The following is a 102567-nucleotide window of genomic DNA, read 5'->3' as shown; positions in this document are numbered from 1 at the left end:
ATCGGTGACTGGGTCACCGACAACTGGGATGCCATCGTCGCCGTCTGCAAGGTCGTCGTCGCCGTCGTCGGGGTCATCGCGATGATCGTCGGCGGACCGATCCTGGCCGCCATCGTCATCATCGCCGGCGCCATCGTCCTGGCCGACACCCTGAGCAAATACGCAAAAGGCCAAGCCACCCTCATGGACGTGGCCTTCGCCGCCATGGACTGCATCCCCGGCGGCAAAGGCCTCACGACGGCCGGCAGGCTGGCCAAAGGCATGAAGGGCCTGGGCAGGACGGGGCTGCGCGGAATGGCTCGCTCGGTCCGCCGGGGTTCCGATGACGTACTCCGACGGGCAAGACGCCGCCCCCGCAACGGCCCGCCCATGCCGATGCACATGGACAGCGTGCGGGACGTGTCCAGGCGCTACGAGGTGGACCTCGCCGGCATCCGCGTCAACATCAACCGCAGCGTCTCCGGTCTGCAGGGCTCGACACCCTCCGCCTCGGAGATCCGCCTGTACCGGGACGCGTTCTACGACGAGGAGACACTGGCGCGGACCCTCGCGCACGAACGGTTCCACGTCGATCAGATCCGGCGGGGCGGCAGGGTTCCCACCAACGAGGCGGAACTGCGCCGCTGGGAAGACGAGGCCTACGCTCACGAGGATCAGTGGTGGAACAACCACCCCCTGAACAACCCGAGGGAAGAGGGCGGGACCGATGGCTAACGTCTGGGGCGACTGGCTCGACGCGTACGAGGAGATCTACGGGGGCCGGTCCCGCGTCGCCACCTCGAGCTGCCCCAACTGCGGGAACAAGACCCTGTCCCTGGTCTTCACGGAGAAGACCCGTGACGGCATCGGCTACGCGTCCTTCTGGTGCGACACCTGCCTCTTCGGCATCCACCTGTCCCGCACGGACATCCCCGAGGACGCGGAGACAGTCATCCCCTACGCCACACAGGACACCGCCTCCGCCGACGCGATCATCAAGGACTACACCGCCGTCTGGCCCGACAGTGCAGACGCCGGAGAGGATGACTCGGAGTCCGAGCTCTTCTGACCGGGCGCGGGCGAGAAGTGTCGCCGAGAACGGTACTGAGTCGGCACATTAAGGAATACCCGTCATGCGCGAGAACAACGGCACCCCCAACATGGACCTTCAAGAGATCATGGAGATGTGCGCGGCGGCCACACCCGGGCCCTGGTACGTCAGGAACCTGGACGACGACCATGCCATGAACCTCGTCGCCGTCAGTACGGTGGAGGACACCGGCCGCGGAGAGCGGTGGCCCGCCTTCGACGGGGGCGAGATGATCGCGGCGACGCTCGTACAGAGCCCACGCTACGTGGACTGCGCGGACAGCCGGTGGGACGAGAACGCGGCGTTCATCGCCATGGCCCGTGAAGCGGTGCCCCGGCTCGTGGAAGAGGTCAAGCGCCTCCGCCAAGAGCTCGCCGCCGCGCAGCGATAGGCCCATCGGGACCCGGGGAGCAGACGGGACCCCTTGAGGGGCCGAGGAGCCGAGGATCCTGGCCCCAAAGACCCGGTGATCACCCCGTACCTTCGCACCATTCCGCAACCTCGTAGGAACACACCGTAGTCACCGCCTCCGGGGCCACCTACGGTGTGCCCGTGCAATCGAGCCAACCATCGCACCAGCCCACGCCCCCCTTCAACTTCCCCGCCGCACGGCGTCTGCGGGAGGCCCTGGGGATGGCGCACGGGCACGTCGCGTACGGAATGCGGGCCAGTTACGGGCTCACCTATGTCACCGCGGACACCGTCGCCGCCTGGGAGCGCGGGCTCGCCTCGCCGACCTCCGCCGAGCTCACCGCGCTGGCGGCGACCCTGTGGTGCTCCCCGGGGGAGCTCATGGGGGCCGCGCGGACCCTGCGCGAGCACCGGCTCGCGCGCGGGCTCGCGCCGGAGGACGTGGCGCGGGAGTCCGGCGTGGAGATCCAGGCGTATCTGCGCATGGAGGAGACCAGCACCTGGCGCGGCAATGAGCGGCAGTCCGCCGCCCTGGCCCGCGTCCTCGCACTGGCCCCGGCCGACTTCGTCACCGTGACCGGGCGGTCGGAGCAGCTCGCCGAGCTGCTGCGCAGCGCCGTCACCACGCGGTGGCAGGGGTATGTGCGGCCCGTCACCAAGCTGCTCCCGGTGGAGAAGCGGCACGTCGAGGACGTGCTGCGGCAGATGCACGAGGACTACCAGTCACGGATGACGCGCACCCTGAGCTGGGGCGGCGGCGCCGGTTCGGACGCGTCCGGGGAGGCCGGGCGGGACTTCCTGGAGCGGATCCTCGAACACTTCTGGGCGCTGGTTCGGGGCGGCGGCGGCAGCAGCGGCCGGGGCTGACGTGCCGGATTGCCGTATGCCGGGCCGGGTGGGAGGCCCCCCTAGAAGACCGACTCCGCCTCGTCCATCCGGTCCTTGGGGACCGTCTTCAGCTCCGTGACCGCCTCGGCCAGCGGCACCATCGTGATGTCGGTGCCGCGCAGCGCCGTCATCCTGCCGTACTCGCCCCGGTGCACCGCCTCGACCGCGTGCCAGCCGAAGCGGGTCGCGAGGACGCGGTCGTACGCGGTGGGGGTGCCGCCGCGCTGGACGTGGCCGAGGATGACCGGCTTGGCCTCCTTGCCGAGGCGGGTCTCCAGCTCGTACGCGAGGGCCGTGCCGATGCCCTGGAACCGCTCGTGGCCGAACTGGTCGATCGCGCCCACGCCGTAGTTCATGGTGCCCTCCTGGGGGTGGGCACCCTCGGCGACGCAGATCACCGCGAACTTCTTGCCGCGCGCGAAGCGCTCCTCGACGAGCGCGACCAGGTCGGCGGGGTCGAAGGGGCGTTCCGGCAGGCAGATGCCGTGGGCGCCGCCGGCCATGCCGGACTCCAGGGCGATCCAGCCCGCGTGGCGGCCCATGACCTCGACCACCATGACGCGCTGGTGCGACTCGGCGGTGGTCTTCAGGCGGTCCATGGCCTCCGTCGCCACGCCGACCGCCGTGTCGAAGCCGAAGGTGCGGTCCGTGCCGGAGATGTCGTTGTCGATGGTCTTGGGGACGCCGACCACCGGGACGCCCGCGTCGGACAGCATGCGCGCGGCCGTCAGCGTGCCCTCGCCGCCGATCGGGATGAGCGCGTCGAAGCCGCTCTTCTCGATGAGTTCCTTGGCGTTGTCGCAGGCCGCGCGGAAGCGGGCGCGCTCGAGGCGGGAGGAGCCGAGGATGGTGCCGCCACGGGCCAGGATGCCGCTGACGGCGTTCAGGTCGAGGGCGCGGTAGCGACCGTCGAGCAGGCCCGCGTAACCGTCCTCGAAGCCGATGACCTCGTCGCCGTAGTTGGTCACGGCGCGGTGCACGACCGACCGGATCACTGCGTTGAGGCCGGGGCAGTCGCCGCCCGCGGTGAGAATTCCGATACGCATCGCGCTGTGTCTCCTGCTCGCTGCTGGTACTTGTGAGCCGATCCGATTGTTCCATGGCCGCACAGGGGTCGCCGCTCACGGATGTCCGACGGATGTCCGTGCGAAGGGCGGGAAGGGACCTTGGTACCGGCCTCGCGGGGCCTTTCGTCCGGCGGGCGACCTAGCCAGCCGCAGAGGTATTGTCAAGAGGGCACAGCCACGATATCGGGTCATTTGTCCAGCTCGGCCGGTGCCTCGCGCCGGGCCGGCGGACAGCGGAGAGAGCGAAGAAGGGGAGAGCACGCGTGACGCGCAGCGTGTACGTGACCGGGATCGACCGGGGCGACGGACGCCAGGTCGTCGAGCTGGGAGTCATGGAGCTCCTCACCCGCCGGGTCGACCGGGTCGGTGTCTTCCGGCCGCTCGTCCATGACGGCCCCGACCGCCTCTTCGACCTGCTGAGGGCCCGCTACCGCCTCTCGCAGGACGCGTCGACGGTATACGGCATGGACTACCACGAGGCGTCGGCGCTCCAGGCGGAGCAGGGCACCGACGAGCTGGTGTCCCGGCTCGTCGACCGGTTCCACCGGGTCGCGAGGGATTATGAAGTGGTTCTCGTGCTCGGCACGGATTTCGCCGCCACCCAGCTCCCCGACGAGCTCGCGCTCAACGCCCGGCTCGCCAACGAGTTCGGCGCCTCGGTCCTGCCGGTGGTCGGCGGCAAGAACCAGACCGCCGAGTCGGTGCGCGCCGAGACCCGCAACGCCTACCGCGCGTACGAGGCGCTGGGCTGCGACGTCCTCGCCATGATCACCAACCGGGTGGCCCCGGCCGACCGCGCCGAGATCCACGAGCGGCTCGAGGCGCGGCTGCCCGTGCCCTGCTACGTGCTGCCCGACGAGGCCGCGCTCTCCGCGCCGACGGTCGCCCAGATCACCCATGCCCTCGGCGGCCGCGTGCTGCTCGGCGACGACTCGGGGCTCGCGCGCGACGCCCTGGACTTCGTCTTCGGCGGCGCCATGCTGCCGAACTTCCTGAACGCCCTGACCCCTGGCTGCCTGGTGGTCACCCCCGGCGACCGCGCCGACCTGGTCGTGGGCTCGCTCGCCGCGCACAGCGCCGGCACGCCGCCCATCGCCGGCGTCCTGCTGACCCTGAACGAGCAGCCGGGCCAGGAGATCCTCACCCTCGCCGACCGGCTCGCCCCCGGCACGCCGGTGGTCGCGGTCTCCGGCGGGTCGTTCCCGACGGCGGCCGAGCTCTTCGCGCTGGAGGGGAAGCTGAACGCGGCGACGCCCCGCAAGGCGGAGACCGCCCTCGGCCTCTTCGAGCGGTACGTCGACACCGCCGACCTGCTCGGGCGCGTCTCGGCGCCGAGCAGCGACCGCCTCACGCCGATGATGTTCGAGCACAAGCTCCTGGAGCAGGCCCGTTCCGACCGGCGTCGCGTCGTGCTGCCCGAGGGCACCGAGGAGCGGGTGCTGCGCGCCGCCGACGTGCTGCTGCGCCGCGGCGTCTGCGACCTGACGCTGCTCGGCCCGGTCGAGCAGATCCGCAAGAAGGCCGCGGACCTCGGCGTGGACCTCGTCGACTCCGAGCTCATCGACCCGCAGACCTCCGAGCTGCGGGACCGTTTCGCCGCCAAGTACGCCGAGCTGCGCGCCCACAAGGGCGTCACCGTCGAGCTCGCCCACGACGTGGTGGCCGACGTGAACTACTTCGGCACGCTGATGGTCCAGGAGGGCCTCGCCGACGGCATGGTCTCGGGCTCCGTGCACTCCACGGCCGCGACCATCCGGCCCGCCTTCGAGATCATCAAGACCAAGCCGGACGCCTCGATCGTCAGCTCCGTCTTCTTCATGTGCCTCGCCGACAAGGTCCTCGTGTACGGGGACTGCGCGGTCAACCCGGACCCGAACGCCGAGCAGCTCGCGGACATCGCCGTCCAGGCGGCCGCCACCGCGCAGCAGTTCGGGGTGGAGCCGCGGATCGCGATGCTGTCGTACTCGACGGGCACCTCCGGCTCGGGCGCCGACGTCGACAAGGTCCGCGAGGCCACCGAGCTGGTGCGCGCGAACCGCAGTGACCTGAAGATCGAGGGGCCGATCCAGTACGACGCCGCCGTGGAGCCCTCCGTCGCGGCCACCAAGCTGCCCGGCTCGGACGTCGCGGGCCAGGCCAGCGTGCTGATCTTCCCGGACCTGAACACCGGCAACAACACCTACAAGGCCGTGCAGCGCTCGGCCGGCGCGATCGCCGTCGGCCCGGTCCTGCAGGGTCTGCGCAAGCCGGTCAACGACCTGTCCCGCGGCGCGCTCGTCCAGGACATCGTCAACACCGTCGCCATCACGGCCATCCAGGCCCAGACGCCCGCCCCGTAACCCCCACAGAAAGCGCCCCGAATCCGTGACCGCTACGCGCGTACTCGTCCTCAACTCCGGCTCCTCGTCGGTGAAGTACCAGCTGCTCGACATGCGCGACAGCTCGCGTCTCGCCGTCGGTCTGGTCGAGCGGATCGGTGAGGAGACCTCGCGGCTCAAGCACACCCCGCTGGCCCTCGGCGGAGCGTCCCGCGAGCGCGAGGAGCCGATCGCCGACCACGAGGCGGCGCTGAAGGCCGTCGCCCAGGAGCTGTCCGCCGACGGACTCGGCCTCGACTCCCCCGAGCTGGCCGCGATCGGCCACCGGGTGGTGCACGGCGGCCTGAAGTTCACCGCGCCGACCGTCATCACCGACGAGGTGCTCGCGGAGATCGAGCGCCTGGTGCCGGTGGCGCCGCTGCACAACCCGGCCAACATCACCGGCATCCGCACCGCCCAGGCGCTCCGCCCCGACCTGCCGCAGGTCGCCGTCTTCGACACCGCGTTCCACACGACGATGCCGGAGTCCGCCGCCCGCTACGCGATCGACGTACGGACCGCCGACGAGCACCGCGTGCGGCGCTACGGCTTCCACGGCACGTCCCACGCTTACGTCTCGCGGCGCACCGCGCAGCTGCTCGGCAAGGCGCCCGAGGACGTCAACGTGATCGTGCTGCACCTGGGCAACGGCGCCTCGGCGAGCGCGGTGCGCGGCGGGAAGTGCGTGGACACCTCGATGGGGCTCACGCCGTTGGAGGGGCTCGTGATGGGTACCCGTTCCGGTGACCTGGATCCGGCGGTGATCTTCCATCTGGCCCGGGTCGGCAAAATGTCCGTCGACGAGATCGACGTGCTGCTCAACAAGAAGAGCGGTCTGATCGGTCTCTGCGGCGACAACGACATGCGGGAGATCCGCCGCCGGGTCGAGGCGGGCGATGAAGAGGCGGCACTCGCGTTCGACATTTACATCCACCGTCTGAAGAAGTACATCGGCGCCTATTACGCGGTGCTCGGCAGGGTCGACGCCATCGCATTCACGGCGGGCGTCGGCGAGAACGCCGCCCCGGTGCGGGAGGCGGCCGTGGCGGGCCTGGAGGAGCTGGGGCTCGCGGTCGACGGCGCGCTCAATTCCGTACGTTCCGACGAACCGCGGCTCATTTCGCCGGAGTACGCGCGCGTTGCCGTCGCCGTGGTGCCCACGGACGAAGAATTGGAGATCGCCACTCAGACGTACGCATTGGTCGACGACCGCAACGCCTGAGCGGACTTCCGCCCATTTGTAGATTCCACCAGACGGAATATTCCGTAGCGAAACAAACCGATAGGATCGCCCCATGCGCCGTTCCAAAATCGTCTGCACGCTGGGCCCCGCCGTCGACTCCGAAGAGCAGCTCGTCTCGCTGATCGAGGCCGGCATGAACGTGGCCCGATTCAACTTCAGCCACGGCACGCACGCCGAGCACCAGGGGCGGTACGACCGCGTCCGTGCGGCTGCCGCGAAGACCGGCCGTGCCATCGGCGTCCTCGCCGACCTGCAGGGTCCGAAGATCCGTCTGGAGACCTTCGCCGAGGGCCCCGTCGAGCTGGTGCGCGGTGACGAGTTCACCATCACCACCGAGGACGTCCCGGGCGACAAGTCGATCTGCGGCACGACCTACAAGGGTCTGCCGGGCGACGTCTCCAAGGGCGACCAGGTCCTGATCAACGACGGCAACGTCGAGCTGCGTGTCGTCGAGGTCGACGGGCCGCGCGTCAAGACGATCGTCGTCGAGGGCGGTGTCATCTCCGACCACAAGGGCATCAACCTGCCCGGCGCGGCCGTGAACGTGCCCGCGCTCTCCGAGAAGGACGTCGACGACCTGCGCTTCGCCCTGAGGATGGGCTGCGACATGGTCGCCCTCTCCTTCGTGCGCGACGCGAGCGACGTCAAGGACGTCCACAAGGTGATGGACGAGGAGGGCCGCCGGGTCCCCGTCATCGCCAAGGTGGAGAAGCCGCAGGCCGTAGCCAACATGGAGGGCGTCGTCGCGGCGTTCGACGCCGTGATGGTGGCCCGCGGCGACCTGGCCGTCGAGTACCCGCTCGAGAAGGTCCCGATGGTGCAGAAGCGCCTCGTGGAGATGTGCCGCCGCAACGCCAAGCCGGTGATCGTCGCGACCCAGATGATGGAGTCGATGATCACCAACTCGCGCCCCACGCGCGCCGAGGCGTCCGACGTCGCCAACGCGATCCTGGACGGCGCGGACGCGGTCATGCTGTCGGCCGAGTCCAGCGTCGGCGCGTACCCGATCGAGACCGTCAAGACGATGTCGAAGATCGTCGCCGCGGCCGAGGAAGAGCTGCTCTCCAAGGGGCTGCAGCCGCTCGTGCCCGGCAAGAAGCCGCGTACGCAGGGTGGTTCGGTCGCCCGTGCCGCGTGCGAGATCGCGGACTTCCTCGGCGGCGAGGCGCTGGTCGCCTTCACCAAGTCCGGTGACACGGCCCGCCGGCTCTCGCGCTACCGCGCGGCCCAGCCGATCCTCGCCTTCACCACCGACGAGTCGACCCGCAACCAGCTCACCCTGAGCTGGGGCGTGGACACCTACGTCGTGCCGCACGTCGACAACACCGACGCCATGGTCGAGCTGGTCGACGCCGAGCTGATCAAGCTCAACCGCTTCAACGACGGCGACACGGTCGTCATCACGGCGGGCTCGCCCCCCGGCGTCCCCGGCACCACCAACATGGTCCGGGTCCACCACCTGGGCAACGGCGGCCGCGACTGACGGTCGCCCCGCGTACGCACCGAGGGCGCCCCCTGCGATCAGGGGGCGCCCTCGGCGTCTGTCGTACGGGATGTCTTCGTACGGGACCTCAGTCGGTGATCGACTGGTGCAGTCCGGGAATCGTGAGTTTCCCGCCGAACTGGCCCGCCTGCTGCACCTTCACGTCGGTGAAGTAGATCAGGGGGATGTTCAGCGGCGGCGGGTGCTCGGGGTCGAAGGTGATCGGGATCAGTCCGAACAGCTTGCCCGAGATCCGCTCGGTGTACATCGTGGTCTCCCCGCCCCGGATGGTGGACGTGGAGCCCTTGGCGGCCTCGACGTGGTACTTCTTGCCGCCCGGACCCTCGACGATCTGGTGCAGGTCGCCGATGTCGGTGTTCTGGACGACGTACTTCAGGGCCTGCTTGCTCTGACCGTTCGGCATCGTCAGGTTGACGACGCCCTGGTAGTCGGCGCCCTTGAGCGTGAGCGAGCTGGCTTCCAGGTGCCACGGCTGGTTCGGGATCGGCGCGGGCGTCTGCTCGGCCTTTCCGTCGACCTTCTTCTCGACGACGCACGGGAACGGCTTCTTGCCGTTCTCGTCCGGCGCCATAGGGTCCTCGGCCTTGTTCTCGGCCTTGTCCTTCGCCGCGTCCTCGGCCGCCTTCTCGGCGTCCTTCTCGACCTTGTCCGCCGCGTCGCCCGCCTTGCCGGCGGTGTCGTCGACCGACTTGGTGACCTTGTCGGTGGTGTCCTTGACCACGTCCCCGGGGGACTTGGGGGACTCGGTGGACTTGGGCGCCTCGGTGGACTTGGCGCCGCCGGAGCCGGAGTCCGCGTCGGACGGGGCCGGCGCCGGGGTCTCGGACGGCTTCGCGTCCTCGTCCTTGTCGGGCGTGAAGACATCCTTGAGGGCGTCGCCGACACCCAGCGGGTCCCAGGGGTTTTTGGTCTCGGTCGGCTCGGGGGTCTTGCCGGACTCCTCGGCGCCGTCCCGCTCCCCCGTCGACGGGGTGGTCGGTGCCTTGCCGTCCGGGTCCGCCTCGTCGCCCGTACCGGGCGAGGTCGACGGGGCCGGCTCGTCGGTGCCGCCCTTGCCCGCGTCGTCCTTGCCGGACGGCTTCCGGGCGTCGTCGGTGTCCTTGGAGTCCTGCGCGTCCTTGGCGTCCTGCGCGTCCTTGGCGTCCTTCTCGGCCGCCTCGTCCTTCGCCTTGTCCGCGGCGTCCTTCTCCGCGTCCTTGTCCGGCGCCGTGACACACGGGCCGTCCTGGAAGGGGTTGTCCGGCACGCCCGGCTTCGCCTGCGCGAGCGTCGGGGTCAGTCCCATGCCCATGAGCACGGCGGTGGGCATGGCGGCGATGGCTATCGCCTTGCCCGCGGGAACCTGCAGCCGGGTCAGCAGCGGCTTCCTGGGTGCCGCGTGGCGCGGCCCGGTTCTCGCACGGGGCTCCCCCCAGGGGCCCTCGTGGTGCACCTCGTCAGCCGGCACGGTGCCTCCCGTTCGTCCCGTTCGTCGGGCTCGTTCCTGACAGATCGTCCTGTTCGCCGCTCACCCCACCCGCGCCGGCCGCGGCGGTGGCCCCGGGGACCTCGTCGGGGCCGCCCGGCTCGTTGGCCGTACGTCCCCTGGCAGGCTCACCGGCGGGCTTCGCGTGCGCCCAGGAGACGCCGAGGGCGCCGCCGATCAGGGCGAGCAGGAAGCCGATGACGAAACCGCCGAAGTTGGAGACCACCAGGGAGACCAGGGCGAGCAGGATCGCCGCGACACCCGCGAAGACCCGGGAGTGCGGCTGGAACCACATGGTCAGGCCGAGCACGACCAACAGCACGCCGATGATCAGCGATCCGGCGCCGGCGGTGGTCGCCATCCGGATCGTCATCGTGCCGAGCGTGAGGTTCGCGTACGGGAAATACATGATCGGGATGCCGCCGAGAAGTGTCAGCAGACCACCCCAGAACGGGCGCTGACCGCGCCACCCTCGGAACGATCGGCGCATCCGGCCGAGCTTGTCGCCCAGTCCCACTTGCGCTTCGGCGCTCATGTCGTACTCCTCGGGAATGGCGTTGGTTCTGTGTGTCGTGCGGTTTCGGGCACGGGGACGGCTCCGTCGAGTGCCGTCGCGCCCCCGCGCCCGGCCGTTCTCATCGCACCGAATGCGTACCGGACCGCCTCATGCGGCCCGCAAGGGCATCAACTGCCCTAGTAGCACTCGTGCTTGCCCTTCTTGACCGACATGCCGAGGCCAGAGAGCTTGAAGGTGCCGGCGGTGGTCGCCCACGCACGCTGCTTGACGTCGGTGAACTGCACCGACTCGGCCTGCTGCGCGAACGAGTCCGGGGCGTACTTGTCGCCCTTCGCCGGACCGGGGCCCTTGGTGGTCTGGTCGACCGAAACGCCGATGTCGACCTTGTTGAAGGTCGCGTTCGCCTTCAGGTCGTCGGCGTCGATGTAGAGCTTCTTGGCCTCTACCTTCGGACCGCCCTTGCCACCGGCCTTGAGGGTCATCGACACATCGCCGAAGACCGGGACCGGCACGACCACCGACTGGCAGAGATTGGTGATCTCGGCCGATTCGAGGCCGACGACGGCGACCGGGTGGTGACCCGACTTACCGCTGTCGAGCGCCCCGTACTGGACGAATCCCTCGCCGTCGAGCCGGTCGGCCGTCACCTTGAACTGCTGACCGGACACACTGAACGATGCCGCGAGCGCACCCTGGGACAGGGCGACGCCTATCGCGGCAGTCGCCGCGACGCTCGGCACCATGACCACGGCGAACCGCTTCCATCTGGTTCCGCCACGAGCCACGGACTCCATGACTTTCCTCCTTCTCGGACGTACATCTCCGGCCCTGACTGCTCCCGTTCGGGCGGCTCAGCCGGGCAGGGATGGGAGAAGTGCTACGTCCTCGGGAAGGAGAGCGCCCGCATCGGAGGCGCGCAACCGCACCACTCAGCACCGGCGATCACCCCCGAGCGACAACCACTGGTCGCGCCTGACGCATCACGCACAACCTCGCGGACAGGCCCTGCCGGGACCGGCAGAGACCCCCCTGTCCAAGACCGGCGACGGCGTCACCGGCCTGCTCGGTGGGGACCCAGAAGGCCCGCTCCCGATTGGCTTCCGGGCTGCGGGTCATCGGACCGAGCGTCGCCGATCGTGGTGCATTCTCGGCCCCCGCACAAGGGGGTTCGTTACTCGCTAGTAACGGCCGGATAACCGAAGCGCGACCGCGCGGTATCGGTCGGGTACGCACGGTGGCTCAATGGGCCGGAGCAGAACGGGACATGAGGGGGCGAAAGCGCTCAGAAGCGAGCCGTTCTCTTACTCCAAGTAACAGCGGCCGCGTTTACCAAGTTTTGGTAAAACGCGGCCGCTGTTGCGTCCTGGGGACAGACTTTTCACTCCGGCATCACAGGCCCCGGTGTTTAGGGACTGGTCAGCCGGAGGGTCCGTGGACGGAACCGGGCGGACGCCCGGCGCGCGGTCAGAAGAGCACGCGGGCGAGCGCCGTGCGCGCCGCCGTCACGCGCGGGTCGTCCGCGCCCACCACCTCGAAGAGTTCGAGCAGTCGCACCCGCGCGGCGTCCCGGTCGTCGCCGGCGGAGCGCTGCACGGTGTCGATGAGCCGCCCGAAGGCGTCCTCGACGTGACCGCCCACCAGATCGAGGTCGGCCGCGGCGATCTGGGCCTGCACGTCGGCCGGCCGGTCCGCGGCGTCCTTGCGGACCGCCTGCGCGTCCAGACCCTGCACGCGCCGCAGCAGTTCGGCCTGGGCGAGGCCCAGCTTGGCCTCGGTGTTGGCCGGGTCGTCGCTCAGCACGTTCTTGTACGCCTGCACGGCGCCGGCCAGGTCGCCCGCGTCGAGCGCCTGCACGGCCGCCTCGAGCAGGGCGTCGTGCGGGCCGGCGGGCACCTCGGCGGCGCCCGGCGCCTCCTGGCCATCGGCGCCGGCGTCGACCACCAGACCGGTCAGGCCGAAACGCTCCTCGCCGACCTGGATGAGCTGGTCCAGGGTCTGGCGGATCTGCGCCTCGGGCGCGGCACCCTGGAAGAGCGGCAGGGCCTGTCCGGCCACCACCGCGAAGACGGCCGGGATCCCCTGGACCCCGAACTGCTGCATCAGCATCTGGTTGGCGTCGACGTCGATCTTGGCAAGGAGGAAGCGGCCGTTGTATTCGCGCGTGATCCGCTCGAGGAGAGGGCTCAGCTGCTTGCACGGCTCGCACCACTCGGCCCAGAAATCGATGACGACCGGGACCTCGGTGGAGCGCTGGAGGACCTCGCGCTCGAAACCGGCTTCGTCGACATCGATGACGAGGGAGGCCGGGGAGACGGCGCCGGCCGCTCCCCCGCCCTGCCGGGCCGCTTCGGCGCGCGCCTGCTCCGCCTTCGCCTTGGCCTCCTGGGCCGCCTTCACCGCGGCGAGGTCTACGACACCGCTCATGGACATGTTCCGTGGCTGCATGAGTACATCCTCCCCCAAGCCGTGCGGGAACCGCGCCCGTCCGGGAACCCCCGCCGGATCGCGGGGCCACCGAGGGCACGGTCCAAGGTCCCGAGGAGGACCGTCGGTTGGCGCGGGGTCCCCACCCCGGGCCGCTGGTCGTGCTGCGTGGTTGTCTCTCGTGGCGCTCGCTCATGGGGATACGGGGGGTGTACGGGTACGCCGTCCGCCGCGCTTCCACAAACTTTCGCTACGGGTCGTAGCGTAACTGTCCCGGCCGGAACGCGGAACGGTGCCTTCGGTGATCTCGCTCACGCACCGCCCCGGACCGCTCCGTACTGGCCGGTATGGTCGCGGCATGCAGAGCCGCACCACGCCTCACGCCCGCACCGGCGGCCGCCCGCGCAGCGCCACCGCCGACGCCGCGATCCTGGAGGCGACCCGGCAGGGCCTCGTCGAACTCGGCTGGTCCAAGCTGACGCTCGGCGCGGTCGCCACGCGCGCGGGCGTCGCCAAGACGACGCTGTACCGGCGCTGGGCGGGCAAGAGCGAGCTGGTCGTGGACGCGGTGGCGGAGCTCTTCGACGAACTGGAACTGCCCGACCGGGGCAGCCTCGCCGCCGACATCGAGGGCGTCGTCCTGCAGTTCGCGGCGCTGCTCGGGCGGCCCGAGACGAAGACGGCGCTGATGGCGGTGGTGGCGGAGTCCACCACGGACGAGCCGCTGCGGGACCGCATCCGGGCGTCCATCGTCGACCGCCAGAAACGGCTGGTCCTCGCGGGGCGGAAGCGGGCGCAGGAGCGGGGGGAGCTGCCCGCCGAGCCCGACCCGGTGTCCGCAGGCCGGACGGCCGACCTCATCTTCGACGTCATCGCCGGAGCGGTGGTGCACCGCGCCCTGGTCAGCGCGGAACCGGTCGACGAGGAGTGGGCGTCCCGCTTCACACGTCTGCTCCTGGGGGGCCTCTCCACGGTGGCCGGCCCCTAGGCCTTGGGGCGGGGTGTTCCTACGGGCGGTGTGCGGTGCGGGGTGAACGGGTGGGTGGGAGGCTTCCGCCGCGCAGCGGCGGGCTCGGAAAGCCCACCACTGCCCGCACAAGCCCACCGAGCCAGCCCCTCCCCCACCCACGGTGCCGCCAAAGCACCCCCTCAGACCGCGTACCGCCCCGGTGCGAAGAGGCTCAGGTTCGCCTCGACCCAGGCGGAGGTCAGTTTGAGGCCCTCCGTGAGGGAGACCTCCGGCTCCCAGCCGGACCACTCCCGCGCCCGCGAGTTGTCCGAGAGCAGCCGCTCGACCTCACTGCCCGAGGGCCGCAGTCGCGCCGGATCGACGACCACCTCCGCCTCCCGCCCGGACGCCGCGATCAGCGCCCGCGCGAGGTCGCCGATGGAGATCTCCCGGCCCACGCCGAGGTTGACCGCGTGGCCGAGCGCCCGGTCGCAGGCCGCCATCGCCATGAAGCCGCGCGCGGTGTCCGTGACGTAGGTGAAGTCCCGCGTGGGCGTGAGCGAACCCAGCTTGATCTCCCGTGCGCCCGCGTGCAGTTGGGCGAGGATCGTGGGGATGACGGCACGGGCGGACTGCCGGGGACCGTACGTGTTGAAGGGGCGTACCACCGTCACCGGCAGTTCGAAGGCGTGCCAGTGCGACAGCGCCATCATGTCGGCGCCGATCTTCGACGCGGAGTACGGGGACTGCGGCTGCAGAGGGTGGCTCTCCGCGATCGGTGCCGTCAGCGCCGTTCCGTACACCTCGCTCGTGGAGGTGTGGACGAGCCGCCGCACGGAGTGCCGCCGGCACGCCTCGGCGACGTTCTCGGTGCCGACGACGTTGGTCTGCACGTACGCGCCGGGAGAGTCGTACGAGTACGGGATGCCGATGAGCGCCGCGAGGTGGAAGACCGTGTCGCAGCCGTCGACCGCGTCCATCACCCGCCCGGCGTCCCGCACGTCCCCCGCGATCATCTCGACCCGCGGGTCGCCGAGGAGGTGTGCGAGGTGCCCCTTCTCCGCGTACGGCTTGTAGTGCACGAAGGCGCGGACCTTCGCGCCCGCCGCGAGCAGCAGGTCGACGAGGGTCGAGCCGATGAACCCCTCGGCGCCGGTGACGAGAACGGTCCGGTCCTGCCAGCTGAAGGTCGTGGTGGTGTTCATGCGTACTCCAGGTGAGGTGTTGCGTGGGCGAGTCGAAGGACCTGTTCGGCGAGCAGGTCGGCGGCGCGGGCGTGCGGCCCGGGGTCCGCGGCGCCGCTCATCGCGGCGAGCCGCGCCGGGTCGGCGAGCAGCGGGCCGAGCAGGCCGGCGAGGCGGTCGGCGGTGGTCTCGGCGTCGGGCAGCAGGAGGCCCGCGCCGGCGTCGGAGAGGACCCGGGCGTTGTGGGTCTGGTGGTCGCCGGGGGCATGCGGGTAGGGCACGAGGACAGCGGGGACGCCGGTGGCGGCCAGTTCGGCGACGGTCGCCGAGCCGGCGCGGCAGACGACGAGGTCGGCGGCGGCGTAGGAGAGGTCCATGCGGTCGAGGTAGGGGACGGCGCGGGCGACGGCGTCCCCGCCGTCGGCGGCGAGCCGGGCGCGGGTCTCCGCCAGCGCGGCGGGACCGGTCTTGATCAGCAGGTGGACGTCGCCGCGCCCCCGCCAGCGCGCCGCGAGGCCGGTCGCCGCCTCCGTGAGCCGGGCCGCGCCCAGGCTGCCGCCGTTGAAGAGGACCAGGCGGGCCCCGGCCGGTACGCCGAGCGCCCGCCGCGCCTCGTCGCGCAGCGCGGCCCGGTCGAGCGCGGCGAGCGGCGCGGAGATCGGCATCCCGGTCGTGTGCGCGCGCTCGCCGCCCGGCAGGTGGGCGCGGCTGCGGTCGAAGGCGACGGCGATGTGCGGGGTGAGCCGGGCCGCGAACCGGTTGGCGCGGCCGGGTACCGCGTTGGACTCGTGGATGAGGCTGGGCAGCCCCGCCATGCGGGCGCCGACGATGACGGGGGCGCTGGGGTAGCCGCCCATGCCGACGGCGACCTGTGCGCCCTGCTCGCGCAGGATGGCCCGGCACTGGGCGCCGGACTTCAGCAGCGCGGCGGGCAGCATGAAGCGGCGGGCGCCGAGCGACGGGTCGAAGGGGATCATGTCGACGGTGTGCAGGCGGTACCCGGCGTCCGGTATGAGCCGGGTCTCCAGGCCGCGTTCGGTGCCGACGAAGGAGATCACGGCGCCCGGCACGGCCCGGCGCAGCGCGTCGGCGAGGGCGAGCCCGGGATAGATGTGTCCACCGGTGCCGCCCGCGCCGATCACGACGGAGAGACCGGCGCGGCCCGGGGCGGCGGCGCGGTCGGAGTGAGTGGTTCGCATGGCAATGGAGCTTCACTCGGGGGTCTAAGAGTGTTTTAAGAGCCGTGTTTGGCACCTTTGGTCCATGAGCTTCACGAGCGTGACCAGCAAAGGGGGCCCGCCGGGCGCGGGCGACGCGCCGCGGCACCGGATCCTCGTCGTCGACGACGACCCGGAGGTGCGCGCCGCCGTCGAGGACGCCCTGACGGTGGAGGGCCACCACGTGCGGGGCGCGGCCGACGGCCACCGGGCGCTGACGGCCATCGCCCGCTGGCAGCCGGATCTGGTCGTCCTCGACGTGCTGATGCCGGTCATGGACGGCCTGGCGGTCTGCCGCAGGCTGCGCGCGGTGGGCGACCGCACGCCGGTGCTCGTGCTGACCGCCCTGGACTCGGTGAGCGAGCGCGTCGACGGTCTGGACGCGGGCGCCGACGACTACCTGGTCAAGCCCTTCGCTCTGGACGAGCTGGTGGCCCGGGTGCGGGCCCTGCTGCGGCGGGCGACTCCGGAGCAGGCCGCGGACGACGGCGACGAGCTGGCGTACGGCGATCTCGTCCTGGATCCGGCGACGCGCACCGGCCGTCGCGGCGGGCGCCGGGTCGAGTTCAGCCGCACGGAGGCGGCCCTGCTCGAACTGCTGCTGCGTAACGCGGGCCAGGTCCTGCCGCGTGAGCTGATCCAGCAGGCGGTGTGGGGCCGGGACTTCGGCCCTGACTCCAACTCCCTGGCCGTGTACGTGGGTTATCTGCGCCGGAAGCTGGAGTCGGGCGGCGAATCGCGCCTGGTCCACACGGTGCACGGCGTGGGCTACCGGCTGGGCTCCCCGTGAGCGCGCGGCGCAGGCTCGGCGCGCGCTGGCGGCGCCGCAGGCCGCTGCGGACCCGGCTCGCGGTGATGGCGGCGGCGGCCGTGGCGGTGGTGGCGATCGGCGTGTGCGCGGCCGCCTTCGTCGTGATCCGCTTCAAGCTGTACCAGCAGCTCGACCAGAACCTGGCCCAGTCGGCGACGCTCATCGCCCAGCAGCACCGCGGCGAGGGCCCGGGGGTGTACACGGGCGAGTGCCGCTTCCTGGGCGCGCCGGCCTGCTCCCAGGTGGTCCCCGCCGACGCGGCGGACGACCCGTCGAAGCCTTATCTGCTGCCGGTTTCGGGGCCGACGCGGGCGGTCGCGGACGGGAGGCGGGCGCCGTACTACTCGAACTTCACGCTGCCGGGCGGCAGGCCCGGCCGGATGTACACGACCACCTTCGGCAAGGGCGAGGCCGTGCAGGTCGCGCTGCGCGCGGACATCGCGGAGCGGGGCGTGCGGCAGGCGGCGGGGCTGCTCGCGGCGGTGGGCGGCGCGGGCGTACTGCTCTCCGCGCTGGGCGGCTACTGGGTCTCGCGGACCGGTCTGGCGCCGATCACGCGCCTCACCGCCACGGCCGAGCGCATCGCGGCCACGCGCGACGCCCGGCACCGCATCGAGCTGCCGCCGGGGCCGCCGGGCCGCGAGGGCCACGAGGACGAGGTCACCCGGCTCGCCGCCACCTTCAACACGATGCTCGCGGAGCTGGAGGAGTCCGTCGCGGCCCGCCGCAGGCTGGTCGCCGACGCCTCCCACGAACTGCGCACCCCGCTCACCGCGCTGCGCACCAACGCCGAACTCCTCGCCAAAGCCGATCTGTTGACGGACGCCCAGCGCGAGAGGGCGTCCGGCGCGCTCGGCCGGCAGCTGCGCGAAGTCACCGGTCTGGTCAACGACTTGATCGAGCTGGCCAGGGACGCGGAGCCGCGGCCGCTGCTGGAAGAGGTGCGGCTGGCGGCGCTGGCCGCCCACGCGGTGGACGCGGCGCGCGGCCACTGGCCCGCCGTCCCCTTCACGCTGCGGGTGGCGCCGGACGCGGTGGATCTGAGCCTGCCCGGGGTGGCGGCGCGGCTCTCCCGGCTGCTCACCAATCTGCTGGACAACGCGGCGAAGTTCAGCCCGCCGGGCGCCCCGGTCGAGGTGTCGCTGACCGCCACGGAGCTGACCGTGCGCGACCACGGTCCCGGTATCGCGGAGGAGGACCTGCCGTACGTCTTCGACCGCTTCTACCGCGCCGAGAAGGCCCGCGCGCTGCCGGGGTCGGGGCTCGGTCTCGCGATGGCCCGCCAGATCGCGCACGCGCACGGGGCGGAGCTGACGGCGGAACGGGCGCCCGGCGGGGGCGCGCAGTTCCGCCTCACGCTGCCCGCGGGGTAGGGCGGGGCAGGCCGGGCGGCCCGGCTACTTCTTCGCCCAGGCGCAGCTGCCCAGCCCGGCCTTGCCCTTGGCGACGAGGCGGTCGGCCTCGCGGGCGACGAGGACGCGGGTCTTGTCGCCCTTGCAGACGACGGTGCGGTCCCCGTGCCCGGCCAGGTCGACGAGGATCTGGTCCCAGTGCCGGTACTGCACGTCGTGCCCGGAGTCCGCGTACGTGCGCACCCGCTCCTCGCCCGGCAGGGCGTCCTGCCACGTCTTGAGCGTGGCGGGCGGCACGGTGGTGTCCTTCTTGCCGCCGTAGAGGTAGACGGGGGCGTCCAGGCGGGAGAGGTCGGGGCCGGGGCGGCCGCAGTACAGCTTCTGCTCGTGGACCTGGGGTGCCGGGTCGGCCTGCTGTCCGCGCTGGTTGTAGGTGCGCGCGCCCTCTTCGTACGCGGTGTCGGCGAAGCCCGGGATCGACTTGACGGGACTGTCGTCGGGGAAGGCCCACCACTTGCGCGGGTCCTTGATCTGGTCCTTGACCGCGTCGGTGAGCGCGTCGTCGCCGAGGCCGCAGTAGGCGGGCTTCGTGCCGTACGGGGGCAGGGCGGCGGCGAGGTGGAGCTGCGAGATCCGCTCGGGGGCCCGGGCGGCGAGCTCGGCCGCGTACGGGCCGCCGCCGGATATCGCGATCACGGACACGTCGTCGACGCCGAGCTCGTCGAGGACGTGGAGGGCGTCCTCGGCGAAGTCGGCCTTGCCCAGCTTCTCGTCGAACGCGGTGTCGCCGAAGCCGTTGCGTTCCACGGAGATGAGGCGCAGGCCGAGGTCCTCGCGGGTGGTGCGGAAGAAGTCCGTCATGTGCGAGGCGCGGGCGCTGGTGCCGGTGCCGCCGATGAACAGGACGGGCTTGCCGTCCTTGTTGCCGGTGTCCGAGTAGTGCGCGGTCCGCCCGTCGGGGAGCTTCGCCGCGTGCACCTCGGGGCCGAGCGAGTCGAAGGCGTCCTGCACCTTCGGCTCGGGCGGCGGGCTCGCGCTCACCTCGCCGGAACCGCCCACGAGCAGCGCGCCGAGAACGGTGACGGTGGCTGCGCCGATGGCGATGGCGGCGGTACGGGCGTGGCCGGTCGAGGTCACGGGGGCTCCTGGGGCGGGGGGGGTGGCTGACCGGGCTGGCGCCTGCCCTGGCCCCTGGGCCTTAAACCTGTGAATTCTCGCCCTGCGCCGGGGCGGGGTTCGGGTCCGCAGGTTCCGCCTTCGCCTGCGGGTGGGTGGGGGTTGCTCGCGCAGTTCCCCGCGCCCCTGGAACGCCCCTCCGGGGCGTATCGCGCGGCCCCCGAGTCTTGGGCGCCGGGCACGCGGGGTTTGGGGGCGCGGGGAACTGCGCGACCAGCCCCCACGCACCCGCAGACAGAACACGATCCCCTCACGGGACGCGGGGTACTGCCGACGGTCAGAAGCCCGGCGGCTCCACGTAGACGCCCCACTCCTCGCGGAGCACCCCGCAGATCTCGCCGAGGGTCGCCTCGGCCCGTACCGCCTCCAGCATGGGGGCGATCATGTTGGACCCGTCCCGCGCGGCGGCCAGCATCGCGTCGAGGCAGCTCCGTACCCGCGCGTCGTCACGCCGCCCCTTGCGCCCCGCGAGGTCCCGCACCTGCTCGCGTTCGACCTCGTGGCTGACCCGCAGGATCTCCAGGTCACCGGTGACGGAACCCTCGTGGCAGTTGACGCCGACGACGCGCTTGTCGCCCTTCTCCAGGGACTGCTGGTACTGGAAGGCGGACTCGGCGATCTCGCCGGTGAACCAGCCGTCCTCGATGCCCCGCAGGATGCCCGAGGTGATCGGCCCGATGGGGTGCTGCCCGTCCGGGTGCGCCCGGCGGCCCCGCTCCTTGATCTGCTCGAAGATCTTCTCGGCGTCGGCCTCGATGCGGTCGGTGAGCTGCTCGATGTACCAGGAGCCGCCGAGCGGGTCGGCGACGTTGGCGACCCCCGTCTCCTCCATCAGGACCTGCTGCGTACGGAGCGCGATCTCCGCGGCCTGCTCGCTCGGCAGCGCGAGGGTCTCGTCGAGAGCGTTGGTGTGGAGGGAGTTCGTGCCGCCGAGCACGGCCGCGAGCGCCTCGACCGCCGTACGGACGACGTTGTTGTACGGCTGCTGAGCCGTCAGCGAGACACCCGCCGTCTGCGTGTGGAAGCGGAGCCACTGCGCCTTGTCGGTCCGCGCGCCGTACTCGTCGCGCAGCCAGCGGGCCCAGATGCGGCGGGCGGCGCGGAACTTGGCGATCTCCTCGAAGAAGTCGACGTGCGCGTCGAAGAAGAAGGAGAGGCCGGGCGCGAAGACGTCGACGTCGAGGCCGCGCGAGAGGCCGAGCTCCACGTAGCCGAAGCCGTCCGCGAGGGTGTACGCGAGCTCCTGCGCGGCCGTCGCCCCGGCCTCGCGGATGTGGTAGCCGGAGACGGAGAGCGGCTTGTACGCGGGGATGTCGCGGGCGCAGTGCTCCATCAGGTCGCCGATGAGGCGCAGGTGCGGCTCGGGCTGGAAGAGCCACTCCTTCTGCGCGATGTACTCCTTGAAGATGTCGGTCTGCAGCGTGCCGTTGAGGACGCCCGGGTCGACGCCCTGGCGTTCGGCGGCGACGAGGTACATGCAGAAGACGGGCACGGCGGGCCCGCTGATCGTCATGGAGGTCGTCACGTCGCCGAGGGGGATGTCCTTGAAGAGGACCTCCATGTCGGCGGCGGAGTCGATGGCGACACCGCAGTGGCCGACCTCGCCGAGGGAGCGCGGGTCGTCGGAGTCGCGGCCCATGAGGGTCGGCATGTCGAAGGCTACGGAGAGGCCGCCGCCGCCGTTGGCCAGGATCATCTTGTAGCGCTCGTTCGTCTGCTCGGCGTTGCCGAAGCCCGCGAACTGGCGGATGGTCCAGGTCCGGCCGCGGTAGCCGGTCGGGTAGAGCCCGCGCGTGAAGGGGTACTCCCCGGGCCAGCCGATCCGCTCGAACCCCTCGTAGGTGTCGCCGGGCCGGGGCCCGTAGACGGGGTCGACCTGATCTCCGGAGAGCGTGGTGAAGTCCGCGTCGCGCTTGCGGGCCTTGTCGTAACGGGCCTGCCAGCGTCGGCGGCCTTCCTCGATCGCGTCAGCGTCCATACCCATGAATTTACTAGGACGTCCTAGTAAAAGTCGATGGCCGACCGCCACGGGCTTGCCCGTGGCGGTAGGGGTTACGCCTTCGCGGTGACCGGGGAGCCGCTCTGGATCATCGGCTCGACCTCGCGGACGACCTTGCGCTCGACGAAGAACGCGGCGGTCGGGATGGTGCCGGAGACGAGCACCCACAGGAGCTTGCCGAACGGCCACTTCGCCTTGGAGCCCAGGTCGAAGGCGAAGATCAGGTAGATGATGTAGAGCACGCCGTGGATCTGGGAGACGACGAGCGTCAGGTCCTCGCCCTTGTCGAAGCCGTACTTGAACACCATGCAGGTGCACAGGACGAGCAACATGACGGCGGTGACGTAGGCCATCACCCGGTAGCGGGTCAGCACGCTCTTTTTCATGCAATCGAGAGTAACGGCCCTTTTGGCGCGATCTTCGGCGCCCCCGGCCTACTTCTCCTCGAAGTCCCGCGCCGCCACCCGCAGGGGGCGCAGCATCGCGAAGATCTCCCCGCACTCCTCCGCGTCGTAGACCCCGAGCCCGAAGTCCATCGCCATCAGCTCACGGGTGGCCGCCTCGACGACCTCGCGGCCCTTCTCCGTGATGGAGGCGAGGGTGCCGCGGCCGTCGTTGGGGTTCGGGCGCTTGTCGACGAGGCCGGACTTGACGAGCCGGTCCACCGTGTTGGTGACCGAGGTCGGGTGCACCATCAGCCGCTCGCCGATCTTCGACATCGGCAACTCGCCGGCCTGCGAGAACGTGAGCAGGACGAGCGCCTCGTACCGCGCGAAGGTCAGTCCGTACGGCTTGACGACCGCGTCGACCTCGGCGAGCAGGATCTGGTGCGCGCGCATGATCGAGGTGATCGCGCCCATGGCCGGGACCGAACCCCAGCGCTGCTTCCAGAGCTCGTCGGCGCGGGCGATGGGATCGAAGGGGAGGCTGAGCGGCTTCGGCACGGCATCGACCTTACCGGTCGGTCACATGCTGGTCAGCCCCGTCTCGCAATTCGGGCGTATGTTCCCAGGGCCGCCGCGCACGGACCCTCACCGACTCGGCGGCGGGGGCGGTGTGGCACAAAGGCCCGATTCATCCTTCATGTAACGATTGCGGAGCCGACTGTCCGTCACTGTCACCATCGCCCAAGGGGGCTGGATGCACCGGCTGCTCCGCACGTTCACGACTCTCGCGGCCCTCGCCGCTCTCGGACTCTCTGCGGGCTGCTCCTCCGACTCCGGATCCGGCGCGAAGGAGACGGCCACCGTGCGCGGCGCCGAGTCCGGCCGGCCGTCCGCGGGCACCTTCTGGGTCGACCCCGACAGCGCCGCCGCACGCCAGGTCGAGCAGTGGGAGCAGCAGGGCCGCACCCGGGACGCGGCGGTGCTCCGGCGCATCTCCGAGCAGCCCGTGGCCGTGTGGCCGGCCGGGGACGACCCGGCGCCGGACATCGAGGAGGCGACGAAGGGCGCGGAGCGGGAGGGGCGCACCGCCGTACTCGTCGCGTACAACATCCCGCACCGCGACTGCGGCCAGCACTCCGCGGGCGGCGCGGGCAGCACCGACCAGTACCGGAGCTGGGTGGACACGTTCGCCGGCGCGATCGGCCGGGCGCCCGCGCTGGTGATCCTGGAGCCCGACGCGATCCCGCACATCGTCGACGGCTGCACCCCGGCCGAGTACCACGCGGACCGCTACCAGCTGCTCTCCGAGGCGATCCAGCGGCTGAAGCGGCAGCCGAAGGTGAAGGTCTACCTGGACGCGGGCAACCCCGGCTGGATCAACGACGCCCACAAGCTCGCCGAGCCGCTGCAGAAGGCGGGCATCGCGCAGGCCGACGGCTTCTCGCTGAACGTCTCCAACTTCCAGAGCGACGGGCCGACCAAGGCGTACGGCCGTACGCTCTCGGCCGGCGTCGGCGGCAAGCACTTCGTGATGGACACCAGCCGCAACGGCCGGGGCCCGCTGGCGGGCGACCGCCAGGACGCGTGGTGCAACCCGCCGGGCCGCGGCCTCGGCACCCCGCCGACCGACCGCACGGGCGATCCGCTGCTCGACGCCGTCCTGTGGATCAAGCGGCCCGGGGACTCCGACGGCCCGTGCCGGGGCGGCCCGGCGGCCGGGCAGTGGTGGCCGGACTACGCACTCGGCCTGGCCCGCAACGCCAAGCGGGCCTGAGACCGGAGCGGACCGCCCGGCGGCCGGGCGGCCCGATCCGTCAGTCGGCGGCGCCGACGTGGATCCACTTCGCCTCGGACGAGGTGCCCTCCTGGTCCGTCACGAACAGCATGTACCAGCCGGGCGGCACCAGCGCCGTGTCGGCCTGCGGCACGTCCACGGTCACCGTGCCCTTGCCCTTGGTGAGACCCAGCGCGATCGAGCGCTGCTCGACGTCGGTGGTGTGGGTCACCGCGCTCGGGCGCATCAGGCGGGCCGAGGCGATGGTCTCGGGGTGGTCGGTCCTGAACGTCGCGCGGCCGTCCGCCGCCAGCTGCTCCGGGCCCTCGCCGAGCACCGGGCGGGTCGCGCCCGCCTTGTGCAGCGCGGGCGGCGTGAAGATCTCCATGCGCTGCTCGAAGTGGCCGAGCTTGGTGTTCTGCTCGTTGTCGTAGAGCGGGTCGGAGCCGAACGTGGCGACCCGGCCGTCGGGCAGCAGCAGCGCCTCGGAGTGGTAGTTGCGGCCCACCTTGGGTGATGCGGCGTCTCGGAAGGAGTTGGTCTTCGGGTCGTAGAACTGCGCCTTGAGGATGTTGCTCGCGCTGCGGCCCCGGTAGTCCTTCGATCCGTTGGACGTGAAGACCGAGTCGTCCGGCATCAGCACGCTGTTCAGGTACCGCGTGCCCTGCGGGAGGTCGGGCCCGGTCTTGAAGGACGGGTTCTCCTCCTTGAGGTCGATCACAGCTGTGCGGCGCGTGGACTTCTCCGACTCGCCCACTCCCCCGCCGCCCATGACCATCACCTTCTGGTCCTGGGCGGGCGGCAGCAGCACCGACGCCGACGTCTCGGTCTGGTCGAGGTCCTCCAGGCCGGGGACCTTCTGGAAGGTGTTGGTCGCCAGGTCCCACAGGCCCGGCTCGCGGCCCTTCTCGGCCGGGCCGTACCCCGCGTTCGACGCCGGGTAGAAGAGCTTGCCGCCCTTGGTGAGGAAGAGCGCCGGGTAGGTGGGGAAGTACCGCTTGGGCCCGTCCGACCACTTCTTCGTCTTCGGGTCGTAGATCTCGTTGTCGCCCGGATCGATGACGCCCACGTCGTCGAGGCCGGAGACCGCGAGGACCTTGCCGTCCTTCAGGCCGACCAGGGTGGGGTACCAGCGGGCCTTCTTCATCGGCTCGACGGGGAGGTACTTCTCGGCCTTCGGGTCGAACTCGTACGCCGCCTTGATCCCCTGGAAGTCCTGCTTCTCCATGTCGATCTTCTCGGCGATGCCGTAGGTGTTGTCGGCCTCCTCCCCGGTCAGCCCCTCGATCTCGTACTGCGCCGATTTCTCGGTGACCGACTGCTCGCCCTCGTCGACCGCCTCCACGAAGACGCGCGCCTCGCTCGCCTTGACCTTGGTCTTCCAGGGCTGCATCACCCCGGACTTGGAGTACGTGATCTCGAAGTCCCGTTTGGCCTTGGGCACTTTGACGTCGAACTTGCTGACGTACTCGATCCCGGAGGGCGAGCGGAACTTGGTGCCCTTCTTCAGGACGACGGCCTTGTCCGGGTTCTCGTTCTTCACCCGCATCCCGCCGCCCGCCCGCTCCACCTCACCGTCGAGCAGCTCGTAGCGCGCGGTGCCGCCCGCCACCAGCAGGCGCCCGTCGGGGAGTTGGGCGTGGCCGGAGCAGAAGAAGTCCTCCGGGGTGGCGATCTTCTTGAAGGTGTCGCTCTTCGGGTCCCAGAGGATGGTGTCGAACGATCCCGCGTCGAATTTCTTCTGCTCGTTCCCGGAGCCGGCGACGATCAGGACCTTGCCGGTGTGCAGCAGCGCCGCGTGGATGGCGTTGGTCCGGAACTCCTCGGGGATGTTCACCTGCTTCCACGAGCCGTATTTCGCCTTGTAGCCGGGCCGGGAGATCTTGTACTCGTAGTACTGCTCCTCGGCGAAGGAGAGCGCCGCGGGCGCGTTGAGTCCCACGAGGAGCGCGCCCGCGCCGACTCCGAGGAACGTCTTCTTGGTGCGCTTCGAGGGGCGGTAGGCCATGGGTCAGTTCCCTCCAGTCGTCGTGCCGGTGGCGAACGCCGGCTCCGGCTCGCCCTCCGCTTCCTCGCCGAGCAGGGGCGCGGGCCGCCGCTGCCGGGCCTCCCTGCGCTCCTTGGCGAGGGAGAACGCCCAGATCGAGACCGGCGCCAGCGAGATGGCCATCGCGAGGACCGCCCAGGTGCGCATCGCCACGTGCGTGTGGCCGAGCACGAAGGAGGCGACCAGCGAACTGGTGAGCACCGCCGCCCAGAAGAGGTGGATGCGGAAGGTGAGCAGCCGGTCGGGGCTCGCGTCGCCGCCCTTGGGGGTGACCACGAAGCGGCTGGGGCGGCGCAGCAGGGCCGCGCCGAGCGACTTGGCGTAGATGGGTGCGGAGAGCGCCGACATCGCCATGCCGGCGAGGCCGCCGGATCCCTCCGGCTCGTGGGGGGACACATTGTGCCGGCGGTTCCAGAGGTAGAGCCCGATCTGCAGGGCGGCCGCGTCGCTGTAGAGCATCAGCCAGACGGAGGCCGCGACCTGGGTGCCGCTGGCCCCGAACCACAGGAACAGCACGCAACTGAGGATGCCGAGCAGCCAGTTGACGGCCGTCATGGGGTAGTACACGAGCATCAGCGAGTACGAGAAGAGGCGGCCGGGCGGCATCGTGAACGGCGCCTTCCAGTACTGCTTGAACAGCGTCTCGTAGGTGCCGCGCGACCAGCGCATCTGCTGGGTGAAGAAGTCCGTCCAGGAGGCCGGGCCCTCGCCGACGGCCAGCACGTCCGGGGTGTAGACGGAGCGCCAGTGCCGCTTGGTGGCGGGGTTGCGGTGGCGGTGCAGCTCGAACCCGGTCGCCATGTCCTCGGTGATCGAGTCGTGCAGACCGCCGATCTGGGTGAGCGCGCTGATGCGCACGACGTTGTTCGTGCCCACGAACATGGGGGCGCGGTAGCGGTTGCCGGCGCGCTGGATCAGCGCGTGGAAGAGGAACTGCTGGGACTCGGCCGCCTTGGTGACGGGCGTGGTGTAGTTCCCGTAGACCTGCGGCCCGACGACGAACGCGACGTCCGGGTCACGGAAGTATCCCATCATCCGCTCCAGGAAGTTGGGGAGCGGGACGTGGTCCGTGTCGACGGAGGCGAAGAAGTCGTACTGCGTGTGGTACATCGCCAGCCAGGCGTTGTAATTGCCGTGCTTGGTGCGGGTCTTGTGGGGGCCCTTCTCGCGGTTCCACTCCGCGATGCCGAAGCGCGTGAAGTGGTGCACGCCCAGCTCCTCGCAGAGGGCCTTGGCCTCGGGGGTGTTGCCCTCGTCCAGGAGCCATACGTCGAGGGGGCCGGTGTGGTGGATCCGGACGGCGCCCTCCAGGGTGGCCCGCACCATCGACAGGGGCTCCTTGCCGGGCACGTACGTGGTGAGGAAGGCGACGCGGGTGCCGGGCTCGGGGACGACGGGTATCGGGTCCCTCGCCACCATGGTGGCGTGGGCGATGGAGACGACGTTGACGAGCATGAAGAGCTCGATCAGGCCGATCGCCACGAGCATCGTGATGTCGAGGCCGATCAGCCAGCGGTCGCCGCCCTCCCGTTCGGTCCAGTGGGTGGGCCAGACGAGGTAGACCAGCAGGATGCCGGTGAGGACCGGCGCGAGGGACATCAGGAGGACGGCGCGTATTCGGTGGGGTTCGCCGGAGAGCAGTGAGCGGTACTGGACCCGGTATCCGCCGGGTCCGCCGTCCGTGGCGCCGCTCTTCCGTCTCCTGCCGTCCCTCCCGCCTGTCGCGTCGTCGTCGCCGTCCGGCTCCGTGAGCGGTCCGGCGAGCGTGCTGTGGGTCTCGTAGTCGTAGCCCTCCGGCTGCCGCACAGCGCCCTCCAGGTTCTGGGTGATCCGGTATCGAACAAGCGATATGCCGATACCCACACAAAAGTGGAGTTTCCCCGGCGTGTCGAACGGGGTTCCCCCGTGCGAGGGGTTTTAGGTTGGGGGGTTTTGGCGGGGTTGCGGAGGGGGGTGGTCTGTGAGGTGCTCCCGCTCCGGCCCCGCGGCGCGGGGCGCACGGGCCGCCTCCGTCAGCCCCGCGCCTTCCGCAGCCGGTGCCGTACCGCCCGCTGCGCCAGCGGACCGAGCTCCTCCACCGCCGTCACCAGGACGGACAGCTCCTCCAGGGAGTTCAGGGCGCGCTCCGTGCCCTCGGGGTCGACCCCCTCGTACAGCTCCATGCCCACGAACGACGCCCCGACCGCGCGGGCGAGCCCGACCGGGTCGACGAACTCGCCCAGCGGTGACGCGGACAGGACGCGGGTCAGGACCTTCTCGATCTCCTCGATCCACAGGGCGAGTCCCGCCGCCGTCGCCGCCGCGAGCCGCGGCTGCGTCTGGGCGCCGGCGAGGAGCTGGCCGAGGACCGCCACGTGGCCCGCCGCGCGCTCCTCCTCGTGCATCTCGCGGCCGAAGGCGAGCAGCCCGGCGAGGGAGTCGATCGTGGCGAGGCGCTCCCGGTAGAGGGCGACCCGCTGCTCCGTGCCGTGCCGGCACGCCGCCGCGAGGAGCTCGTCGACGGATCCGAAGTGGTAGAAGACCAGCGCCTGGTTGACCCCGGCCGCCGCCGCGATGCTCCGCGCCGACGTCTTGGCGATGCCCTGCTCGGTGAGCGTGCGCAGCGCGCCGTCGAGGAGCTTGGCGCGCGTCTCCCGGCTCTTGTCCGGGTCCTTGCCCTTGGCCTGCTCCTTGGCGGCGCTCATGCGCGGGCCTCCTCGCGGACGGGGCGCAGCCCGGGGCGGACCCCGCAGGTGCGGACGTCGGTGTACGTCGCCGTGAAGGAGCCCTCGTACCCGAAGAGCGGGCCGAAGCGGCGGTTGGTGACCCGCACCCGGATGCGGAAGCGGCCCGCCGCGTCGTCGTAGGACTCCCGCACCTCGGCGTCGCCCCCGATCAGGCCGGGGACGCGGCAGTCCACCGGGCCCTCCCGGAAGCGGTGCTCCCCGGAGCGGATCAGGAGGGAGCCGTCCGGCCCGGCACGGAAGTGGAGGTCGCTGGCGAGGTGCTGGTGGGTGCCGAGGTAGTCGAGCACGCGGTCGCCCTTGGGGCCGAGGACCATCTGGGCGTCGAAGCGGCGGGGGCCGCCGGGCAGGTCGAAGGTGCGCACGAAGGTCACCGTCTCACGGCCGTAGGTGTCGGTGTACGGCACGTTCTCGATGACGAAGGGGACGTTCCTGCCCTCGCGCGGGACGAGGATGTTGCGGGTGCCGCCGAGCGCGAGGAAGGGCTTCACTAAGCCCCGGCCGTGCCAGATGCGGTCCATCACGCCCCGGCCCGTGCAGGCCTCGCCGCTCGCGAGGCCTACGGAGAAGCGGCGCTGGAGCTGCGGGTGCAGCCGGTCGAAGTCGGCGCCCATCACGGTGCGGAAGATCGATGCGGGCTGGTTCACGGGCGCTGCTCCTTGGCCGTTGCGAGGGTGGTGAGGAGGTGCGGGGCGCGGACGCTCTTCGGCGGGGTGCGCAGGCAGCGGCGGGCCGCGGGGGTGGTGGGCAGCGGCGGCAGAACCAGCATCAGGGCCGCCGTGGCCAGGGCCGTCATCGGGACGAGGAGGACTGCGGCCACCACGCACAGGACGCGGGCGGCGGTCTCCGCGACCGCGTTCCACAGGGCGCGCTCGGGGGTGATGCCGCGCTCCAGCCAGAGCCGCAGGCGGTCGAAGGACCAGGCGGTCGCCCAGCCCATCAGGGGGCGGAAGAGGACGCGGTCGGCGATCTTCCCGAAGCGGCTCCACCGCGGCCGGTAGTCGTATCCCGTGAGGAAGCGGACGCCGTCGCCGTCCGGTTCCGGTACGTAACGCCAGTAGCCGCTGCCCTCTTCGAGCAGGGAGAGCGGGTGCGGCGAGGAGAAGCGCAGGGCGGAGGTCCTGGTGCCGTCGGGGCGCTGCTTCTCGCCGGCGGAGACGCCCGTGCCGGCGACGGTCAGGAAGGGCAGCAGCCGCGTCGCGTACCGGAAGCGCTGCGGTTCCCCGTCCCGGCGCGGCAGGTAGTCGATCTCGGTGAAGCGCAGGTCCCAGCGCTGGTGCCGGCCGGGCTCCTGGGTGTGCGCCCAGAGGTCGTCGAGATCGGCGCGTATCCGCGTCTCGATGTACAGGCCCATTGGTAAACCCCCACTTCAGAGCCTTTTGAGCGACTGCTCAATCAGGAAGGTACAGCTTTTTGAGCGACTGCTCAAGTGGGGTTTGAGCGACTGCTCAATCTGGTGCGCTCTGTCCGGGGGACACAGAAAAGCCCCTGCCCGGTGGTCCGGAGGGCAGGGGCTTTCGGGTGCGGGGGCTAGGCCGAGAGGTGGCGCTCCACGGTGTCGACCTTGGAGGTGAGGCCGTCCGTCACGCCGGGGCGGATGTCCGCCTTCATGACGACGGAGACGCGCGGGGCCCGCGCCTCGACCGCGGCGACGGCGCGCTTGACGACGTCCATCACCTCGTCCCACTCCCCCTCGACGGAGGTGAACATGGCGTCGGTCCGGTTGGGCAGCCCGGACTCGCGGACGACGCGGACCGCGTCGGCGACGTACTCGCCGACGTCCTCGCCGACCCCGAGCGGGGTCACGGAGAAGGCGACGATCATGCGTTCACCACCCCCTCCTTGCGGGCGCGCGACGCGATGACCGCGGCCTCGGCCGCACGCTTCAGCCTGCGCTCGGCCATGAACCCGCCGCCGGGGATGATCGAGAAGGCGAAGTACAGGGCGCCCGTCTTCGCGTCCCACTTCGTGCGGTTCCAGGCGTCGAGCCAGAAGAGCACGTACAGGATGAAGAGCACGCCGTGGATCGGACCGAGCACCGGGGCGACGTTGAAGCCCGAGGCCACCGTGTACTTGATGATCGTGCAGACCAGCAGCACGATCCAGGAAATGCCCTCGGGCACGGAGACCAGGCGCAGGCGGCGGAGGGCGGAGGCGGTCTTGATGTCCACGGATCACCTTCGGTGGGAGGGGCGGCGGCAGGGGCGGGCTCGGCGGCGCCGATCTTGTGAACGGACGCACAAGCGACCCCATTGTGACATCGGGGTCTTCTCGGGGTTCGCTCAGGGCCCTTCACCCTGTTCTGGGTGGGTACGCGGCGGCTACCGTCGATTCGTGGCTACCTTCCGGCTCCAGGGGAGCAGAGTGCTCGCCGTCGACATGACGGGCGACGCCGTAAAGGCGAAGAACGGCTCGATGATCGCCTATGACGGCCAGATGGCCTTCAAGAAGATGACCGGCGGCGGCGAAGGCATCAGGGGCATGGTGACCCGCCGCGTCACCGGCGAGCAGATGACGGTGATGGAGGTGAAGGGGCACGGCACCTGCTGGTTCGCCGACCGCGCCGCCGAGATCAACCTCGTGCGGCTGCAGGGCGACAAGCTGCACGTCGAGGCGGGCAATCTGCTGTGCACCGAGACCGGACTGCGGACGGGCACCACCTTCACCGGCCTGCGCGGCGCCACCCAGGGGAACGGCCTGTTCACCACCACCGTCGAGGGCACCGGCCAGGCGGCCATCGTCTCCGACGGTCCTGCGGTGGTGCTGCGCGTCTCCCGGGAGTATCCGCTGACGGTGGACCCGGGGGCGTACATCGCGCACCAGGGCGACGTCCGCCAGAGCTTCCAGTCCGGTGTCACCTTCCGGACCTTCATGGGCGAGGGCGGCGGCGAGGCCTTCCAGATCCGCTTCGAGGGCGACGGCCTGGTCTACGTCCAGCCCAGCGAGCGCCTCACGATCGCGGGGGACGTCTGAGATGCCCTTCCGCGAGATCAACTCGAAGATGATCGAAGCCTCCGTCGAGCCGGGCACCAAGATCTTCAGCCAGCGCGGCGCCATGCTCGCCTATAAGGGAGACGTCTCCTTCACCCCCAACCTCCAGGGCGGCCAGGGCGGACTCGCCTCCATGATCGGCCGCCGCGTCGCGGGCGAGGCCACTCCCCTGATGACCGTGGAGGGCAGCGGGACGGTCCTCTTCGGGCACGGCGGCCACCACATCCAGGTGATCGGCCTCTCCGGAGACACCCTCTATGTGGAGGCGGACCGCCTGCTCGCCTTCGACGGCACGCTCCAGCAGGGCACGATGTTCATGGGCTCCCAGGGCGGCGTCATGGGCATGGTGCGCGGGCAGATCAGCGGCCAGGGCCTGTTCACCACGACCCTGAAGGGCCACGGCGCGGTCGCCGTCATGGCGCACGGCGGCGTCATCGAGGTACCGATCACCCCGCAGCGCCCCGTCCACGTCGACCCCCAGGCGTACGTGGCGCACCACGGCGACGTGCGCAACAAGCTGTCGACGGCGCTCGGCTGGCGCGACATGGTGGGCCGCGGTTCCGGGGAGGCCTTCCAGCTGGAGCTGTCGGGCAGCGGCGCGGTGTACGTCCAGGCCTCGGAGGAGAAGCTGTGAACCCGACCGTCTCGACCCCCGCGGGCGCGCCCGCCGTCTTCGACCCCCACACGCTGCCGGGCGACGACAACGTCAATCCGTACACCTTCTGCGTCGAACTCAAGGGAAGCCAGTGGTTCCTGCAGAAGGGAAAGATGATCGCCTACTACGGGCGGATCGACTTCAACGGCATCGGGCACGGCCGCCTGGACCGGTTGGTCCGGACCAGTTTCCATTCGCCGCTGCACGCCGGCGAGTGGGTCGTGGCGGACGGCCAGGGCAAGATGCTCCTCGCCGACCGGGCCTTCGACGTGAATTCGTATGACTTGGACGAGGGCAACCTGACCATTCGCTCCGGCAACCTCCTCGCTTTTCAGCCAACTCTCGCGTTGAAGCAATCGATCGTTCCGGGCTTCCTGACGCTCATCGGCACGGGCAAGTTCGTCGCCGCGTCGAACGGCCCGGTGGTCTTCATGGAGCCCCCCGTCCGCGTCGATCCACAGGCGCTCGTGGGCTGGGCCGACTGCCCTTCACCGTGCCATCACTACGACCACGGTTACCTCACCGGCGTCATCGGCGGCGTGCGCGCGCTGACCGGCATCGGCGGCACCTCGGGCGAGGAGCACCAATTCGAGTTCGTGGGCGCGGGCACGGTGCTGCTCCAGTCCACCGAGGTCCTCATGGCCGAGCAGGCCGCGGGCGAGGTTCCGAACCAGGCGGGCGTACCCGGCGGACGGGGCGCGGCGGGACAACCGGGCCAGCAGCCCGGGGTACCGCGCCTTCCCGGACAACTGGGGGACCTCCAGCGTCGCTTCGGGCTGTGAGCGGTAGTCTGCGGAGTGTGACGGCGAACGCCTGTGCCCCTCGGGGGAGCAGTGGGTGCGAGGCGCGTCACATCCCACCATTCGTTCACCTTTCAACTTCTTAGGTAGAATCGATTTCATGGAGACCGAGACGGCCCCGCAGTGGCTGACCGACGAGGAACAGTGCGCCTGGCGCACCCACGTGGAGGTCAACAGGATGCTGACATATCAGCTCGAAAAGGACCTTCAGCCGTTCAACCTGACCATGAACGACTACGACATTCTCGTATATCTCTCCGAATCGGACGAGCTGCGGATGCGCATGAGCGATCTCGCGGCCGCCACCCTCCAGTCCAAGAGCCGCCTCTCCCACCAGATCACCCGTATGGAGAACGCGGGCCTGGTGCGCCGGGAGAACTGCGAGTCCGACCGGCGGGGCCTCTACACCGTCCTCACCGACGAGGGCATGGAGACCATGCGGAAGGTGGCCCCGCACCATGTCGCCTCCGTGCGGCGGCACTTCGTCGACCTGATCTCCGGCGAGGCCCTCAACGACCTGCGCAAGGCCCTGGCTCCGATCGCGGAACACCTGCGCTCCCAGCGCGGCAAGCCCTGACCCGCTCCACCGCGGCCGGCCGCGGCGCCCCTCAATCCGCCGACGACTGAGGGACGGGCAGCCGGAGCTCGAAGACCGCACCACCGGACGGCGCCTCGCGCACCACGAGCGTGCCGCCGTGCCGCACCGCCACGTCCCGCGCGATGGCGAGGCCCAGACCGGCCCCGCCCTCGTCGCGGGTGCGCGCGTCGTCGAGCCGTACGAACCGCTCGAAGATCCGCTCCCGTTCGTCCGCCGGGACACCGGCGCCGTCATCGGCCACCTCCAGGACCGCCCAGGCACCGTCGTCCCGGGTGGTGACCGTGACGCGGGAGCGCGCGTGCCGCTGGGCGTTGTTCAGGAGGTTGCCGAGCACCCGCGCCAACTGGCCCCGGGAGCCCGTGACTTCGACGCCCTTCAGCTCCGCGTGCACGTCGACGTGGTCCCGGGTGCGCTGCGACAGCTCCTCGCGGACGAGGGCGGCCAGGTCGACCGGGGCGCCGCCCGGCTTCTCCCCGGCGTCGAGCCGGGCCAGCAGGAGTAGGTCCGCGGCGAGCTCCTGGAGCCGCACGGTGTCCTCCACGGCGCCGTCGACGTCGAGCAACTCCGGGTGCGCCGCGCCCACTTCGAGCTGGGTGCGCAGCGACGCGATGGGGCTGCGCAGTTCGTGCGAGGCGTCCGCCACGAAGCGCCGCTGCCGTTCCACCGAGGTCTGCAGCGCGGCGAGCGTCTCGTTCGTGGTGCGGGCGAGACCGGCGATCTCGTCGTGTGTGTCCGGCTCGGGCACCCGGCGCGCCAGGTCCTCCGAGGCGGTGATCGCGGACATCTCCTCGGTGATCGCGGCCACCGGGCGCAGCGCGCGCCGCGTCACCAGCCAGGTGACGCCCGCGACGACCGCGAGGAGGAGCGGGAAGCCGATCAGCATGGCCGTCAACGCCGTGGAGACCGCGCTCTGTTCGCTGGAGAGCGAGCCGCCCGCGTAGACCGTGAGGTCGCCCCGGTTCTCCGTGCTCACCTCGACCGCGGCGAAGCGGAAGTCGCCGCTCTCGCCGTCGACGGTGGCGGTGCCTTCGGTGTACGTGGTCTCGTCGTCGACCTCGCCGACCTCGTCGGTCTCGTCGGCCTCGCCGGTCTCCTTCCCCTCCGAGGAGGGAGCGGGCGCGGGGTCGACCGCGCCGACGCCGGTCCCGTCGATCTTCTGGAGGTCGTCGCTGGCCGCGACCAACCTGCCCTTGTCGTCGACGACTTGGACGGGCTGATCCTCGTCGTCCGGCAGGTCGAGATCGTCGTACGGCCGGCCCGCGACGAGCTGGGCGGCGACCTTGCGCGCGGCGGAGTCGGCGCGGGAGTCGGCCTGGTCGGTGAGGTTGGCCCGCAGCGAGAGCAGGACGGCGGCGCCCGCGGCGACCAGGGCGAGGGCGACGACCAGGCTCGCGCCGAGCGTGGCCCTGGCCCGCACGGACCCGAAGAGCCTCCCGGGTTTCCCCGTCATCCTCATCCTCATCGCGGGTCCTCCAGGCGGTAACCGGCGCCGCGCACGGTCGTGATGAGGGCCGCACCGAGCTTGCGCCGCAGCGTGCTCACGTACACCTCGACGATGTTGGGGTCGCCCTCGTACGCGAAGTCCCAGACGTGGTCCAGGATGTCGCCCTTGGAGACGACCTCGCCGGAGCGCAGCACCAGCTGCTCGAGGACCGCGAACTCCTTGGCGGTGAGGGTGACTTCATCCTCGCCGCGGAAGACGCGGCGCGCGGCCGTGTCGACCTTGAGGTCGCCGAGGGTGTGGACCGGGGAGGGCCCGGCGGAGCCGCGGCGGCGCAGCAGCGCCTTCACACGGGCGACGAGCACGACGTACGAGAACGGCTTGGTGAGGTAGTCGTCGGCGCCCGTGTCGAGCCCCTCCGCCTCGTCGTACTCGCCGTCCTTCGCGGTGAGCATCAGGATCGGCACGTCGTGGCCGGCGGCGCGCAGCGCGGAGCAGACGCGGTAGCCGTTCATGCCGGGCAGCATGATGTCGAGGATGACGAGGTCGTACGTGTCCTCGCTCGCCCGGTGCAGTCCTTCGACTCCGTCGTGGACGACGTCGACGGCGTAGCCCTCGGCGGTCAGGCCCTTGGCCAGGGACAGCGCGAGGCGCTTTTCGTCTTCCACGATCAGGAGTCGATGGGTGTGGCGCGTGGCGCCTCCGGTGGGGCGGTGGTGGGAGACGGGTGGGCGCATGCGTTCAGGGTGGCAGAGCGAAGCTGAAGAGTTCTTCAGGCGGCTTCAGCGTGCGTTCAGGGTCGCTCGGCCAGATTGGTCCACGTCGAAAGCGAACGGCGGTCCCCGGGCCGCCGGCGCACCGCACACCTCTCGGGAGGAACCCTCATGAAGCGCAACATCGTGATCGCCACCGTCGCCGCCGCGACCCTGATCGGAGGCGGCACCGCGACCGCCTTCGCGGTCGGCGGTGACGACGACGGCGCCGCCAGGAATTCCAGCGTCCAGCTGAAGGACCACGACCGTCACGACGACGGCAAGGACGACGCCCGGGACGACCGCGACGACGCCGCGGAGAACTCCGCCGAGGCGAAGGCCGCGAAGGTGACCGCCCCGGACGCCATCAAGGCCGCGCTCGCCCACACCAAGGGCACGGCCGTCTCCGCCGAGCTCGACGACGAGGACGGCGGCCTCGTCTGGGACGTCGACGTCCTGGACGGCAAGACGTGGCACAGCGTCGAGGTCGACCCCGGCACCGGCAAGGTGCTCGGCTCCTGGGTCGACAAGGACGACGACGGTGACGACGCCGCCGACGCCGCCCGCGTGAACTCCGCCCTCAAGGGCGCCTCCACCAGCGCGGCGGACGCCGCCCGCGCCGCCGCGGCCAAGGGCACCGTGACCTCCGTGGAGCTGGACGACGACGCCAAGGCAGGCGCCTGGGACGTCGAGACGACCGGACCCAAGGGTGCCGAGGCCGACTGGCACGTCGGCCTGAACGACGGCAAGGTCACCGCCGACCACTCGGACGCCCGGGACGACGACCACGGCGACGACTCGGACGACTGAACGCCTCAGCCGCCCCCGCCGGGCAAGTACGACGGCTCGCGGGCCCGGACTTCGGTCCGGGCCTCAGCCGTGTCCCGGACGACGGCCCCTAGCCCTCCGTGAGCCCCTCGACCAGTTCGTCTGCCGCCGTGTACGGATCGAGCTCGCCCGCGACGATCCGCTCCGCGAGCGCGGAGAGGCGGCGGTCGCCGTGCAGGGAGCCGATGCGCTCCCGCAGCGCGGTGACCGCGATGGTCTCCACCTCGTGCGCGGCGCGGGCGGCCCGCCGCTCCGCGAGGACCCCCCGTTCCTCCATCCACGCCCGGTGTTTCTCCAGCGCCTCGACGACCTCGTCGACGCCCTCGCCGCGCGCGGCGACCGTCTTGACGATGGGCGGCCGCCAGTCGCCGGCCCCCCGGGACTCGCCGAGGCCCAGCATGTGGTTGAGCTCGCGGGCGGTCGCGTCGGCGCCGTCGCGGTCCGCCTTGTTGACGACGTACACGTCGCCGATCTCCAGGATTCCGGCCTTCGCCGCCTGGATCCCGTCGCCCATGCCCGGCGCGAGGAGCACGACCGAGGTGTCCGCCTGCGAGGCGATCTCCACCTCGGACTGTCCGACGCCGACGGTCTCGACGAGGATCACGTCGCACCCCGCCGCGTCCAGGACCCTGATGGCCTGCGGCGCGGCCCAGGCGAGCCCGCCGAGGTGGCCGCGGGTGGCCATGGAGCGGATGTAGACGCCGGGGTCGGACGCGTGGTCCGACATCCGCACCCGGTCGCCGAGGAGCGCGCCGCCGGAGAACGGCGACGACGGGTCGACGGCGAGGACGCCGACCCGCTTGCCGGCCCTGCGGTAGGCGCTCACGAGAGCGGACGTGGAGGTCGACTTGCCGACACCGGGCGATCCGGTGAGGCCGACGACGTACGCGTGTCCGGCGAGCGGCGCCAGCGCCGCCATCACTTCGCGCAGCTGCGGTGACGCCCCCTCGACCAGTGAGATCAGCCGGGCCACGGCCCGCGGCCTGCCCTCGCGGGCCTGCGCCACCAGGGAGGGGACGTCCTGCATCACAGCTCCGTTCACTACGTACGGGACACGTACGGGACGTGCCCCGGGGACAGCGGGACCGCGGGAGGCCTACGGACAGGCCCTAGGCCTTGGCCACCTTCACGATCAGGGCGTCGCCCTGGCCACCGCCACCGCACAGCGCGGCCGCGCCCACGCCGCCGCCCCGCCGCTTCAGCTCCAGCGCGAGGTGCAGCACCAGGCGCGCGCCGGACATCCCGATCGGGTGACCCAGGGCAATGGCGCCGCCGTTGACGTTCACCCTTTCCGAGGACACCCCGAGGTCCTTCATTGACTGCACCGCGACGGCCGCGAAGGCTTCGTTGATCTCGATCAGATCGAGGTCGGAAACCGCCAGGCCCTCCTTCTTCAGGGCGTGCTGGATCGCGTTCGAGGGCTGCGACTGGAGCGAGCTGTCGGGCCCGGCGACGTTGCCGTGCGCCCCGATCTCCGCGATCCAGGCCAGGCCGAGCTGCTCGGCCTTGACCTTGGACATGACGACGACCGCGGCGGCGCCGTCGGAGATCTGCGAGGAGGTGCCCGCCGTGATCGTGCCGTCCTTGGCGAAGGCGGGGCGCAGCTTGCCGAGGGACTCGGTGGTGGTCTCCGGGCGGATGCCCTCGTCCTGGGCGAAGAGGACCGGGTCGCCCTTGCGCTGCGGGATCTCGACCGGGGTGATCTCGGCCTCGAACAGGCCGCTCTTCTGGGCGGCCGCGGCGCGCTGGTGGGAGAGTGCGGCGATCTCGTCCTGCTCCGCGCGGCCGATGCCAAGGCGGGTGTTGTGCTTCTCCGTGGACTCGCCCATCGCGACGCCGTCGAAGGAGTCGGTCAGGCCGTCGTGCGCCATCGAGTCGATCATCTCGATCGCGCCGTACTTGTGGCCCTCGCGGGACTTGGGGAGCAGGTGCGGGGCGTTGGTCATCGACTCCTGACCGCCGGCGACCACGATGTCGAACTCGCCGGCGCGGATCAGCTGGTCGGCGAGTGCGATGGCGTCGAGGCCCGACAGACACACCTTGTTGATGGTGAGTGCGGGGACGTTCATGGGGATGCCCGCCTTGACGGCGGCCTGGCGCGCCGGGATCTGCCCTGTCCCGGCCTGGAGCACCTGGCCCATGATCACGTACTGGACCTGGTCGCCTCCGATGCCCGCGCGGTCCAGCGCGGCCTTGATCGCGAAGCCCCCCAGGTCCGCACCCGAGAAGGACTTCAGCGAGCCGAGGAGGCGGCCCATGGGCGTTCGCGCGCCCGAGACGATCACTGAGGTGGTGCCGGTCGTTCCTGCCATGTGCGACGACCCCTTGGGAGGAGAGGAGTTAACGAGGGTTTATCTGAATGTACTGAGCAGTACCCCCGCCGTCATCGGGCGGCAGGTGTGATCGCGCGCACGTTGCGTAATCACCGCATGAAGCGCTGCACTTGAACCATGCTGACGCGAATCGATCACATCGGGATCGCCTGTTTCGACCTCGACAGGACCGTCGAGTTCTACCGCGCGACGTACGGATTCGAGGTGTTCCACACCGAGGTCAACGAAGAGCAGGGCGTGCGCGAGGCCATGCTCAAGATCAACGAGACCGGGGACGGCGGCGCCTCCTACCTCCAGCTGCTCGAACCGACCCGCGACGACTCCGCGGTCGGCAAGTGGCTGGCCAAGAACGGCGAGGGCGTCCACCACATCGCCTTCGGCACCGCCGACGTGGACGGGGACGCCGCGGCCATCAAGGACAAGGGCGTGCGCGTGCTCTACGAAGAGCCCCGGATCGGCTCCATGGGGTCGCGCATCACCTTCCTGCACCCCAAGGACTGCCACGGAGTCCTCACGGAACTCGTCACTTCGGCACCCTCCGAGTCCCTGGAGCACTGACCTCCCTATATCCGGGCCGGTAGGGTGAGGGGCGGCCGTCCGAAGGAGTGGGCGGCCACATGCCGGGGTCCGGGTTTCGGGGGACGAGCGTCGGGGCAGCAGCCCATGCTCCGCTGTTGATCTGACACCATTCCCCCGGGGGCCCCGTTCGGCGGATGGGCGGGGCTCGTTGGAGAGAGTTGCGACCAGGGTTGGGGTATCCCCTGCTCGTAGAGCTTGGGGAAGGATGGGACCGCGCAGTGCGGGGCTACGAACGCCAAGAGAACTCGCGGGCTGAGACAGACAGTCTGTCGCGGTTCGAGGCCGAGATGGACCGGCTGAAGACCGAGCGGGAGAAGGCCGTCCAGCACGCCGAGGACCTCGGCTACCAGGTCGAGGTGTTGCGCGCCAAGCTGCACGAGGCGCGCCGCAACCTCGCGTCCCGGCCTGCCTACGACAGCGCGGACATCGGGTATCAGGCCGAGCAGATGCTCCGCAATGCCCAGATCCAGGCGGACCAGCTGCGCGCCGACGCCGAGCGCGAGCTGCGCGACGCCCGCGCCCAGACCCAGCGCATCCTCCAGGAACACGCCGAACAGCAGGCGCGGCTCCAGTCCGAGCTGCACGCCGAGGCCGTCTCCCGCCGCCAGCAGCTCGACCAGGAGCTGGCCGAGCGCCGCCAGACCGTCGAGTCCCACGTCAACGAGAACGTGGCCTGGGCCGAGCAGCTGCGGGCCCGCACCGAGCAGCAGGCCCGCCGGCTCCTCGACGAGTCCCGCGCCGAGGCGGACCAGGCCCTGGCCGCCGCCCGCGCCGAGGCCGCCCGCGTCACGGAGGAGGCCCGCCAGCGCCTGGCCGGCGACGCCGAGACCGCCCGCGCCGAGGCCGAGGCGATCCTGCGCCGCGCCCGCACCGACGCCGAGCGCCTCCTGAACGCCGCGTCCACGCAGGCGCAGGAGGCCACCGACCACGCCGAGCAGCTGCGCTCCACCACGGCGACCGAGTCCGAGCAGGCGCGCCGGCAGGCCGCCGAGGCGAGCCGGGCCGCCGAGCAGCGCATGGCCGAGGCCGAGGCGGCGCTGCGCGAGGCACGCAACGAGGCCGAGAAGGTCCTGGCCGAGGCCAAGGAGGCCGCGGCCAAGCAGCTCTCGACGGCCGAGGCGGCGAACGAACAGCGCACGCGCACCGCCAAGGAGCAGGTCGCCCGGCTGGTGAGCGAGGCCACCAAGGAGGCCGAGTCCACCAGGTCCGAGGCCGAGCAGCTGGTCGCCGACGCCCGCGCGCAGGCCGAGAAGCTGATCGCGGAGGCCGCCGAGAAGGCCCGCACGATCACCGCCGAGGAGACCGCGGGCCAGCTCGCGAAGGCCGCGCGGACCGCCGAGGAGGTGCTCGACAAGGCCTCCAAGGACGCCAAGGAGACCACGAAGGCCGCCACCGAGGAGGCCGAGCGGATCCGCACGGAGGCGGAGACCGAGGCGGACCGGCTGCGCGCCGAGGCGCACGACATCGCCGAGGAGCTCAAGGGCGCGGCGAAAGACGACACCAAGGAGTACCGCGCCAAGACCGTCGAGCTGCAGGAGGAAGCGCGCAGGCTGCGCGGCGAGGCCGAGCAGCTGCGGGCCGACGCGGTCGCCGAGGGCGAGCGCATCCGGGGCGAGGCGCGGCGCGAGGCGGTCCAGCAGATCGAGGAGGCGGCCAAGTCCGCCGAGGAGCTGCTGACCAAGGCGAAGGCCGACGCCGACGAGCTGCGTACGGCCGCGACCGCCGAGAGCGAGCGGGTCCGCACCGAGGCCGTCGAGCGGGCCACGGCCCTGCGCACGCAGGCCGAGGAGACCCTGGAGCGCACCCGCGCCGAGGCCGAGCGGCACCGCGAGGAGGCCGCCGAGCAGGCCGAGGCCACCAGGTCCGAGGCCGAGGAGGCCGCGCGGACGCTGCGCGAGGAGACCGAGCGGGCCATAGCGGCACGCCAGGCGGAGGCCGCCGAGGAGCTCGCCCGGCTGCACACGGAGGCCGAGGAACGCCTCGCCACCGCCGAGCAGGCGCTGAGCGACGCGCGCGCGGAGGCCGAGCGCATCCGCAAGGAGGCCGCGGACGAGACGGACCGGCTGCGCACCGAGTCCGCCGAGCGGATCCGCACGCTGCAGGCGCAGGCCGAGACCGAGGCACAGCGGCTGCGCGACGAGGCCGCGGCGGACGCCTCGCAGGCCCGCGCGGAGGGCGAGAACATCGCCGTACGCCTGCGGTCGGAGGCCGCCGCGGAGGCGGAGCGGCTCAAGACGGAGGCACAGGAGTCCGCCGACCGGGTCCGCGCGGAGGCCGCGGCCGCCGCCGAGCGGGTCGGCGCGGAGGCCGCCGAGGAGCTGGCCGCCGCCCAGGAGGAGGCGGCCCGCCGCCGGCGCGAGGCCGAGGAGACGCTGGGTTCGGCGCGTGCGGAGGCCGACCAGGAGCGCGAGCGCGCCCGGGAGCAGAGCGAGGAGCTCCTCGCCTCCGCCCGCAAGCGGGTCGAGGAGGCGCAGGCCGAGGCGATCCGTCTCGTCGAGGAGGCCGACCGCCGCGCGACCGAGATGGTCTCGGCGGCCGAGCAGACCGCCCAGTCCGTGCGCGACTCCGTGGCCGGCCTGCACGAGGCGGCGCAGGAAGAGGTCGCGGGCCTGCGGTCGGCGGCCGAGCACGCCGCCGAGCGGACCAGGACGGAGGCGCAGGAGGAGGCCGACCGCGTCCGCGCCGACGCCTACGCCGAGCGGGAGCGCGCCACCGAGGACGCCAACCGCACCCGGCGCGAGGCGTCGGAGGCCTCGGAGGCCGCGAAGGAGCTCGCGGAGCGGACGGTCGCGGAGGCCATCGCGGAGGCCGAGCGGATGCGTTCGGACGCCTCGGACCACGCCCAGCGGGTGCGTACGGAGGCGTCGGACACGATCGCGCAGGCCGAGCAGGACGCGTCCCGTACGCGGGCCGACGCCCGGGAGGACGCCAACCGCATCCGCGGCGACGCCGCGAACCAGGCCGACCAGCTGATCGGCGAGGCCCGCAGCGAGGCCGAGAAGCTGCAGAACGACACGGTCGCGGAGGCCGAGCGGGTCCGCACCGAGGCCGCCGAGCAGGCCGAGCGGCTGCGCGCCGAGTCGACCGCGGAGGCCGAGCGGCTCAAGGCGGAGACCACCGCGGAGGCCGAGCGGGTGCGCGCGGAGTCCGTGGCGAAGGCCGAGAAGCTCATCTCGGACGCCTCCGGCGACGCGGAGCGGCTGCGCGCCGAGGCCGCCGAGACGGTCAACTCCGCGCAGCAGCACGCCGAGCGGATCCGCAACGAGTCCGAGCGGGTCAAGGCGGAGGCGGCCCGGGAGGCCGAACGGCTCACGTCCGAGGCGCGCGCGGAGGCCGAGCGGACCCTCGACGAGGCAAGGCAGGCGGCGAACAAACGCCGTCAGGAGGCCGCCGAGCAGGTCGACAAGCTCATCACCCAGGCCGCGGCCGAGGCGGAGAAGCTGACCGCCGACGCCCAGGAGAAGGCGCTCAAGGCGACCACGGACGCCGAGGCGCAGGCCGACACGATGGTCGGCGCGGCCCGCAAGGAGGCCGAGCGGCTGGTCGCCGAGGCGACCATCGAGGGCAACTCCCTGGTGGAGAAGTCCCGTACGGACGCGGACGAGCTGCTGGTCGGCGCCCGCCGCGACGCGACCGCCATAAGGGAGCGCTCGGAGGAGCAGCGGGACCGTCTCACCGCCGAGATCGAGGAGATGCACGAGCGTGCCCGCCGCGAGTCGGCGGAGGCGATGAAGTCGGCCGGCGAGCGCTGCGACGCGCTGGTCAAGGCGGCCGAGGAGCAGCTCGCCGAGGCCCAGGCGAAGGCCAAGAAGCTGGTCTCGGACGCCGACTCCGAGGCGGGCAAGGTGCGGATCGCGGCGGTGAAGAAGGCCGAGGCGCTGCTGAAGGAGACGGAGACGAAGACGGCCGCGCTGACGCGCGAGGCCGAGCGGATCAAGGCGGAGGCCGAGGCGGAGGCGGAGCGCACGGTCGAGGAGGGCAAGCGGGAGCTGGAGGTCCTGGTGCGCCGGCGCGCGGACATCAATGCGGAGATCTCCCGTGTCCAGGACGTGTTGGAGGCGTTGGAGTCTTTCGAGGCCCCGTCGAGCGGCGCGAAGACCGGGACCGGCGGCGGCTCGTCCGCGGGTGGCGTCAAGGCCGGGGCCGCGGCAGGGTCGACACGATCGGGTGGCAAGCAGTCGGAGGGCTAGCCAAGGAGCATCTACCGTGCTCTGTAAGGACCTTTGGCCCTGTCGCTGGCAAGCCCTCCGGCGGTTAGCCACTCAAAAGGGGTGTCATTCTCCAGATCAAACGGGCATCTGCTCGATGACACGCCGCCTTGACCCCTAGGATTCCCTCTATCACCTCACCGGTCTCATTCGACAGGAACCCCATGAGCGACACTTCCCCCTACGGCTTCGAGCTTGTGCGGCGTGGGTACGACCGCGCTCAGGTGGACGAACGTATCTCCAAGCTCGTCTCCGACCGTGACAGCGCTCTTGCCCGCATCACTGCTCTGGAAAAGCGCATCGAGGAACTGCATCTCGAGACGCAGAACGCCCAGGCCCAGGTCGCCGACGCCGAGCCGTCGTACGCCGGTCTCGGTGCCCGCGTCGAGAAGATCCTCCGCCTCGCCGAGGAGGAGGCCAAGGACCTGCGCGAGGAGGCCCGTCGCGCGGCCGAGCAGCACCGTGAGCTCGCCGAATCCGCCGCCCAGCAGGTGCGCAACGACGCCGAGTCGTTCGCCACCGAGCGCAAGGCCAAGGCCGAGGACGAGGGCGTCCGGATCGTCGAGAAGGCCAAGGGCGAGGCCAACGCCCTGCGTGCCGAGGCCCAGAAGGACGCCCAGTCCAAGCGTGAGGAGGCGGACGCCCTCTTCGAGGAGACCCGCGCGAAGGCCGCCCAGGCCGCCGCCGACTTCGAGACGAACCTCGCCAAGCGCCGCGAGCAGTCCGAGCGTGACCTGGCATCGCGTCAGGCCAAGGCGGAGAAGCGCCTCGCGGAGATCGAGCACCGTGCGGAGCAGCTGCGCCTCGAGGCGGAGAAGCTGCGGACCGACGCGGAGCGCCGTGCCCGGCAGACCGTCGAGACCGCTCAGCGCCAGGCCGAGGACATCGTCGCGGACGCGAACGCCAAGGCGGACCGCATCCGCAGCGAGTCGGAGCGCGAGCTCGCCGCTCTGACGAACCGGCGCGACTCGATCAACGCCCAGCTCACGAACGTGCGCGAGATGCTGGCGACGCTCACCGGCGCGGCCGTCGCCGCGGCGGGTACGCCCGCCGACGACGAGCCGGTCTCGCGCGGGGTGCCCGCGCAGCAGACCCGCTGAAGCGCTCCGTCCGGGCAGCGAGGCCCCCGCCACCGAGTGGCAGGGGGCTTCGTCCCGTTCTAGCGTGGCCGCATGATCGAGCTCGAGGGGCTGACCAAGCGGTACGGCGAGAAGGTCGCCGTCAACAACCTCACCTTCACCGTGCGCCCCGGCATGGTCACCGGCTTCCTCGGCCCGAACGGCGCGGGCAAGTCCACCACCATGCGCATGCTGCTCGGGCTCGACAACCCGACGGCCGGAGACGTCCGCATCGACGGCAAGCACTACTCCGAGCTGACGGACCCCCTCAAGTACATCGGCGCCCTGCTCGACGCCAAGGCGATGCACGGCGGCCGCAGCGCCTTCAACCACCTGCTGTGCCTGGCGCAGAGCAACGGCATCCCGCGCGGGCGCGTCACCGAAGTGCTCGACACCGTCGGGCTGACCGCCGTCGCCAGAAAGAAGGCCAAGGGCTTCTCGCTCGGCATGGGCCAGCGCCTGGGCATCGCGGGCGCCCTGCTCGGCGACCCCGAGATCCTGATGTTCGACGAGCCGGTCAACGGACTCGACCCCGAGGGCATCCACTGGATCCGGAACCTCATGAAGTCCCTTGCCGCACAAGGCCGTACGGTCTTCGTCTCCTCCCACCTGATGAGCGAGATGGCGCTCACCGCCGACCACCTCGTCGTCATCGGCCAGGGCCGCCTCCTCGCCGACCTGTCGATGTCCGACTTCATCCGGCAGAACTCTCGCTCGTACGTCAGGCTGCGCTCCCCGCAGCGCGAACGGCTCCTCGACGTCCTGCACGAGGCGGGCATCACCGCCGTGGAGGGGCGCGAGGGCACCCTCGAAGTGGACGGGACGCCCGCGGAGCGGCTCGGCGAGCTCGCCGCGGCCCACGGCCTCGTCCTCCATGAACTGAGCCCCCAGCAGGCCTCGCTGGAGGAGGCCTTCATGCAGCTCACCGCGGAGTCCGTGGAGTACCACGCACACGCCGACCACCAGCGCGCCGCACCGCCGACCGGCACCGCACCACCGACCGGCCCGCCGGCGGGCTCCGGCTGGGGCGAAGGCTGGCAGCCGCGGAAGGAGAGCTGAACGATGGCCGCGACGCAGGTCCTGAAATCGGAGTGGACCAAGATCCGCTCGGTCTCCTCGACCGTCTGGACGCTCGGCCTCGCCGTCGTCGTCACGGTCGCGCTCGGCATGCTGATCAGCATCCTGTCGAAGAACGACTACGACAGCCTGGACGCCAAGGACAGGCTGACCTTCGACCCGACCTTCATCAGCTTCGCCGGGATGTCCCTCGGCCAGCTCGCGATGATCGTCTTCGGAGTGCTCGTCGTCTCGAACGAGTACAGCACCGGCATGATCCGCACCTCGCTCGCGGCGGTCCCGCAGCGCGCCACCTTCCTCTTCAGCAAGATCGCCGTCGCGACCCTGCTGGCCTTCCTGGTGGGGCTGGCCACCAGCTTCCTCACCTTCTTCGTCGGGCAGGCGATGCTCGGCCCCTACAAGGCCCACATCGGTGACCCCGGCGTGCTGCGCGCGGTGATCGGCGGCGCGCTCTACATGGCGCTCATCGCGATGTTCTCGATGGGCGTCGCGGCGATGCTGCGCAGCCCGATGCTCTCCCTCGGCATCCTGATGCCGTTCTTCTTCCTCATCTCCAGCATCCTCGGCAACGTCTCGGCGACGAAGAAGATCGGCCGCTTCCTGCCCGACCAGGCCGGCAGCAAGATCATGCAGGTCAAGTCGCCGTTCGACGACGACACCCCGTACGGGCCGTGGGGCGGCCTCGGGATCATGGCGGTATGGGTGGTGGCGGCGCTCATCGGTGGGTACGTACTGCTGAAGAAGAGGGACGCGTGAGAGCAGCGTCCCTGCGGGTGGGCGGCCGCGGGGCCGCACGGGAGCGTACGGCCGCGGGGCCGCAGGGGGGCGTGTGACGACGCAGGACCGCGGACTCGCGGCGCTCGGCCTCGACGGCGTGCCCGCCCTGCACCCCCTCACCTACCCGGGTCTGCCGGTGACGGTCCCCTCCCTGCTGACCGGCACCGAACTGCTGCCGCTGCGGGCCCGGCCTGGCACGGTCGGCACCTGGCGGGTCGACGGGCCCGGCGCCCGGCCCGGCCGCTCCCTCGACGACGTCATCGCCGCGCTCGGCCAGACGCCCCTCGCCGGGCGCCGGCCCGTGCTCGCCGTCGGCTCGAACGCCTCCCCCGGCCAGCTCTCCCACAAGCTCGCCCGGCTCGGCCTCCCCGGCGCCGTGCCGATGGTGCCCGTACAACTGCGCGGCATCGGGGTGGGCTGCTCCGCGCACATCGGCCGGGCCGGCTACGTGGCGGCCGCCCCCTACGGCGCACCCCGGGCGCGGACCACGCTCGTCGTCTCCTGGCTCGACACCGCCCAGCTCGCCGCGGTCGACGCCACCGAACTGCCCAACTACCGGCGGGTGCTCCTGCCCGGGGACGCGTACGGGATGACGCTGCCGTCCGGCGAGCGGCTGGACGGGGCGGACGTCTACGTGAGCGTGCGCGGTCTCCTCGCCGACCCGGTCACCGCCCTGCCGCGGCCCGGCGGCGGCGACCAGGCGGCGCTGCTCGACGCCCTCCTGGACGCCTCGCCGCGCCTGCGGGAGCTGCTCGGGCCCGACGCGGCGACCTGGGTGCGCCGGGCCGCCGCCGACCCGGAGCTGCGCGCCCGCGGCACGCGCCTCTTCGCCGAGGAGGGCTGGGTGCTGCCGTGGACCGAGCTCCCGGCCCCGCCCGGGTGAACCCGGTCCTTTTACTCGCTCTTGGCTGGAACCGTCAGCTCCCCGTTATCCTCCTAACCCTTACGGGGGCGTGTGCCCCGACGTCCTGAACCATTCGATGGGTGCGGAGAATGATCGAGGCAGTCGGCCTGACGAAGCGCTACGGCGCCAAGACAGCCGTGTACAACCTTTCCTTCCAGGTGCGGCCCGGAACCGTCACCGGCTTCCTCGGGCCGAACGGCTCCGGCAAGTCGACGACGATGCGCATGATCCTCGGGCTCGACGCGCCGACCACCGGGCAGGTGACGATCGGCGGCTACCCGTACCGCAAGCTCCCGAACGCCCCCCGCCAGGTCGGTGCGCTGCTCGACGCCAAGGCCGTGCACGGCGGCCGGCACGCCCGCAACCACCTGCTCTGCCTCGCGCAGCTCTCCGGCATCCCGGCCCGCCGGGTCGACGAGGTGCTCGGCGTCGTGGGCCTGCAGGACGTCGCCAAGAAGCGCTCCAAGGGCTTCTCGCTCGGCATGGGCCAGCGCCTCGGCATCGCGGCGGCGCTCCTCGGCGACCCACAGGTGCTGCTCTTCGACGAGCCCGTCAACGGCCTGGACCCCGAGGGCATCCTCTGGGTCCGCAACCTGATGAAGTCGCTCGCGGCCGAGGGGCGCACGGTCTTCGTCTCGTCCCACCTGATGAGCGAGATGGCGCTCACCGCCGAGCACCTGATCGTCATCGGCCGCGGCCAGCTGCTCGCCGACATGAGCGTCAAGGACTTCATCTCGCACAACTCCGCGGACTTCGCGCGGGTGCGCACGCCCGACAGCGAGCCGCAGCAGCGCGAGAAGCTGACGGCCGCGCTGACCGAGGCGGGCGGCCAGGTGCTGCCCGAGCAGGACGGCGCGCTGCGCGTCACCGGCCTGCCCCTCCCCCGCATCAGCGACCTGGCGCACGGCGCGGACGTCCGCCTGTGGGAGCTCTCCCCGCACCAGGCCTCGCTGGAGGAGGCGTACATGCGGATGACGCAGGGCGCCGTCGACTACCGCTCCACGGTCGACCAGCGCGCGGGCCTCCAGCAGCAGCCGCAGCCCGGCGCGCTGCCGCCGGGCCAGCCGCAGCCGCCGGTGCCCGGCCAGGGCCAGCCCGGCTGGTACGCCCCGCCGCCGCCCCAGCAGGGCGGCCAGCCCTTCGCGATGCCCCAGCAGGGCGCGCCGGGGACCCCGAACCCGTACGCCGCGGCACCGCAGCAGCCCCCGGCCCCGGCGGCCGCCCCCGCCCCCGCCCCCGCCCCCGACATGACCAAGCGCGACAGCGAGGACAAGCGATGACCACGCCTCCGACTCCGCAGCAGCAGCCGCAGGCGCAGCCCCAGCAGGCGTACGCACAGGCGGGTGCCCCGGTGCCGGGCGCCCCGGCCCAGGGCGCCCCGGCGCCGCAGGGTGTCCCGGCGGCGCCCGCGCCCGCCGCACCCGCGCCGCCCTCCGCCTGGCAGCAGGCGATGGCCAACGCCTACACCTCGCCCATCCCGGTCAAGAAGACCCACCTCGGCAACGCCCTCGCCTCCGAGTGGACGAAGATCAAGTCGGTCCGCTCCACGATGTGGACGCTCGGCATCTTCCTGCTCCTGGTGATCGGCATCGGCCTGCTCGCCGTGGCCAACACCGACCCGGCCGACTACGCGGAGATGCCGTTCACCTTCCCGGCCTTCTTCGGCCTGATGCTCGGCCAGATCTGCCTGATCACGCTGGGCGTCCTCGTCACGTCGTCCGAGTACGGCACGGGCATGATCCGTACGACGTTCACCGCGTCCCCGCAGCGCCACCGCGTCCTCGCCGCGAAGATCCTGATCTACTTCGCGGTCGCCTTCGTCGTCTCCGCCGGCTCCATCCTGCTGGTGGGCCTCGCGGCGTCGGGCGCCAACAGCGGCCCCGAGGCGGGCGACGACCCGTGGCTCGGCTCGGTCTTCAAGGGCGGGCTGTACGTCTCGCTCCTCGGCGTACTCGCCCTCTCCGTCGGCTCCATGCTGCGGCACTCCGCGGGCGCCATCACGGCGATGCTCGGCGTGGTCCTGGTCCCCGCGATCCTGCCCGGGTTCCTGATGATCTGGGAGAGCACGCAGGCGCTCGGCGAGAAGATGAACGACTACAACGCCATCACCGCCCTCGCCAAGATCTTCGGCGCGGACGACTCGGGTGCCAGCGGCGGTTCGCAGCTGACGGTGCTCTTCATCGTGACGGCCGCCGCCGTCGCCGGCGCCTTCGCCCTCCTGGAGAAGCGGGACGTGTAAGGCGTACGACCGGGCCGGGGCGTCAGTACCTCGGCGCGTTACGGGACCGCTGCACCCGCGTGGTGCGGCGGTCCTTCGCGTTCCAGCAGGCCTTGTGCCAGTGCCTGCGCTCGTCCACGCCCGAGTGCTCGGGCCAGGCCACCACGTGCGCGAGGCCGGAGGGGATCTCCTGGTCGCAGCCGGGGCAGCGGTACCGCTTGCCCGCCGAGCTCGCGCCCGCGACGTGGCGCACGCTCCACTGTTCGCCCTGCCAGCTCTCGGTGCGCTGGAAGCCGCCGTAGCGGCCCGGCGGCTCCGCGTCCGCGGACGCCCTCGACTCTCCGGCGCCCTTGGGGCGGTTGCGACGCGGGGACACGAAACACCTCACGGGCTGTACGGCGGTCAGAAGGGTGACCAGCCTACGCGCCGTGCCCCGGGGCATTCGTCCCCCACCGGCGGCCACCGCCCCGGCCATTGCACGGAAAATCCAACAATCCTCATGCCAGGCCGTGCCTTTGGCACGTGTCACGCGTTGTTGCCCATAGGGGAGTGCCTGCGTCGGTGCCAAGGAGGCAGGAGTTCGATGCGTGTAGGTAGTTTTGTACTGGCCGCCCAGTTCCCCGGACAGGGGCAGGGGGAGGCGCTGCACCGGGCGATGCGGTCCGCCGAGGTGGCCGAGGAGGCGGGGCTCGACTCGGTCTGGCTCGCCGAGCACCACTTCGTGCCGTACGGCACCTGCCCGTCGGCGGTGACCCTCGCGGCGCTGCTCCTCGGCCGGACGCGGCGCATCCGTGTCGGCACAGCCGTGAGCGTACTCCCGACCGCCCATCCGGTGGCACTCGGCGAACAGGCCGCGCTGCTGCACGTGACGTCCGGCGGCCGGTTCTCGCTGGGCGTCGGACGCGGCGGCCCGTGGGTCGACCTGGAGGTCTTCGGGGCCGGCCTGGAGGCGTACGAGAAGGGGTTCCCGGACTCCCTCGACCTGCTGCTCCGATGGCTCGGTGAGCCACGCGTCGGCAACACCGGCGAGCGGTTCCCCTTCCGCGAGGTCGCCGTCGTCCCGCGCCCCCAGGAGGCGCTGCACGGGCACGGCGAGAGCGGCCCCGAGGTGATCGTCGCCTGCACCTCGCCGTCGAGCGTGCGGCTCGCCGCGCAGCGCTGCCTTCCCATGTTGCTGGGCATGCATGTGGGCGACGACGAGAAGGCCGAAATGGTGGCCTTGTGGAATCGGCACGCGCGTGCCTCGGGGCACGGCCCGGAGGAGATCGCCGCCGCGTCGCACGTATCGGCCGGAGTCGCCCAGGTCGCCGACCGTCGACTGGAGGCGGCCGAGACCTTACAGAAGGCGATGCCCGGCTGGCTGAAGCAGGGCCTGGACGCCCATGTGACCGTGGACGGCCGTCACCGTGCCATGAGGGATCCGCTGGCCTACACCGAACTGCTCTGCGGGCTGCACCCCGTGGGCACCCCGCAGGTGTGCGCCGACCGGCTCGCCGCCACGGCGGAGCGCACCGGCATCACGCGTTTCGCGCTGCTCGTGGAGGGCTCGGGCGACCTCGCGGCCACCGAGGAGAACGTACGGAGGCTGGGCGCCGAGGTGCTGCCCCGGCTCGGCTGAGAGCCGCCTTCGACCGCGGAGCTGCCGCTCCGGACTGACACACCTCCCGCGTACGGAGCGGCAGCAACAACCGTCAGCAGTCCCGAAGTTCAGGTGACTGGTTGAGCAGCTGACCGCGGATCGAGGTGAAGCGGGCCAGCCGGTCGTCCACCGACGGATCGAGCGGGAAGACCGCCACCCGGTGACAGTTCTGGAATGCCAGACGCACACCGAAATGCCGCTGCAGGGCACCGCGGATCGCGTCGCTCGCGAGAGCGCGCAGCAGCTGGCCTCGTGCCTGCTCGTCCGGCGGCGGAGTCTGGTTGTCGGCGAACTCGCCGCCGTCAACCTTCAGCTGGGCCACCAGGGAGCTGATCATCTCCCATGCGTAAGGCAGGGAGGTCCGGACGCAGTCGACGAATTCTGCTTCGTCGACCTCGCCTCGCTCGGCCTGTTCCAACAGTGCCGGTGAGACGTCGAGCGACATGGGTTCTCCTCTCGCACCCCCGGGGAGCGGGGGCCTACGGACAGGGATGGAGTCCGCCTACGCAGCGTGCACGGATGACGACCTCTTGCTTCTACGGTAGGCAACGGGCGGTGACCGCACCAGGAGATTGGGCGCATAACCGGCCAGGATCGAAGGGGTTCATCGCCGGACAAGTCGCGCGGGGCCGGCGTGCGCGCCGGGCGGCGAGGGGCTCGCGGGCCCGGTGCGCGCCGGCCGTGACGGGAGGGGCACGGGCGAATCGCGCGCACCGCCCCGCGTCGAGTAGCGTTGCGCCCCATGCGTCTCGTCATTGCCCGATGCTCCGTGGACTACGCGGGCCGGCTCACCGCCCATCTGCCGTCGGCCCCTCGCCTGATCCTGGTGAAGGCGGACGGCAGCGTCTCCATCCACGCGGACGACAGGGCCTACAAACCGCTCAACTGGATGTCGCCGCCCTGCACCTTGAAGGAGGGGACCGGGGACGACGCGGGTGTGTGGACCGTCGTGAACAAGGCGGGCGAGAAGCTCATCATCACGATGGAGGAAGTCCTGCACGACTCCTCGCACGAGCTCGGCGTCGACCCCGGCCTCATCAAGGACGGTGTGGAGGCCCACCTCCAGGAGCTGCTCGCCGACCGGATCGAGACACTCGGCGAGGGATACACCCTGATCCGCCGGGAGTACATGACGGCGATCGGTCCGGTGGACATCCTCTGCCGCGACGCCGACGGGCAGACCGTCGCCGTCGAGATCAAGCGCCGCGGCGAGATCGACGGGGTCGAGCAACTCACCCGTTATCTGGAGCTGTTGAACCGCGACCCGCACCTCGCGCCCGTCCGGGGCATCTTCGCCGCCCAGGAGATCAAGCCGCAGGCGCGCGTCCTCGCCACGGACCGCGGCATCGGCTGCACCGTCCTGGACTACAACGCGCTGCGCGGCATCGAGGACGACAAGCTGCGGCTGTTCTGACCTCTCGTCCTCTCAGACCGCCGAGGGGTCGCCCGAGCCGCTCGCCGCGTTCGAGATGTTCGGCGAGGAGGGCGGGGCGTCGCTCGCGGGCGGCGAGGTCGGCGGGCTCGTCGGCGGGGGCGACGTCGGCGGGTCGGTGGGCGGGGACGACGTGGGCGGCCTCGACGGCTCGTGGGTCGGCTTCGTCGGCTTGTCCGTCGGCCTGGTGGGCCTGTCCGTGGGCTTCGTCGGCTTGCCGGACGGCTTGTCCGAGGGCTCGCCGCTGCCGCTGGGGCCGTTGGAGGGCGCGCGGCTGCCGCTGGGCGCCGGATCGTCCGCGGTGCCGGTGACGCCGTCCTCGCCGGGGCCGGCGGGGCGGCTGGTGGAGCCCTTGCGCGGCTCGTCGGCGGTCAGGCCGCCGTCGCCCGAGCCGTCCTCCTTCGTCGACTGCTCCGTGGTGACCTTGTCGTTCTTCGGGGTGTCCTTGTCCGTGGTGGCGCCGAGGGTGACGACGGTGCCGAGGACGGCGGCGAGCAGGGCTCCGGCGCCCGCGGCGACGAGGTTGCGCCGGGTGCCGGTGATGATGGAGCGACGGCTCGGCGCCGGGCCCGGACCGGTGGTGACCGGCGTCATCCTGCTGCTGACCAGCGTGTCCGGTTCCGCGGGCGGCTCGGGGGGCAGCGCGAAGGCCGCGGGGATGCCGCCGGGGGGCGAGGCCGACTCCTCGTGGCGCGCCTCGGGGAGCTCCTCGCCGGCGGCGGCGCCCGTCCCGGGCAGTACGGCGCCCGAACGGTCGGCGACCAGCGCGAGGGCCCGGCGCCCGGAGATCATGCCGCGCTTGTCGGCGAGCGCGCCGCGCAGCCCGATGGAGGCCTCCAGCTCGGCGCGGGCCCGGTCGAGCTGCCCGGCGCAGAGCGCGAGGATCCCCAACTCGTGGTGGAAGTACGCCTCTTCGGCGACCTCGCCCGCGTTGCGCGCGGCCTCCTGGCCGGAGCGCAGGGCACGCTCCCAGGCGGCCCAGTCGAGTCCGCCGGCGAAGGCGGGCGCGGCGGTGCGGGCGAGCAGCACGGCGGCGCCGCTCTCCGTGGCGACCAGGGCGGCCAGGGCGGCCTGTACGGCGTCCGCCTCGGCGGCGACCCGCTCGGGGGTGACGGAGGGGTGCCCGGCCCACCAGGCGTAGTGCTGGGCGGCGGACAGGGCGTGTCCGGCGGCGTCGTCGCCGTACCCGGCGGCCTCCAGCTGGGCGCGGACGCCGGCGGCGAGGCGGTAGTGGGCGCCGACCGGGGTGACCAGGGCGCAGCTCACCAGCTCGGCGAGGGCGGCGTCGGCGTGGGTGTCGCCGACCAGGGCGGGCAGGTGGGCCTGGTGGGGCAGCTCACCGCCGAGGGCGACGGCGAACGTCAGCGTGGCGCGGGCGGACGGGCTGAGCCGGTCGGCGAGCAGGGCGGCGGGTGCGGCGCCGTCGGCGAGCGAGGGCAGCGGTACGTCCGGGGCCGCGTGGGGGTCCTGGGAGCCCTCGCGCGGGCTCTCGCCGACGTAGCCGTACTCCTCGAAGGCGTGCGGGTCGGCGCGCAGCTGGTCGCGCTGGCGGAGCAGGGCGCCCGCCTGGGCGAAGCGCAGCGGCAGTCCCTCGGACTCGAACCACAGGTCGCCCGCCCAGTTGGCCTCCTCGTCGTCGAGGACCCGGCCGACGGCGCGCTCCAGGAGTTCCACGCCGCCGCCGCGGCCGAGCCCGCCGAGGAAGACCTCTTCGAGGGGGCAGTCGGCGGAGGGCGCGGCGACGTCGGGTGTCGTGGCGACGAGGAAGGCGCACTCGGGTGTCGCGTCGAGCAGTTCGTCGAGTCCGTTGCCGCCGAACTCCAGGTCGTCCAGGACGACGACCGCGCCGATGTCGCGGACGAATTCGAGCAGCTGGGCGCGGTCCGGGCGGTACAGGGGCGCCTCGTAGACGGTGGTGAAGAGGTCGTGGAGCAGCTCGGCGGGGGTTCTGCGGTAGCCGGAGAGGCGGACGACGCCGTCGGGGGCGAGGTCGGCGCAGTCGTCTGCGACGGCGTTCAGGAGGGCGGTGCGGCCCGATCCGGCGGGGCCGGTCAGCCGCACGGAGCGGCCGCGCGCCAGGAGCCGTACGAGCCGCTCGCGCTCTTCCTGGCGCTCCAGGAGCGGCAGCCGGGGCAGCGCGGGTCCCGGCGGGACGGGCGGCATGGCGGCGCGGCGCAGTTCGGCGCGCTCCTCGGCGCTCCTTCGGGCGGGCCGTTCGGGGCGCTCGCCGGGCGGGCAGGGTTCGATCTCGCTGCCGTCGACGGGGTTGACGGTGAGCAGGAAGTCGCCGGAGACGAGCCGGACGGTGCGGGCCAGGGCGGGTGCCGGCTGGCCGAAGTCGGGCGTCATGGGATCGCGCGGCGGCCGCCCGGGGCGCGTCGTGTCGTCGTCGATGGCTTCGTGGCCGTGCTCTTCGGGTCCCCGGTTCATCGGGTCCATGGTCCTAGCCCCCCAGATGCGTGGTGTGCAGAGCCCCCTCCGGCCTTCGTGCACACTGCGCTGTCGCTTCTGGTCCGGTGCCCCCGTGCGGGTCCGTATATCGGTGGGCGACCGAACCCTAGACCTTTGCCCAGTATCTACGGGAGGGCGGGGTGGCGCCCCGTCCGAGACGTCACAGGTTCGTGAGGATTGCGGGAACTGTCTTTCCCGACCGTCCTACCAGCAGCGACCCGAGACACCAAACTGACCTAACTAGTCATGCCAGATCTGGTCAGGCGTAGCGGTGCTGGGATGGTGCTGGGATGCCAGCACAGACAAAGCCCCCGGCCCATCGGTCGGGGGTTCTGTCGTTCATGCCCTCTTGACCGGCCTTCCCCGGCAGGCTGACGCTCTGCAACGCAGCGCAACACTCACTCCAGGGAGGGCGCACCATGGGCTACACCTTCATTGGCAAAGATCCAGAGTCGGACGTGAACGGATGCCCGGCCGTGTGGGTGGACGACGACCGGCGTCTACTCGTCCAAGGGCAGCGCGCCGACGACGACGCACAAGCCGGGACACTGGCCGACTCGCCACGGTCCGAGGATGAGACGCTGATCATTCTTGAACCGCAGATGATCCCCCTTCTCAAGGAGGCAATCCGTGTCGCAGAGTCTCGCTGAGTTCGCCGCACTGCTCAGGCAGTGCCAACACTCCGCACTGCACCTTGAGACCCGCGACGCGTACGCCGTGCCCGGCGAACACCCCGCCTTCGATGCCTGGCTAGCAGGCGAACGTAAGGACTGGGACGACCGTGCTTCGTGGTGGCGGGACGACTGGCACGGACTGATTCAGGACATGACCGCTCAGGGCGTCGCCGTCCGCCGCGCCCGGGTGGTCGGGGAACCTGTCTCCGACTACATCAGGTGGGAGCACTACGTCACCTACGGAAACGTGGCCTGCGGCGAAGAGGTCCGCTGGCTCCCCCGCCGTCAGGCATCCGAACTCACCCTTCCCGGCAATGACTTCTGGCTGTTCGACAGCAAGCTAGTTCAGTTCAACGTCTTTGACGGGGACGGCCGTTGGGTCCACACCGACTTCACAGAGGCACCGGACGTTGCGGCACGATGCGCCGCCATGTTCGAAGCCGTCTGGGACCGGGCCACACCGCACGACAAGTACAGCGTCTGACAGAACAGCGGCCAGTCATGACCTCTCCCCTGTCTACGGCCGAAGAGGCCCACAAGGCAGTAGCCGACCGGCTCAACCTGATGATGGAAGAAGCCGATCTCTCAGGGGCACGGCTGGCCGCTCTCTGCGGCTGGGACCGTTCCAAGACACACCGGATCATCAACCGGAAGACCATCCCCAAGCCTGCCGACATCCGGGCATGGTGCGCTGCCTGCGACCGGCCAGACGAAGCCGATGCGCTCATTGCAGCCACGCGCACCGCGAAAACCCTCTACGTCCAGTGGACGCAGTACCACAGGGGCGGCCTCAGCAAGGCTCAGAACAGCAGCATCTACCAAGAGACCCGCTCGTTCCGCGTGTACTCCTGCGGAGTCCTGCCGGGGATGCTTCAGACGGGCGACTACGCCCGTGGAATCCTCCGCACCATCCGAAGGTTCCGGAACCTTCCCGACGACGTTGAGGACGCCGTACAGGCCCGTCTAGCGCGCTCTGACGACGTAGTACGCGGCAACCATCGGGTATCCATCCTGATCGAAGAGTCAGCCCTGCACATGGCCATGACCGACGTGCCGCAGCACGCGGAACAGCTCCGTCACTTCCTGGCCGTCATCGGCCGTCCGAACCTGGCGTTCGGGATCATCCCCCACATGATCCGCCGCCCCGTGTGGCCGCTTGAGACCTTCTACGCGTTCGATGATCGGGAAGTACAGGTGGAGACCCTGACAGCCATGGTGCGCGTGACCAACCGCGCCGAAGTCGATGTCTACCTGTCAGCGTTCGCACAGATGGGCCGCGCCGCCGTCTACGGCGAGAACGCGAAAGCCTTGATCAGGAAGGCTCTCGACACCATCCCCGAGTGAATCCGTGCAACACCGTGCAACATCCCCCGTACAGCCCGCCCCAGCTTCCTACGGTGGTCATCAATCAGACGACACGGCCAGGGATGGCGGGGCACGATGCTGAGCAGATACCAGGCAGACGTACAAGCGAGAAAGCCCACCACGTACGTACTCAAGGAACCCGCCCTTGAGCCCACCCCGATACCGGGCTGTGCCGAGTGCATGAGCATCTGCGTCCGGCGCGAGAACCGCCGATCGGTCGGGGACTGGTCCGCCGTCTCAGACTGCAACGTCGAGCTTCGGCAGCACCAAGCCGCGAAGCAGTGCGCATGACGAAGAAGAAGCCAGCGAAGTGGAAGCCTCAGCCGTACACGCTTCTGACGCTCCGCGTCTCCCGCGACTCCGGGAAGACATGGGAGCCGAAGAAGGAGGTACGTAGCGGCGAGACAACCGTCCCCCTTCTCGATGCACAATGGCCCCTCTGCCAGTGCCCCCGCTGCCGAAGCAGCAACCAATAGGCCCCGGTCCGGGGCGACGGTTGAGCGACAAGGGGCCCCGCGTACCGGTGAAGGAAGCACCGTCACGCTTCCTGCCCATGGCCCCACCAGGGAACTACCTCTTCTCGCCCTGGTGGGGCTTCACCCACAGATACGACGAAAGACCCCCGCGACCGGCCACACAAGGCCAGCCACGGGGGCAGGTAGATCGTCACTCGCCCCAACCGGGGAACTGGACGTTCGAGACACCAGAGATCCGGTTGTCTCGCTTCTGAATAGCGCGGGACCGGGCGCGCTTCGCATCAATCGCGTCTCCCATAGGCCGCTCAAAGTCGCCAACCATTCCAGGGTGCGCCTTGCGAGGCTTCACCCTCTTCGCTGTACGAGCCTCACCCGATTCACGGCCGGTCTTCTGCTTATGGTGCCAATCGCACAACGCCTGAAGATTCGAGAGGCTGTGATCATTACCCGGAACAATGTGGTCAACGTCAGTGGCCGTGAGAGCGCACGGCAAACCCGTGTCGTACCGAATGTGCTCACAAAGCCCAGAGGCCCGGTGCATGACGCTCTTGCGGAGCGTCGACCAATTACCCGGCAGGTTGCTGCCTCGCTCCGACTTGTGCCAGTTCGAGACATACCCGATGGTGTTCGGTCCTTTATCGCCGTACGGCTTATCCATGTCTTCTCCTTCTGTGACTCAAGTCACCGACTATCAGAAACCCAGGCAAAAGCCAGGCCAAGGGAATGTTCACAACCCCGGCTCAATGCCGTCTACTATCCACGTGCGGTCTTCGTCCGTCCGGTCAAGGGGGTCACCCCCCACCCCTACGTGGGAACCTTTAGCGCAAAGTCATCGTTTAGTGTCGTTCGTTAAGCTTTTCGCTTAAGCTTTTGTTTTCTTAGCGAAAAACTCAAAGTTTTAGTTGTTTTCGTTCTTTTCAACGTTTTTCTTTGTTGTTGTTCATGCTTATGCTCGTGCACCCCTTATGCAGGGGGTGTGTGCTACTACCCATATGCACCCCTCCATATGTGCCCCCTCATATGCATGCCCTTGTTAGTGCGTGCACTGTGATTGAGGGGCTTAACAGTTAAAGCAAAGCTTGAAAAGTCGAAGCTTTGTTTGATGTGCTGTGGTGCGGTAGTCCTAGGGCAGGGGCTCTATCTCTATGACCCCTTTGTGTGGCGGGGGTAATAATGCCCGTGGGTATTCAGGTGGTGGCGTTGGAATAGATGTACCCGGGGGCTTGAGAGAGCTGCACCCTGGGGCCCAAAGAGCGGGGCAAGGTGAGGTGCTTTCGGAAGCGTGGGGCGTGGGCAAGGTCCACGGTGATAGCCCACTTCCATTGAGAAGGCTCTACGGGCCACGGACGAACCCCAGGGGTATCGGTAGGCAGTAGCTCAATCTCGAACATGCCGTTCTCGTCCAGGGGGACAGTTACGGCAGTGCCGGTAATGACTCCTGCTGTGCCGCAGAGGAGTTGTCGGCCGCATGAGGTGCGGTAGGTGATGGTGCCGGTTGCGGGGGCTCCTGTGGGGGTCAGGAAGCGTTCCCATAGCGTGATGGTGTTCATTGTGGGGGTCCTGTCAGGCGTTCTGGTTTGGTCCGGAAGGCTTCCCGGTCCCATTGGAATTCGGAGCTGTAGGCCCACGCGTCGGGTCCTACGGTGGTCATCATTCGGTCAGCCCACGTGAGCCATTCACGGCGTTCCGTAGCGCCTGTGTTGGTGGCGTAGTTGTTGTGCCTCACCCATCGGTCACACCAATACGAGCAGCACCGGGAGCGGGTTAGCCGGTCGTAGTGACAGGAGGGGCGACGGCAGGTGCGATTGGACATGTCGTCAACTCCGTTGCAGTGGTGGGTTATTGCCTCCCGCGGCAGGACCTTCGACCTTGCCGGCTCGGGACTTCTGGCCCTAACGAGAAAAGGCCCCCCACCCAAGGACGGGCAGGGGGCCAGAGCCTGAAGAGATCAGGCGAGCTTCACGCCGATGCAGCGGTCAGCATCCAGGATCGCGGCACCACACAGAACGTCGGTGCTGACCTGAGTGGACAGACGGTCAGCGACCGCAGCGCGCGTAACACGGAGGCCGTAACCAGAGTCCATGTCGGCCACAGCAGCGGACGGAGCGCCGTCCATCGGGACCGGGACGCGAACCGCCAGGGCGAACGCCTCACGGGTGAACGCGACCATGCCGTCAACCATCGTCGACAGGAACACATCGAAGCCGAGGAAGCGGCCCATGTACATCTCCTGAAGTCGGTCAGCGCCGGTCTGAATCAGGTTCGCGGAACCGTAAGAGTCCGCCTTGACGAACAGGTCGTCGGACAGGATCTCAGCACGGAACTTAGGCGACACCACCAGGAAGCGACCCTCAAGCGGGACCTTCTTCTCAGTCATGTGCAGGTCCAGCTTCACCAGGGTGTCACGGAAAGAAGACTTCGCGGTATGCGTCAGAGCCTGCGGAACAACCTTGCCCTCAGCATCCTTGACGGCCTTACCGTCCGAAGCAATAACCTTCTTCAGCTCCGCCGCAATACGAGACTCAACAGAGTTCTCGTCGCCAACGGCCACGGCAACAGCCTGCGGCGCGGTAATCTGCCGGGCAACAGACTCAACGTTGAGAGTGTTGTCCCACGTGTTCGTCAGGGTGGACACATACGAATGCGTGTCAATGACGACCGGGATCAGCTTCTCGTCAAGCTTGCTGTTATCAACAGCGGAATCCTTGGCAAGGTTCTTCGCGCCGAACACAGTCGGCTTACGCAGGTTGACGGTAGCGCCAACACCGGGAGTGAAGTTCTGTTCGACGTTCCGGTAAACCAGGCGTCCGAGGACGGAAGAGTTCTTCAGGACCTCGACCGACACCTGAGCAATCGTGTCGATAACACCGACGTTACCGCCAGAGGTGGAAACCTCATACTTAGCCATAATGGCCTCCTTCTAAAACTTTATGACGCCACAGTGGGCGCACCTGTGAGTGCCCTTCGGAATGTTGGGGCGGGTGTACTTCGTGCGACGCTCGCGCATGTACGCGTTCATGCAGTCACGGCAGTAATCAGCAAGGCCGTCCCTTCGAGCCTTATTGCTGCCAAACTGTGCAACGCTCTGATGTCGATCGCAGCGCGAACAGTACTTAGTCATGCTCCATCCCTCCTTCCGAGGGTCTTAAGGGTTAAGGAAAAAGGTCAAAAGAGAAGGACCCCCGAAGGGGTCCAACCAAAGCGCTTTCGGTTCTCTCGACCCCAAGACCCACAAACACCCAGAAGGGATGAACGCAGTTTGTGAGCCAAGGGGAAGCAAGGGCCATCCTGTTTCCCCTGCAACCGATGTGTGATTGATTTTCCGAAAGCCCGGCACAACCACGCGACGGTTACCAGCCGCCTAACCGAGGATCTTTCAACACCAGCTTCCCAAGCAATCTGAAAACTGTAATGTTTGATAGACATAATTGGCGAGAGAGGCTTTTCCTCCCTCGCATACCGCCAACAAATCAAAATTCAGAGGGCGGAGGCTTGATGCCGTTCCGCCTCAGCTCACATTCAAGGTCCGTGATCCTTGAACGCAGCCGGTTGCGATCCCTCAGCGTGTCACAGAGGAGCCAGGCGATAACCGCACTCGCGAAGACTTCGAACCACTCAATCACCGGCACTCACCGTAGGCCCGGTTCGATTCCTGCGGAGTGTCCTTGTTCTCATCCCATGCGTTCATTTAGAGTCCTCCTGGTTCATGTACTGATTACGGGTACGGCCACGCTCCTTGCGGTCTCGTACGTTCTGCTTCACGGTGCCTAGTTCCAAATGCAGCGGATTGACACACGGGGCGTTATCGCACTTGTGCCGGATCACCTTCTTCGGGGGCACCGGCCCATACGCCAGGGTGTAATACCAACGGTGAGAGCCCCACAGCTTCCCGCCACGGGACATGAGCCCATGACCGCTTGCGCGCTTCGCTCCGGGCCATTCGATACAGGGTCCTAGATCCTCCATCCCGGTACCTCCTTAAGTTAAGAACTCTGGGCACAAGAAAGAGCCCCGACAGTCGAAACCATCGGGGCTCGTTGTCCCTCACTTATCACCACGAAATCAAAACCCAAAGGACCAGTTCCAGGGGGCCGACTGCCCCGAATCTCGGACCGGCTTCAAGCGAATCGTCATCCAAGCCTGAGGAGCCTTACCAGCGGCCCGCAGAGTGCCTATCTCGGGCACCGGGGAGTTCTCCCACCCCTGATTGCTCCTGAGCCATTCACGGGCCGTCTCGTCCGCCTCAAGGTCACGCACCGGGACGCGGTGAGAGGTCATCCCCTCGTACCCGCCGTCACCGCGACGCATCGCGGAACCCTGCCGGTCCTCACCGGCCGGTTTCATCGACAGGCCATGGGCGAGAGCTTCGGACTCCGTGAGGGTGTCGACGGATGCCGGGGGCCGCTTGCGGGTGTGTGCAACCGGGGTCCGGGCTATCTCGCCGTCGACCACACCGAACATGGCGTAATCGAGCCATAGGGCCTCTTTGGCGCACTTCTCGCCGCAGAACTCAAGGCCAAGCCCGTTGACCCAGCGGAGCGGCTTCCTGAAGCCGCACAGGCCACAAGGGCCCATGAGGCCCCGCGCTTCCTCGCGGGCGCGGTCGCGGTGAACGGTGGGGGTAGACATCGGGGTTACTCCAAGTGTGGTGCCGGTCACCGGCCGGCTGGGGGCTGAAAGGTCGTCAACTTCAGGCACGGTGGTAGTTGTTGCCGTGGCTGTGGTGCGGTCCGGCACGGTGCGGCTTGCGGTCGCACTTGGCGCGGTTCGTGCACGGCTCCCACCGCTCCGCCGTGGCCGTGGTCGTAGCCCCCCAGGGCGAAGACTCAGGCTGATTCAGCAAGTCGCCTGGTGTAGGTCGCCTGGTAGAGAACCCATGGTGTGAGCCACTTGGTGTGGCTCCCATGGTGAGAGACACATGGTGGGGGTCACCTCCTGGCCCCTTAGCCGTTGTGGGGTCGTCTCCTGCCCCCTTGTTCGAGATGCCTGCCCGACGCTTCACGTCGTCCAAGGTGTGGCCGTGATCATGGTTCGGCACGGTGAGCCAGTAGATGTCAGCGAGACCGGTAACGGCGGGGTGCGCCGACCGGTAGAGCCAGCCTTCTTCGCGGCCGTACTTGAGGGCGGCCTTGACGGCGCTTTTGGCGCGGCCGGTGTTCGCGGCCAGTAGGTCGTTGCCCGGTCGGGCGTCACGGCCGGTGGTGCCGGTTGCGTGGGGGCCGACGGCGGCAAGGATGCCCTTGACGGTCGGGGGTATGTCGGGGCAGTTCCAAAGCTGCTTTTCCCATTCGAAGCGCTCTACGGAAACGGGTCGGGACATGGTTGGTCCAATCTCGGGCACGGTTTGCCCGCAGCAGGTGTGAGTGGTTGTTACGGCTGGTCGAGTACGAACACGTACGTGCCCTGTACCTGAGTGGATTCCTTCTCGGCCACGATCCGGTTACCGAGTTCTTCACGGGCCTTGTCGGCGTCCGCGAGAGGGACACGGACCATGAATACGCCCGGTACGACTTCCTGCGGCTGAAACATCAGGCAGTCGCCTTGAACGCCGCAATGACCGGACGAAGCGCCTCAGCGTGAATGGTCATCATTTCAGCGAAGAGCCCGTACGCCTCCACCTTCTTCTCATTCGGTATCAGCGTCACTACGTCTTCGATGATTGAGAACTGCGCATCTGCGAGTTCCTTTGCCGACGCAGTGTTCGCAAACTCGGCTCGGGTCATGGGGGTCAGGAGGTTGTTCGTCATTGGTGGTGCCTTTCTCTCGGGCCGCGCCGTTCGCGGCGACACCCCAAACAATCCAGGACTCTGACTAGCTCTGTCAAACCTAGTTAGCACTATCCCGAGTAGTTGATAGGCCGAAAGTCCCGCACCCTCGAAGGTGCCCAACTCCCCTGCGCCGTAAGGGTTGTAGCGCTGAGCCGGCGAGCACTTCGACCCCTACTAGGGCGTATCGTTTTGGGACTTTAGCCCCGAGTTCTAACTAGCACTGTCCTAGCTAGTCAGGTATGGTCTTGGCATGTCAGAGCAGCGAAACGGGCCACAGCCCCCGCAAGAGTTCGCAGACGCAGTACAGGGACCCGGAACGTGGGACCGGCAAGAGGTCTCGCACGGGAACTTTGAAGCCTGGTTCTTCTACCGGGCCGACTCGGCAGGCACGGCCCCTACGTATGTGTTCATGCGACCGGCAGAGAACGGGGACCCCGCAGCAATCGCACGCGGGATCACGACCACGGTTCTCCGGGACGTGCACCCGACAAAGCCGCTACCTGAAGAGGAGCTGATCTCTGAGCTTGTCGGATTGGCGAAAGAGGTAGCAGCGGACCCGCTAGAGCAGCGGCTATCCGAACTGCTTCACAAAGCAGCCAAGCCGACAGACGAGTACCTAGCGGCTCTCTCGCTTCAGTATGAGCGGCTGACTGAATCCGGTGTCCGCTCCCCCGTCCATCTCCTCATGAAGATCACAGGCAAGGGGCAAAGCACCGTAAAGAGTCATCTCGTCTTGGCTCGCAAGAAAGGGTTTCTTGAGTCCGTAGGTACGAAAGCCGGGGGCCAGGCAACCGACAAAGCACACGTCCTCTTGGGGACAGCAACACCTATCAAGTAAGGCAGTAAGACACCGTGGCAACACCGATACCTGAGAGATTCTGGCAACGCGTGCACAAGGGGCACGGTTGTTGGGAATGGACCGGCACCAAACAGAACACCGGCCATGGCCTCTTCTACGCCGGGGGCGGTCGGGGCACACCCCCCGTACCGGCTCACCGCTACGCATGGCAGCTTCACAACGGCCCGATTCCGGCCGGTAAGTGGATTGACCACGTGTGCAACAACCCCGGCTGTGTGAACCCCGGTCACCTGCGTCCCCTCTCCCCGCGAGAGAACACGCTCAGGTCTGACACGGCCATTGCTGCGAGGAACGCACGCAAGACGCACTGCAAGCGGGGACACCCGCTGTCCGGAGAAAACCTCTACGTCTGCCCGAGGGGGCGACGCGAATGTAAGACATGCCGCCGCACATCGTGGCGCAAGAGTAAGGGTTAGTTGTGGCCGTACTTATCGACCGGGGGGCCGATTACGACAAGGGCAAGCGTTGGATGGTCCGCTACCGGGAAGCCGGTGGCCGGTCAGGCAGGCAGCGTGAAAAATCGTTCCGCCTCAAGAAGGACGCAACGGACTTCAAAGCGTCCGTGGAGCACGGGACGCGTGCCGGTACGTACATCGACCCTGACAAGGGAGCGATCACGGTACGGGCGTTCTGGCAGGAGTTCGAGGGACGGCGGAACATCGCGGATACGACCGCGTACACGCAGGCCGGGCAGATGTCCCGCCACATCCTTCCCACGCTCGGGCACAAGGCGATAGCCAACGTGGCCGCTGTGGACATCGAGCGGCTGTTCCGTGACGTGCGCGCCGGTGGCCTCACCGTGGCATCCACGCACACGGCCCTGAGGCCGTTGAAGGCTCTGTTCTCTCAGGCCGTGAAGGATGAACGGCTTACCAAGTCGCCATTCCTGAAGGCTGAGTTGCCTCCCATGCCGCCCGCTGCGGTGGACGAGACGGCGCTACCGACGTTCGAGGACGTTGACCGCATCGCGCGGGAGTTCCCGGACCGGTGGCAGCTTGCCGTGTGGCTCATGGCGGGGTGCGGGCTCCGCATCTCCGAAGCTCTGGCCGTACGGCTCTCAGATGTCCACCAGAAGGGCGGGACGCGTGTCCTGCGTGTCCGGCGTCAGGTGCAGAAGGTTCGGGGCGCAGACGGCAAGCTAGAGCTTCGCTTCACGCCACTGAAGAGGCGTCGCGAGGGTGAGTGGCGAGACGTGCCCATGCCGTCGATGGTGTGGCACCGCATTCAGTTCCACGTGAAGGCACACGGCACCCTGCCTGACGGCTCGCTGTTCCACACGTTGGGCCGGAACGTCGACCGCTACGTACTCCGGCACCCGTGGGACAACCTTCCCGCCGACGTGCGGCGGGACTGGACCCCTCACGACCTGCGACACTTCTTCGCGTCGACGTGTCTCCTGAACGGTCTGCCGCTGCTGTCCGTGAGCCGGTGGCTTGGCCACAGCTCGATCACGGTCACGGTGGACACGTACGGGCATCTCACGGTGGACGCGTATGACACGGCCGTGAACGTCCTGGACGGCGCGCTTTCCCTCGCAGCCTGACGCCGACTCAGCACAGGAGCTGACCCCGTGCTGAGTTGTGCTGACTCAGCACACCCCCGCTAGACGTTCCCGCAGGTCAGCCGCTTGCCCTCACGCTTTCGTGAGGATTGTGCGCTCTCCGTCGTCGCGGACGGTGATGGTCAGACTCTGGGGAGCGATTCGACTCCGATGCCGCCCTCGATGGCGAGGATGCGGTGCAGCCGGGTCGCCACGAGGAGGCGCTGCATCTGGGGCGGTACGTGACGCAGGACGAGCCTGCGTCCGCACCGTCCGGCGCGGCGGTGCGCGCCCATGATGACGCCGAGTCCCGTGGCGTCCCACGAGTCGAGTTCGGAGAGGTCCAGCACCAGGTCCCCGGCGCCGTCGTCGACGGCCGAGTGCAGGACCGTGCGGGCGTCCGCCGCGCTGCGTACGTCGAGGCGTCCCCCGACGACCAGCTGGGCCTGGTCGCCCCTGATGTGCATATGCGCTCCCCGAGAGTGCTGTGTCTGCTGTGACGCCCGGTACGGAGGGCGTCTGCGTATGTCACTGCAACTGACTGCCACGTGGGCGAGGAAGTTGCCGTCTGTAAGCGAACCGATACCGAATTCACTCCGAGGGGTGACCCGTGGGGCGCCGAAGCGTCCGACGGGGCGTCAGACGGCGTACGTCAGTGCTGGTTCAGTGCTTGTAGAAGCCCTGCCCGCTCTTGCGCCCGATGTCACCGGCGTCAACCATCCGGCGCATCAGCTCCGGCGGCGCGAACTTCTCGTCCTGGGACTCCGTGTAGATGTTGCTGGTGGCGTGGAGCAGGATGTCGACGCCCGTGAGGTCGGCGGTGGCGAGCGGTCCCATGGCGTGTCCGAAGCCGAGCTTGCAGGCGATGTCGATGTCCTCGGCGGTGGCGACGCCCGACTCGTAGAGCTTGGCGGCCTCGACGACGAGCGCGGAGATCAGACGGGTCGTCACGAAGCCGGCGACGTCGCGGTTGACGACGATGCAGGTCTTGCCGACGGACTCGGCGAACTCTCGGGTGCGGGCGAGGGTTTCGTCGCTCGTCTTGTAGCCGCGCACCAGCTCGCAGAGCTGCATCATCGGGACGGGCGAGAAGAAGTGGGCGCCGACGACGCGCTCCGGACGCTCCGTCACGGCCGCGATCTTGGTGATCGGGATGGCGGAGGTGTTGGAGGCGAGCACGGCGTCGTCGCGCACGAGCTTGTCGAGCGTGCGGAAGATCTCGTGCTTGACCTCGAGCTTCTCGAAGACGGCCTCGACGACGATGTCCGCGTCGGCGACGGCGTCCAGGTCGGTGGTGGTCGTGATGCGCCCGAGGGCGGCCTCGGCGTCGTCGGCCGCGAGCTTGCCCTTGCTCACGAACTTGTCGTACGACGCCTTGATCCCGTCGGTGCCACGGGTCAGCGCTTCCTCGGTGACGTCGCGCAGGACGACGTCCCAGCCCGCCTGGGCGGAGACCTGAGCGATGCCGGACCCCATGAGTCCGGCTCCGATGACGGCGAGCTTCCGTGCCACTGTTCCGACTCCCCTACCGCTTATCACGCTTGGCTCACACACTGTTTACGTATGCCTCTTCGGCGCACGTTAGCGTTCGTGAGCGCGCCTGTGGCGGTGAAGAGATGCGCGTCACGTCTCAGATGACGGACATCACACCGGTACGCGCATCGGCGTGCCTCATTCGGTGGCGCGTACCGCGTAGTTGAGGACCTTCTCGCCGAGGAGCTCCTCGATCTCGTCGATGAGGACGAGGGCCTCGCGGGAGACCTCGGCGGTCGGGCGGCGCTTGACCATCTCGGCGCCGATCCAGCCGAGGACCGTGGAGTGCAGCCAGTTGAGCTGTCCCGCGACCAGGGCGGGCAGGTGGGTGCCGTCGCCCGGGGCGGCCAGTTCGGCCATGGTCCTCTCCAGGTCCTGGAGGCTCTCCTGCTGGAAGGCCCAGAGCCGCGAGCGCAGCGCGGACGACGCGGTGATGACCCGCATGAAGTCGGCGTAGCCGTCGAAGAGGCCGACGGTGGGCGAGACCCCCTCGACCAGGCCGCGCAGTTCGCGCAGCACGGCGTCGGCGGCCGACTCGCCGGCGCGCCGCCCGCGCACCCACCGGGAGAGCCGGTCGATCATGTCGGCGCCCCGGTCGAGGAAGAGGTCCTCCTTGGCCGGGAAGTAGTTGTAGACCGTGTTGACGGAGACGTCCGCGGCGTCCGCGATCTCCGCGATGGTCACGGCGACGAAGCCGTGCTCCAGGAAGAGCCCGGTCGCGATGTCCGAGATCCGCTGCTTGGTCTGCCGCTTCTTGCGCTCTCTGAGCCCCTCAGCCATGCCCTCATCGTAGACATCGTTGAGCTGCCTCACTTTTTGCGCCCCATGAAAATTTGGGTGCGTTGCAAAATTTCAGTGGATCTGTTTTTGTAGCGCCATGGCAATCATCAGCACCGCCGGGCTCGCCCGGACGTTCCAGACCAAGGGCGGCCCCGTGGAGGCCGTGCGCGGCATCGACCTGCGCGTCGAGCCCGGCGAGATCCTCGGCTTCCTCGGCCCGAACGGCGCGGGCAAGACCACCACGCTCCGCATGCTGACCACGCTGCTGCCGCCCACCGCAGGCGCCGCCACCGTCGCGGGCCACGACCTGGCCCTGGACCCCGCGGGCGTCCGGGACAAGATCGGGTACGTCGCCCAGTCCGGCGGCGTCGACCCGAACATCTCCGTGCGCGAGGAACTGATCACCCAGGGACGGCTCTACCGCCTGACGAAGCAGCAGGCGGCCGCGCGCGCCGAGGAGTTGGCCCGCGACCTCGGTCTGACCGAGCTGATGGAGCGCCCCTGCGCCGCGCTCTCCGGCGGGCAGCGCAGGCGGCTCGACATCGCCATGGGGCTCACCCACCGGCCCCAGGTGCTCTTCCTCGACGAGCCGACCACCGGCCTCGACCCGGGCAGCCGCGCCGACCTGTGGCAGCTGGTGCGCCGGCTGCGCGACGAGTACGGCACGACGGTCTTCCTCACCACGCACTACCTCGACGAGGCCGACGCGCTCTCCGACCGGCTGGTCATCGTCGACAAGGGTGTCGTGGTCGCCGAGGGCACGCCCACCGCGCTCAAGCTCCGGTACGGCGGCTCGATCGACGCCACCCTCCAGGACACCTTCCTCGCCATCACCGGGCGCACCGCCGCCCCCAAGGACACGACCCCCGTCGCCGTCTGACCCTCACCACCCGGGACCCCGACCATGCCTGCACTGCTCTCCGACATCGCGCTGATCTTCGGGCGGTACGCCCGGCAGACCCTGCGCTCCAAGTTCCAGATCCTCTTCGGCGTCCTCACGCCCCTGCTCTACCTGCTCTTCTTCGGACCGCTGCTCACCGGTCTGCCGCTCGGCTCGCGGGGCGACTCCTGGCAGGTGCTCGTCCCGGGTCTGCTGCTCCAGCTCGGCCTCTTCGGCGCCACCTTCAGCGGCTTCGCGCTCATCATCGAGAAGCAGTTCGGCGTGGTGGAGCGGATGCGGGTGACGCCCGTCAGCCGTCTGGCGCTGCTGCTCGGGAGGATCCTGCGCGACGCCGCGCTCTTCGTCTTCCAGGCGGTGCTGCTGGTGCTCGCCGCGCTGGTGATGGGGCTCAGGGCGCCGCTCGGCGGCATCCTCATCGGCTTCGCGTTCGTGGCGCTGCTGGCCGCGGGGCTCGCCGCCCTCTCGTACGCGCTGGCCATGAAGGTCGGCAAGCCGCAGGAGTTCGGCCCCGCGGTGAACGCGCTGAGCATGCCCTCCATGCTGCTCTCGGGGCTGATGCTGCCGATGGCGCTCGCGCCCACCTGGCTGGACGTCCTCTCCCACTTCATGCCGTTCCGCTATCTGGTCGACGCGGTGCGGGCGGCGTACGTCGGCGAGTACGCGACGCGGACCATGCTGTACGGCGTCCTGATGGCGCTCGGCTTCATCCTGGTCTCCGTGACGGTGGGCACACGTGTCTTCCGGCGGGCCGGCGCGTAACTACGCTGACCACATGGTCAATCTGACGCGCATCTACACCAGGACCGGCGACCAGGGCACCACCGCCCTCGGGGACATGAGCCGCACCGCCAAGACCGATCTGCGGATCGCCGCGTACGCCGACGCCAACGAGGCCAACGCGGCCATCGGCACGGCCATCGCGCTCGGGCAGCTCGACCCGGAGGTCGTGAAGGTCCTGGTCCGGGTCCAGAACGACCTCTTCGACGTGGGCGCCGACCTCTCCACCCCCGTCGTCGAGGACCCGAAGTACCCGCCGCTGCGGGTCGAGCAGTCCTACATCGACAAGCTGGAGGCGGACTGCGACCGCTTCCTGGAGGAGCTGGAGAAGCTGCGCAGCTTCATCCTGCCGGGCGGTACGCCGGGCGCGGCGCTGCTGCACCAGGCGTGCACGGTGGTGCGGCGGGCCGAGCGCTCCACGTGGGCGGCGTTCGAGGTCCACGGCGCCGGTGAGAACGGCACCATGAACCCGCTCACCGCCACCTACCTCAACCGCCTCTCCGACCTGCTCTTCATCCTCGCCCGTACGGCGAACAAGGCGGTCGGCGACGTCCTGTGGGTGCCGGGGGGCGAGCGCTAGAGCCTGGTCAGGGAGGCCGGCCGGTCCTCGTCGCGCCCACTGACCGGCGCCTTCTTCGGGAAGACGGTGTACGAGCCCGCGATGATCAGGTTGATGCCGATCACCCAGAGCATCCGCTGCTGCCAGGCGCGGAGCGAGCCGGTCTCGCCGTCCCCGCCCACGTACCAGACGGCGCCCTGCAGCAGCGCCATGGCGATCAGCGCGGCCAGGACCCAGCGGGCGGCGACCTTCCACTCGTGGACCGCGCGGGCGGTGCCGTACTTCGGGGTGCTGGGCGCGGGGCCGCCCGCGAAGCGGTGGGCGACGCGGACGTCCACCCACTTGATCGTGGAGTGGCCGAGGGCGACCGAGAAGCCGATGTAGACGGCGGCCAGACCGTGCTTCCAGTCGGGCTCGGCGCCGTGCTTGAGGTCGATCGCGGTGACGACGAAGAGCACCACTTCGAGCAGCGGCTCGCAGAGCAGCACGGCGACGCTCGCGCGCGGCATCTTCGCCCAGTAGCGCAGGGCAAGGCCCGCGGCCAGCAGCACCCAGAAGCCCACCTCGCAGAGGATGATCAGGGTGACGATCACGGCATGCTCCTTCGGGTCTTCCGGTCGATCACCCTTCAAGGGTCCCGGCGCGGGGACGGCCCGACGTCGTCGTCAGTGAGGAATCGCGACTGCATCCTTCGATGTACCGCCCGGCTCCTCCCCCGGCATCAGGCACCGGCCCGCACCGCCGTGTTGGATGGGCCCATGGCCCTGACCCTGCCCCGCCCGCAACGCGTCGACGTACAGATCGCCGCGGGCAGCCTGCTGTGCGGGCTCGCGCTGTGGGCTCTGGGGCTGTACGCGCAGACCGACCGGCCGCTGGGCGGGCGCTGGGCCGTGCTGCCGCTGCTCGTCCTGGCCGGCCTCGAACTGCTCCGCAGCACCAGGCCGCAGTTCGCCCTCGTCGTCGCCACCCTCGCGCTCGTCGCCGACCAGTTCACGGCGGGCAACCTCGCGTCGATCATGATGTTCACGGACATCATGTACGCCGCCGTGGTCTACGGGACACCGGCCGCGGCCCGGCGCATCCCGATCACCTCGGGCCTCATCACCGTGGCCGTGACCATCGCCTTCCTCGCCTGGTGGCAGGATCCGCAGGCCGTGCTCCTCGGCGTGGCCACCGGCATCGTCGCCTTCACCCCGGCCGCCACCGGCGTGCTGGTGCGCAACCACCGCGAGGCGACCGCCGCGGCCAAGCTGCGCGCCGAACAGACCGCGCTGCTCGCCGAGATGGACCGCGTCCAGGCGGTCTCCGCCGAGCGCGCCAGGATGGCCCGCGAACTCCACGACATGGTCGCCAACCACCTCTCGGCCATCGCCATCCACTCCACCGCCGCGCTCTCCCTGGACGACCCGCGGACCAGCCAGGACGCACTGGCCGTCATCCGCGAGAACAGCGTCGAGGGGCTGGCCGAGATGCGCCGGCTCATCGGCATCCTGCGCGACCAGAGCGGCGACCTGGAACCGGCGGCCGCGCCCACCCTGGACGGCCTGGGCGCCCTGCTCGCCGGGGCCCGCAGGGACGGCCTCGACGTCACCCTGCACGACGCCCGCACCCCGCAGGGCCCCGAGCTGCCCGCGCCGGTGGAGCTGGCGGCGTACCGCATCGTGCAGGAGTCCCTGACCAACGCCCTCAAGCACGCCTCCGCGGGCCGGGTCACCGTCTCCCTCGTCCAGCGGCCCCGCGCCCTGACGGTCCGCGTGACCAGCCCGTACGGTGATCCCTCCGGGCCCCGCGCGCCCGGCTCGGGAGCCGGCCTCGTCGGCATGCGCGAGCGCACCGAACTGCTCGGCGGCACCTTCGACTCGGGCCCCGAGAGCACCCCGGACGGCAAGGTCTGGAACGTCTTCGCGACCCTGCCCGTCGACCCAGCCGACGAAGGAGCCAAGGAATGATCCAGGTACTGGTCGCCGAAGACCAGTCGGCCGTGCGCTCGGGCCTTGTGCTGATCCTGCGCAGCGCCCCCGACATCGAGGTCGTCGGCGAGGCCGCGGACGGCGAGGCGGCGGTCGCGCTCGCCCGTGAACTGCGCCCCGATCTGGTCCTGATGGACGTGCAGATGCCACGCCTCGACGGGGTGTCGGCGACCCGGCAGGTGGTCGCCGAGGGGCTCGCGGACGTCCTGGTCCTGACCACCTTCGATCTCGACGAGTACGTCTTCGGGGCGCTGCGCGCGGGCGCCTCCGGCTTCCTGCTGAAGAACACCGAGGCGAAGGATCTCATCGAGGCGGTCCGCACGGTCGCGCGCGGCGAGGGGCTGATCGCGCCGGCCGTCACCCGCCGCCTGATCGCCGAGTTCGCCGCCCCCGCCAAGCCCGTGCGCGACGAGAACGCGCCGGATCCAGCGATCCTCGAGGGGCTCACCCGGCGCGAGCGCGAGGTGCTCTCCTGCGTCGGCGAGGGGCTGTCGAACGCGGAGATCGCCACCCGTCTCGAGATGGCGGAGGCGACGGTGAAGACGCACGTCAGCCGCATGCTGGGCAAGCTGGAACTGCGCAGCCGGGTCCAAGCCGCGGTACTGGCCCAGGAGTTGGGGATCTGACCTCGGACGGGGGGCGTCGGACCGGCGCGATCCGGCCAGTGGTTCAGACCTCTTGACCGCTGGTCCAGACCTTTCTATTCTCACCGCACTGCGGTGAGCACTCCCCCACGTGTCCACGTGCTCACGGGCGGCGCAGGGTCCCAACCCCCAGACCCCCGGATCTCACCCGAGGAGCACCCCGTGCGCTTCACACACAGCAACGCACGTTCCAGGCCCAGACTCCGACAAAGAGCCGTGGCGGGATTCACCACGCTGCTGCTGCCGCTCGCCACCCTCGTCGCCCTCGGCGGCTCCGCCGAGGCGGCCCCCGAAGCCGCGGCCGAGGCCACCGCCACGTACGCCAAGACCCAGGACTGGGGCAGCGGCTTCGAGGGCAAGTGGACGATCAAGAACACCGGCACCACCAGTATCAGCTCCTGGGCCGTCGCCTGGGACTTCCCCTCCGACACCAAGGTGACCTCCGCCTGGGACGCCACCGTCACCAACTCCGGGACCCGCTGGACCGCCAAGAACCTCGGCTGGAACGGGACGCTCGCCCCCGGCGCCTCGGTCTCCTTCGGCTTCAACGGCACCGGCTCCGGCTCCCCCGCCAAATGCGAGCTGAACGGCGCGAGCTGTGACGGCGGCAGCGTCCCCGGCGACAACCCGCCGAGCGCCCCCGGCACCCCGACCGCCTCCGGCATCACCGACACCTCGGTGAAGCTCGACTGGAAGGCCGCCACCGACGACAAGGGCGTCAAGAACTACGACGTCCTGCGCGACGGCGCCAAGGTCGCCACGGTGACGGGGACCTCGTACTCCGACACGGGCCTGACCAAGGGCACCGACTACTCCTACACCGTCCAGGCCCGCGACACCGCCGACCAGACGGGCCCCGCGAGCGGCGCCGTGAAGGTCCGCACCACGGGCAGCACCGACCCGGGCCCCGGCCCCGGCGACAAGGTCAAGCTCGGCTACTTCACCGAGTGGGGCGTCTACCAGCGCAACTACCACGCCAAGAACATCGCGACCTCCGGCTCCGCCGACAAGGTCACCCACATCAACTACAGCTTCGGCAACGTCCAGGGCGGCAAGTGCACCATGGGCGACTCCTACGCGGCGATCGACAAGGCCTACACCGCCGACCAGAGCGTCGACGGCGTCGCCGACACCTGGGACCAGCCGCTGCGCGGCAACTTCAACCAGCTGCGCAAGCTCAAGGCCAAGTACCCCAACCTCAAGATCCTCTGGTCCTTCGGCGGCTGGACCTGGTCCGGCGGCTTCACCGACGCCATGAAGAACCCGGCGGCCTTCGCCAAGTCCTGCCACGACCTGGTCGAGGACCCGCGCTGGGCCGACGTCTTCGACGGCATCGACCTGGACTGGGAGTACCCCAACGCCTGCGGCCTCTCCTGCGACACCAGCGGCCCGGCCGTCTTCAAGAACATGATGCAGGCGTTCCGCACCGAGTTCGGCTCGAAGAACCTGGTCACCGCCGCCATCTCCGCCGACGGCTCCGACGGCGGCAAGCTCGACCTGGCCGACTACGGCGGCGCCTCGCAGTACGCCGACTGGTACAACGTGATGACGTACGACTTCTTCGGCGCCTGGGACGCCAAGGGCCCGACCGCCCCGCACTCCCCGCTCACGTCTTACCAGGGCATACCGAAGGACGGCTTCAACTCCGCCGCCGCCATCGCCAAGCTGAAGGCCAAGGGCGTGCCCTCGGCCAAGCTCCTGCTCGGCATCGGCTTCTACGGCCGCGGCTGGACCGGCGTCACCCAGAAGGAGCCGGGCGGCACCGCCACGGGAGCCGCGCCCGGCACGTACGAGGCGGGCATCGAGGACTACAAGGTCCTCAAGAACTCCTGTCCCTCGAACGGCACGATCGCGGGCACCGCGTACGCCCACTGCGGCAGCAACTGGTGGTCGTACGACACGCCGGCCACGGTCCGCGCGAAGATGACCTGGGCCAAGCAGCAGGGGCTCGGCGGCGCGTTCTTCTGGGAGTTCAGCGGGGATACTGCCAACGGGGAGTTGGTCAGCGCCATCAATGACGGTCTGAAGTAGCCTTCGGCACCGCCCCCGATACGAAGCCGGGAAGACAGGATCGCCCCCTGTCTTCCCGGCTTCTCGTCTCTGGCGGCCGCGGGTCTCCTGTGGCTGGTCGCGCAGTTCCCCGCGCCCCTGGGGAGACTGCGGCTAGGCCACGTTCACCCGCTGGCCAGGGGGTGCCGCCTCCAGCCAGGCCAGGAAACCCGTCAGTGCGTCCTCGCTCATCGCCAGCTCCAGGCGGGAGCCGCGGTGCAGGCAGCCGAGGACGATCGCGTCGGAGAGCAGGGCCAGCTCCTCCTCGCCGTCCGGCGCGCGCCGGTCCACCACCTCGATGGACGAGCGCTCCAGGATCCGCCGCGGCCGCGGTGCGTACGAGAAGACGCGGAACCATTCGACCCGGTCGCCGTTGTAGCGGGCCACCCCGTACCCCCAGCCCTTGCCGGAGGTGTCGCCCTTCTCCGGGGCGTTCCAGCGCAGACTGCAGTCGAAGGTGCCGCCGGAACGCTGGATCAGCCGGCGCCGCAGTCCGAAGACGAAGAGCCCCACCAATACCAGCACGATCAAAGCAAGTCCGCACACGAGCAGAGTGAGGATCATCGGCACCGACCTCCTCGCCTCTACCGTCGGTCGAAGGACCGACAACGGACCAATACATTGCACCCGCATTGCCTCAGCCGCGACCCGGTCCGGAATGTTCCCGGACCTGGCCGCGGCTGAGTCACGTTACGCCGCGCGCTGGGGTCAGCGCGCCACCGCACGCAGTCGGACGTCGGCGCGACGCTCGGCGGAGGCGTCGGCCTCCGACTTCGCGCGCTCCAGCGCCCGCTCCGCGCGCTGGACGTCGATCTCGTCGGACAGCTCCGCGATCTCGGCCAGCAGCGACAGCTTGTCGTCCGCGAAGGAGATGAATCCCCCGTGGACCGCGGCGACGACCGTGCCGCCGTCACTCGTACGAATGGTCACCGGGCCCGACTCCAGCACACCGAGCAGCGGCTGGTGACCGGGCATGACGCCGATGTCGCCGGACGTGGTGCGCGCGACGACCAGGGTGGCCTCGCCGGACCAGACACTGCGGTCCGCCGCGACCAGCTCGACATGCAGCTCAGCAGCCAAGAGTGGCTCCTCGGGTCACCACCCGGCGGCTTCGCCGGGTGTTGGGTCAAATTCTAGTGGGCGTACGGAGAAGGGCGGGACACGACCCCCGCGGGACGTGCCCGCCCCTCTCCGTCAAGAGCTGCTCAGCTCAGGAGACGCCGAGCTCCTTGGCGTTCTTCTTGAGGTCCTCGAGACCACCGCACATGAAGAAGGCCTGCTCGGGGAAGTGGTCGTACTCGCCGTCGCAGATCGCGTTGAACGCCGCGATCGACTCCTCGAGGGACACGTCCGAGCCGTCCACACCGGTGAACTGCTTGGCGGCGTGGGTGTTCTGCGACAGGAAGCGCTCCACGCGACGGGCACGGGCGACGACGAGCTTGTCCTCCTCGCTGAGCTCGTCGATACCGAGGATCGCGATGATGTCCTGGAGGTCCTTGTACTTCTGGAGGATCCCCTTGACGCGCATGGCGCAGTTGTAGTGGTCCTGCGCGATGTAGCGCGGGTCCAGGATGCGGGACGTGGAGTCCAGCGGGTCCACGGCCGGGTAGATGCCCTTCTCGGAGATCGGACGGGAGAGAACCGTCGTCGCGTCGAGGTGGGCGAACGTGGTGGCCGGGGCCGGGTCGGTCAGGTCGTCCGCGGGGACGTAGATCGCCTGCATCGAGGTGATCGAGTGACCACGGGTCGACGTGATGCGCTCCTGGAGGAGACCCATCTCGTCGGCCAGGTTCGGCTGGTAACCCACCGCGGAGGGCATGCGGCCGAGCAGGGTCGAGACCTCGGAACCGGCCTGCGTGAAGCGGAAGATGTTGTCGATGAAGAACAGCACGTCCTGCTTCTGCACATCGCGGAAGTACTCCGCCATGGTCAGACCGGCCAGGGCGACGCGCAGACGCGTGCCCGGCGGCTCGTCCATCTGGCCGAAGACCAGCGCGGTCTTGTCCAGAACGCCGGCTTCCTCCATCTCGACCATGAGGTCGTTGCCCTCACGGGTGCGCTCGCCGACACCGGCGAAGACGGAGACACCGTCGTGCAGCTTGGCCACACGGACGATCATTTCCTGGATCAGCACGGTCTTGCCGACACCGGCACCACCGAACAGACCGATCTTTCCACCCTTGACGTACGGGGTGAGAAGGTCGACGACCTTCAGGCCGGTCTCGAACATCTCGGTCTTGGACTCGAGCTGGTCGAAGGCCGGGGCCTTGCGGTGGATCGTCCAGCGCTCGGCGTCGGCGACCGTGGACGGGTCGTCGTTCAGGACCTCACCGAGCGTGTTGAACACACGGCCCTTGGTCACGTCGCCGACCGGCACCGAGATGCCCTTGCCGGTGTCGGTGACGGGCGACTGGCGGACCAGACCGTCGGTGGGCTGCATCGAGATCGCGCGGACCACGCCGTCACCCAGGTGCTGGGCGACCTCGAGGGTCAGCGTCTTCTTCGCGCCCGGCGTGGCCGGGTCGTCGACCTGGGCGTGCAGCGCGTTGTAGATCTCCGGCATCGCGTCGACGGGGAACTCCACGTCGACGACCGGGCCGATGACCCGGGCGACGCGGCCCGTGGCAACGGCCGTCTCAACAGTGGTCGTCATTACTTGTCACTCCCCGCGGTCGCGTCGGCCAGGGCTGCTGTGCCGCCGACGATCTCGCTGATTTCCTGGGTGATTTCGGCCTGGCGGGCCGCGTTGGCAAGCCGGGAGAGGCTGTTGATCAGATCCCCGGCGTTGTCGGTCGCCGACTTCATCGCGCGGCGCGTGGCGGCGTGCTTGGAGGCAGCCGACTGGAGCATCGCGTTGTAGATACGGCTCTCGACGTACCGCGGCAGCAGGGCGTCGAGGACGTCCTCCGCCGACGGCTCGAAGTCGTACAGCGGAAGGATCTCGCCCTTGGTGGACTTCGACTCCTCCGCGACCTCCTCGAGGCTGAGCGGCAGCAGCCGGCCGTCGATGGCCGTCTGCGTCATCATCGAGATGAACTCGGTGTAGACGATGTGGATCTCATCCACGCCGCCCTCCGCCGTCTCCTTCTCGATGGCCTCGATCAGCGGCACCGCGACCTTCTTGGCATCCGCGTACGTGGGCTCGTCGGTGAAGCCCGACCACGACTCCGCGACCTTGCGCTCGCGGAAGTTGTAGTGGGACAGACCGCGGCGGCCGACGATGTACGTGTCGACCTCCTTGCCCTCGGCCTCGAGGCGCTCGGTGAGCTGCTCCGCGGCCTTGATGGCGTTGGAGTTGAAGGCGCCGGCCAGTCCGCGGTCGCTCGTCAGGAGCAGAACCGCGGAACGGGTCGCCGTCTCCGCCTCGGTCGTCAGCGGGTGCTTCGTGTTCGAACCAGTGCCGACCGCCGTGACCGCGCGGGTGAGCTCGGTCGCGTAGGGCGTGGAGGCCGCCACCTTGCGCTGCGCCTTGACGACGCGCGAGGCGGCGATCATCTCCATCGCCTTCGTGATCTTCTTGGTCGCGGTGACGGATCGGATGCGACGCTTGTAGACCCGGAGCTGGGCTCCCATGAGTCAGGTCCCTTCCTTACGTCACTTGGCGGCGGCCGGAGCGTCCTCGCCGAGAAGCTTCCCGTCCGAGGTCTCGAACTGCTTCTTGAACTCCGCGATGGCGTCGCCGACGGCCTGCAGGGTGTCGTCCGACATCTTGCCGCCCTCCTTGATGGAGGTCATGAGGCCCTGCTCCTTGCGGTGCAGGTACTCCAGGAGCTCACGCTCGAAGCGGCGGATGTCGTTGACCGGCACCTCGTCCATGCGACCGGTGGTACCGGCCCACACGGAGACGACCTGGTCCTCGGTGGCCATCGGCTCGTACTGCGGCTGCTTGAGCAGCTCGACCATGCGCTGACCGCGCTCCAGCTGAGCCTTGGACGCGGCGTCCAGGTCGGAACCGAAGGCGGCGAACGCCTCGAGCTCACGGAACTGTGCGAGGTCCACGCGCAGTCGGCCGGAGACCTGCTTCATCGCCTTGTGCTGCGCGGAACCACCGACTCGGGAGACGGAGATACCGACGTTCAGCGCGGGGCGCTGACCGGCGTTGAAGAGGTCCGACTCCAGGAAGCACTGGCCGTCGGTGATGGAGATGACGTTGGTCGGGATGAACGCCGACACGTCGTTCGCCTTGGTCTCGACGATCGGCAGACCCGTCATCGAGCCCTTGCCCAGCTCGTCCGAGAGCTTCGCGCAGCGCTCGAGCAGACGCGAGTGCAGGTAGAAGACGTCACCCGGGTAGGCCTCGCGCCCCGGCGGGCGGCGGAGCAGCAGGGACACGGCGCGGTAGGCGTCGGCCTGCTTCGAGAGGTCGTCGAAGATGATGAGGACGTGCTTGCCCTCGTACATCCACTGCTGGCCGATGGCCGAACCGGTGTACGGCGCCAGGTACTTGAAGCCGGCCGGGTCGGACGCCGGGGCGGCGACGATGGTCGTGTACTCCAGGGCGCCGGCCTCTTCGAGGGCACCGCGCACGGAGGCGATGGTGGAGCCCTTCTGACCGATGGCGACGTAGATGCAGCGCACCTGCTTGTTCACGTCGCCCGAGCGCCAGTTGTCGCGCTGGTTGATGATCGTGTCGACGGCCAGGGCGGTCTTGCCGGTCTGACGGTCACCGATGATCAGCTGACGCTGGCCACGGCCGATCGGGGTCATCGCGTCGACGGCCTTGTAGCCGGTCTCCATCGGCTCGTGCACCGACTTGCGCTGCATGACCGTGGGGGCCTGCAGCTCAAGGGCGCGACGTCCGCTGGTCTCGATCTCGCCGAGGCCGTCGATCGGGGTGCCGAGCGGGTCGACGACGCGGCCGAGGTAACCCTCGCCCACGGCGACGGAGAGCACCTCACCGGTGCGCTGCACCGGCTGGCCCTCCTCGATACCGCTGAACTCGCCGAGGACGACGGCGCCGATCTCGCGCTCTTCCAGGTTCAGCGCGAGACCGAGGGTGCCGTCCTCGAACTTCAGCAGCTCGTTCGCCATCGCCGAGGGCAGGCCCTCGACCTTGGCAATACCGTCGCCGGCGACGGTGACCGTACCGACCTCCTCGCGCGAGGCCGCGTCCGGCTTGTACGCCTGGACAAAGTTCTCCAGCGCGTCCCGGATCTCCTCCGGCCGGATCGTGAGCTCCGCCATCTGGGTTCCCTGCTCTCCTTGTTGGGCCCGAAGTTTTCTTGGGGGGTCTGGGGTCAGCCCCCAGGAATCCTCTGCACGGCCCAACTAGGGCCGTAGGTCGTGCTTGTTGTCTTACTGCCCGGCCACGCGGCGACCGGCTTCCGCGATGCGGTCCGCGACGCTGCCGTTGATGACCTCGTCGCCCACCTGCACCGTGATCCCGCCGAGGACAGCGGGGTCCACGTCGAGGTTCAGGTGCATCGGACGTCCGTACACCTTGGCCAGGACGGCGCCGAGACGCTCCTTCTGCCGGTCCGAGAGCGGAACGGCGGAAGTGACGACGGCCACCATGCGGTTGCGGCGGTCCGCGGCCAGCTTGGAGAGGGACTCGAGTCCCTCTTCCAGGCTACGTCCCCGCGGCGCGGTCACAAGGCGCTCGATCAGCCGCTCCGTGACGTCCTCGGCGCGACCGCCGAGCAGGCTGCGCAGCAGCTCGCTCTTGGCCGAACCGGTCGCGGCGCGGTCGGTCAGCGCGGCCCGCAGCTCGGTGCTGGAAGAGACGATCCGGCCGAACCGGAACAGCTCGTCCTCGACGTTGTCCAGGGCGCCCGCCTGCTGCGCACCGGTCAGGTCCGCGAGGTTCGCGAGCTGCTCGAGGGCGTCCACCAGATCGCGCGACGACGACCAGCGCGAGCGCACCATGCCGGCCACCAGATCGGCGGCCTCGCCGCCCACCTGGCCGGACAGCAGGCGTCCCGCGAGCTCGGCCATGGCCTCACCGGACTGCGCCGGGTCGGTCAGGACCCGACGCAGCGAGACCTCGCGGCCCAGCAGCGCCGTGACGGCGGCAAGCTCGTCCGCGAGCTGCTTCGCGTCGACCGAGGTGCTGTCCGTCAGCGCGTCGAGACGCTCGCGCGCGGCGGCCAGAGCCTCGCGGCTCGCTCCGTGCGCTGTCATCGAGCGGCCTCGGCCTTCTCCTCGAGCTCGTCGAGGAAACGGTCGATCGTGCGGCTCTGCCGGGCGTGGTCCTCGAGGGACTCGCCGACGAGCTTGCCGGCCAGGTCGGTGGCCAGCTGGCCGACGTCCTGACGCAGCGCCTGCGCGGCGGCCTTGCGGTCGGCCTCGATCTGGGCGTGACCGGCGGCGACGATCTCCTCGCGCTGACGCTGGCCCTCGGCCCGCATCTCGGCGATGAGCTGGGCGCCCTGCTCCTGCGCCTCCTGGCGCAGACGCGCGGCCTCGTGCCGTGCCTCGGCGAGCTGAGCCTTGTACTGCTCAAGAACGCTCTGGGCCTCGGTCTGAGCGGCCTCGGCCTTCTCGATACCGCCTTCGATCGCCTCCCGGCGCTCGTCCAGAACCTTGTTGATGTTCGGGAGGAGCTTCTTCCAGAAGAAGAAGAAGACGATGGCGAAGGCGATGGCGCCGACGAGCAGCTCAGGACCCGGCGGGACGAGCGGGTTCTGCTCTTCCTCGGCCGCCAGCTGAACCAGGTTGGCGATCACATCAGTGCCTTTCGTCGAAAAGTGTCAGTAAGAAGTGCTTACTTACCGAACACGAACGGCATAACGATGCCGATGAGGGCGAGCGCCTCACAGAAGGCGAAGCCGAGGATCTGGTTGGCGCGGATCAGGCCGGCGGCCTCGGGCTGGCGGGCCAGGGCCTGCGTGCCGTTACCGAAGACGATGCCGACGCCGATGCCGGGGCCGATCGCGGCGAGGCCGTAGCCGATGGAACCGGTGGAGCCGTGCAGGCCCTTCTCGGCGGCGAGGTTGACCATGTCGAGAGCAGCGGACATGCCGTTACTTCCTTCTCTTTCACTGGCCGGTGGGGGTTGGCCACCGGACGATCTTGGGGCTTGGGACGGGCAGGCTCAGTGGTGCTCGGCGAGAGCGCCCTGGATGTACGAGCAGGCGAGGAGCACGAACACGTACGCCTGGACGGCCTGCACGAAAAGCTCGAAGAGGATCATGACCACGGTCATCACGAAGGAGACGCCGGCAGCCGGGATCATGTAGCTGTTCAGCAGGTACCAGGAGGCCACGGTGAACATGACCAGCATCAGGTGACCGGCGAACATGTTGGCGAACAGTCGCACCGCGTGCGTGAAGGGACGCACGAGCAGGTTCGAGAAGAGCTCGATGAACGAGACGAGCCACTTGATCGGACCGAGCGAGTTGTCGTAACCGGTGACGTTCTTCCAACCGCCCACGAAGCCATGGCGCTTGAAGGTCAGCGGCAGCCAGATCAGGTAGACGATCAGGGCGAGCACCGCGGGGTAGGCGATGACCGACGAGACCGGGAACTGCGAAAGCGGGACAACGGACCAGATGTTCATGATCCAGATGAAGAAGAACAGCGAGACCATCAGGGGGACGTACTTCTCGCCCTCCTTCTTGCCGAGGGTCTCGTAGACGATGCCGCGGCGTACGAAGTCGTAGCCGGCCTCACCCATCATCTGGAGCTTGCCCGGAACCACCTTGGCCTTGCCGAAGGCCGCGTAGAAGAAGGTGACGACGACGAGCGTGGTCAGCAGGGCGAGCAGCATCACCTTGTTGAGCTCGATGCCACCGACGGTGGCGATCGGCTTGAAGAGGAACGAGTGCAGGCCCGGAGCCGGGAAGCCACAGCCGTCGTCGGACATGATCCGACAGCTCCAGTTGAAGGCGAGCTCAGTTTGGTCAGCACTCACCGCGGGCTCCTTCGGCGTGACGCATAGGTACGGCAACCTCGTTGTCGTGTCGGCGCGGCGCGCAGCCGCGGGGCGGCACCGGACTGGTGTTTCGGAAGTGGGAGCGGCATCCAGGCATCGAGCCTCGCGATCGTGCAGGCGTCAGCTCAGATGCCCGCGCCCGCAGTGCCGCAGTTGGCACCGGACGATAGCAGCATCTCGAACGGGCATTTATCCCGCCCCTACCCTTCACTGCGACGACCCCGACTTCTCCGGCTTGTCACTGTTATCGGAGTCGGGCTCGACATAAAGGATCTTCGCCTTCATGTGTGCGCGAGCCTGGCCGATCATCCACACGACGGTCGCGATCACGAGCGCGAGTGCGAACGCCTTGGGGTTGAACAGATCCGTGTCCTTGAACAGGCCCACGAAGATGAGCAGCAGCAGAAGTTGGGCGACATAGAGCATCAAGCCCATCGCCTGGAAAAGCTGCGGAAGCGATTTTGCCGTCCGCTGCAGGACGAACATCCCGAGCCCCATGAACGCGATCACGACCAGCGTGCCGACGACGGCCCCGATGGCCCCCTTGCCGCCCGCGACCACGCCGCTGACCGCGGCGACGATCGCGCCGACGGCAGCTGTGGGTACAGCGGACTGAAGGAGAGTTCGGGTGTCTTGAGACGGCATGGCGGCGCTCCGCTTACTGATGGGGGCAGGGTGTCGTCATGGACGAGCGTAGACCCGGGTCGAGAAGGTCCCTCGGGCCAATCGACCGTCGCACTACGGTCCTTCGGCTCTATCCCGGGGTCTCGTGAACCGTATCACAAACTATTTGATGAGGTCTTTACCTGCTCGGTGTGCTGACTGTCACACATGAGAGCTAATCCGCGCGTCTGTGCATCCCGGGCGGCAAGTTGTCTGGTATTGGGGCGATTTAGCGGTGCGCGTCAACGTGACGTTCCCGCTTCTCGCCTCTCCGAGAGGTGTGAACGGTCGCCGATCGCGGTCGCTCCGTTGACGCCCACGCCGGCCGGAGTCTTCCGCTCCGCACCGCCCGGCTCCGCGCCGCCCTGCTCCGCCCCGAGGTCGGCTTCCCCCGCGCCCTGCCCCGCCGCCCCGCGCCGGCGCCGGTAGCGCGGCGGCACGAACGCCTCGGCCCACCGCGGGGTGCGCGGCGTGAAGCGCGGCAGCAGGAGCAGGACGAGCCCGACGGCGCTGAGCGCGACGATCAGCAGCAGGATCCACATGCTCGTCGAGTGCACCGAGTAGGCCACCGTGCCGAAGGCGATGAGCGCCGACCAGAAGTACATGATCAGCACCGCGCGGCTGTGCGAGTGGCCGATCTCCAGGAGCCGGTGGTGGAGGTGGCCGCGGTCCGCGGCAAACGGCGACTTGCCGTTCCAGGTGCGCCGGACGATGGCGAGCACCAGGTCGGCGAAGGGGATCGCGATGATGGTGAGCGGCATCAGAAGCGGGATGAAGACCGGCAGCATCGCGTGCGTGGCGTCGCGGTCGCCGCCGAAGTTCAGCTTCATCGCCGCCGGGTCGACCTGCCCCGTGACGGAGATGGCGCCCGCCGCGAGGATCAGGCCGATGAGCATCGAGCCGGAGTCGCCCATGAAGATCCGGGCGGGGTGCATGTTGTGCGGCAGGAAGCCGAGGCACATGCCCATGAGGATGGCGGCGAAGAGCGTCGCGGGCGCCGCCGCCTCGATGCCGTAGCCGTACCAGATGCGGTACGCGTACATGAAGGACGCCGCGGAGGCGATGCAGACCATGCCCGCCGCGAGGCCGTCGAGGCCGTCCACGAAGTTGACGGCGTTGATCGTGATGACGACGAGCGCGACGGTGAGCAGGGTGCCCTGCCCGGAGGTCAGGGAGACCGGGCCGACGCCGGGCACCGGGATCCACAGGATCGTCAGACCCTGCATGACCATGACGCCCGCGGCGATCATCTGGGCGCCGAGCTTGATCAGGGCGTCGATCTCGAACTTGTCGTCGAGGACACCGATCAGCCAGATCAGCGCCGCGCCGGAGAGCAGCGCCCGCGGTTCGTTGGAGTTCTCGAAGACCGCGTTGAGGTTCGGCAGGTGGTCGGCGACGAGCAGGCCCGCGCAGAGCCCGAAGAACATCGCGATCCCGCCGAGCCGGGGCGTGGGCTCCCGGTGCACGTCACGAGCGCGGATCTCCGGCATGGCGCCGGCCACGATCGCGAACTTCCGCACCGGGCCGGTCAGCAGGTAGGTCACCGCGGCCGTGATGCAGAGCGTCAGGAGGTATTCACGCACGGGCTTCCCCACAGGTCTCGCTGGCCATCTCAGCCCCACACCCTAGCTTTGTGCGCATACGGTTGGGGACTTCCGGGTAGCGACGATGGTTGCACGAGTACCCGGGGGTCCCTGACCGGGCCGCCCCGTCCTATGCCGGGTACGGCGGAAATCTTCCCACCAGTTCCCGTACCTCTTCTCGTACGTACGCCTCCTCGCGCACCGCGTCGACCAGCAGTCGCGCGATGTGGGCCGCCTCCGCGCCGGTCATGCCCTGCGTGGTGACGGCGGCCGTTCCCAGGCGCAGGCCGCGGGTCTCGCCGTCCGGCAGGGCGCAGGTGTCCAGGACGATGCCGGCCGCCGCGAGCCGGCCGCGGGCGGTGTGCGCGTCCACGCCGAGGGGGGCCGGATCGGCGAGGATCAGATGGGTGTCCGTACCGCCGGTCGTGACCGCGAATCCGCCGGCGGCGAGCGCCTCGGCCAGGGTGCGCGCGTTCGCGACCACCTGGTGGGCGTACGCGGTGAAGGCCGGCGTCGCCGCCTCCCCGAAGGCGACGGCCTTCGCCGCGATCGTGTGCATCTGGGCGCCGCCCTGGGTGAACGGGAAGACGGCGCGGTCGATCCGTTCGGCCAGCCCGCCCCGGCACAGCAGGAGGCCGCCGCGCGGGCCGCGCAGCACCTTGTGCGTGGTGGCGCAGACGACGTCGGCGTACGGGACGGGGTTGGGCGCCGCTCCCCCGGCCACCAGCCCCATGGGGTGCGCGGCGTCGGCGATGAGGTGGGCGCCCACGTCGTCGGCGATCTCCCGGAAGGCCGCGTAGTCGATGTGGCGCGGATAGGAGATCGAACCGCACACGATGGCCTTGGGGCGGTGAGCGCGGGCGAGGGCGTGCACCTGGTCGTAGTCGAGGAGACCGCTCCCTGGGTCCACGCCGTAGCCGACGAAGTCGAACCACCGCCCGGAGAAGTTCGCGGGCGAGCCGTGCGTCAGGTGCCCGCCGTGCCGCAGCCCCATCGCCAGGACGGTGTCGCCGGGGCGCAGCAGGGCCGCGTAGGCGGCGAGGACGGCGGAGGAGCCGGAGTGGGGCTGCACGTTGGCGTGTTCGGCGCCGAACAGGGCCTTGGCGCGGTCGACGGCGATCCGCTCGGCGACGTCGACGAACTCGCAGCCGCCGTGGTGCCGGGCGCCCGGGTAGCCCTCGGCGTACTTGTTGGCCAGCGGCGAGCCGAGGGCGGTGAGGACGGCGGGCGAGGTGAAGTTCTCGGCGGCGATCAGCTGGAGCGCGTCGCACTGCCGGGCGACCTCGCCGGCGATGACCTCGGCGAGCTCGGGGTCCTGCCTGCGCAGCGCGTCGAGATCCGTGTACGCCGCGGGGGCGGGGGGTGCGGTGCTGACCGTCATCGTGGGCTCCGGGGCCGTGCGGGGGGATGACCTCAGATCCAATGTAGGCCCGCGCGGGCAGGCGCGCGCGGGACCGCGGCTACATGTGTGCGGGCACCCCGGTCAGCGCCGTCACCACGGGGTCGAGCGCCTGGTTGATCTCGTCGCCGACCGACCGGAAGAACGGCAGGGGCGCGCCGTAGGGGTCGTACACCTCGTCGGCCTCCACGTTCGGCGCGAGGAGCCAGCCGCGCAGCGCGGCGGCGGCGCGCACCAGGGCGCGGGCGCGCTCCACCACGCCGTCCCCGTCGGGGTCCGGCAGCGTCGTCGGGTCTATGGCCCGCACCAGCCGCGTGAACTCCTTGAGGGTGAACGTGCGCAGGCCCGCCGAGTGCCCCATGGAGATGACCTGGGCCCGGTGGTCGCGGGTCGCCGTCAGGACCAGGTCGGCCCGGATGACGTGGTCGTCGAGGAGTTCGCGGCCCATGAAGCCGGAGGCGTCCGCGCCGAAGTCGGCGAGGACGGTCTCCGCGTTGGTCTCCATCGGGGCGCCCTCGTGGCCCCAGGTGCCCGCGCTCTCCACGATGAGACCGCCGGTGAGGGGGTCGCCGAGGCGGTCGGCGAGGGCATGCCGGGTCAGCCGCTCGGTGATCGGCGAGCGGCAGACGTTGCCGGTGCTGACGTGGAGGATGCGGAACGTGCCCGCAGAGCCCGGGAAGCCCGCTATGCCACGCCCCGTCTCAGGGGCTGTCAATTCGCCACCTCGAGGTCGGGTACCACCTTGCGCAGCTCGTCCGCGTCGAGCGCGCCGGCGCGCAGCAGGACCGGCACCTTGCCCGTGACGTCGACGATCGACGACGGGACGATGCCGGGGGTCGGGCCGCCGTCCAGGTAGACGGAGACGGAGTCGCCGAGCATCTCCTGCGCGGCGTCGCAGTCCTCGGGGGCGGGGTGGCCGGTGAGGTTGGCGGAGGAGACGGCCATCGGGCCGACCTCGGTGAGCAGCTCGATGGCGACGGGGTGCAGCGGCATGCGGATGGCGACCGTGCCGCGGGTGTCGCCGAGGTCCCACTGGAGCGAGGGCTGCTGCTTGGCGACGAGGGTGAGGGCGCCGGGCCAGAAGGCGTCGACGAGCTCCCAGGCCATCTCGGAGAAGTCGGTGACCAGGCCGTGCAGCGTGTTGGGCGAGCCGATGAGGACGGGGGTGGGCATGTTGCGGCCGCGGCCCTTGGCGTCCAGCAGGTCGGCGCAGGCCTCCGGGGTGAAGGCGTCGGCACCGATGCCGTAGACGGTGTCGGTGGGCAGCACGACCAGCTCGCCACGGCGGACGGCGGACGCGGCCTCGCGCAGACCGGTCGTACGGTCGGTCGCGTCGTTGGTGTCGTATCGCCGTGCCATTAGTCCGGACTCCTCACTGAAATGCTGACACTGATGATCTGGGTCGTCACGGCATCGCCCTGCGGGCGGTCGCGAAGCGCGGGCGGTTGTTCAGGTCGGGGTGGTCCGCCGCGTCCGCCCAGCCGCGCTCCTCCGTGAAGATCCACGGGACCTGGCCGCCCTGGGTGTCGGCGTGCTCGATGACGACCACACCGCCGGGGCGCAGCAGGCGGTGGGCGGTGCGCTCGATGCCGCGGATCAGTTCCAGGCCGTCCTCCCCGGAGAAGAGTGCCAGCTCCGGGTCGTGGTCGCGGGCTTCCGGGGCGACGTACTCCCATTCGGTGAGCGGGATGTACGGCGGGTTGGAGATGACGAGGTCGACCTGGCCGTCGAGCTCGGGGAAGGCGTCCCTGGCGTCTCCCTGGCGGAGCGCGACCCTGGACCCCTCGATGTTCTTCCGCGTCCACTTCAGGGCGTCCTCGGAGAGCTCCACGGCGTGTACGCGCGAGCGGGGCACCTCCTGCGCCATGGCGAGCGCGATGGCGCCCGAGCCGGTGCACAGGTCGACGATGAGCGGCTCGACGACGTCCATCGCGCGGACGGCGTCTATGGCCCATCCGACGACGGACTCGGTCTCCGGGCGTGGCACGAAGACGCCGGGTCCGACCTGCAGTTCCAGGTAGCGGAAGAAGGCGCGCCCCGTGATGTGCTGCAGCGGCTCGCGGGCCTCGCGCCGGGCGACCGTCTCCCAGTAGCGGGCGTCGAAGTCGGCGTCCTTGACGGTGTGCAGTTCGCCGCGTTTCACGCCGTGCACGAAGGCGGCGAGCTCCTCCGCGTCGTTGCGCGGCGAGGGCACCCCCGCGTCGGCAAGGCGCTGGGTGGCCTGGGCCACCTCCGCGAGCAGCACGCTGCGGGGGTTTGGGGGTCGCCCCCCAAGATGTTGCTGCACGCTGGTCCTCCGGGACGGTCGTACGGGGTGGGCTTAGGCGGCGGCGAGCTTGGCGGCGGAGTCCGCGTCGACGCAGGCCTGGATGACCGCGTCGAGGTCGCCGTCGAGCACCTGGTCCAAGTTGTACGCCTTGAAGCCGACGCGGTGGTCCGAGATGCGGTTTTCCGGGAAGTTGTACGTCCGGATCTTCTCGGAGCGGTCGACGGTGCGGACCTGGCTGCGGCGGGCGTCCGCGGCCTTGCTCTCCGCCTCCTCCTGGGCCGCCGCGAGGAGCCTGGAGCGCAGGATGCGCATCGCCTGCTCCTTGTTCTGGAGCTGGCTCTTCTCGTTCTGGCAGGAGGCGACGACGCCGGTGGGCAGGTGCGTGATGCGCACCGCGGAGTCGGTGGTGTTGACGGACTGGCCGCCGGGTCCTGAGGAGCGGTAGACGTCGATGCGCAGGTCGTTCGCGTGGATCTCGACGTCGATCTCCTCGGCCTCGGGCGTCACGAGGACACCGGCCGCGGAGGTGTGGATGCGCCCCTGGGACTCGGTGGAGGGCACGCGCTGCACGCGGTGCACGCCGCCCTCGTACTTCAGCCGCGCCCAGACGCCCTGGCCGGGTTCGGTCGCGCCGTTGCCGCCCTTGGTCTTCACGGCGACCTGGACGTCCTTGTAGCCGCCGAGCTCGGACTCGGTGGAGTCGATGATCTCGGTCTTCCAGCCGACGCGCTCGGCGTACCGCAGGTACATGCGCAGCAGGTCGCCGGCGAAGAGGGCCGACTCGTCGCCGCCCGCGCCCGCCTTGATCTCCAGGATGACGTCCTTGTCGTCGGACGGGTCCCGGGGCACGAGCAGCAGCCGCAGCTTCTCGGTGAGCTCCTCGCGCTGCCGCTCCAGGTCCTTGAGCTCGGCGGCGAAGTCCGGGTCGGCGGCGGCGTACTCGCGCGCCGTCTCGATGTCGTCCCCGGTCTGCTTCCAGGAGCGGTACGTCGCGACGATCGGGGTCAGCTCGGCGTAGCGCTTGTTGAGCTTGCGCGCGTTGGCCTGGTCGGCGTGGACCGACGGGTCGGCGAGCTTCTTCTCGAGATCGGCGTGTTCGCCGATCAGTTCCTCGACCGCCTCGAACATTCGGGGGCTCCTGGGTTTCTACGCGGTGGTTCTACGCGAATCGGCTGCGGGACGGCAAAAGCGCCGGTCCCGGCCACCCCCTCCCGAGGGCGGCCGATGACCGGCGCAGTGGCTCGCTACTTCTTGGCAGCCGCAGCCTTGCCGAAGCGGGCCTCGAAGCGGGCCACACGGCCACCGGTGTCGAGGATCTTCTGCTTGCCCGTGTAGAACGGGTGGCACTCGGAGCAGACCTCGGCGCGGACGGTGCCGCTGGAGATCGTGCTGCGGGTGGTGAACTCGGCGCCGCAGGTGCAGCTGACCTGGGTCTCGACGTACTCGGGGTGGATGTCGCGCTTCAAGGTGTCTCCTAGTTTCGGGAGGGCACCGGGTCGTACGTGCGGATTGCTCGTACGTGAACCGGGGCCGACGTACCAGTCTGCCAGGACCGGCCGTATCTCCCAAAACCGGGGTGGCCGCCGATCTATTCCCCGGGCGTGCCCGGGGGGCGTTCAGTGGCCGGAGACCACGTCGCCCGCGTCGCCCTTGTCGCCCGCGGACTTCTCGGTGGCGGACTTGGGTATCGGCTTGTCGGCCCTGAGGGCGTCCCAGACCTCCTGGTCGGCCTTTTCCAGGGGCAGCACGCGGTTGAGGTCGCTCGGGTCGTACTCGACGGGCAGCGTGACCATCTTCATGTCGCCGGCGCCGATGCCCTTGAGGCCATTGGCGAAGCTCGCGAGGCTCTTGACGTCGTTGAGGTCGGAGTCGGTGGTGACGGCGCTGGTCGCGTCGTCCGCGAGGTCGAACAGCTTCTTCGGGTTGCTGAAGACGCCGACGTCCTTGACCCGGTCGAGGAGGGCCTTGATGAAGGCCTGCTGGAGCTGGATGCGGCCGAGGTCGCTGCCGTCGCCGACGCCGTGCCGGGTGCGGACGAGGCCGAGGGACTGCTCGCCGTCGAGGGTGTGGGTGCCGGCGTCCAGGTCGAGGTGGCTGTCCTTGTCGTGGATGGCCTTCTTGGTGGTGATCTCGACGCCGCCGAGGGTGTCGATGAGCTTCTTGAAGCCGGTGAAGTCCACCTCGACGTAGTGGTCCATCCGGATGCCGGACATCTTCTCGACGGTCTTGACGGCGCAGGCGGGGCCGCCGACCTCGTACGCCGTGTTGAACATCTGGCGCCGGCCGCCGGGGTCGGTCCTGCCGTCCTCGGTCGTGCACTCGGGCCGGGATATGAGGGTGTCGCGGGGTATGGAGACGACGCTGGCCTTCTTGTGGCCCTTGTAGACGTGCACGATCATCGCGGTGTCGGAGCGGGCCGCGCCCTCGTCCTTGCCGTACTTGGCGTTGTCGCCGGAGCGCGAGTCGGAGCCGAGGACGAGGATGTCCTGGGAGCCGTTGTCGATGTCCATGGGGCGGTCGGTGCCGAGCGCGGCGTTGATGTCGACGCCCTTGATGTTGCCGTTGAGCTTGAAGTAGAGGAAGCCGAGGCCCGCTCCCCCGACGACGACCACCGAGGCCGCGGTCCACGCCGTGACGACGAGCGCCTTGCTCCGCTTGCGGGGCTTGCGCCGCCGGCCGCCTCCGCCGCGGGAGCGCTGAGGCTTCGCGTCGGCCGTACCCGCGGGCGTGCTCTGGTCGGTCATGCGCTCCTCAGTCCTCGTCGGTCGTTACCCCCTGCTTTCAGGGTCAGGTGCCGGTTCGTCGTCACTTGTCAGACGGCGAAACCGCTTGAAGGGTTGCACAGCGCCCTGTGCGCGCCGCGGGTTCCGGCGGTCACGGACCGTGTTCCCCTGCCCCCCGATTTCAGCCCTCACCTGCGGCTTTTTCCGCCACCGGGCTACGGCCCGTGACCGTGAGAATCTCTTATGCGTGTGGCCAAGGTCTCTTTGGTCACACGCATACCAAGAGGGCCGCCCCGTCACTGCTGTGACGGGGCGGCCCTCTTGTCAGAACGCTGCGGAGGACTAGTCGTTGCCGTTGCCCGGCGCCGGGGTCGTCTTCTGGATCTGCAGCAGGAACTCGGCGTTCGACTTCGTCTGCTTCATCTTGTCGAGAAGCAGCTCGATCGCCTGCTGCTGGTCGAGCGCGTGCAGCACGCGGCGCAGCTTCCAGGTGATGGCGAGTTCGTCGCTGCCGAGCAGGATCTCTTCCTTGCGGGTGCCGGACGCGTCCACGTCCACCGCCGGGAAGATGCGCTTGTCGGCGAGCTTGCGGTCGAGCTTGAGCTCGGCGTTGCCGGTGCCCTTGAACTCCTCGAAGATGACCTCGTCCATGCGGGACCCGGTGTCGACGAGCGCGGTGGCGAGGATGGTCAGCGAGCCGCCGTCCTCGATGTTGCGCGCGGCACCGAAGAAGCGCTTGGGCGGGTACAGCGCCGTCGAGTCGACACCACCGGAGAGGATGCGGCCGGAGGCCGGGGCGGCGAGGTTGTACGCACGGCCCAGACGCGTGATCGAGTCGAGCAGTACGACGACGTCGTGGCCCAGCTCCACCAGACGCTTGGCGCGCTCGATGGCGAGCTCGGCGACCGTGGTGTGGTCCTCGGCGGGGCGGTCGAAGGTCGAGGAGATGACCTCGCCCTTCACCGACCGCTGCATGTCGGTGACCTCTTCCGGACGCTCGTCGACCAGGACGACCATCAGGTGGCACTCGGGGTTGTTGACCGTGATCGCGTTGGCGATCGCCTGCATGATCATGGTCTTGCCGGTCTTCGGCGGGGCCACGATCAGACCGCGCTGGCCCTTACCGATGGGGGCGACGAGGTCGATGATGCGGGTGGTGAGCACGCCCGGGTCGGTCTCCAGGCGGAGCCTGTCCTGCGGGTAAAGGGGCGTCAGCTTGCTGAACTCCGGTCGCCCGCGCCCGGATTCGGGCGCCATGCCGTTGACCGAGTCGAGGCGCACGAGCGCGTTGAACTTCTCGCGGCGCTCGCCGTCCTTGGGCTGGCGGACCGCACCGGTGACGTGGTCACCCTTGCGCAGGCCGTTCTTGCGGACCTGGGCGAGCGAGACGTAGACGTCGTTGGGACCGGGGAGGTAGCCCGACGTACGGATGAACGCGTAGTTGTCGAGGATGTCCAGGATGCCCGCGACGGGGATCAGGACGTCGTCGTCGGAGACCTGCGGCTCGTTGCCGAAGCCCTGCTCGTCGCGGCCGCGACGGCCCCGGCGGTCCCGGTAACGGCCGCGGCGGCCGCGGCGGCCACCCTCGAAGTCGTCCCCGTCCTCGTCGGCCCGCGGGCCGTTGTCGCGCTGGCGGTCCTGCCGGTCCTGACGGCCGCCGCCCTGCTGCTGGCGGTCCTGCCGGTCCTGACGGCCGCCGCCCTGCTGGTCGTCGCCCTTGTTGCCGCGGCGGTCGCGGTCACGGCCGCGGCCCTGGCGGTCCCGGCGGTCGCGGCGGCCCTCGGCGTTGTTGTCGCCGGAGTTGTCGCCGCCCTTGCCCTCGGACGCGTCACCCTTGGCGTCGGCCTTGGACTCGCCCTTCGCCTCGGCGGTGACGGTCTCCGGGCTGCCCGCGTCGGCGGTGGCACGGCGCCTGCGGCGCTCGCCGGCCGGCTGCTCGTCCTGGCCGCGCTCGGCGTCACCCGCACGGGCGGGGCCACCGGCGGGCTGGCCGGGGATGTCGATCTGCTGCTGGGCGGCCTTCTCGGCCTTGCCCGCGGACTTGTCCGCCGCGCTCGCCTTGCCGGCGGGCTCCGCGGCGTCCTCGCCCGTACGGGCCTTCGAGGTGGCCCGGCGCTTGGGCTTGGTCTCGGTGGTGTCCCCGGAAGCGGCGGCGCTCTTCGCCGGGGCTCCGCCCCCTGCCTGCGCCTCCTTGATGACCTCGATCAGCTGGCTCTTGCGCATGCGCCCGGTGCCCTTGATCCCAAGGCCCGATGCGACCTGCTGCAGTTCCGCCAGCACCATGCCCTCGAGGCCGGTGCCGCGGCGCCGCCGGGACCCGGCCGAAGCACCGGTGGCAGGCGCCGCAGAGGCGTCCGTGGCGGGCGTGTCGGCAGTCACGCCCATCAGATCGGTGGTGTCGCTCACGAAGGGTCCTTCCCTGGAGCGGACGTCGGCCTGTCTGGCTCGGCGACCGGTTGTGCTGTCCGGCGGTCGGTCCTTGCTTTTCCGTGGACCGTGCCGGGGCGGTGGTCCGCCAACGCGGCGGAAGAATTCATTGGTGATGGCGATTCCCGGTGCGGTGCCACTGAAGTGCGGTGTCACCCGGCTCGGTCACGCCGGTTCCGGAGCGTGCTCAGGACCGCTCAGTGCGGGGCACGAAGCAGTTTGGGAGGCTCCCGGAAGAATGGTTGTCCCGGACGGGGACACAAAGCACCTCGCCATGGTGAGGTCGGGTGCAGACTTGAGATTAACACTACCGGATCCAACAAACATTCCCCCTCTCAGGATCGGGACACCCCGAATCCCTTCGATCACTGCGTCAGGGCGCGAGCGGCAGAACACTCGCTCCCTTGGCGTCGAGGGCCAGCCGGTTGGCCGCCCAGCCCTCTCCTGCCAGGCGTGCGACCTTGTCGGCCGCACTGTCTTCGGCCAGCGCGAGGACCGTGGGGCCCGCGCCGGAGATCACCGCGGGCACGCCGTCGGCGCGCAGCCGCTCCACCAGGGCGGCGCTCTCCGGCATGGCCGGGGCGCGGTACTCCTGGTGCAGACGGTCCTCGGTGGCGGCGAGCAGCAGCTCGGGGCGCCTGGTCAGGGCCTCGACGAGCAGGGCCGCCCGGCCCGCGTTGGCGGCCGCGTCGACGTGCGGGACGGTGCGCGGGAGCAGTCCGCGAGCCGTCTCGGTGAGGACCGGCTTTCCCGGCACGAAAACCACCGGAACGATGGAATCGGCGGGGTCCATCCTGATCGCCCGCGCCGTTCCCCCGTCCATCCAGGAGAGGGTGAAGCCGCCGAGCAGACAGGCGGCGACGTTGTCGGGGTGACCCTCGATCTCGGTGGCGAGTTCGAGCAGCGCCGCGTCGTCGAGACGGGCCTCCCCGCCTATCGTCACGGCGCGCGCGGCGACGATGCCGGCGCAGATGGCCGCGGACGAGGAGCCGAGGCCGCGGCCGTGCGGGATGCGGTTGGCGCAGACGATCTCTAGACCGCGCGGCTGTCCGCCGAGCAGGTCGAAGGCGGTGCGCAGGGATCGTACGAGCAGATGCGACTCGTCGCGCGGGAGGTTGTCGCTGCCCTCCCCGGCGATGTCGATGTGCAGGCCGGAGTCGGCCACCCGGACGACCACGTCGTCGTACAGACCCAGCGACAGGCCGAGGCTGTCGAAGCCCGGGCCGAGGTTGGCGCTGGTGGCGGGGGTGCGCACCCGGACGGCGGCGGCGCGGAACGCGGGACCGGCCATCGCTCGATGACTCTCCTTGAGCTGCGTGTTTTTGAGGCTCCGTATTTTCGGTACGTGCCACATGTACGGAACACCCGAAGGCCGCTGACGACGGCGGCACCGCGGCATATGCGGCGGGGCGGGTTCGGTACAGCCTATCGAAGGAAGGTTCTGTGGCGACATAGGGCGCACAGGAGGCGCACGATGCGTGTCGTAAGCCCCCTGTGCCACCCCTTGTACGGAGCCGCGGGTTTCGTCCGCGGTCGGTCAGGCCAGACCGAGGCGCTCGGCCGCGGCGGCGGCGTCGACCGGGACGGTGACGGGCTGCGGGGCGCCCGCGACGGCCCAGTCCGGGTCCTTGAGGCCGTTGCCGGTCACGGTGCAGACGATGCGCTGGCCGGGGTCGACCTTGCCCTGCTCGGCGGCCTTCAGCAGACCGGCGACCGACGCGGCCGACGCGGGCTCCACGAAGACGCCCTCCTGAGAGGCCAACAGCTTGTAGGCGCGCAGGATCTCACGGTCCGTCACCTCGTCGATGAAGCCGCCGGACTCCTCGCGCGCGTCGAGCGCGTACTGCCAGGAGGCGGGGTTGCCGATGCGAATCGCGGTGGCGATCGTCGAGGGGTCCTTGACGACCTCGCCGCGCACGATGGGCGCCGAGCCGGAGGCCTGGAACCCCCACATCCGGGGGGTACGGGACGAGACCGAGTCGGCCGCGTACTCCTTGTAGCCCTTCCAGTAGGCGGTGATGTTGCCGGCGTTGCCGACGGGAAGGACGTGGATGTCGGGGGCGTCGCCGAGCGCGTCGACGATCTCGAAGGACGCGGTCTTCTGGCCCTCGATGCGGAACGGGTTGACCGAGTTGACCAGCGCCACCGGGTAGTTCTCGGAGAGGCCGCGGGCGAGGTTCAGGCAGTCGTCGAAGTTGCCGTCGACCTGGAGGATCTTCGAGCCGTAGACGAGCGCCTGGCCCATCTTGCCGAGCGCGATCTTGCCCTGCGGCACGAGGACCGCGCAGACCATTCCGGCGCGTACGGCGTAGGCCGCGGCGGAGGCCGAGGTATTGCCGGTGGAGGCGCAGATGACGGCCTTCGCGCCCTCCTCCTTGGCCTTGGTGATCGCCATGGTCATGCCGCGGTCCTTGAAGGACCCCGTGGGGTTGGCGCCCTCGACCTTGAGGTGGACCTCGCAGCCCGTGCGCTCGGAGAGCACCTGTGCGGGCACGAGCGGCGTGCCGCCCTCGCGGAGCGTCACGACCGGCGTGGTGTCGGAGACCGGAAGGCGGTCCCGGTACTCCTCGATGATTCCGCGCCACTGGTGGGTCATTGCTGCTTACTCCCCTTCAACCCGCATGATGCTGGCGACACCACGCACGGTGTCGAGCTTGCGCAACGCGTCGACGGTGCCGGTGAGGGCGGCGTCGGGCGCGCGGTGGGTGACGACGACGAGGGAGGCCTCGCCGTCCTTGCCCGTCTGACGGACCGTATCGATCGATACGCCGTGCTCGGCGAAGACCGTCGCGACCTGGGCGAGTACGCCCGGCTTGTCGGCCACGTCGAGGCTGATGTGGTAGCGCGTCACGACCTCGCCCATGGAGCTCACGGGCAGCTGGGTGTACGCGGAGTCGCCGGGCCCGGTGGCCTCGGCGAGCTTGTTGCGGCAGACGGCGACGAGGTCGCCGAGGACGGCGGACGCGGTGGGCGAGCCGCCCGCGCCGGGGCCGTAGAACATGAGCTGTCCGGCGGCCTCGGCCTCGACGAAGACGGCGTTGTACGCCTCGCGGACCGACGCCAGCGGGTGGCTGAGCGGGATCATCGCGGGGTGCACGCGCGCGGTGACGGACCCGCCGTCGGCGGCCCGCTCACAGATGGCGAGCAGTTTGATGGTGCAGCCCATGCGCTTCGCGGACGCGAAGTCCGCGGCGGTGACCTCGGTCATGCCCTCGCGGTACACGTCGTCGAGGCGCACGCGCGTGTGGAAGGCGATCCCGGCGAGGATCGCGGCCTTGGCGGCGGCGTCGAACCCCTCGACGTCGGCGGTCGGGTCGGCCTCTGCGTACCCGAGCGCGGTGGCCTCGTCGAGGGCCTCCTGATAGCCGGCCCCCGTCGTGTCCATGGCGTCCAGGATGAAGTTCGTCGTCCCGTTCACGATGCCGAGGACGCGGTTGACCTTGTCGCCGGCGAGGGACTCGCGCAGCGGCCGGATCAGCGGGATGGCGCCGGCGACGGCGGCCTCGTAGTAGAGGTCCCGGCCGTGCTCGACGGCCGCCTGGTGCAGCGCGGCGCCGTCCTGGGCGATCAGCGCCTTGTTGGCGGAGACGACGGACGCGCCGTGCTCGAAGGCGGTGGTGATCAGGGTCCTGGCGGGCTCGATGCCGCCGATCACCTCGACGATGACGTCGATGTCGCCCCGCTTGACCAGCGCGGTCGCGTCGGTGGTGATGAGAGAAGGATCGATTCCCTCGCGCACCTTCGACGGACGGCGCACGGCGACCCCGGCGAGCTCCACCGGGGCGCCGATCCTGGCCGTGAGGTCGTCGGCATGCGTCGTCATGATGCGCGCCACCTCTGAGCCGACAACCCCACAGCCCAGCAGCGCCACCTTCAGCGGACGCGTACGCATCATCCGACCTCACTTCTCATACATCTACGGTGGAACCAGTCTCACCCACCGGAACGGACTTTCTGTCCATTGTCCGGATCGTGAGACATCTATTTCATGTTTTCCGTCATCCGACATCGAGACGGAGAAGATCTTCCTCCGTCTCACGCCGGACGATCACCCGCGCCTCACCGTCCCGGACGGCGACGACGGGCGGGCGAAGAGCGTGGTTGTAGTTGCTCGCCATCGAGCGGCAGTACGCACCGGTCGCCGGCACGGCGATCAGATCGCCGGGCGCGAGGTCGGCCGGCAGGAAAGCATCCCGTACGACGATGTCACCACTCTCGCAGTGCTTGCCGACCACGCGCACCAGGACGGGCTCGGCGTCGGAGGAGCGGGAGACCAGGGCGACGGTGTACTCGGCGTCGTAGAGCGCGGTGCGGATGTTGTCCGACATGCCGCCGTCCACGGACACGTAGGTGCGCAGCCCTTCGAGGGGCTTGATGGTGCCGACCTCGTAGAGCGTGAAGGCGGTCGGGCCGACGATGGCGCGGCCGGGCTCCACGGAGATGCGGGGCGTTCGCAGCTGCGCGGCCTCGCACTCCCGCGTGACGATCTCGCGCAGCGCCTTGGCGATCTCGTGCGGCTCGCGCGGGTCGTCGTCGGAGGTGTACGCGATGCCCAGGCCGCCGCCGAGGTCGATCTCGGGCAGCTCGACGCCGTGCTCGTCCCGCACCTCGGCGAGCAGCTGCACGACGCGCCGCGCGGAGACCTCGAAACCGGCCATGTCGAAGATCTGCGACCCGATGTGGCTGTGGATCCCGATGAGTTCGAGCCCGTCCAGCTTGAGGGCGCGCCGCACGGCCTCGGCGGCCTGTCCCCCGGCCAGCGCGATGCCGAACTTCTGGTCCTCGTGGGCGGTGGCGATGAACTCGTGGGTGTGCGCCTCGACGCCGACGGTCACCCGGATCTGCACGCGCTGGCGCCGGCCGAGCCGGTCGGCGATGTGGGCGACGCGCACGATCTCCTGGAAGGAGTCGAGCACGATGCGGCCGACACCCGCCTCGATCGCCCGGTGGATCTCGTCCTCGGTCTTGTTGTTGCCGTGGAAGGCGATGCGGTCGGCGGGCATGCCGGCGGCGAGGGCGGTGGCGAGCTCCCCGCCGCTGCACACGTCGAGGTTGAGCCCCTCCTCGTGCAGCCACCGCACGACGGCGCGGGACAGGAACGCCTTGCCGGCGTAGAAGACATCGGCGTCCGGCCCGAAGGCGTCGCGCCAGGCCTGGCAGCGGGCCCGGAAGTCGGCCTCGTCGACGAAGTACGCCGGAGTGCCGAACTCCTCGGCGAGCCGGGTCACTTCGATGCCGCCCGCGCTGACGACGCCGTCGGGCGTACGGGTGACGGTGCGGGACCAGACCTTGGGGTCCAGCGCGTTGAGGTCGGCGGGCGGGGCGCTGTAGTGGCCCTCGGGGAGCACGTCGGCGTGGCGGGGGCCGGCGGGGTGTGCGGAACGGCTCATGGCTGTGTCGTCTCTCTCACGTGTGTCACTCCGTGACATCCAACACGCTTTTCGCAGGTCGGCGCGGTCGGCGCAGCGGTCGCGGGGCCCGGCACGGGCGCATGCGTGGCATGCGCCGCACGTGTGGCGGGCGCCGCGTGCGCCGCGCGGTGCGTCTCGCTCATGGATGTCACAGGTATTCGGGTGCGCTGATGCCGAGCAGGGACAGGCCGCCGGCGAGCACCGTCCCGGCGGCTTCGGCGAGCGCGAGCCGGGCGCGGTGGGCGGCCGAGGGTTTCTCGTCGCCGCGGGGCAGGACGGCGTGCTGATACGCGAGCAACGCGTCGGCGGTGACGACGAGATGCCGGGCGAGGCGGTCGGGCGCGCGGTGGCGGGCGACGGCCGCGAGGACGGCCGGGTAGGCCTCGATCACGTCGAACAGGGCGGGTGCGTCGACGTCGACCTCGCCGGGAACGGCGGCGAAACCGAGATCGGCGGCGTTACGGGCGAGGGCGCGGGACCGGGCGTGGGCGTACCGCACGCGGAAGAGGGGATTGCCCTCACGCTGCACGAGGTGCGCGTCACCGCCCTGCTCGGGGGTGGTGCGGGGGTGGTCGTGGGCGGCGGGATGCAGCAGCGCCCACCGCCCGGCGTCACGCCCCAGCCGCAGCACACCGGCGGGGTCGGCGGGGACGGGGCGGAGGGTGGGGAGGGGCTCGGGGGGGCGGCCGTGGGCGTCGACCTGGACGTGGAGGCCGTCGTCGGTGGCGGTGGTCCAGGGGTGCTCTTGGAGCTCGGGGAGCTCGTCGCAGGTGAGGCGGACGAGGACGCCCTGGGAGCGGAGGACGCGGCGAACGCTGTCGGCGACGACGAGGGCACGGACCTCGTGAGGCACGTGGATCTGGGCGAGCTCCCCGGTGTCCGGGTGGACGTGCCCGTAACAGCGCCCCCGCTCCAGGACGTCACGGACGAGCGCCGCACCCGCTTCGGCGCGGGCGCCCGCGAGGGTGATGTTGAGGAACCCGGGCCCGGTGATGTCGACCCCGGCGATCCCGGGCTCGGCGACGAGCCGCCCGGACAGCACCTCGGCCACCTCCCGCGGCGACCGCCCTGCGGCGCCGGCGATCTGGAGGGCGAGGTTGGTGGCGTAGTCGCCGCATCCGCCGGGGCGGGGGCGCTCGATGCGGACGCGATGGGGGCCGGGCGGGGAGGGTTCCCCGACCACGTCGTGCTCACCATCGGGGCGAGGCGCACTGCCGAAGGGCGGCTCACCGTCGAAGCGCAGCTCACCGGCATCGACGGCTCGGCGCATGGCGCGCAGCACGGTCCGGGAGAGCTCGACGGGGGTCACGGGACAAGCGTATGGGAGGAGGGGGGTGAAGAAGCGAGCCGGTTTAGGGGATGGTCCGGGATGTGGACGGGGCGGGGGCCTGACCGGGGCAGGGAGGCGGCCAGCGAGGCGCCTGCTCAGCCACCGGGCTGGGCGGCGCGCTAGGCGTCGCCGAGGGACTGCTCAGCCGCCGGGCTGGGCGGCGCGCTCGGCGTCGCTCATTCCACCGGAGGAGCCACTGCCCGACGCGCCTTCGGCCCCACTGCCCCGCCGCTCGCGCCCGGGGTAGGCCTGGGCTTGGTGCGTCTGAGGGGCTTGGTGGCCGTACAGGCCGTCCTGCCCACCTTGGCGAGCCTGGGCGCCTTGGTGAGACTGGCCGCCTTGGTGAGCCTGAAGCCCCGCAGACCGGTGCGTCGCAGACGCATGCACGGCGGAGCCATGGCCGACGGATCCATGGCCGGCGGGGCCATGGTCGGCGGCACAAGCGGAGCGCTCCATCAAATCCCGTACAACACTGACGAGTTCGCTGGGCTCGAAGGGCTTGGCCAGGAAGGCGTCGACGCCGACCTCCAACCCGTTCTCGACCTCGTACTGGGTGCAGGCGCTGACGACCAGGACGGGCAGGTGCCGCGTAAGCGGGTCGGCCCGCAGCCGGGCGGCGGTGCGCAGTCCGTCGAGGCGGGGCATCACGACATCGAGGGTGACCACATCGGGCTGCACCTGATGCACGACGTCCAGGCATTCGACACCATCGGCCGCGGTCACGACCTCGAAGCCCTCCAGCTCGAGGTTGACCCTGATCAGTTGCCGAATGACCTTGTTGTCGTCCACAACAAGCACGCGGCCGGGCACGCCTGACACAACTCGAGAGTAGGTCCGCGCCCACCGCCGCGTCCCGGTTTTCCCCACTTCCGCCGTGTGGGGGATGCCGGCGAAGGGTCGCCCGCACCCCCAGGAGGATGCTCCCCGCAGGGACGGGGAGCCGCCCCCGGGAAGCGAAGAAATACCTGTTCATGATGAGCCCCGGAGAGCTGGTAGGGTTCTACCCGTCGCCGCACAAGCAGCCGACACGCCCCCGTAGCTCAGGGGATAGAGCAACGGCCTCCGGAGCCGTGTGCGCAGGTTCGAATCCTGCCGGGGGCACTCGCCGAGTAACCAGCGCGAATCAAGCGCTGACATGGGCGGATGCCGACACGAGAGAGCGGGAGTCAGTCTCACTGACTCCCGCTCTTTCTCATTGTCTACGGCTGATCGCGACACACCTCCGACACAGGCAAGGCCGAGCGAACGGCGCACGACTCCCCCGCCTCAAGCCACGCCGACAATGCGCGGACTCAGGTGGCAGCAGCTCAGTACCATGCCCCCATAGGTCTTGAACTAGGGGGAGATGTGGCAATACGCCGCATGCTGCGCGAGACCCACCCGGCCGTCTTCGCAGAGATACGGGCTGTTGAACCTGCTTCAGTTGATCCAGCTTCGCTCAGCCCAGGCAGTGGCCGCACAGTGCTCTGGGAGTGCAACGTATGCGGTCATCGCTGGCGCGGTCGCGTTGTAGACCGAACGAAGCCGAGCGGGCGAGGCTGCTCAACATGCCAACGAGTTGCGCTACAAGAGGTCTGGCAGGCACCGCCGGCAGGCAAGTCCCTCCAGGACCGCTTCCCGAGCATCGCTG

The 102567-nt window shown here is 69.9% G+C and carries 97 protein-coding genes, 1 tRNA gene and 2 pseudogenes; 40 read left to right on the top strand and 60 right to left on the bottom strand.

Going from position 1 to position 102567, the window contains the following annotated elements; translation table 11 throughout:
* The 4 genes and pseudogenes from ACZ7DY_RS09930 to ACZ7DY_RS09915 form a co-directional block, all read left to right on the top strand.
* Positions 1–714, top strand: a pseudogene (locus ACZ7DY_RS09930) (hypothetical protein); the annotation flags it as partial.
* On the top strand, positions 707–1048 hold the full coding sequence (locus ACZ7DY_RS09925; RefSeq protein ID WP_471132305.1) for a hypothetical protein: 342 nt from the start codon (positions 707–709) through the stop codon (positions 1046–1048). The pseudogene ACZ7DY_RS09930 and the gene ACZ7DY_RS09925, both read left to right, overlap by 8 nt.
* Before the next feature lie 64 nt (positions 1049–1112).
* Positions 1113–1460: a hypothetical protein gene (locus ACZ7DY_RS09920; protein WP_471132303.1), complete on the top strand. Its 348-nt coding sequence runs from the start codon at positions 1113–1115 to the stop codon at positions 1458–1460.
* 242 nt (positions 1461–1702) lie between these two features.
* Positions 1703–2347, top strand: coding sequence for an XRE family transcriptional regulator (locus ACZ7DY_RS09915; protein ID WP_471132453.1), 645 nt, complete (start codon positions 1703–1705; stop codon positions 2345–2347).
* A gap of 41 nt (positions 2348–2388) precedes the next feature.
* Here the strand turns inward: ACZ7DY_RS09915 and ACZ7DY_RS09910 are convergent, their stop codons facing one another.
* A complete protein-coding gene (locus tag ACZ7DY_RS09910; RefSeq protein WP_471132300.1) occupies positions 2389–3414 on the bottom strand; it encodes an ATP-dependent 6-phosphofructokinase in 1026 nt (341 codons plus the stop codon).
* Positions 3415–3698: 284 nt separating this feature from the next.
* Between ACZ7DY_RS09910 and pta the strand changes: the two genes are divergently transcribed.
* The 3 genes from pta (at position 3699) to pyk (ending at position 8518) form a co-directional block, all read left to right on the top strand.
* Positions 3699–5774, top strand: a complete 2076-nt coding sequence (gene pta, locus ACZ7DY_RS09905) for a phosphate acetyltransferase (RefSeq protein ID WP_471132297.1) — start codon at positions 3699–3701, stop codon at positions 5772–5774.
* Between the two features lie 25 nt (positions 5775–5799).
* The gene (locus ACZ7DY_RS09900; RefSeq protein ID WP_471132294.1) at positions 5800–7014 is read left to right on the top strand and encodes an acetate kinase; all 1215 of its coding nucleotides are present in this window, start codon (positions 5800–5802) and stop codon (positions 7012–7014) included.
* Positions 7015–7087: 73 nt separating this feature from the next.
* Complete coding sequence (pyk, locus tag ACZ7DY_RS09895) at positions 7088–8518, top strand: pyruvate kinase (protein WP_471132292.1); 1431 nt, start codon at positions 7088–7090, stop codon at positions 8516–8518.
* Positions 8519–8606: 88 nt separating this feature from the next.
* On the opposite strand, the gene ACZ7DY_RS09890 is transcribed toward pyk, so the two are convergent.
* From ACZ7DY_RS09890 to ACZ7DY_RS09875, 4 genes are all read right to left on the bottom strand, one after another.
* Positions 8607–9986 (bottom strand): hypothetical protein, encoded by a 1380-nt coding sequence (locus ACZ7DY_RS09890; RefSeq protein WP_471132290.1) that lies wholly within the window; start codon positions 9984–9986, stop codon positions 8607–8609.
* Positions 9976–10539, bottom strand: coding sequence for a DUF6114 domain-containing protein (locus ACZ7DY_RS09885; RefSeq protein WP_471132289.1), 564 nt, complete (start codon positions 10537–10539; stop codon positions 9976–9978). Before ACZ7DY_RS09885 ends, ACZ7DY_RS09890 begins: the two co-directional genes overlap by 11 nt.
* 158 nt (positions 10540–10697) lie before the next feature.
* Positions 10698–11315 (bottom strand): DUF6230 family protein, encoded by a 618-nt coding sequence (locus tag ACZ7DY_RS09880; RefSeq protein WP_471132287.1) that lies wholly within the window; start codon positions 11313–11315, stop codon positions 10698–10700.
* Positions 11316–11985: 670 nt separating this feature from the next.
* Entirely contained in the window at positions 11986–12966 is a 981-nt protein-coding gene (locus ACZ7DY_RS09875) for a tetratricopeptide repeat protein (RefSeq protein WP_471132285.1), read from the bottom strand.
* Between the two features lie 337 nt (positions 12967–13303).
* On the opposite strand from ACZ7DY_RS09875, the gene ACZ7DY_RS09870 reads away from it, so the two are divergent.
* A complete protein-coding gene (locus tag ACZ7DY_RS09870) occupies positions 13304–13933 on the top strand; it encodes a TetR/AcrR family transcriptional regulator (protein ID WP_471132282.1) in 630 nt (209 codons plus the stop codon).
* Positions 13934–14094: 161 nt separating this feature from the next.
* On the opposite strand, the gene ACZ7DY_RS09865 is transcribed toward ACZ7DY_RS09870, so the two are convergent.
* Positions 14095–15099 carry an SDR family NAD(P)-dependent oxidoreductase gene (locus ACZ7DY_RS09865; RefSeq protein WP_471132280.1) on the bottom strand — a complete coding sequence of 335 codons (1005 nt, stop codon included), beginning with the start codon at positions 15097–15099 and terminating at the stop codon, positions 14095–14097.
* A complete protein-coding gene (locus ACZ7DY_RS09860; protein WP_471132277.1) occupies positions 15096–16277 on the bottom strand; it encodes a UDP-N-acetylglucosamine--N-acetylmuramyl-(pentapeptide) pyrophosphoryl-undecaprenol N-acetylglucosamine transferase in 1182 nt (393 codons plus the stop codon). The genes ACZ7DY_RS09865 and ACZ7DY_RS09860 overlap by 4 nt, the downstream gene beginning before the upstream one ends.
* 64 nt (positions 16278–16341) lie before the next feature.
* Between ACZ7DY_RS09860 and ACZ7DY_RS09855 the strand changes: the two genes are divergently transcribed.
* Both ACZ7DY_RS09855 and ACZ7DY_RS09850 read left to right on the top strand, forming a co-directional pair.
* Complete coding sequence (locus tag ACZ7DY_RS09855) at positions 16342–17085, top strand: response regulator transcription factor (protein WP_471132275.1); 744 nt, start codon at positions 16342–16344, stop codon at positions 17083–17085.
* Positions 17082–18479 carry a sensor histidine kinase gene (locus ACZ7DY_RS09850; RefSeq protein WP_471132272.1) on the top strand — a complete coding sequence of 466 codons (1398 nt, stop codon included), beginning with the start codon at positions 17082–17084 and terminating at the stop codon, positions 18477–18479. Before ACZ7DY_RS09855 ends, ACZ7DY_RS09850 begins: the two co-directional genes overlap by 4 nt.
* 24 nt (positions 18480–18503) lie before the next feature.
* Here the strand turns inward: ACZ7DY_RS09850 and ACZ7DY_RS09845 are convergent, their stop codons facing one another.
* The 4 genes from ACZ7DY_RS09845 to ACZ7DY_RS09830 all read right to left on the bottom strand — a co-directional run bounded on the left by ACZ7DY_RS09845 (position 18504) and on the right by ACZ7DY_RS09830 (position 22577).
* Positions 18504–19595, bottom strand: coding sequence for an alpha/beta fold hydrolase (locus ACZ7DY_RS09845; RefSeq protein ID WP_471132270.1), 1092 nt, complete (start codon positions 19593–19595; stop codon positions 18504–18506).
* 316 nt (positions 19596–19911) lie between these two features.
* Positions 19912–21612, bottom strand: a complete 1701-nt coding sequence (locus ACZ7DY_RS09840) for an acyl-CoA mutase large subunit family protein (protein WP_471132268.1) — start codon at positions 21610–21612, stop codon at positions 19912–19914.
* 74 nt (positions 21613–21686) lie between these two features.
* On the bottom strand, positions 21687–22019 hold the full coding sequence (locus ACZ7DY_RS09835) for a DUF3817 domain-containing protein (protein ID WP_471132265.1): 333 nt from the start codon (positions 22017–22019) through the stop codon (positions 21687–21689).
* Positions 22020–22067: 48 nt separating this feature from the next.
* Positions 22068–22577 (bottom strand): MarR family winged helix-turn-helix transcriptional regulator, encoded by a 510-nt coding sequence (locus tag ACZ7DY_RS09830; RefSeq protein WP_404754337.1) that lies wholly within the window; start codon positions 22575–22577, stop codon positions 22068–22070.
* A 196-nt stretch (positions 22578–22773) separates the two neighbouring features.
* On the opposite strand from ACZ7DY_RS09830, the gene ACZ7DY_RS09825 reads away from it, so the two are divergent.
* Entirely contained in the window at positions 22774–23793 is a 1020-nt protein-coding gene (locus tag ACZ7DY_RS09825) for a glycoside hydrolase family 6 protein (protein WP_471132262.1), read from the top strand.
* A gap of 40 nt (positions 23794–23833) precedes the next feature.
* Here ACZ7DY_RS09825 and glxA read toward each other — a convergent pair whose 3' ends face one another.
* The 7 genes from glxA to ACZ7DY_RS09790 form a co-directional block, all read right to left on the bottom strand.
* Positions 23834–25801 (bottom strand): radical copper oxidase GlxA, encoded by a 1968-nt coding sequence (glxA, locus tag ACZ7DY_RS09820; protein ID WP_471132259.1) that lies wholly within the window; start codon positions 25799–25801, stop codon positions 23834–23836.
* Positions 25802–25804: 3 nt separating this feature from the next.
* A complete protein-coding gene (locus ACZ7DY_RS09815) occupies positions 25805–27646 on the bottom strand; it encodes a glycosyltransferase family 2 protein (protein ID WP_471132256.1) in 1842 nt (613 codons plus the stop codon).
* Positions 27647–27852: 206 nt separating this feature from the next.
* Entirely contained in the window at positions 27853–28524 is a 672-nt protein-coding gene (locus ACZ7DY_RS09810; RefSeq protein ID WP_471132254.1) for a TetR/AcrR family transcriptional regulator, read from the bottom strand.
* On the bottom strand, positions 28521–29177 hold the full coding sequence (locus tag ACZ7DY_RS09805) for a DUF4166 domain-containing protein (RefSeq protein WP_471132450.1): 657 nt from the start codon (positions 29175–29177) through the stop codon (positions 28521–28523). The genes ACZ7DY_RS09810 and ACZ7DY_RS09805 overlap by 4 nt, the downstream gene beginning before the upstream one ends.
* A 29-nt stretch (positions 29178–29206) precedes the next feature.
* Positions 29207–29917 carry a hypothetical protein gene (locus ACZ7DY_RS09800; protein WP_471132252.1) on the bottom strand — a complete coding sequence of 237 codons (711 nt, stop codon included), beginning with the start codon at positions 29915–29917 and terminating at the stop codon, positions 29207–29209.
* Positions 29918–30093: 176 nt separating this feature from the next.
* Complete coding sequence (locus ACZ7DY_RS09795; protein ID WP_389721269.1) at positions 30094–30387, bottom strand: MTH1187 family thiamine-binding protein; 294 nt, start codon at positions 30385–30387, stop codon at positions 30094–30096.
* Positions 30384–30734 carry a DUF3817 domain-containing protein gene (locus ACZ7DY_RS09790; protein WP_471132248.1) on the bottom strand — a complete coding sequence of 117 codons (351 nt, stop codon included), beginning with the start codon at positions 30732–30734 and terminating at the stop codon, positions 30384–30386. The genes ACZ7DY_RS09795 and ACZ7DY_RS09790 overlap by 4 nt, the downstream gene beginning before the upstream one ends.
* Before the next feature lie 163 nt (positions 30735–30897).
* On the opposite strand from ACZ7DY_RS09790, the gene ACZ7DY_RS09785 reads away from it, so the two are divergent.
* The 4 genes from ACZ7DY_RS09785 (at position 30898) to ACZ7DY_RS09770 (ending at position 33586) form a co-directional block, all read left to right on the top strand.
* Entirely contained in the window at positions 30898–31536 is a 639-nt protein-coding gene (locus ACZ7DY_RS09785; protein WP_471132246.1) for an AIM24 family protein, read from the top strand.
* 1 nt (position 31537) lies between these two features.
* Positions 31538–32188, top strand: coding sequence for an AIM24 family protein (locus tag ACZ7DY_RS09780; RefSeq protein ID WP_471132243.1), 651 nt, complete (start codon positions 31538–31540; stop codon positions 32186–32188).
* On the top strand, positions 32185–32991 hold the full coding sequence (locus ACZ7DY_RS09775; protein ID WP_471132240.1) for an AIM24 family protein: 807 nt from the start codon (positions 32185–32187) through the stop codon (positions 32989–32991). The genes ACZ7DY_RS09780 and ACZ7DY_RS09775 overlap by 4 nt, the downstream gene beginning before the upstream one ends.
* A 118-nt stretch (positions 32992–33109) precedes the next feature.
* Positions 33110–33586, top strand: a complete 477-nt coding sequence (locus ACZ7DY_RS09770; RefSeq protein WP_471132239.1) for a MarR family winged helix-turn-helix transcriptional regulator — start codon at positions 33110–33112, stop codon at positions 33584–33586.
* 31 nt (positions 33587–33617) lie between these two features.
* Here the strand turns inward: ACZ7DY_RS09770 and ACZ7DY_RS09765 are convergent, their stop codons facing one another.
* Positions 33618–35057 carry a sensor histidine kinase gene (locus ACZ7DY_RS09765; RefSeq protein WP_471132237.1) on the bottom strand — a complete coding sequence of 480 codons (1440 nt, stop codon included), beginning with the start codon at positions 35055–35057 and terminating at the stop codon, positions 33618–33620.
* An 8-nt stretch (positions 35058–35065) separates the two neighbouring features.
* Positions 35066–35785 carry a response regulator transcription factor gene (locus tag ACZ7DY_RS09760; protein WP_471132234.1) on the bottom strand — a complete coding sequence of 240 codons (720 nt, stop codon included), beginning with the start codon at positions 35783–35785 and terminating at the stop codon, positions 35066–35068.
* A 147-nt stretch (positions 35786–35932) separates the two neighbouring features.
* Between ACZ7DY_RS09760 and ACZ7DY_RS09755 the strand changes: the two genes are divergently transcribed.
* Positions 35933–36610 (top strand): PepSY domain-containing protein, encoded by a 678-nt coding sequence (locus ACZ7DY_RS09755; protein WP_471132231.1) that lies wholly within the window; start codon positions 35933–35935, stop codon positions 36608–36610.
* Between the two features lie 88 nt (positions 36611–36698).
* Here the strand turns inward: ACZ7DY_RS09755 and meaB are convergent, their stop codons facing one another.
* Positions 36699–37655: a methylmalonyl Co-A mutase-associated GTPase MeaB gene (gene meaB, locus ACZ7DY_RS09750; RefSeq protein ID WP_471132230.1), complete on the bottom strand. Its 957-nt coding sequence runs from the start codon at positions 37653–37655 to the stop codon at positions 36699–36701.
* A gap of 82 nt (positions 37656–37737) precedes the next feature.
* Positions 37738–38940 (bottom strand): acetyl-CoA C-acetyltransferase, encoded by a 1203-nt coding sequence (locus ACZ7DY_RS09745; RefSeq protein ID WP_471132227.1) that lies wholly within the window; start codon positions 38938–38940, stop codon positions 37738–37740.
* Between the two features lie 138 nt (positions 38941–39078).
* On the opposite strand from ACZ7DY_RS09745, the gene mce reads away from it, so the two are divergent.
* From mce to ACZ7DY_RS09705, 8 genes are all read left to right on the top strand, one after another.
* The gene (gene mce / locus ACZ7DY_RS09740; protein WP_471132224.1) at positions 39079–39519 is read left to right on the top strand and encodes a methylmalonyl-CoA epimerase; all 441 of its coding nucleotides are present in this window, start codon (positions 39079–39081) and stop codon (positions 39517–39519) included.
* 239 nt (positions 39520–39758) lie between these two features.
* Positions 39759–43730 (top strand): polarized growth protein Scy, encoded by a 3972-nt coding sequence (gene scy / locus ACZ7DY_RS09735; RefSeq protein WP_471132221.1) that lies wholly within the window; start codon positions 39759–39761, stop codon positions 43728–43730.
* 182 nt (positions 43731–43912) lie between these two features.
* Positions 43913–44848, top strand: a complete 936-nt coding sequence (locus ACZ7DY_RS09730; RefSeq protein WP_362364906.1) for a coiled-coil domain-containing protein — start codon at positions 43913–43915, stop codon at positions 44846–44848.
* A gap of 72 nt (positions 44849–44920) precedes the next feature.
* On the top strand, positions 44921–45925 hold the full coding sequence (locus ACZ7DY_RS09725) for an ABC transporter ATP-binding protein (protein ID WP_471132218.1): 1005 nt from the start codon (positions 44921–44923) through the stop codon (positions 45923–45925).
* A 3-nt stretch (positions 45926–45928) separates the two neighbouring features.
* Positions 45929–46699, top strand: a complete 771-nt coding sequence (locus ACZ7DY_RS09720; protein ID WP_471132215.1) for an ABC transporter permease — start codon at positions 45929–45931, stop codon at positions 46697–46699.
* Between the two features lie 73 nt (positions 46700–46772).
* Positions 46773–47603 (top strand): hypothetical protein, encoded by an 831-nt coding sequence (locus ACZ7DY_RS09715; protein WP_471132212.1) that lies wholly within the window; start codon positions 46773–46775, stop codon positions 47601–47603.
* Positions 47604–47713: 110 nt separating this feature from the next.
* Positions 47714–48904 (top strand): ABC transporter ATP-binding protein, encoded by a 1191-nt coding sequence (locus tag ACZ7DY_RS09710; RefSeq protein WP_471132209.1) that lies wholly within the window; start codon positions 47714–47716, stop codon positions 48902–48904.
* Entirely contained in the window at positions 48901–49863 is a 963-nt protein-coding gene (locus ACZ7DY_RS09705; RefSeq protein ID WP_471132206.1) for an ABC transporter permease, read from the top strand. Before ACZ7DY_RS09710 ends, ACZ7DY_RS09705 begins: the two co-directional genes overlap by 4 nt.
* Positions 49864–49885: 22 nt before the next feature.
* On the opposite strand, the gene ACZ7DY_RS09700 is transcribed toward ACZ7DY_RS09705, so the two are convergent.
* Entirely contained in the window at positions 49886–50218 is a 333-nt protein-coding gene (locus ACZ7DY_RS09700; RefSeq protein WP_471132204.1) for an ATP/GTP-binding protein, read from the bottom strand.
* Positions 50219–50425: 207 nt separating this feature from the next.
* On the opposite strand from ACZ7DY_RS09700, the gene ACZ7DY_RS09695 reads away from it, so the two are divergent.
* Positions 50426–51460 (top strand): LLM class flavin-dependent oxidoreductase, encoded by a 1035-nt coding sequence (locus ACZ7DY_RS09695; RefSeq protein WP_471132202.1) that lies wholly within the window; start codon positions 50426–50428, stop codon positions 51458–51460.
* A gap of 73 nt (positions 51461–51533) precedes the next feature.
* Here the strand turns inward: ACZ7DY_RS09695 and ACZ7DY_RS09690 are convergent, their stop codons facing one another.
* Entirely contained in the window at positions 51534–51926 is a 393-nt protein-coding gene (locus ACZ7DY_RS09690) for an SCO5389 family protein (protein ID WP_355802756.1), read from the bottom strand.
* A gap of 297 nt (positions 51927–52223) precedes the next feature.
* On the opposite strand from ACZ7DY_RS09690, the gene nucS reads away from it, so the two are divergent.
* A complete protein-coding gene (gene nucS, locus ACZ7DY_RS09685) occupies positions 52224–52895 on the top strand; it encodes an endonuclease NucS (RefSeq protein ID WP_150172295.1) in 672 nt (223 codons plus the stop codon).
* Between the two features lie 12 nt (positions 52896–52907).
* Here nucS and ACZ7DY_RS09680 read toward each other — a convergent pair whose 3' ends face one another.
* Entirely contained in the window at positions 52908–55352 is a 2445-nt protein-coding gene (locus tag ACZ7DY_RS09680) for an ATP-binding protein (RefSeq protein WP_471132200.1), read from the bottom strand.
* Between the two features lie 431 nt (positions 55353–55783).
* On the opposite strand from ACZ7DY_RS09680, the gene ACZ7DY_RS09675 reads away from it, so the two are divergent.
* From ACZ7DY_RS09675 to ACZ7DY_RS09665, 3 genes are read left to right on the top strand one after another with little or no spacing between them, the layout of a single operon-like run.
* The gene (locus ACZ7DY_RS09675) at positions 55784–56014 is read left to right on the top strand and encodes a hypothetical protein (protein WP_471132197.1); all 231 of its coding nucleotides are present in this window, start codon (positions 55784–55786) and stop codon (positions 56012–56014) included.
* A complete protein-coding gene (locus ACZ7DY_RS09670; RefSeq protein ID WP_471132195.1) occupies positions 55995–56522 on the top strand; it encodes a DUF6879 family protein in 528 nt (175 codons plus the stop codon). The genes ACZ7DY_RS09675 and ACZ7DY_RS09670 overlap by 20 nt, the downstream gene beginning before the upstream one ends.
* Before the next feature lie 17 nt (positions 56523–56539).
* Positions 56540–57382: a DUF5753 domain-containing protein gene (locus ACZ7DY_RS09665; protein WP_471132193.1), complete on the top strand. Its 843-nt coding sequence runs from the start codon at positions 56540–56542 to the stop codon at positions 57380–57382.
* Positions 57383–58069: 687 nt separating this feature from the next.
* Here the strand turns inward: ACZ7DY_RS09665 and ACZ7DY_RS09660 are convergent.
* The 6 genes from ACZ7DY_RS09660 to ACZ7DY_RS09635 form a co-directional block, all read right to left on the bottom strand.
* On the bottom strand, positions 58070–58537 hold the full coding sequence (locus ACZ7DY_RS09660; RefSeq protein ID WP_471132190.1) for an HNH endonuclease: 468 nt from the start codon (positions 58535–58537) through the stop codon (positions 58070–58072).
* 1290 nt (positions 58538–59827) lie between these two features.
* Positions 59828–60787 carry a major capsid protein gene (locus ACZ7DY_RS09655; RefSeq protein WP_471132187.1) on the bottom strand — a complete coding sequence of 320 codons (960 nt, stop codon included), beginning with the start codon at positions 60785–60787 and terminating at the stop codon, positions 59828–59830.
* 776 nt (positions 60788–61563) lie between these two features.
* Complete coding sequence (locus ACZ7DY_RS09650) at positions 61564–61782, bottom strand: HNH endonuclease signature motif containing protein (RefSeq protein WP_471132447.1); 219 nt, start codon at positions 61780–61782, stop codon at positions 61564–61566.
* 159 nt (positions 61783–61941) lie between these two features.
* On the bottom strand, positions 61942–62508 hold the full coding sequence (locus tag ACZ7DY_RS09645; protein WP_471132184.1) for a hypothetical protein: 567 nt from the start codon (positions 62506–62508) through the stop codon (positions 61942–61944).
* A 741-nt stretch (positions 62509–63249) separates the two neighbouring features.
* Entirely contained in the window at positions 63250–63408 is a 159-nt protein-coding gene (locus tag ACZ7DY_RS09640; protein WP_471132182.1) for a hypothetical protein, read from the bottom strand.
* Positions 63408–63626, bottom strand: coding sequence for a hypothetical protein (locus ACZ7DY_RS09635; protein WP_471132181.1), 219 nt, complete (start codon positions 63624–63626; stop codon positions 63408–63410). The genes ACZ7DY_RS09640 and ACZ7DY_RS09635 overlap by 1 nt, the downstream gene beginning before the upstream one ends.
* 271 nt (positions 63627–63897) lie before the next feature.
* Here ACZ7DY_RS09635 and ACZ7DY_RS09630 point away from each other — a divergent pair, with 271 nt between their 5' ends.
* The 3 genes from ACZ7DY_RS09630 to ACZ7DY_RS09620 are packed head-to-tail and all read left to right on the top strand — an operon-like array spanning position 63898 to position 66049.
* Positions 63898–64485, top strand: a complete 588-nt coding sequence (locus ACZ7DY_RS09630; protein ID WP_471132178.1) for a hypothetical protein — start codon at positions 63898–63900, stop codon at positions 64483–64485.
* 14 nt (positions 64486–64499) lie between these two features.
* Entirely contained in the window at positions 64500–64922 is a 423-nt protein-coding gene (locus tag ACZ7DY_RS09625) for an HNH endonuclease signature motif containing protein (protein WP_471132175.1), read from the top strand.
* Positions 64923–64924: 2 nt separating this feature from the next.
* The gene (locus tag ACZ7DY_RS09620) at positions 64925–66049 is read left to right on the top strand and encodes a tyrosine-type recombinase/integrase (RefSeq protein ID WP_471132174.1); all 1125 of its coding nucleotides are present in this window, start codon (positions 64925–64927) and stop codon (positions 66047–66049) included.
* A 140-nt stretch (positions 66050–66189) separates the two neighbouring features.
* Here ACZ7DY_RS09620 and ACZ7DY_RS09615 read toward each other — a convergent pair whose 3' ends face one another.
* The 3 genes from ACZ7DY_RS09615 to ACZ7DY_RS09605 all read right to left on the bottom strand — a co-directional run bounded on the left by ACZ7DY_RS09615 (position 66190) and on the right by ACZ7DY_RS09605 (position 68359).
* The gene (locus ACZ7DY_RS09615; RefSeq protein ID WP_055696792.1) at positions 66190–66513 is read right to left on the bottom strand and encodes an STAS domain-containing protein; all 324 of its coding nucleotides are present in this window, start codon (positions 66511–66513) and stop codon (positions 66190–66192) included.
* Between the two features lie 196 nt (positions 66514–66709).
* Positions 66710–67558: a 3-hydroxyacyl-CoA dehydrogenase family protein gene (locus ACZ7DY_RS09610; protein ID WP_471132170.1), complete on the bottom strand. Its 849-nt coding sequence runs from the start codon at positions 67556–67558 to the stop codon at positions 66710–66712.
* Between the two features lie 159 nt (positions 67559–67717).
* Positions 67718–68359: a TetR/AcrR family transcriptional regulator gene (locus ACZ7DY_RS09605; protein ID WP_471132168.1), complete on the bottom strand. Its 642-nt coding sequence runs from the start codon at positions 68357–68359 to the stop codon at positions 67718–67720.
* A gap of 97 nt (positions 68360–68456) precedes the next feature.
* Between ACZ7DY_RS09605 and ACZ7DY_RS09600 the strand changes: the two genes are divergently transcribed.
* Genes ACZ7DY_RS09600 through ACZ7DY_RS09590 form a run of 3 tightly spaced genes read left to right on the top strand, consistent with a single transcriptional unit; the run spans position 68457 to position 70617 of the window.
* Positions 68457–69239: an ABC transporter ATP-binding protein gene (locus ACZ7DY_RS09600; protein WP_471132166.1), complete on the top strand. Its 783-nt coding sequence runs from the start codon at positions 68457–68459 to the stop codon at positions 69237–69239.
* 24 nt (positions 69240–69263) lie between these two features.
* Positions 69264–70019 carry an ABC transporter permease gene (locus tag ACZ7DY_RS09595; protein ID WP_471132164.1) on the top strand — a complete coding sequence of 252 codons (756 nt, stop codon included), beginning with the start codon at positions 69264–69266 and terminating at the stop codon, positions 70017–70019.
* Positions 70020–70032: 13 nt separating this feature from the next.
* A complete protein-coding gene (locus ACZ7DY_RS09590; protein ID WP_471132161.1) occupies positions 70033–70617 on the top strand; it encodes a cob(I)yrinic acid a,c-diamide adenosyltransferase in 585 nt (194 codons plus the stop codon).
* Here the strand turns inward: ACZ7DY_RS09590 and ACZ7DY_RS09585 are convergent.
* Entirely contained in the window at positions 70614–71189 is a 576-nt protein-coding gene (locus ACZ7DY_RS09585; protein ID WP_471132159.1) for a hypothetical protein, read from the bottom strand. The two genes, ACZ7DY_RS09590 and ACZ7DY_RS09585, sit on opposite strands and share 4 nt — an antisense overlap.
* 165 nt (positions 71190–71354) lie before the next feature.
* Here ACZ7DY_RS09585 and ACZ7DY_RS09580 point away from each other — a divergent pair, with 165 nt between their 5' ends.
* The 3 genes from ACZ7DY_RS09580 (at position 71355) to ACZ7DY_RS09570 (ending at position 75241) form a co-directional block, all read left to right on the top strand.
* Positions 71355–72545 carry a sensor histidine kinase gene (locus ACZ7DY_RS09580; RefSeq protein WP_471132155.1) on the top strand — a complete coding sequence of 397 codons (1191 nt, stop codon included), beginning with the start codon at positions 71355–71357 and terminating at the stop codon, positions 72543–72545.
* The gene (locus tag ACZ7DY_RS09575; protein WP_471132152.1) at positions 72542–73192 is read left to right on the top strand and encodes a response regulator; all 651 of its coding nucleotides are present in this window, start codon (positions 72542–72544) and stop codon (positions 73190–73192) included. The genes ACZ7DY_RS09580 and ACZ7DY_RS09575 overlap by 4 nt, the downstream gene beginning before the upstream one ends.
* A gap of 180 nt (positions 73193–73372) precedes the next feature.
* Positions 73373–75241 carry a glycosyl hydrolase family 18 protein gene (locus tag ACZ7DY_RS09570; protein WP_471132150.1) on the top strand — a complete coding sequence of 623 codons (1869 nt, stop codon included), beginning with the start codon at positions 73373–73375 and terminating at the stop codon, positions 75239–75241.
* 132 nt (positions 75242–75373) lie between these two features.
* On the opposite strand, the gene ACZ7DY_RS09565 is transcribed toward ACZ7DY_RS09570, so the two are convergent.
* The 25 genes and pseudogenes from ACZ7DY_RS09565 to ACZ7DY_RS09445 all read right to left on the bottom strand — a co-directional run.
* Positions 75374–75823: a DUF2550 domain-containing protein gene (locus tag ACZ7DY_RS09565; protein WP_471132148.1), complete on the bottom strand. Its 450-nt coding sequence runs from the start codon at positions 75821–75823 to the stop codon at positions 75374–75376.
* Positions 75824–75967: 144 nt separating this feature from the next.
* The gene (locus ACZ7DY_RS09560; protein ID WP_467671360.1) at positions 75968–76339 is read right to left on the bottom strand and encodes a F0F1 ATP synthase subunit epsilon; all 372 of its coding nucleotides are present in this window, start codon (positions 76337–76339) and stop codon (positions 75968–75970) included.
* A 130-nt stretch (positions 76340–76469) separates the two neighbouring features.
* On the bottom strand, positions 76470–77912 hold the full coding sequence (gene atpD, locus ACZ7DY_RS09555) for a F0F1 ATP synthase subunit beta (protein ID WP_471132145.1): 1443 nt from the start codon (positions 77910–77912) through the stop codon (positions 76470–76472).
* Positions 77912–78832, bottom strand: coding sequence for a F0F1 ATP synthase subunit gamma (locus ACZ7DY_RS09550; protein WP_471132143.1), 921 nt, complete (start codon positions 78830–78832; stop codon positions 77912–77914). Before ACZ7DY_RS09550 ends, atpD begins: the two co-directional genes overlap by 1 nt.
* Before the next feature lie 21 nt (positions 78833–78853).
* The gene (gene atpA, locus ACZ7DY_RS09545; RefSeq protein WP_471132140.1) at positions 78854–80443 is read right to left on the bottom strand and encodes a F0F1 ATP synthase subunit alpha; all 1590 of its coding nucleotides are present in this window, start codon (positions 80441–80443) and stop codon (positions 78854–78856) included.
* A gap of 111 nt (positions 80444–80554) precedes the next feature.
* Positions 80555–81379: a F0F1 ATP synthase subunit delta gene (locus ACZ7DY_RS09540; RefSeq protein ID WP_471132137.1), complete on the bottom strand. Its 825-nt coding sequence runs from the start codon at positions 81377–81379 to the stop codon at positions 80555–80557.
* The gene (locus ACZ7DY_RS09535; protein ID WP_471132135.1) at positions 81376–81924 is read right to left on the bottom strand and encodes a F0F1 ATP synthase subunit B; all 549 of its coding nucleotides are present in this window, start codon (positions 81922–81924) and stop codon (positions 81376–81378) included. The genes ACZ7DY_RS09540 and ACZ7DY_RS09535 overlap by 4 nt, the downstream gene beginning before the upstream one ends.
* Positions 81925–81962: 38 nt before the next feature.
* Positions 81963–82217 (bottom strand): ATP synthase F0 subunit C, encoded by a 255-nt coding sequence (gene atpE / locus ACZ7DY_RS09530; RefSeq protein ID WP_389721340.1) that lies wholly within the window; start codon positions 82215–82217, stop codon positions 81963–81965.
* Between the two features lie 75 nt (positions 82218–82292).
* Positions 82293–83063, bottom strand: coding sequence for a F0F1 ATP synthase subunit A (gene atpB, locus ACZ7DY_RS09525; protein WP_471132445.1), 771 nt, complete (start codon positions 83061–83063; stop codon positions 82293–82295).
* 276 nt (positions 83064–83339) lie between these two features.
* Positions 83340–83777, bottom strand: coding sequence for a hypothetical protein (locus tag ACZ7DY_RS09520; RefSeq protein WP_471132132.1), 438 nt, complete (start codon positions 83775–83777; stop codon positions 83340–83342).
* Between the two features lie 260 nt (positions 83778–84037).
* Positions 84038–85378: an MraY family glycosyltransferase gene (locus ACZ7DY_RS09515; RefSeq protein ID WP_471132129.1), complete on the bottom strand. Its 1341-nt coding sequence runs from the start codon at positions 85376–85378 to the stop codon at positions 84038–84040.
* Positions 85379–85508: 130 nt separating this feature from the next.
* A complete protein-coding gene (locus tag ACZ7DY_RS09510; protein WP_471132127.1) occupies positions 85509–86759 on the bottom strand; it encodes a serine hydroxymethyltransferase in 1251 nt (416 codons plus the stop codon).
* A gap of 79 nt (positions 86760–86838) precedes the next feature.
* Positions 86839–87492 (bottom strand): arsenate reductase/protein-tyrosine-phosphatase family protein, encoded by a 654-nt coding sequence (locus ACZ7DY_RS09505; RefSeq protein ID WP_471132125.1) that lies wholly within the window; start codon positions 87490–87492, stop codon positions 86839–86841.
* Positions 87489–88136, bottom strand: coding sequence for an L-threonylcarbamoyladenylate synthase (locus ACZ7DY_RS09500; protein WP_471132123.1), 648 nt, complete (start codon positions 88134–88136; stop codon positions 87489–87491). Before ACZ7DY_RS09500 ends, ACZ7DY_RS09505 begins: the two co-directional genes overlap by 4 nt.
* A gap of 46 nt (positions 88137–88182) precedes the next feature.
* A complete protein-coding gene (prmC, locus tag ACZ7DY_RS09495) occupies positions 88183–89022 on the bottom strand; it encodes a peptide chain release factor N(5)-glutamine methyltransferase (protein WP_471132121.1) in 840 nt (279 codons plus the stop codon).
* 75 nt (positions 89023–89097) lie between these two features.
* Positions 89098–90174, bottom strand: a complete 1077-nt coding sequence (prfA, locus tag ACZ7DY_RS09490) for a peptide chain release factor 1 (RefSeq protein ID WP_471132119.1) — start codon at positions 90172–90174, stop codon at positions 89098–89100.
* Between the two features lie 116 nt (positions 90175–90290).
* Entirely contained in the window at positions 90291–90512 is a 222-nt protein-coding gene (rpmE, locus tag ACZ7DY_RS09485; protein WP_030792109.1) for a 50S ribosomal protein L31, read from the bottom strand.
* A gap of 150 nt (positions 90513–90662) precedes the next feature.
* Positions 90663–91790 (bottom strand): LCP family protein, encoded by a 1128-nt coding sequence (locus tag ACZ7DY_RS09480; protein WP_471132116.1) that lies wholly within the window; start codon positions 91788–91790, stop codon positions 90663–90665.
* A gap of 321 nt (positions 91791–92111) precedes the next feature.
* The gene (gene rho, locus ACZ7DY_RS09475; RefSeq protein WP_471132113.1) at positions 92112–94175 is read right to left on the bottom strand and encodes a transcription termination factor Rho; all 2064 of its coding nucleotides are present in this window, start codon (positions 94173–94175) and stop codon (positions 92112–92114) included.
* Positions 94176–94569: 394 nt separating this feature from the next.
* Positions 94570–95487 (bottom strand): homoserine kinase, encoded by a 918-nt coding sequence (gene thrB / locus ACZ7DY_RS09470; RefSeq protein WP_471132110.1) that lies wholly within the window; start codon positions 95485–95487, stop codon positions 94570–94572.
* 246 nt (positions 95488–95733) lie between these two features.
* Complete coding sequence (gene thrC / locus ACZ7DY_RS09465; protein ID WP_471132108.1) at positions 95734–96792, bottom strand: threonine synthase; 1059 nt, start codon at positions 96790–96792, stop codon at positions 95734–95736.
* A gap of 6 nt (positions 96793–96798) precedes the next feature.
* Positions 96799–98091: a homoserine dehydrogenase gene (locus ACZ7DY_RS09460; protein ID WP_471132105.1), complete on the bottom strand. Its 1293-nt coding sequence runs from the start codon at positions 98089–98091 to the stop codon at positions 96799–96801.
* Positions 98092–98194: 103 nt separating this feature from the next.
* Positions 98195–99586, bottom strand: coding sequence for a diaminopimelate decarboxylase (gene lysA, locus ACZ7DY_RS09455; RefSeq protein WP_471132103.1), 1392 nt, complete (start codon positions 99584–99586; stop codon positions 98195–98197).
* Between the two features lie 169 nt (positions 99587–99755).
* The gene (nrtL, locus tag ACZ7DY_RS09450) at positions 99756–100916 is read right to left on the bottom strand and encodes an ArgS-related anticodon-binding protein NrtL (protein ID WP_471132101.1); all 1161 of its coding nucleotides are present in this window, start codon (positions 100914–100916) and stop codon (positions 99756–99758) included.
* A 471-nt stretch (positions 100917–101387) separates the two neighbouring features.
* Positions 101388–101756 (bottom strand): annotated as a pseudogene (locus tag ACZ7DY_RS09445) (response regulator); the annotation flags it as partial.
* A gap of 210 nt (positions 101757–101966) precedes the next feature.
* On the opposite strand from ACZ7DY_RS09445, the gene ACZ7DY_RS09440 reads away from it, so the two are divergent.
* Positions 101967–102038: transfer RNA gene (locus ACZ7DY_RS09440), tRNA-Arg, on the top strand.
* Positions 102039–102299: 261 nt separating this feature from the next.
* Positions 102300–102567 (top strand): zinc-ribbon domain-containing protein (locus tag ACZ7DY_RS09435; protein ID WP_471132443.1); only part of this gene is annotated, 268 nt, incomplete at its 3' end.

The sequence above is a fragment of the Streptomyces sp. NPDC037013 genome, assembly GCF_055607265.1.
This window is presented reverse-complemented; position numbering and strand designations above follow the sequence as displayed.

Excerpts from the sequence above, each read along its gene's own strand:
- ACZ7DY_RS09860 (WP_471132277.1), bottom strand. The coding sequence starts at position 16,277 with ATGCGAACCACTCACTCCGACCGCGCCGCCGCCCCGGGCCGCGCCGGT.
- ACZ7DY_RS09480 (WP_471132116.1), bottom strand. The coding sequence starts at position 91,790 with ATGACCGACCAGAGCACGCCCGCGGGTACGGCCGACGCGAAGCCTCAG.
- ACZ7DY_RS09645 (WP_471132184.1), bottom strand. The coding sequence starts at position 62,508 with ATGTCTACCCCCACCGTTCACCGCGACCGCGCCCGCGAGGAAGCGCGG.
- ACZ7DY_RS09910 (WP_471132300.1), bottom strand. The coding sequence starts at position 3,414 with ATGCGTATCGGAATTCTCACCGCGGGCGGCGACTGCCCCGGCCTCAAC.
- ACZ7DY_RS09865 (WP_471132280.1), bottom strand. The coding sequence starts at position 15,099 with ATGAACACCACCACGACCTTCAGCTGGCAGGACCGGACCGTTCTCGTC.
- ACZ7DY_RS09655 (WP_471132187.1), bottom strand. The coding sequence starts at position 60,787 with ATGGCTAAGTATGAGGTTTCCACCTCTGGCGGTAACGTCGGTGTTATC.
- ACZ7DY_RS09880 (WP_471132287.1), bottom strand. The coding sequence starts at position 11,315 with ATGGAGTCCGTGGCTCGTGGCGGAACCAGATGGAAGCGGTTCGCCGTG.
- ACZ7DY_RS09745 (WP_471132227.1), bottom strand. The coding sequence starts at position 38,940 with ATGGCAGGAACGACCGGCACCACCTCAGTGATCGTCTCGGGCGCGCGA.
- ACZ7DY_RS09760 (WP_471132234.1), bottom strand. The coding sequence starts at position 35,785 with ATGCGCCCACCCGTCTCCCACCACCGCCCCACCGGAGGCGCCACGCGC.
- ACZ7DY_RS09705 (WP_471132206.1), top strand. The coding sequence starts at position 48,901 with ATGACCACGCCTCCGACTCCGCAGCAGCAGCCGCAGGCGCAGCCCCAG.
- ACZ7DY_RS09915 (WP_471132453.1), top strand. The coding sequence starts at position 1,703 with ATGGCGCACGGGCACGTCGCGTACGGAATGCGGGCCAGTTACGGGCTC.
- ACZ7DY_RS09770 (WP_471132239.1), top strand. The coding sequence starts at position 33,110 with ATGGAGACCGAGACGGCCCCGCAGTGGCTGACCGACGAGGAACAGTGC.
- ACZ7DY_RS09595 (WP_471132164.1), top strand. The coding sequence starts at position 69,264 with ATGCCTGCACTGCTCTCCGACATCGCGCTGATCTTCGGGCGGTACGCC.
- ACZ7DY_RS09650 (WP_471132447.1), bottom strand. The coding sequence starts at position 61,782 with ATGTCCCGTGGCGGGAAGCTGTGGGGCTCTCACCGTTGGTATTACACC.
- atpE (WP_389721340.1), bottom strand. The coding sequence starts at position 82,217 with ATGTCCGCTGCTCTCGACATGGTCAACCTCGCCGCCGAGAAGGGCCTG.
- ACZ7DY_RS09810 (WP_471132254.1), bottom strand. The coding sequence starts at position 28,524 with ATGAGCGCCGCCAAGGAGCAGGCCAAGGGCAAGGACCCGGACAAGAGC.
- ACZ7DY_RS09875 (WP_471132285.1), bottom strand. The coding sequence starts at position 12,966 with ATGCAGCCACGGAACATGTCCATGAGCGGTGTCGTAGACCTCGCCGCG.
- ACZ7DY_RS09690 (WP_355802756.1), bottom strand. The coding sequence starts at position 51,926 with ATGTCGCTCGACGTCTCACCGGCACTGTTGGAACAGGCCGAGCGAGGC.
- prfA (WP_471132119.1), bottom strand. The coding sequence starts at position 90,174 with ATGTTCGAGGCGGTCGAGGAACTGATCGGCGAACACGCCGATCTCGAG.
- ACZ7DY_RS09835 (WP_471132265.1), bottom strand. The coding sequence starts at position 22,019 with ATGAAAAAGAGCGTGCTGACCCGCTACCGGGTGATGGCCTACGTCACC.
- ACZ7DY_RS09615 (WP_055696792.1), bottom strand. The coding sequence starts at position 66,513 with ATGCACATCAGGGGCGACCAGGCCCAGCTGGTCGTCGGGGGACGCCTC.
- ACZ7DY_RS09500 (WP_471132123.1), bottom strand. The coding sequence starts at position 88,136 with ATGGCACGGCGATACGACACCAACGACGCGACCGACCGTACGACCGGT.
- ACZ7DY_RS09635 (WP_471132181.1), bottom strand. The coding sequence starts at position 63,626 with ATGACGAACAACCTCCTGACCCCCATGACCCGAGCCGAGTTTGCGAAC.
- ACZ7DY_RS09510 (WP_471132127.1), bottom strand. The coding sequence starts at position 86,759 with ATGACGGTCAGCACCGCACCCCCCGCCCCCGCGGCGTACACGGATCTC.
- ACZ7DY_RS09840 (WP_471132268.1), bottom strand. The coding sequence starts at position 21,612 with ATGGACGCTGACGCGATCGAGGAAGGCCGCCGACGCTGGCAGGCCCGT.
- ACZ7DY_RS09800 (WP_471132252.1), bottom strand. The coding sequence starts at position 29,917 with ATGGGCCTGTACATCGAGACGCGGATACGCGCCGATCTCGACGACCTC.
- lysA (WP_471132103.1), bottom strand. The coding sequence starts at position 99,586 with ATGAGCCGTTCCGCACACCCCGCCGGCCCCCGCCACGCCGACGTGCTC.
- ACZ7DY_RS09565 (WP_471132148.1), bottom strand. The coding sequence starts at position 75,823 with ATGATCCTCACTCTGCTCGTGTGCGGACTTGCTTTGATCGTGCTGGTA.
- ACZ7DY_RS09540 (WP_471132137.1), bottom strand. The coding sequence starts at position 81,379 with ATGACAGCGCACGGAGCGAGCCGCGAGGCTCTGGCCGCCGCGCGCGAG.
- ACZ7DY_RS09680 (WP_471132200.1), bottom strand. The coding sequence starts at position 55,352 with ATGGACCCGATGAACCGGGGACCCGAAGAGCACGGCCACGAAGCCATC.
- ACZ7DY_RS09825 (WP_471132262.1), top strand. The coding sequence starts at position 22,774 with ATGCACCGGCTGCTCCGCACGTTCACGACTCTCGCGGCCCTCGCCGCT.
- ACZ7DY_RS09600 (WP_471132166.1), top strand. The coding sequence starts at position 68,457 with ATGGCAATCATCAGCACCGCCGGGCTCGCCCGGACGTTCCAGACCAAG.
- ACZ7DY_RS09920 (WP_471132303.1), top strand. The coding sequence starts at position 1,113 with ATGCGCGAGAACAACGGCACCCCCAACATGGACCTTCAAGAGATCATG.
- ACZ7DY_RS09590 (WP_471132161.1), top strand. The coding sequence starts at position 70,033 with ATGGTCAATCTGACGCGCATCTACACCAGGACCGGCGACCAGGGCACC.
- ACZ7DY_RS09855 (WP_471132275.1), top strand. The coding sequence starts at position 16,342 with ATGAGCTTCACGAGCGTGACCAGCAAAGGGGGCCCGCCGGGCGCGGGC.
- atpB (WP_471132445.1), bottom strand. The coding sequence starts at position 83,063 with ATGTCCGACGACGGCTGTGGCTTCCCGGCTCCGGGCCTGCACTCGTTC.
- ACZ7DY_RS09870 (WP_471132282.1), top strand. The coding sequence starts at position 13,304 with ATGCAGAGCCGCACCACGCCTCACGCCCGCACCGGCGGCCGCCCGCGC.
- thrC (WP_471132108.1), bottom strand. The coding sequence starts at position 96,792 with ATGACCCACCAGTGGCGCGGAATCATCGAGGAGTACCGGGACCGCCTT.
- ACZ7DY_RS09720 (WP_471132215.1), top strand. The coding sequence starts at position 45,929 with ATGGCCGCGACGCAGGTCCTGAAATCGGAGTGGACCAAGATCCGCTCG.
- ACZ7DY_RS09805 (WP_471132450.1), bottom strand. The coding sequence starts at position 29,177 with ATGGGCGCCGACTTCGACCGGCTGCACCCGCAGCTCCAGCGCCGCTTC.
- ACZ7DY_RS09695 (WP_471132202.1), top strand. The coding sequence starts at position 50,426 with ATGCGTGTAGGTAGTTTTGTACTGGCCGCCCAGTTCCCCGGACAGGGG.
- thrB (WP_471132110.1), bottom strand. The coding sequence starts at position 95,487 with ATGGCCGGTCCCGCGTTCCGCGCCGCCGCCGTCCGGGTGCGCACCCCC.
- ACZ7DY_RS09665 (WP_471132193.1), top strand. The coding sequence starts at position 56,540 with ATGACCTCTCCCCTGTCTACGGCCGAAGAGGCCCACAAGGCAGTAGCC.
- ACZ7DY_RS09795 (WP_389721269.1), bottom strand. The coding sequence starts at position 30,387 with ATGATCGTCGCCTTCTCCGTGACCCCGCTCGGGGTCGGCGAGGACGTC.
- ACZ7DY_RS09605 (WP_471132168.1), bottom strand. The coding sequence starts at position 68,359 with ATGGCTGAGGGGCTCAGAGAGCGCAAGAAGCGGCAGACCAAGCAGCGG.
- ACZ7DY_RS09520 (WP_471132132.1), bottom strand. The coding sequence starts at position 83,777 with ATGCCGTCTCAAGACACCCGAACTCTCCTTCAGTCCGCTGTACCCACA.
- ACZ7DY_RS09885 (WP_471132289.1), bottom strand. The coding sequence starts at position 10,539 with ATGAGCGCCGAAGCGCAAGTGGGACTGGGCGACAAGCTCGGCCGGATG.
- ACZ7DY_RS09580 (WP_471132155.1), top strand. The coding sequence starts at position 71,355 with ATGGCCCTGACCCTGCCCCGCCCGCAACGCGTCGACGTACAGATCGCC.
- ACZ7DY_RS09710 (WP_471132209.1), top strand. The coding sequence starts at position 47,714 with ATGATCGAGGCAGTCGGCCTGACGAAGCGCTACGGCGCCAAGACAGCC.
- pyk (WP_471132292.1), top strand. The coding sequence starts at position 7,088 with ATGCGCCGTTCCAAAATCGTCTGCACGCTGGGCCCCGCCGTCGACTCC.
- ACZ7DY_RS09730 (WP_362364906.1), top strand. The coding sequence starts at position 43,913 with ATGAGCGACACTTCCCCCTACGGCTTCGAGCTTGTGCGGCGTGGGTAC.
- ACZ7DY_RS09630 (WP_471132178.1), top strand. The coding sequence starts at position 63,898 with ATGTCAGAGCAGCGAAACGGGCCACAGCCCCCGCAAGAGTTCGCAGAC.
- mce (WP_471132224.1), top strand. The coding sequence starts at position 39,079 with ATGCTGACGCGAATCGATCACATCGGGATCGCCTGTTTCGACCTCGAC.
- ACZ7DY_RS09725 (WP_471132218.1), top strand. The coding sequence starts at position 44,921 with ATGATCGAGCTCGAGGGGCTGACCAAGCGGTACGGCGAGAAGGTCGCC.
- ACZ7DY_RS09640 (WP_471132182.1), bottom strand. The coding sequence starts at position 63,408 with ATGTTTCAGCCGCAGGAAGTCGTACCGGGCGTATTCATGGTCCGTGTC.
- nucS (WP_150172295.1), top strand. The coding sequence starts at position 52,224 with ATGCGTCTCGTCATTGCCCGATGCTCCGTGGACTACGCGGGCCGGCTC.
- ACZ7DY_RS09925 (WP_471132305.1), top strand. The coding sequence starts at position 707 with ATGGCTAACGTCTGGGGCGACTGGCTCGACGCGTACGAGGAGATCTAC.
- ACZ7DY_RS09755 (WP_471132231.1), top strand. The coding sequence starts at position 35,933 with ATGAAGCGCAACATCGTGATCGCCACCGTCGCCGCCGCGACCCTGATC.
- meaB (WP_471132230.1), bottom strand. The coding sequence starts at position 37,655 with ATGCAGGACGTCCCCTCCCTGGTGGCGCAGGCCCGCGAGGGCAGGCCG.
- ACZ7DY_RS09660 (WP_471132190.1), bottom strand. The coding sequence starts at position 58,537 with ATGGATAAGCCGTACGGCGATAAAGGACCGAACACCATCGGGTATGTC.
- glxA (WP_471132259.1), bottom strand. The coding sequence starts at position 25,801 with ATGGCCTACCGCCCCTCGAAGCGCACCAAGAAGACGTTCCTCGGAGTC.
- ACZ7DY_RS09460 (WP_471132105.1), bottom strand. The coding sequence starts at position 98,091 with ATGATGCGTACGCGTCCGCTGAAGGTGGCGCTGCTGGGCTGTGGGGTT.
- atpA (WP_471132140.1), bottom strand. The coding sequence starts at position 80,443 with ATGGCGGAGCTCACGATCCGGCCGGAGGAGATCCGGGACGCGCTGGAG.
- ACZ7DY_RS09780 (WP_471132243.1), top strand. The coding sequence starts at position 31,538 with ATGCCCTTCCGCGAGATCAACTCGAAGATGATCGAAGCCTCCGTCGAG.
- ACZ7DY_RS09765 (WP_471132237.1), bottom strand. The coding sequence starts at position 35,057 with ATGACGGGGAAACCCGGGAGGCTCTTCGGGTCCGTGCGGGCCAGGGCC.
- ACZ7DY_RS09575 (WP_471132152.1), top strand. The coding sequence starts at position 72,542 with ATGATCCAGGTACTGGTCGCCGAAGACCAGTCGGCCGTGCGCTCGGGC.
- ACZ7DY_RS09550 (WP_471132143.1), bottom strand. The coding sequence starts at position 78,832 with ATGGGAGCCCAGCTCCGGGTCTACAAGCGTCGCATCCGATCCGTCACC.
- ACZ7DY_RS09675 (WP_471132197.1), top strand. The coding sequence starts at position 55,784 with ATGGGCTACACCTTCATTGGCAAAGATCCAGAGTCGGACGTGAACGGA.
- atpD (WP_471132145.1), bottom strand. The coding sequence starts at position 77,912 with ATGACGACCACTGTTGAGACGGCCGTTGCCACGGGCCGCGTCGCCCGG.